This window comes from Luteolibacter sp. Y139, from assembly GCF_038066715.1.
GTDB classification, from domain to species: domain Bacteria; phylum Verrucomicrobiota; class Verrucomicrobiia; order Verrucomicrobiales; family Akkermansiaceae; genus Haloferula; species Haloferula soli.
In genome coordinates this window covers 1-115,343 of sequence record NZ_JBBUKT010000014.1, presented here as the reverse complement: position 1 = coordinate 115,343, position 115,343 = coordinate 1, and the positions used below count along the sequence as shown (strand labels likewise).

At 62.4% G+C, this 115,343-nt stretch carries 89 protein-coding genes; 43 read left to right on the top strand and 46 right to left on the bottom strand.

What is annotated here, in order from left to right; all coding sequences use genetic code 11:
- Positions 1 to 742: 742 nt before the first annotated feature.
- The 4 genes from WKV53_RS25545 to WKV53_RS25530 all read left to right on the top strand — a co-directional run bounded on the left by WKV53_RS25545 (position 743) and on the right by WKV53_RS25530 (position 4,432).
- Complete coding sequence (locus tag WKV53_RS25545) at positions 743 to 1,210, top strand: anthrone oxygenase family protein (protein ID WP_341407674.1); 468 nt, start codon at positions 743 to 745, stop codon at positions 1,208 to 1,210.
- A 325-nt stretch (positions 1,211 to 1,535) separates the two neighbouring features.
- A complete protein-coding gene (locus tag WKV53_RS25540; protein ID WP_341407673.1) occupies positions 1,536 to 2,204 on the top strand; it encodes a YceH family protein in 669 nt (222 codons plus the stop codon).
- Between the two features lie 242 nt (positions 2,205 to 2,446).
- Positions 2,447 to 2,764 carry a hypothetical protein gene (locus WKV53_RS25535; protein ID WP_341407672.1) on the top strand — a complete coding sequence of 106 codons (318 nt, stop codon included), beginning with the start codon at positions 2,447 to 2,449 and terminating at the stop codon, positions 2,762 to 2,764.
- A gap of 801 nt (positions 2,765 to 3,565) precedes the next feature.
- Entirely contained in the window at positions 3,566 to 4,432 is an 867-nt protein-coding gene (locus tag WKV53_RS25530) for a restriction endonuclease (protein WP_341407671.1), read from the top strand.
- 40 nt (positions 4,433 to 4,472) lie between these two features.
- On the opposite strand, the gene WKV53_RS25525 is transcribed toward WKV53_RS25530, so the two are convergent.
- Together WKV53_RS25525 and thiC are read right to left on the bottom strand one after the other, a co-directional pair.
- A complete protein-coding gene (locus WKV53_RS25525) occupies positions 4,473 to 5,342 on the bottom strand; it encodes an LEM-3-like GIY-YIG domain-containing protein (protein WP_341407670.1) in 870 nt (289 codons plus the stop codon).
- A 36-nt stretch (positions 5,343 to 5,378) separates the two neighbouring features.
- Complete coding sequence (thiC, locus tag WKV53_RS25520) at positions 5,379 to 7,364, bottom strand: phosphomethylpyrimidine synthase ThiC (protein WP_341407669.1); 1,986 nt, start codon at positions 7,362 to 7,364, stop codon at positions 5,379 to 5,381.
- 335 nt (positions 7,365 to 7,699) lie between these two features.
- On the opposite strand from thiC, the gene WKV53_RS25515 reads away from it, so the two are divergent.
- From WKV53_RS25515 to WKV53_RS25495, 5 genes are all read left to right on the top strand, one after another.
- Positions 7,700 to 8,716 carry an AEC family transporter gene (locus WKV53_RS25515; RefSeq protein ID WP_341407668.1) on the top strand — a complete coding sequence of 339 codons (1,017 nt, stop codon included), beginning with the start codon at positions 7,700 to 7,702 and terminating at the stop codon, positions 8,714 to 8,716.
- A gap of 72 nt (positions 8,717 to 8,788) precedes the next feature.
- Positions 8,789 to 9,607 (top strand): IclR family transcriptional regulator, encoded by an 819-nt coding sequence (locus WKV53_RS25510; RefSeq protein WP_341407667.1) that lies wholly within the window; start codon positions 8,789 to 8,791, stop codon positions 9,605 to 9,607.
- A complete protein-coding gene (locus WKV53_RS25505) occupies positions 9,604 to 12,567 on the top strand; it encodes a PSD1 and planctomycete cytochrome C domain-containing protein (protein ID WP_341407666.1) in 2,964 nt (987 codons plus the stop codon). Before WKV53_RS25510 ends, WKV53_RS25505 begins: the two co-directional genes overlap by 4 nt.
- A 2-nt stretch (positions 12,568 to 12,569) precedes the next feature.
- Positions 12,570 to 14,024, top strand: coding sequence for a DUF1501 domain-containing protein (locus tag WKV53_RS25500; protein WP_341407665.1), 1,455 nt, complete (start codon positions 12,570 to 12,572; stop codon positions 14,022 to 14,024).
- A 196-nt stretch (positions 14,025 to 14,220) separates the two neighbouring features.
- A complete protein-coding gene (locus WKV53_RS25495) occupies positions 14,221 to 15,912 on the top strand; it encodes a 4-alpha-glucanotransferase (protein WP_341407664.1) in 1,692 nt (563 codons plus the stop codon).
- Here the strand turns inward: WKV53_RS25495 and WKV53_RS25490 are convergent.
- Positions 15,909 to 21,716 carry a non-ribosomal peptide synthetase gene (locus WKV53_RS25490; RefSeq protein ID WP_341407663.1) on the bottom strand — a complete coding sequence of 1,936 codons (5,808 nt, stop codon included), beginning with the start codon at positions 21,714 to 21,716 and terminating at the stop codon, positions 15,909 to 15,911. The two genes, WKV53_RS25495 and WKV53_RS25490, sit on opposite strands and share 4 nt — an antisense overlap.
- A 338-nt stretch (positions 21,717 to 22,054) precedes the next feature.
- Between WKV53_RS25490 and WKV53_RS25485 the strand changes: the two genes are divergently transcribed.
- Together WKV53_RS25485 and WKV53_RS25480 are read left to right on the top strand one after the other, a co-directional pair.
- Positions 22,055 to 23,962 carry a DUF1549 domain-containing protein gene (locus tag WKV53_RS25485; RefSeq protein ID WP_341407662.1) on the top strand — a complete coding sequence of 636 codons (1,908 nt, stop codon included), beginning with the start codon at positions 22,055 to 22,057 and terminating at the stop codon, positions 23,960 to 23,962.
- Positions 23,963 to 23,985: 23 nt separating this feature from the next.
- Positions 23,986 to 25,293 (top strand): DUF1501 domain-containing protein, encoded by a 1,308-nt coding sequence (locus tag WKV53_RS25480; RefSeq protein WP_341407661.1) that lies wholly within the window; start codon positions 23,986 to 23,988, stop codon positions 25,291 to 25,293.
- Positions 25,294 to 25,355: 62 nt separating this feature from the next.
- On the opposite strand, the gene WKV53_RS25475 is transcribed toward WKV53_RS25480, so the two are convergent.
- A complete protein-coding gene (locus WKV53_RS25475; protein WP_341407660.1) occupies positions 25,356 to 25,775 on the bottom strand; it encodes a hypothetical protein in 420 nt (139 codons plus the stop codon).
- Between the two features lie 69 nt (positions 25,776 to 25,844).
- Positions 25,845 to 26,393, bottom strand: coding sequence for a rhodanese-like domain-containing protein (locus WKV53_RS25470; protein ID WP_341407659.1), 549 nt, complete (start codon positions 26,391 to 26,393; stop codon positions 25,845 to 25,847).
- A 74-nt stretch (positions 26,394 to 26,467) separates the two neighbouring features.
- On the opposite strand from WKV53_RS25470, the gene pssA reads away from it, so the two are divergent.
- Positions 26,468 to 27,358 (top strand): CDP-diacylglycerol--serine O-phosphatidyltransferase, encoded by an 891-nt coding sequence (pssA, locus tag WKV53_RS25465; RefSeq protein ID WP_341407658.1) that lies wholly within the window; start codon positions 26,468 to 26,470, stop codon positions 27,356 to 27,358.
- A 247-nt stretch (positions 27,359 to 27,605) separates the two neighbouring features.
- Here pssA and lpxA read toward each other — a convergent pair whose 3' ends face one another.
- Positions 27,606 to 28,382 carry an acyl-ACP--UDP-N-acetylglucosamine O-acyltransferase gene (lpxA, locus tag WKV53_RS25460; RefSeq protein ID WP_341407657.1) on the bottom strand — a complete coding sequence of 259 codons (777 nt, stop codon included), beginning with the start codon at positions 28,380 to 28,382 and terminating at the stop codon, positions 27,606 to 27,608.
- A gap of 136 nt (positions 28,383 to 28,518) precedes the next feature.
- Here lpxA and WKV53_RS25455 point away from each other — a divergent pair, with 136 nt between their 5' ends.
- From WKV53_RS25455 to dacB, 3 genes are read left to right on the top strand one after another with little or no spacing between them, the layout of a single operon-like run.
- Entirely contained in the window at positions 28,519 to 30,228 is a 1,710-nt protein-coding gene (locus WKV53_RS25455) for a GspE/PulE family protein (RefSeq protein WP_341407656.1), read from the top strand.
- Between the two features lie 40 nt (positions 30,229 to 30,268).
- The gene (locus WKV53_RS25450; RefSeq protein WP_341407655.1) at positions 30,269 to 31,594 is read left to right on the top strand and encodes a type II secretion system F family protein; all 1,326 of its coding nucleotides are present in this window, start codon (positions 30,269 to 30,271) and stop codon (positions 31,592 to 31,594) included.
- The gene (dacB, locus tag WKV53_RS25445; RefSeq protein ID WP_341407654.1) at positions 31,591 to 33,057 is read left to right on the top strand and encodes a D-alanyl-D-alanine carboxypeptidase/D-alanyl-D-alanine endopeptidase; all 1,467 of its coding nucleotides are present in this window, start codon (positions 31,591 to 31,593) and stop codon (positions 33,055 to 33,057) included. Before WKV53_RS25450 ends, dacB begins: the two co-directional genes overlap by 4 nt.
- Positions 33,058 to 33,403: 346 nt before the next feature.
- On the opposite strand, the gene WKV53_RS25440 is transcribed toward dacB, so the two are convergent.
- The gene (locus tag WKV53_RS25440; protein ID WP_341407653.1) at positions 33,404 to 34,708 is read right to left on the bottom strand and encodes a porin; all 1,305 of its coding nucleotides are present in this window, start codon (positions 34,706 to 34,708) and stop codon (positions 33,404 to 33,406) included.
- Positions 34,709 to 34,978: 270 nt separating this feature from the next.
- Between WKV53_RS25440 and WKV53_RS25435 the strand changes: the two genes are divergently transcribed.
- The 4 genes from WKV53_RS25435 (at position 34,979) to pstB (ending at position 39,717) form a co-directional block, all read left to right on the top strand.
- A complete protein-coding gene (locus tag WKV53_RS25435; RefSeq protein ID WP_341407652.1) occupies positions 34,979 to 35,794 on the top strand; it encodes a phosphate ABC transporter substrate-binding protein in 816 nt (271 codons plus the stop codon).
- Between the two features lie 94 nt (positions 35,795 to 35,888).
- On the top strand, positions 35,889 to 37,826 hold the full coding sequence (pstC, locus tag WKV53_RS25430) for a phosphate ABC transporter permease subunit PstC (RefSeq protein ID WP_341407651.1): 1,938 nt from the start codon (positions 35,889 to 35,891) through the stop codon (positions 37,824 to 37,826).
- Positions 37,826 to 38,947: a phosphate ABC transporter permease PstA gene (pstA, locus tag WKV53_RS25425; RefSeq protein ID WP_341407650.1), complete on the top strand. Its 1,122-nt coding sequence runs from the start codon at positions 37,826 to 37,828 to the stop codon at positions 38,945 to 38,947. Before pstC ends, pstA begins: the two co-directional genes overlap by 1 nt.
- Positions 38,941 to 39,717 (top strand): phosphate ABC transporter ATP-binding protein PstB, encoded by a 777-nt coding sequence (pstB, locus tag WKV53_RS25420; protein ID WP_341407649.1) that lies wholly within the window; start codon positions 38,941 to 38,943, stop codon positions 39,715 to 39,717. The genes pstA and pstB overlap by 7 nt, the downstream gene beginning before the upstream one ends.
- Before the next feature lie 109 nt (positions 39,718 to 39,826).
- Here pstB and WKV53_RS25415 read toward each other — a convergent pair whose 3' ends face one another.
- The 3 genes from WKV53_RS25415 to WKV53_RS25405 form a co-directional block, all read right to left on the bottom strand.
- Positions 39,827 to 41,071 carry a hypothetical protein gene (locus WKV53_RS25415; RefSeq protein ID WP_341407648.1) on the bottom strand — a complete coding sequence of 415 codons (1,245 nt, stop codon included), beginning with the start codon at positions 41,069 to 41,071 and terminating at the stop codon, positions 39,827 to 39,829.
- Positions 41,072 to 41,525: 454 nt separating this feature from the next.
- Positions 41,526 to 41,792, bottom strand: a complete 267-nt coding sequence (locus WKV53_RS25410; RefSeq protein ID WP_341407647.1) for a hypothetical protein — start codon at positions 41,790 to 41,792, stop codon at positions 41,526 to 41,528.
- 6 nt (positions 41,793 to 41,798) lie between these two features.
- A complete protein-coding gene (locus WKV53_RS25405; RefSeq protein ID WP_341407646.1) occupies positions 41,799 to 42,728 on the bottom strand; it encodes an RluA family pseudouridine synthase in 930 nt (309 codons plus the stop codon).
- A 102-nt stretch (positions 42,729 to 42,830) separates the two neighbouring features.
- On the opposite strand from WKV53_RS25405, the gene WKV53_RS25400 reads away from it, so the two are divergent.
- The 3 genes from WKV53_RS25400 (at position 42,831) to WKV53_RS25390 (ending at position 47,586) form a co-directional block, all read left to right on the top strand.
- Complete coding sequence (locus WKV53_RS25400) at positions 42,831 to 45,209, top strand: serine/threonine protein kinase (protein WP_341407644.1); 2,379 nt, start codon at positions 42,831 to 42,833, stop codon at positions 45,207 to 45,209.
- A 146-nt stretch (positions 45,210 to 45,355) separates the two neighbouring features.
- Positions 45,356 to 47,203 carry a DNA topoisomerase IV subunit B gene (locus WKV53_RS25395; RefSeq protein WP_341407643.1) on the top strand — a complete coding sequence of 616 codons (1,848 nt, stop codon included), beginning with the start codon at positions 45,356 to 45,358 and terminating at the stop codon, positions 47,201 to 47,203.
- 17 nt (positions 47,204 to 47,220) lie between these two features.
- Positions 47,221 to 47,586 carry a hypothetical protein gene (locus WKV53_RS25390; RefSeq protein WP_341407642.1) on the top strand — a complete coding sequence of 122 codons (366 nt, stop codon included), beginning with the start codon at positions 47,221 to 47,223 and terminating at the stop codon, positions 47,584 to 47,586.
- A gap of 19 nt (positions 47,587 to 47,605) precedes the next feature.
- On the opposite strand, the gene WKV53_RS25385 is transcribed toward WKV53_RS25390, so the two are convergent.
- The 6 genes from WKV53_RS25385 to WKV53_RS25360 form a co-directional block, all read right to left on the bottom strand.
- Positions 47,606 to 49,063 (bottom strand): hypothetical protein, encoded by a 1,458-nt coding sequence (locus WKV53_RS25385; RefSeq protein WP_341407641.1) that lies wholly within the window; start codon positions 49,061 to 49,063, stop codon positions 47,606 to 47,608.
- Between the two features lie 98 nt (positions 49,064 to 49,161).
- Complete coding sequence (metH, locus tag WKV53_RS25380; protein ID WP_341407640.1) at positions 49,162 to 51,927, bottom strand: methionine synthase; 2,766 nt, start codon at positions 51,925 to 51,927, stop codon at positions 49,162 to 49,164.
- Between the two features lie 63 nt (positions 51,928 to 51,990).
- A complete protein-coding gene (locus WKV53_RS25375) occupies positions 51,991 to 52,392 on the bottom strand; it encodes a GxxExxY protein (RefSeq protein ID WP_341407639.1) in 402 nt (133 codons plus the stop codon).
- 55 nt (positions 52,393 to 52,447) lie between these two features.
- Complete coding sequence (locus WKV53_RS25370; protein ID WP_341407638.1) at positions 52,448 to 53,545, bottom strand: homocysteine S-methyltransferase family protein; 1,098 nt, start codon at positions 53,543 to 53,545, stop codon at positions 52,448 to 52,450.
- 201 nt (positions 53,546 to 53,746) lie between these two features.
- Complete coding sequence (locus WKV53_RS25365; protein WP_341407637.1) at positions 53,747 to 55,228, bottom strand: hypothetical protein; 1,482 nt, start codon at positions 55,226 to 55,228, stop codon at positions 53,747 to 53,749.
- A gap of 11 nt (positions 55,229 to 55,239) precedes the next feature.
- Complete coding sequence (locus tag WKV53_RS25360; protein WP_341407636.1) at positions 55,240 to 56,283, bottom strand: c-type cytochrome; 1,044 nt, start codon at positions 56,281 to 56,283, stop codon at positions 55,240 to 55,242.
- 173 nt (positions 56,284 to 56,456) lie between these two features.
- On the opposite strand from WKV53_RS25360, the gene WKV53_RS25355 reads away from it, so the two are divergent.
- Genes WKV53_RS25355 through WKV53_RS25335 form a run of 5 tightly spaced genes read left to right on the top strand, consistent with a single transcriptional unit; the run spans position 56,457 to position 62,089 of the window.
- Complete coding sequence (locus tag WKV53_RS25355) at positions 56,457 to 57,791, top strand: DUF2868 domain-containing protein (RefSeq protein WP_341407635.1); 1,335 nt, start codon at positions 56,457 to 56,459, stop codon at positions 57,789 to 57,791.
- Positions 57,776 to 59,233 carry a GTPase/DUF3482 domain-containing protein gene (locus tag WKV53_RS25350; RefSeq protein WP_341407634.1) on the top strand — a complete coding sequence of 486 codons (1,458 nt, stop codon included), beginning with the start codon at positions 57,776 to 57,778 and terminating at the stop codon, positions 59,231 to 59,233. Before WKV53_RS25355 ends, WKV53_RS25350 begins: the two co-directional genes overlap by 16 nt.
- A gap of 23 nt (positions 59,234 to 59,256) precedes the next feature.
- Positions 59,257 to 60,159, top strand: coding sequence for a rhomboid family intramembrane serine protease (locus WKV53_RS25345; protein ID WP_341407633.1), 903 nt, complete (start codon positions 59,257 to 59,259; stop codon positions 60,157 to 60,159).
- Positions 60,156 to 60,971 carry a nucleoside triphosphate pyrophosphohydrolase gene (mazG, locus tag WKV53_RS25340; protein WP_341407632.1) on the top strand — a complete coding sequence of 272 codons (816 nt, stop codon included), beginning with the start codon at positions 60,156 to 60,158 and terminating at the stop codon, positions 60,969 to 60,971. The genes WKV53_RS25345 and mazG overlap by 4 nt, the downstream gene beginning before the upstream one ends.
- 35 nt (positions 60,972 to 61,006) lie before the next feature.
- Positions 61,007 to 62,089: a right-handed parallel beta-helix repeat-containing protein gene (locus WKV53_RS25335; RefSeq protein ID WP_341407631.1), complete on the top strand. Its 1,083-nt coding sequence runs from the start codon at positions 61,007 to 61,009 to the stop codon at positions 62,087 to 62,089.
- A gap of 36 nt (positions 62,090 to 62,125) precedes the next feature.
- Here the strand turns inward: WKV53_RS25335 and WKV53_RS25330 are convergent, their stop codons facing one another.
- The 12 genes from WKV53_RS25330 to WKV53_RS25275 form a co-directional block, all read right to left on the bottom strand.
- Positions 62,126 to 62,662, bottom strand: a complete 537-nt coding sequence (locus WKV53_RS25330; protein ID WP_345789686.1) for a peptidylprolyl isomerase — start codon at positions 62,660 to 62,662, stop codon at positions 62,126 to 62,128.
- Between the two features lie 175 nt (positions 62,663 to 62,837).
- Positions 62,838 to 65,243: a hypothetical protein gene (locus WKV53_RS25325; protein ID WP_341407629.1), complete on the bottom strand. Its 2,406-nt coding sequence runs from the start codon at positions 65,241 to 65,243 to the stop codon at positions 62,838 to 62,840.
- Positions 65,244 to 65,262: 19 nt separating this feature from the next.
- Positions 65,263 to 67,326, bottom strand: coding sequence for a VWA domain-containing protein (locus WKV53_RS25320; RefSeq protein WP_341407628.1), 2,064 nt, complete (start codon positions 67,324 to 67,326; stop codon positions 65,263 to 65,265).
- Positions 67,323 to 68,324, bottom strand: coding sequence for a VWA domain-containing protein (locus WKV53_RS25315; RefSeq protein WP_341407627.1), 1,002 nt, complete (start codon positions 68,322 to 68,324; stop codon positions 67,323 to 67,325). Before WKV53_RS25315 ends, WKV53_RS25320 begins: the two co-directional genes overlap by 4 nt.
- Positions 68,321 to 68,833, bottom strand: a complete 513-nt coding sequence (locus WKV53_RS25310; RefSeq protein ID WP_341407626.1) for a hypothetical protein — start codon at positions 68,831 to 68,833, stop codon at positions 68,321 to 68,323. Before WKV53_RS25310 ends, WKV53_RS25315 begins: the two co-directional genes overlap by 4 nt.
- Before the next feature lie 11 nt (positions 68,834 to 68,844).
- Positions 68,845 to 69,738 (bottom strand): DUF58 domain-containing protein, encoded by an 894-nt coding sequence (locus WKV53_RS25305; RefSeq protein WP_341407625.1) that lies wholly within the window; start codon positions 69,736 to 69,738, stop codon positions 68,845 to 68,847.
- Between the two features lie 20 nt (positions 69,739 to 69,758).
- Complete coding sequence (locus WKV53_RS25300; RefSeq protein WP_341407624.1) at positions 69,759 to 70,742, bottom strand: AAA family ATPase; 984 nt, start codon at positions 70,740 to 70,742, stop codon at positions 69,759 to 69,761.
- Positions 70,743 to 70,852: 110 nt separating this feature from the next.
- Positions 70,853 to 72,235 (bottom strand): type II toxin-antitoxin system HipA family toxin YjjJ, encoded by a 1,383-nt coding sequence (yjjJ, locus tag WKV53_RS25295; protein ID WP_341407623.1) that lies wholly within the window; start codon positions 72,233 to 72,235, stop codon positions 70,853 to 70,855.
- A gap of 112 nt (positions 72,236 to 72,347) precedes the next feature.
- Positions 72,348 to 72,854, bottom strand: coding sequence for a DUF5069 domain-containing protein (locus WKV53_RS25290; RefSeq protein WP_341407622.1), 507 nt, complete (start codon positions 72,852 to 72,854; stop codon positions 72,348 to 72,350).
- Positions 72,855 to 72,906: 52 nt separating this feature from the next.
- Positions 72,907 to 74,100 carry a KamA family radical SAM protein gene (locus tag WKV53_RS25285; RefSeq protein ID WP_341407621.1) on the bottom strand — a complete coding sequence of 398 codons (1,194 nt, stop codon included), beginning with the start codon at positions 74,098 to 74,100 and terminating at the stop codon, positions 72,907 to 72,909.
- 71 nt (positions 74,101 to 74,171) lie between these two features.
- Positions 74,172 to 74,873 (bottom strand): RNA polymerase sigma factor, encoded by a 702-nt coding sequence (locus WKV53_RS25280; RefSeq protein WP_341407620.1) that lies wholly within the window; start codon positions 74,871 to 74,873, stop codon positions 74,172 to 74,174.
- The gene (locus tag WKV53_RS25275; protein WP_341407619.1) at positions 74,870 to 77,677 is read right to left on the bottom strand and encodes a serine/threonine-protein kinase; all 2,808 of its coding nucleotides are present in this window, start codon (positions 77,675 to 77,677) and stop codon (positions 74,870 to 74,872) included. Before WKV53_RS25275 ends, WKV53_RS25280 begins: the two co-directional genes overlap by 4 nt.
- 116 nt (positions 77,678 to 77,793) lie before the next feature.
- On the opposite strand from WKV53_RS25275, the gene rsmH reads away from it, so the two are divergent.
- Entirely contained in the window at positions 77,794 to 78,825 is a 1,032-nt protein-coding gene (rsmH, locus tag WKV53_RS25270) for a 16S rRNA (cytosine(1402)-N(4))-methyltransferase RsmH (protein ID WP_341407618.1), read from the top strand.
- Here the strand turns inward: rsmH and WKV53_RS25265 are convergent.
- Positions 78,815 to 80,062 (bottom strand): HupE/UreJ family protein, encoded by a 1,248-nt coding sequence (locus WKV53_RS25265; protein ID WP_341407617.1) that lies wholly within the window; start codon positions 80,060 to 80,062, stop codon positions 78,815 to 78,817. The two genes, rsmH and WKV53_RS25265, sit on opposite strands and share 11 nt — an antisense overlap.
- A gap of 6 nt (positions 80,063 to 80,068) precedes the next feature.
- Positions 80,069 to 82,150 (bottom strand): DUF3500 domain-containing protein, encoded by a 2,082-nt coding sequence (locus WKV53_RS25260; protein ID WP_341407616.1) that lies wholly within the window; start codon positions 82,148 to 82,150, stop codon positions 80,069 to 80,071.
- 131 nt (positions 82,151 to 82,281) lie between these two features.
- Between WKV53_RS25260 and WKV53_RS25255 the strand changes: the two genes are divergently transcribed.
- From WKV53_RS25255 to WKV53_RS25240, 4 genes are read left to right on the top strand one after another with little or no spacing between them, the layout of a single operon-like run.
- The gene (locus tag WKV53_RS25255) at positions 82,282 to 83,928 is read left to right on the top strand and encodes a sensor histidine kinase (RefSeq protein WP_341407615.1); all 1,647 of its coding nucleotides are present in this window, start codon (positions 82,282 to 82,284) and stop codon (positions 83,926 to 83,928) included.
- The gene (locus tag WKV53_RS25250) at positions 83,925 to 84,599 is read left to right on the top strand and encodes a response regulator transcription factor (protein ID WP_341407614.1); all 675 of its coding nucleotides are present in this window, start codon (positions 83,925 to 83,927) and stop codon (positions 84,597 to 84,599) included. Before WKV53_RS25255 ends, WKV53_RS25250 begins: the two co-directional genes overlap by 4 nt.
- A gap of 58 nt (positions 84,600 to 84,657) precedes the next feature.
- A complete protein-coding gene (locus WKV53_RS25245) occupies positions 84,658 to 85,356 on the top strand; it encodes a GDSL-type esterase/lipase family protein (protein WP_341407613.1) in 699 nt (232 codons plus the stop codon).
- A 31-nt stretch (positions 85,357 to 85,387) separates the two neighbouring features.
- Positions 85,388 to 86,599 carry a glucuronyl esterase domain-containing protein gene (locus WKV53_RS25240; RefSeq protein WP_341407612.1) on the top strand — a complete coding sequence of 404 codons (1,212 nt, stop codon included), beginning with the start codon at positions 85,388 to 85,390 and terminating at the stop codon, positions 86,597 to 86,599.
- Here the strand turns inward: WKV53_RS25240 and WKV53_RS25235 are convergent.
- Both WKV53_RS25235 and WKV53_RS25230 read right to left on the bottom strand, forming a co-directional pair.
- On the bottom strand, positions 86,596 to 88,281 hold the full coding sequence (locus tag WKV53_RS25235; protein WP_341407611.1) for a hypothetical protein: 1,686 nt from the start codon (positions 88,279 to 88,281) through the stop codon (positions 86,596 to 86,598). The two genes, WKV53_RS25240 and WKV53_RS25235, sit on opposite strands and share 4 nt — an antisense overlap.
- Positions 88,278 to 89,006, bottom strand: a complete 729-nt coding sequence (locus WKV53_RS25230) for an ATP-binding cassette domain-containing protein (protein WP_341407610.1) — start codon at positions 89,004 to 89,006, stop codon at positions 88,278 to 88,280. The genes WKV53_RS25235 and WKV53_RS25230 overlap by 4 nt, the downstream gene beginning before the upstream one ends.
- 221 nt (positions 89,007 to 89,227) lie before the next feature.
- Here WKV53_RS25230 and WKV53_RS25225 point away from each other — a divergent pair, with 221 nt between their 5' ends.
- Positions 89,228 to 89,941 (top strand): HPP family protein, encoded by a 714-nt coding sequence (locus tag WKV53_RS25225; protein ID WP_341407609.1) that lies wholly within the window; start codon positions 89,228 to 89,230, stop codon positions 89,939 to 89,941.
- Positions 89,942 to 89,970: 29 nt separating this feature from the next.
- Positions 89,971 to 90,828: a metallophosphoesterase gene (locus tag WKV53_RS25220; RefSeq protein ID WP_341407608.1), complete on the top strand. Its 858-nt coding sequence runs from the start codon at positions 89,971 to 89,973 to the stop codon at positions 90,826 to 90,828.
- Between the two features lie 186 nt (positions 90,829 to 91,014).
- On the opposite strand, the gene WKV53_RS25215 is transcribed toward WKV53_RS25220, so the two are convergent.
- A complete protein-coding gene (locus tag WKV53_RS25215; protein ID WP_341407607.1) occupies positions 91,015 to 91,680 on the bottom strand; it encodes an esterase/lipase family protein in 666 nt (221 codons plus the stop codon).
- An 89-nt stretch (positions 91,681 to 91,769) separates the two neighbouring features.
- Between WKV53_RS25215 and WKV53_RS25210 the strand changes: the two genes are divergently transcribed.
- The 5 genes from WKV53_RS25210 to WKV53_RS25190 all read left to right on the top strand — a co-directional run bounded on the left by WKV53_RS25210 (position 91,770) and on the right by WKV53_RS25190 (position 95,485).
- On the top strand, positions 91,770 to 92,315 hold the full coding sequence (locus WKV53_RS25210) for a hypothetical protein (RefSeq protein WP_341407606.1): 546 nt from the start codon (positions 91,770 to 91,772) through the stop codon (positions 92,313 to 92,315).
- Positions 92,316 to 92,392: 77 nt separating this feature from the next.
- Complete coding sequence (locus tag WKV53_RS25205) at positions 92,393 to 92,695, top strand: hypothetical protein (protein ID WP_341407605.1); 303 nt, start codon at positions 92,393 to 92,395, stop codon at positions 92,693 to 92,695.
- Positions 92,696 to 92,763: 68 nt separating this feature from the next.
- Positions 92,764 to 94,347, top strand: coding sequence for a citramalate synthase (cimA, locus tag WKV53_RS25200; protein ID WP_341407604.1), 1,584 nt, complete (start codon positions 92,764 to 92,766; stop codon positions 94,345 to 94,347).
- A 46-nt stretch (positions 94,348 to 94,393) separates the two neighbouring features.
- Entirely contained in the window at positions 94,394 to 94,972 is a 579-nt protein-coding gene (locus WKV53_RS25195; protein WP_341407603.1) for a 3-keto-disaccharide hydrolase, read from the top strand.
- A gap of 54 nt (positions 94,973 to 95,026) precedes the next feature.
- The gene (locus WKV53_RS25190) at positions 95,027 to 95,485 is read left to right on the top strand and encodes a hypothetical protein (protein ID WP_341407602.1); all 459 of its coding nucleotides are present in this window, start codon (positions 95,027 to 95,029) and stop codon (positions 95,483 to 95,485) included.
- Between the two features lie 20 nt (positions 95,486 to 95,505).
- On the opposite strand, the gene WKV53_RS25185 is transcribed toward WKV53_RS25190, so the two are convergent.
- The 3 genes from WKV53_RS25185 to WKV53_RS25175 form a co-directional block, all read right to left on the bottom strand.
- Positions 95,506 to 96,672 (bottom strand): helix-turn-helix transcriptional regulator, encoded by a 1,167-nt coding sequence (locus WKV53_RS25185; RefSeq protein ID WP_341407601.1) that lies wholly within the window; start codon positions 96,670 to 96,672, stop codon positions 95,506 to 95,508.
- 253 nt (positions 96,673 to 96,925) lie between these two features.
- Complete coding sequence (locus WKV53_RS25180; RefSeq protein ID WP_341407600.1) at positions 96,926 to 97,444, bottom strand: hypothetical protein; 519 nt, start codon at positions 97,442 to 97,444, stop codon at positions 96,926 to 96,928.
- 18 nt (positions 97,445 to 97,462) lie between these two features.
- The gene (locus tag WKV53_RS25175; RefSeq protein ID WP_341407599.1) at positions 97,463 to 98,119 is read right to left on the bottom strand and encodes an OmpH/Skp family outer membrane protein; all 657 of its coding nucleotides are present in this window, start codon (positions 98,117 to 98,119) and stop codon (positions 97,463 to 97,465) included.
- 113 nt (positions 98,120 to 98,232) lie between these two features.
- Here WKV53_RS25175 and WKV53_RS25170 point away from each other — a divergent pair, with 113 nt between their 5' ends.
- The gene (locus WKV53_RS25170; protein WP_341407598.1) at positions 98,233 to 99,486 is read left to right on the top strand and encodes an NAD(P)/FAD-dependent oxidoreductase; all 1,254 of its coding nucleotides are present in this window, start codon (positions 98,233 to 98,235) and stop codon (positions 99,484 to 99,486) included.
- A 100-nt stretch (positions 99,487 to 99,586) separates the two neighbouring features.
- Here WKV53_RS25170 and secA read toward each other — a convergent pair whose 3' ends face one another.
- From secA to WKV53_RS25125, 9 genes are all read right to left on the bottom strand, one after another.
- Positions 99,587 to 102,766, bottom strand: coding sequence for a preprotein translocase subunit SecA (gene secA, locus WKV53_RS25165; RefSeq protein ID WP_341407597.1), 3,180 nt, complete (start codon positions 102,764 to 102,766; stop codon positions 99,587 to 99,589).
- A 155-nt stretch (positions 102,767 to 102,921) separates the two neighbouring features.
- Positions 102,922 to 103,710, bottom strand: coding sequence for an SDR family oxidoreductase (locus tag WKV53_RS25160; protein ID WP_341407596.1), 789 nt, complete (start codon positions 103,708 to 103,710; stop codon positions 102,922 to 102,924).
- A gap of 67 nt (positions 103,711 to 103,777) precedes the next feature.
- Positions 103,778 to 104,617, bottom strand: coding sequence for a metal ABC transporter permease (locus WKV53_RS25155; RefSeq protein ID WP_341407595.1), 840 nt, complete (start codon positions 104,615 to 104,617; stop codon positions 103,778 to 103,780).
- Positions 104,604 to 105,470, bottom strand: a complete 867-nt coding sequence (locus WKV53_RS25150; RefSeq protein WP_341407594.1) for a metal ABC transporter permease — start codon at positions 105,468 to 105,470, stop codon at positions 104,604 to 104,606. The genes WKV53_RS25155 and WKV53_RS25150 overlap by 14 nt, the downstream gene beginning before the upstream one ends.
- Entirely contained in the window at positions 105,467 to 106,363 is an 897-nt protein-coding gene (locus tag WKV53_RS25145; RefSeq protein ID WP_341407593.1) for an ATP-binding cassette domain-containing protein, read from the bottom strand. The genes WKV53_RS25150 and WKV53_RS25145 overlap by 4 nt, the downstream gene beginning before the upstream one ends.
- Positions 106,360 to 107,235: a metal ABC transporter substrate-binding protein gene (locus WKV53_RS25140; protein ID WP_345789685.1), complete on the bottom strand. Its 876-nt coding sequence runs from the start codon at positions 107,233 to 107,235 to the stop codon at positions 106,360 to 106,362. The genes WKV53_RS25145 and WKV53_RS25140 overlap by 4 nt, the downstream gene beginning before the upstream one ends.
- A gap of 111 nt (positions 107,236 to 107,346) precedes the next feature.
- Entirely contained in the window at positions 107,347 to 108,105 is a 759-nt protein-coding gene (locus WKV53_RS25135; protein WP_341407591.1) for a transporter, read from the bottom strand.
- Positions 108,106 to 108,188: 83 nt separating this feature from the next.
- Positions 108,189 to 108,788 (bottom strand): HAD family hydrolase, encoded by a 600-nt coding sequence (locus tag WKV53_RS25130; protein ID WP_341407590.1) that lies wholly within the window; start codon positions 108,786 to 108,788, stop codon positions 108,189 to 108,191.
- Between the two features lie 57 nt (positions 108,789 to 108,845).
- Positions 108,846 to 109,691, bottom strand: coding sequence for a hypothetical protein (locus WKV53_RS25125; RefSeq protein WP_341407589.1), 846 nt, complete (start codon positions 109,689 to 109,691; stop codon positions 108,846 to 108,848).
- A gap of 109 nt (positions 109,692 to 109,800) precedes the next feature.
- Here WKV53_RS25125 and WKV53_RS25120 point away from each other — a divergent pair, with 109 nt between their 5' ends.
- Entirely contained in the window at positions 109,801 to 110,706 is a 906-nt protein-coding gene (locus tag WKV53_RS25120; RefSeq protein WP_341407588.1) for an ankyrin repeat domain-containing protein, read from the top strand.
- Between the two features lie 29 nt (positions 110,707 to 110,735).
- Here the strand turns inward: WKV53_RS25120 and WKV53_RS25115 are convergent, their stop codons facing one another.
- The gene (locus WKV53_RS25115) at positions 110,736 to 111,845 is read right to left on the bottom strand and encodes an MGDG synthase family glycosyltransferase (protein ID WP_341407587.1); all 1,110 of its coding nucleotides are present in this window, start codon (positions 111,843 to 111,845) and stop codon (positions 110,736 to 110,738) included.
- 77 nt (positions 111,846 to 111,922) lie between these two features.
- Here WKV53_RS25115 and WKV53_RS25110 point away from each other — a divergent pair, with 77 nt between their 5' ends.
- Together WKV53_RS25110 and WKV53_RS25105 are read left to right on the top strand one after the other, a co-directional pair.
- Complete coding sequence (locus WKV53_RS25110) at positions 111,923 to 113,020, top strand: hypothetical protein (protein ID WP_341407586.1); 1,098 nt, start codon at positions 111,923 to 111,925, stop codon at positions 113,018 to 113,020.
- A 34-nt stretch (positions 113,021 to 113,054) separates the two neighbouring features.
- Positions 113,055 to 115,247 (top strand): sulfatase family protein, encoded by a 2,193-nt coding sequence (locus tag WKV53_RS25105; RefSeq protein ID WP_341407585.1) that lies wholly within the window; start codon positions 113,055 to 113,057, stop codon positions 115,245 to 115,247.
- Positions 115,248 to 115,343 lie beyond the last annotated feature (96 nt).

The following is a 115,343-nucleotide window of genomic DNA, read 5'->3' as shown; positions in this document are numbered from 1 at the left end:
CTATAGCGGAATTAGCGGAGTAGGTGAGTGGGTGGGATTTGAGGTTGGTGGGAGCCGGGTTGCCGGGAATTCCGGATTCCGATATTCCAATAACCCTAGGGAGTGGAATTATCGGAATTCGGCGGATTCCGTTGGCCCAAGCTGCGCCGTGGAACTCCGCTACTCCGGTATGCCTAGGAGAGCGGAGTAGCGGAGTTCGACGGGATCGAGGCTGCGGAGGCCGATCCCGTCCGAATGGCACGGTCCATTCAATTTCCGATTCCTCCTTTCCCGTATGTATAGGAAACGGGAAAACGGGAAAAGGTGCGCATTCCAGTGAGAGACCGGTGGCTGAGCGGATTGCCCGGACGGATGCGCTGAGCTTGCTGGGATTGAGGGCTGAATCGTTCGACACGTCTCTATTCCAGCGTGATTCCATCGCTGTTGGAAGTATGCCGACTGGCCCCCTCCTGTGGAAGCTGGCGGCGGCTTCCACAGGAGGATTCCAATGTTTCGGTATCTGCTTGGGTGGCCGAAGGGGCGGGATTGGCCGGATGAAGCTGCCTGCTCGGGCAAGCACTGCATCGGAGACGTTACGATGCGGGAGCCGACTCCATCTGACCTCTGGCCGCTTGAAACGATGGAAGCGCAACGGATGGCGCTTAATGGCGTCGAGCATTTCGCGCCGATCCCTTGATTCTCCCGGCAAAGCGCGGAGTATGCCAGCCCTACCAAGGGAAGGACCAATACACTGTTTGGCAAAATGAATACGATCGACGCCGCCTACATCTTCCTGATCACGTCCACCGCGCTCTTGATGGGCAATGAATTCTCGATCGCGGCTTTCATTCATCCATCCCTATCAAAGGCGGACCACAAACACTTCATCCCTGCGATCCAGGTGTTTGCCAAACTGTTTGGCAAGGTGATGCCTTTTTGGATGGCCGCGACCCTGCTTTTGCACCTCGCGCTGGCCTGGTGCATGTGGGCTTCTCACCGGAGTGCGGGACTATTTACCCTTTATGCAGGATTCGCTTGGGCGTTCATCGTCATCTTCAGCGTTGTTTTTCCTGTTCCGATCAACAATCGGGTCGGCCGCTGGAATCCCTCAGATTTGCCGCCAAATTGGGAGTCCGAGCGGAAACTGTGGGACATCTATAATTCCGTGAGAGTCGCTGTGATCGGGGTGGCCTTCATCCTGCTGATCGTCGCATACCGGAAAGCCGTCTAACAGTCGAGGTGGCCAATCCCTTGGGCGTCACACGCGGACTTCTCGCAACATTCCATCGTTTCCATTCCCGGTCGGATGGGAGCGAGTGATGGAGATTTTTAGAGTAGGGGCAACCTGTCACGAGCTTTGGGAAGAATGCCGACTGGCCCCCTCCCATCGAAGAAGCGAGCAGCGGCAGCGCATTCCTAGGAGGGAAGGCACGCAGGGAATTCAAAATTCAAGGACTGGCCTCTCTGACTTCTATCTTCATGAAGAGACAGGCATGGCGTCCGTGTGCTTTCTCGTGGTGCCTCAGGGTCCACTGTCCTTACACTTCGGCGCGACCATGCTGCACTTCCCTGAAATCCAGCTCACCTTTCAAGAAGCCAGGGTCCTCGGCTGCTTGTTGGAAAAGGAAATCCTCACGCCCGACAGCTATCCGCTCACGCCCAACTCCCTGCTGCTGGCCTGCAACCAGACCACCAGCCGGGACCCTATCACCCGCTTCACCGGGGACGAAGTGGCGGAGGCCCTGCGCGGACTTTCGGAGAAATACCTGGTCGAAAAGAACCTCGGCGGCCGTTCCCCGAAGTTCGAACACTGCATCCAGGACGTGCTGAGCATGCAGCGGAGCGAGCGCGCCGTCCTGACCATCCTTCTGCTGCGCGGTCCCCAGAGCGCCGGGGAAATCCGCCAGCGCACCGATCGGCTGCACACCTTCTCCTCCCTTGAGGAAGTGGAAGAGACGCTCACGTGGTTCATCGACTACCCGCACGGTCCGCTTGTCCGCCGCATCCCCGTCGGCGAAGGCCGCCGGGTCGAGACCTTCGTCCAGCTCCTTTCACCCGCCGCCGCAGACGGCTTCTCCGGTACCGTCACTCCTTCCGCCGCCGCCGACACTCCTGCGGAGAACGATTGGCGTGCCGCCATCGAGGCGCGACTCGCCAGCCTCGAGGCCGAGATCGCAGAGCTCAAAGCCGGCCAGGCGCCGCGATCCGCCGATCGTAATCCGTGAGAGTGTTGCGCCTTGTTAGGCTTCAACGCTTGTGAGTCGGGGCCGCATCCCATCGAGATCCCGTCGATTGAATCTCTTTATGAAAGAACAGGCATTTTGCCGGACCTTTCGCCACAAACCAGGGCATCAGGATGGGCGATCGCAGGGTGGGTTTGAGCCTAACAGATTCAAATTTCAAGGACTGCCCCCCGGGGACAAGGACTGCCCCCCGGGACCGCGTGGCTCGCTGACTCCTGTGTGACGTGTATCTTGTTTTCTCGGGCGGAATTACTACGGTGATTCAAATGAATTCCCTTAAGTTCTATTTGAATATTGTGGTCGGTGTTTTTGCCTTACTGGCAGGCATACTGTGGCTCGTGTCAACCATCGTGAAGGTGAAGGCCCCTGAAGAATCTTCGGGTTACAGTTTTGGACTGGGAGGGGGCGGAGGAGGGCTTCTTCTTCAAATTGATGGCGTGGATCTAGTCGCAACTGCTGCTGCTCAGGCTAAATGGAACAGGGCGGCAGCGCTTGCCGCGTCAATTTCTGCTTTCGCCCAAGCAGGTTTGTTGTGTGTCTAAAGGGCAAAGGATTATCACCGTTGATGTAGGCGATGAGCGCTTGGGCATCCGTTTCATGGGGGGACTTCAAGAACTGGCCGTAGAAGTTTGTCCCTATTCCAGCGTGATCCCATCGTTCTGAGAAGAACGCCGACTGGCCCCCTCCCATCGAACAAGCGAGCAGTGACAGCGCGTTCCTAAGAGGGAAGCCACGCAAGGAATTCAAAAATTCAATGACTGACCCCTTTTGCTAATTTAATTTAATTGTGGTCATTTGAACTGCAATTATTTTCCTGGAATAGCCGTGACGCTTCTATTGTAATTGGTTTAATGCCAGTGTGATCGGAATTTTTTCCGATGGGTTGGTCGTTTTTTGAAAATAAAATTTGACGCTATTTGTCGTTAGCTGATCATGTGCGCGATGAAACTCGTAAGATCTGGATCACAGCGAAATGCGGGATCGAAAACCTTGTTCGCCGACCACGTAGGCAACCGGAAACATTTCTACGCACCGCAGTTCCACGCGGATCAATCGAGGTTCTCAGTTGGGTTCTGGGGAGAGGATCGCAATTCGACCTACGATTATCGGCTTAGTATGGGAGCGGACGAGGTAATCAAACTCTTGGAAACCTCTTATAGTGGGATGCCGGACATTGCTTCTCGTGCTCTGCTCAAGTCCGCACTTGCGACTCTCAAGGAATTGCTTCCACAGCCTCAGCCTGCTGAGACCAAAGGCTCCCAATTGAAGATCAAATAGGTTCACTTCAAGCCGCAATGCTTCACGTCAGATCCTGAACATGGAAATTCGTTAGAACTTCACTCATGAGCAGCCTTCGAACTCTTGATATACGTCTGCTAGACGAAGTCTTTGACATGGGTGGCGGGTATGTTTTGGACTTCTCCGATAGGACCATGCGTGAATTCTTCGCTGATGAACTCAATGTTGACATCGACGATCCTATTTATTCCCGAGACGGGAGATCTAAGGCCAAGCGTCTACGCTGTTTTCTCAAGACGGTAGACGACCGAAGTGCTGCGAAAGCTCTGAGGGTTCTTTGGCAGCATCGTCAGTTGATGGATGAAAGCCGTGGGCAAGCGTTGGGCGGGGTCCTCCAAGGCAGATTCCTGCAAATCCTTGATAGACTCGAAGGACGCAGCGGTGGGATTGCACACTCGGGTCCTCCTCCGTCCCAAGCATTCGATGTAGAAAGATACCGAACGTTCAAGGAGCGATTGTTGGCACTCAGTCGAATCGAACCCCAAGCACGGGGCTATGCTTTTGAGAAGTTCCTTCGCGACCTCTTCAATTCCTTTGGTCTTGAGGCGCGTGAGCCCTTTCGATTGAAGGGTGAGCAGATTGATGGGAGTTTTGTAATGAGCAATGAGACCTATCTAGTTGAGGCAAAGTGGCACAATAGCTTTTGCGGAGCAGAGCCTTTACATGCTTTCCACGGGAAACTTGATCAGAAGGCGTCTTGGGCACGAGGGGTCTTCATCAGTTACTCCGGATTCACAGCCGATGGGATCTATGCGTTCGGCAGGGGAAAGAGGGTTGTTTGCGTTAGCGGATTGGACCTCCACGAAGCATTTAACCGAGAAATCCCACTAACCCGCCTGCTGGAGGGCAAGGTGCGACGGGCTGCGGAAACGGGGGATGCCTTTGTTGAAATAGCAACATTGTTTCCGTAGCCTGTGGAAGTCACCTTTAGCTTGGCGATTCTTTGCTCCGTCACTCGAATGGCCGAAATCGAACCTGTTTCTCGCCGTGAAGTATTCGGAAGCCGGAGCGGCCGAGATCTCTGGTGAGTTCAACCACTAGGCCGTTACCACGTTTCCAGAAACCTGATTCTTTGATTACCTGTGACCATCTCTTGTGGAGCAGATCTGCGTCCGCGACCTCAGGCCCTACCATTTGAAAACGGTCCGGTCCGAACTCCGACGGCTGCCACGATTCCACTTCAATCACGTGACGGCTAATACCCCGGATAAGACCCACGGCGAAAGCTCGGCCCCCGCCTGCACGGTATTTGGCCAAATCTCGAATGAAACGGTTCGATTTCCAATGGCCTCTAAGAGCAATGTCGTAGCTTTTTCGCTCGGCATGGCCCTTCTCGATATTGAACAGATAGATGCGGCCGTAGTCGGTCTTCGGAGCTAGAGGCTTGGCACCTTTCTCAATGATTAGCTCGTCGAGAGAAATCATCCCATTTTGGACGCTGTGAAGACCTCTTACCTTGTTTCCGGGAGGTTGCAGAACGTCAATCAGAGCACCTTCTACAGCCTCTGCTTGATCTTCGTCTAGATTCCGGCGGATGATCCTGATCTGAGGTTCCGAGTCGCTTCGGTCGAACGAATCGATAATCGACCTCAGCTTCATCGAGTCAATCGTAGATGCGCTGGTCCTGGAAAGTTCGATTATGGTTTCAGCGAAGTGGTGCAAAACGCGTTCGCCAACGCCCTTTCCCACATAAAAAGGGAACTTCTCGCCAGGAGCATATAGAGCGTAAACGTAATTGCGGAGATCTTCCGCGACGAGTGAGTCGATGGTTTTCTTCTGCACGAATTCGCTGATCCGGTGCAGAACATTCGAAGGAATCATCGTTGCAGAGTAGGAACTGAAAATGGATCGGTATGGCTACGCGGGTGTGTAGACCTCCGCGCCTTTTTCGACGAACTCCTGGCTCTTGTCGGCCATGCCTTTTTCTAGGGCGGCTTCTTCGGAGATGCCTTGTTCGGCGGCGTATTTGCGGACGTCTTCGGTGATCTTCATGGAGCAGAAGTGGGGGCCGCACATGGAGCAGAAGTGAGCCGTCTTCGCGCCGTCCTGCGGGAGGGTTTCGTCGTGGAATTCGCGGGCGGTTTCGGGGTCGAGGCCGAGGTTGAACTGGTCTTCCCAACGGAATTCGAAGCGGGCCTTGCTGAGGGCGTTGTCGCGGTATTGGGCACCGGGGTGGCCTTTGGCGAGGTCGGCGGCGTGGGCGGCGAGCTTGTAGGTGATGACGCCGTCCTTGACGTCCTTCTTGTTCGGGAGGCCGAGGTGTTCCTTTGGCGTGACGTAGCAGAGCATGGCGCAGCCATACCAGCCGATCATGGCGGCACCGATGCCGCTGGTGATGTGGTCGTAGCCGGGGGCGATGTCGGTGGTAAGCGGCCCAAGGGTGTAGAAGGGCGCCTCGTGGCACCACTCGAGCTGCTTGGCCATGTTCTCCTCGATCATGTGCATGGGGACGTGGCCGGGGCCTTCGTTCATGACCTGGCAGCCCTTCGCCCAGGCGCGGGTGGTGAGTTCGCCCTGGACTTCGAGTTCGCCGAACTGGGCCTTGTCATTGGCGTCCGCGATCGAGCCGGGGCGGAGGCCATCGCCGATGGAGAAGGAGACATCGTAGGCGGCGCAGATGTCGCAGATCTCGTCCCAATGGGTGTAGAGGAAGTTCTCCTTGTGATGGGCGAGGCACCACTTGGCCATGATGGAGCCGCCGCGGGAGACGATGCCGGTCATGCGGCTGGCGGTGAGAGGGACGAAGCGGAGGAGGACGCCGGCGTGGATGGTGAAGTAGTCGACGCCTTGCTCGGCCTGCTCGATGAGGGTGTCGCGGTAGAGTTCCCAGGTGAGGTCCTCGGCCTTGCCGTTCACTTTCTCAAGCGCCTGATAGATCGGCACGGTGCCGATGGGCACGGGGGAATTGCGGAGGATCCACTCGCGGGTGGCGTGGATGTTCTTGCCGGTGGAGAGGTCCATCACGGTGTCTGCGCCCCACTTGGTGGCCCAGCGCATCTTCTCGACTTCTTCCTCGATGGAGGAGGCGACGGCGGAGTTGCCGATGTTGGCATTGATCTTCACGAGGAAGTTCCGGCCGATGATCATCGGCTCGCACTCCGGGTGGTTCACATTGAGCGGGATGATGGCGCGGCCGGCGGCGACTTCGCTTCTGACAAACTCGGGCGTGATCTCGGTGGGGATGCGCTGTGGGAAGCGGCGGAAGATATTCGGCGTGTAGGGGCTGTCCGGGAGCTGATTGGAACCGGAGTGCTGCTTCTCGAGGTTATTGCGGACGATGTCTTCCTTCATGTCCGCGATCTTCGCGCGGCGCATGTTTTCGCGGATGGCGATGAACTCCATCTCAGGAGTGATGATGCCATGGTCGGCATACCACTTCTGCGTGACGGGCTTGTCCTTCGCGCGGAGCGGCTGGCGGCGCTCGGCGGTGAGGCCGGGGAACTCGACGAACTTGTTCGCGCGCTCGGACTTGGAGGCGAACTCGACGTGCTTCTCGGTGAGGTAGCCATTGTCCTGCGGCTGGACCTCGCGACCATCGTAGGCCTCGACGTCGCCGCGCTTCAGGATCCACTCGCGGCGGAGCGCAGGCAGGCCTTCATCCGAGGTGCCGGTGAAGGAGGGATCGCCCCATGGGCCGGAGCAGTCGTAGACGCGGACGGGCTCGTTCTTCTCGATGCGGCCGTTGAAGGTCTTGGTGTCGTTCAGCGTGATCTCGCGCATCGGCACCTGGACTTCCGGGAAGAGCTCGCCCTGGACGTAGACGCGGTTCGAGGCGGGCAGGGGTGCGCGGGAGGCGTCGTGGGGTCCAGCGGCGGTTCCGGTCGTTTCTTCGGGTGAGATCATGAGAGTTGGAGATGGTAGATGGTGGATCGAAGATGGTAGATGGAAGAAAAGAAGAAGTGCCGAGTGATCAGTTAGCAGTGATCAGTGGGAAGGCAGGCTGGGCGGTGGAACGTGGATGCTTGTGAAGGGAAAGAAAAAGGCCGCGCTGATAAGAGGCGCGGCCGGAAGGAAAAGGTCGGGATGGTACGAACTTCCTAGGGCGGAGCGACCCGCATCAGGTTCGGAGGATTTTCGCCGCGCGCCGGCCGTTCTCAGTTCCTCGATCGGGGAACTCTCCTGTCGTGTGACGGCGACGTTACCGGAGGAAAGGAAACTGCCAAGCGGGAAGTGGGGCGATGACGGCCCGGCAATCCGGCTTGTCGCCCGGGGCGGCGGCGGAAATGCTCGGCGGCGTGGATACTTCCAAGGCGGTTCTTGCGGCGGTGCTGCCGGTGTATTTGATCATTTTGGCGGGGGCCGTCTTGCGGAAGCTGCGGGTGGTGACGGTGGATCAGGACGAGCCGGTGTTCCGGATGGTGTTCAATGTCCTCTATCCCTGCTTCATTCTGGATAAGATCCTCGGGAGCGAGAGCGTCCGCAATGGGTGGTCGGTGGTGTGGGGGATTGGGCTGGGCTTCGGGCTGACGGTGCTGGGATTTGCCGGGGCGTGGCTGTTGGCGGGGCTGCTGAGATTTCAGAAGGGGGGCGGGAAGCGGACCTTTACGCTGGCGGCGGGGGTGCAGAATTTCGGCTACACGGCGATCCCGGTGGTCCAGCAGATCTGGTTTGGGGCGATGGCGATGCTCTTCGTCCACAATCTCGGGGTGGAGCTGGCGATCTGGTCGGTGGGGGTGATGATCCTTTCCGGCGAGAAGACCATCCCGTGGCGGAAGCTGGTGAACGGGCCGGTGATTTCCGTGCTGCTCGGGCTGGTGCTGGTGGGGAGCGGGATCGACCGCTATCTGGACGCTGGAGGCGGGAATATGGTGGGAGTGGCGATCAGAAAGGCGATGGCGTGGACCGGCGCGGGGGCTTTCCCGGTGGCGCTGCTGATTACCGGGGCGCTGGTGAGTGATCTGATCATTTCGGAGCGGCCGTCGCTGAAAGTCGTGCTGAGCGGGGTGGTGGTCCGGCTGGCGGTGCTGCCGCTGATGCTGCTGGCGGCGGCGAAATTCCTGCCGGCACCGGTGGAGCTGAAGCAGGTGCTGGTGGTTCAGGCAGCGATGCCCTCGGCCATGACGCCCATCATGCTGGCAAAAGTTTACGGAGGGCGGCCGGGGGTGGCCGTGCAAATTGTCATTGCTACTACAGTGGTCAGCCTCGTCACGCTGCCCTTTGTGATCGTGTGGGGCCGCCAGTGGGTAGGTTTGTGATGGATTTCCGGTTACGGATTTGAAAGGAAACGGGTGCCCCTTTTGGTATGAGGGGCTTGCACCGCGTTCGATATGACAAACGAATCTGACTGGGAGAACAGCGCCGATAATCCACGCGCGCGCTACATTGTGCCGAATCTCGACCGTGCACTCGTGATGCTGGAGCTTTTGAGCTCCCGTCCCGAGGGGATCAACGTGAGTGACCTCGGCGTGGAACTCAAGATCCCGAAGAACAGCGCCTTCCGCATCGCGGTGACGCTGGAGAACCGCGGGTTCCTGGAAAAGGTGGAAGGCACCAAGCGCTACCGCCTGACGCCGCGCCTGCTGGTGCTGGGAGCGATGTCGGTGACGGATGCGAACCTTTTCGAGAAGTCCATCGATGTGATGCGCCGCCTGCGCGATGCGACCGGTGAGACCGCGCTGCTCGGCACGATGATCGATGGCGAAGGTGTGGTGCTCGACCAGGCGCTCGGCACGCATCACTTCAAGTTTGCCGTGGATGCCGGCACGCGCTTCTGCCTCCACACCGCCGCGCCGGGCAAGGCGATGCTGGCGGCGATGCCGGAGGAAGAACGCGTCCAGCGGGTGATGAAGATGAAGCTGCCGCGTTTCACGGCGAACACGATCACCACGCACGAGGCTTTCCTGGAGCATCTCAGGGTGGTCGGCGAGCGCGGCTACGGCTTCGACCTTGCGGAAGAGATGGAGGGTCAGACCTGCATCGGCGCCGCGATTCGGGGAGCCACGGGTGGCGTGATTGCCGCGCTGTGGATCACCGCACCGTCCTCACGCATTCCAGACAGCCAGCTCGATTCTTTCGGAGCGGTGGTAAAAGCCCATGCAGATGAAATTTCAGGACGCTTCGGGGCCGTTCTGTCTCAGATGGCATGATTCGACCCCTGGTCATCGGTCTCTCTGCTCTGGGTCTCGCTGCATCCCGGTCGGGAGCGGCCGAGACGGAGGGCGTGGAGTACTTTCGCAACGAGGTGAAGCCGATCCTGGAGCAGAATTGCTTCAAGTGCCACGGCGGCCTCGATGAGAAGGGACATCCGAAGGTGCGAGGAGGCCTGCAGCTCATCAGCCGCAAGGGGCTGATGAAGGGGGGCGCGCTCGGGGCGGTCTTCAACGAGGCTGAGCCGGCGAAGAGCCTGATTCTGGAGGCGCTCTCATACAAGAACGAGGACCTGCAGATGCCGCCGCGCGGCAAGCTGGATGACGGCGATCAGGCGAAGATCGCCCGATGGCTGGAGATGGGGGCACCGTGGACGCCGGAGGATGCCGACGTGCTGGTGGAAGTGCACGATCCGCTCGCGGGCGTGACCGAGGTCAATGAGAAGACCAAGACGCACTGGTCCTACCGGCCGATGGAGCGGCATGAGCCGCCGAAGGTTTCCGATCCCGCATGGGCGGTGAATCCGGTGGATGCTTTCATCCTGGCGAAGCTGGATGAGAAGGGGCTGAAGCCGGTGGGCGAGGCATCCAAGGCGGCATTGCTACGACGTTTATCGTACGATCTGACGGGGTTGCCGCCGTCGTTGGAAGAGATCCGGGCCTTTGAAGCGGACAATTCGCCGGATGCGTGGAGCAAGCAGGTGGATCGCCTGCTCGATACGCCGCAGTATGGCGAGAAGTGGGCGCGGCATTGGCTGGATGTGGTGCGCTATGCGGAGTCGAACGGCTTCGAGCGCGACAACGACAAGCCGTATGTGTGGCGCTATCGCGACTACGTGATCCGCGCCTTCAACCAGGACAAGCCTTACAACCGCTTCGTGGCCGAGCAGATTGCCGGTGATGAGCTTCCCGACAAGACGGCCGACTCGCAGATCGCGACCGGCATGATGCGGCTGATGGCGTGGGACGATGATCCGGCGGATCCTCCGCAGCATTTCTTCGATGTGCTGGATGACAATGTCCGCACCGTTACCGAGGGATTTCTTGGCATGACCGCGGGTTGTGCGCGTTGCCATGATCACAAGGGCGACCCGATTCCGCAGAAGGATTATTACAAGTTCGTCTCTTTCTTCCGCGGCATCGAGCCGATGGGGAAGGGGGGCAAGCAGACGCAGTATATCCAGTCTCCCGAACTGGTTGAGAATCGTGACCACCAACTCGCTGAGCTCGGTGCCGAGGAGAAGCGGATCCGGGAAGGGATGGCGCGTTCCGAGGAAAACGCGCTGGTCAATGTGCGTCGCACCAATCCCGAGGTTGCGGGACGAGTGGACAATATGGCGCCGCCGGATCGCTGGCTGGTGACCGATGCGCGGATGCGTCCGACGACCTGGTTCTATACGACCACCAAGCCGGCTGAGGATTGGTCGGCTGTTAGTTTCCGCGCCGAGCGCGCGAATTGGCAGCAGGGAGCCGCTGGCTTCGGCACGGCGGCGCCGGGTGTGCAGGCCAAGACCGTGTGGACGAGCGCGGACATCTGGCTTCAGACGACCTTCGGGCTGCAAGCGATTCCGAAGTCGGTGCTGCTGCACCTTTATCACGACGAGGATATCGAGATTTTCCTGAACGGCCAGCCGGTGCTGCAGCGCGAGCATCATGTGAGCGACTACGAGCGCATCACCGCATCGCGCGAGTTCATGGCGGCGCTGCAGACCGGGCGCAACGTGCTGGCCGTGCACGTTCACCAGACGGCCGGTGGGCAGTTCTTTGATCTGGGGCTGGAGGTGGATGCGATCACGCCGTCCGACCTGGTGATGAATCGCGACTATCGCGCGGTGAGCCGCAAGGACCGCGAGCTTTACCGGCGGGGACAGGCTCGGCTTGAAGAGATCGAGATGCTGAAGAAGTCGCCAGGCGTTGAGGCGATGGTGATCACGGAAAGTGGTCCGGTGCCGCCGCCGACGCACGTGCTGCTGCGTGGCAGTGCCCATGCCGAGGGCGATGAGGTGCAGCCCGGCTTTCCTGCGATCTGGGGTGGCGAGGTGGCCTCGGTGTCTCCGCCGGCGGCTGATGCCAAGACGAGCGGTCGCCGTCTCGCGCTCGCGAACTGGATGACCCGTCCCGATAATCCGCGCACGGCGCGGGTGATGGTGAACCGGATCTGGGAGCATCATTTCGGCCGGGGCATCTGTCCGACGCCGAATGACTTTGGTTATCTCGGGACGGAGGCGACGCATCCCGAGTTGCTCGATTGGTTGGCGACGGAGTTTGTTGCGAAGGGCTGGAGCGTGAAGGCGATGCATCGGCTGCTGCTGAACTCGAAGACGTACCGGCTTTCGATTTCGTCCGACCCGAAGGACGCGGCGGCGGATCCCGCCAACGATCTTTTCTGGCGCTTCAATCCGCGGCGGCTGGGTGCCGAGGAATTGCGCGACTCGATCCTGCTCAGCACGGGTGAGCTGAACTTGGAAATGAGCGGCCCGAGTGTGTTCGTGACGATTCCCGAGGAGGTGCTGGCCACGTCCTCGACGAAGGGCGGCAAGTGGGGCGTGAGTCCGCCGGATCAGGCGGATCGCCGGAGCATTTACGTGAAGATCAAGCGCTCGCTGTTGCCGCCGCTGTTCACGGACTTTGACCTCGCGGATACGGACAACTCTTGCCCGGTGCGCTTTACCACCACGGTGCCGACCCAGGCGCTGGCGATGATGAACAGCGAGTTCATTCACGACGAAGCCTCCCGGCTGGCGAGTCGGCTTGAGCGTGAGCATCCGGGGGATTTGCAGGCGCAGGTGAAGCGGGCTTTCGAACTGGTGATTTCGCGCGAGCCGGATGAGAGCGAGGTCGTTCGCTCGCTGGCCTTCATCAACAAGCTCAAGACCGAGAGCAAGCTCACGCCTGAAGTGGCGCTGCAACGCTTCGCGGTGGCGGTCTTCAGCTTCAACGAATTCTTCTATCTCGACTAGCCATGATCCTGCGTCCACCCACCGGCAACTTTTGCGGCCGCGTTCATCGCCGTGAATTCCTTCACCAGATCGGTGGCGGATTCACTTCGCTGGCGTTGGCTGGCATGATGTCGCGCGATGGGGTGTTCGCGAGCGAAGCGGGTTATGACAATCCGCTGGCTCCGAAGCAGCCGCAGCTGCCGGCGAAGGCGAAGTCGGTGATCTTTCTCTTCATGTATGGCGGGCCGAGCCACATGGATACCTTCGACTACAAGCCGAAGATGTATCCGCTGGATGGCAAGACGGTGCCGATCAAGACCTTCGGCCGCGGTGGCAAGAAGAACGAAGGGCGCGTGGTGGGGCCGAAGTGGCAGTTTCGCCAGTATGGCCAATCGGGGAAGTGGGTCTCGGAGCTGTTTCCTAACATCGGCGGCTGTGTTGATGACATTGCTTTCATCCACTCGATGACTGCGGATTCGCCGATCCATGGCTCGGCGATGCTGATGATGAACAGCGGCTCGTTGCTCAGCGGTAAGCCTTCGCTCGGATCGTGGGTCAACTATGGTCTCGGCTCGCTCAATGAGAATCTGCCTGGGTACGTGGTGATGCTGGACAAGACCGGTGGGCCGATCTCCGGTGCGAAGAATTGGAGCAGTGGCTACATGCCGGCGAGCTATCAGGGTGTGGTATTTCGTTCGCAGGGGAATCCGATTTTGAATTTGGAGAACCGGCCCGGGATGGATCGGGTGCAGCAGCGTTCGCTGCTGGATTTTCTGGGCGATATCAACCGCGGCCACATGAAGGGGCGCGAGCATAATAGCGACCTGTCCGCGCGGATTGCTTCGTATGAGCTCGCGTATCGGATGCAGGCGACTGCGCCGGAGGCGATCGACGTGGAGAGCGAGCCGGAGCACATCAAGAAGCTCTATGGGATGGATGGCAGCCGGACGGATGACTTTGCGAGGAAGTGCATTTTGGCGCGGCGGCTCGTGGAGCGTGGTACTCGTTTCATCCAGATTTACTCCGGTGGGGCTCATAATGACGACAACTGGGATGCCCATGGGGATCTCGTGAAGAACCACGAGTTCCATGCGGGGAATACGGACAAGCCGATTGCGGGTTTGATTCAGGATTTGAAGCAGCGCGGTCTGTTGGATGAGACGCTGATTATTTGGGGTGGTGAATTCGGTCGTCAGCCGACGGCGGAGTATGCCGAGGGGACGGGGCGCGATCACAATGCGTATGGCTTCACGACGTGGATGGCCGGTGGTGGGATCAAGGGTGGCACGACCTTTGGTGAGACCGATGAGCTCGGTGGGGAGGCAGTGAAGGACCGGGTGCAGGTGAAGAATTTACACGCCACGGTGCTCAAGCAGATGGGGCTCGATCCGAATCACCTGACCTACTTCTATGGGGGGCTGGATCAGAAGCTCGTGGGGGTGGAGGGGGCGGATCCGATTCACGAGATTATTGCGTGATCGGTGGGCGAGGGATGGTTTCGGACCTTGCCCTGGATGGTGCCGCCAGAAGCATGAGGCCTCCCTTCAGGAGGCGATGGTGCTGGTCCTCTGACCCGGCACTGCGTGCCGGGCTTTTATGAGCCGTCCCGTTGGGACGAAGAGATCTGGATGACGAAGAGAGGGGGCGACACGCTTCCGGCTGGAACGTGGCACGATGTCTGCCAGCCTCACCCGCATGTCCGTTCGACTCGCAGGCCTCCTCCTGCCCGCTTTCACGCCCCGCCGGGAGGGGGATCTTGGTATTGGTGATACGCGTGCCTTGAAGCAGTGGATCGACCGTTGCGCTGCGAATGGCATCGGCTTTCTGCAACTGCTGCCGCTGAATGAAACCGGTGGCGACGATAGTCCGTACAACGCGATTACCTCGGTGGCGCTGGAGCCATTGTACTTGTCGATGGATGCGCGGGATATTCCCGGCCTTGAGGAATCCGATGTCGAACTCGCGCGAGTCGAGCTCGGGGAGCATCTCCAGGCCGATCGCGTGAACTATGCCGCGGTTCGCCAGGCCAAGCGTGCTTTGTTGGAAAAAGCGTGGAGTCGCTTCAATTCCGGTCCGGGGGATATCGCCTTCTTCCGCTTCCGGCGGGAGGAGAAGGCGTGGCTGGAGAATTACTGCATCTATCGTTGGTTGATGGACCAGGCTGGTGGTTCCGAGGCTTGGGACTATTGGCCGGAGCCCTTGCGCACGGTGGAGGGGGCGATGGCCCACCTCGAAGCGAGCAAGGCAGCGAGCGCGGCGGTGGTGGAGGAGCGGCTGGAGTTTTACGCGTGGGTGCAGTGGCTGTGCTTTGTCCAGTGGCGCTCGGTCCGCGAGCATGCCGATCACAAGAACGTGAAGCTGATGGGCGATATCCCGATCGGCGTGAGCCGCTACTCGGCGGATGTGTTCTTCAATCGTGAGGACTTTGATCTGAATTGGTGCGGAGGTGCGCCGCCGGAGACACTCTTCAAGCATGATCGCTTCATCCAGCAGTGGGGGCAGAACTGGGGCATCCCGCTCTATCGGTGGGACCGGATGGAAGCGGCTGGTTTCCCGTGGTGGCGGCAGCGGATCTCGATGCTGACGGACATCTTCCACATCTTCCGGATCGATCACGTGCTCGGCTTTTACCGGATCTATTCATTCCCGTGGCAGCCACAGCGGAATGCCGAGTTTCTCGGTCTAACGGAGGACGAGGCGGTCGAGCTCACTGGCGGTCCCTTGCCGGGGTGGAGTCCACGGCCAGACGATACACCGGAGAATCGGGAGCTGAATCGCGCGGAGGGTGACGTGCGGTTGAAGATGGTCATCGAGGCTGCGCGTGGAGCGGCGGTCGTGGGCGAGGATCTCGGGTGCGTACCGGAGTATGTGAGGCCGCACCTTGCCTCGCTGGATGTCGCCGGCTTCCGGGTGCCGCACTGGGATGCCGATGAGGAGGGGCATGTGATCCTGCCTGATGAATTGCCCGAGTGTTCATTCGCCACCTATGCGACGCATGACCACGACTCATTGCCGGCGATGTGGGAAGGGTTCCGCGAAATCGCAGAGGATCCGGAGGCCGAAGAAGGCGAGCGTTCCGGGGCGGTGAACAATCTCCGGCTGATGGCCGAGTTCGCGGACATCGAGCCGGATCAACCTTACAGCGCGGAAGTGAAGGAAGCGTTGTTCAAGGCGCTGCTCGATTCCAAGTCGCGCTATGCTGCGATCATGATCACCGACTTGTGCGATCTCACCGACCGCATCAATTCACCGGGCACCGTGGGTCCGCAGAACTGGAGCTTCCGCCTGCCCGATTCACTGGAGAGCGTGGCGCTTGCGGAGCTTGCGAAGCTGCGTCCGCTGATTCAGGAAGCGAAGCGCTGTTAGGCCTTCTGGGGAAAGAGCACCTGCCTCATCACGTCGGCCACTTCCTTGGCGGAGCGGCGGCGCAGGAATTCCTCGTGGCGGCCGGGCACGGTGTGGACTTCGATTTCGCAGGGTGCCGACCAGCCGAGCGTGGGCGGGCGTGGCAGCCAGCCATCGTCATCGGCACGGATCAGCACGATGCGCTTGGCCCGGGGCAGACGCGACTGGTGCTTGTGGAGGGCTTCCCAATGAAGGGTGGCTCGCTCTTGGGATTCCGGGTCGAGGACATCGAGATCGAGAATGCCGCGGATGTCCGGGATGCCGTCCTTGCGCGAGAGCCGTGTCATTTCGGAGGCGGCGGCGCGTTGCTTCATTTTCAAGCGGCGAAGCACGGCTTCAGCGTCCCGCTTCATGAAGCTCTTCACGCGGCCGGGAAGGCGCGAGAGAATGCGCTGCCAAGTGGCGAGGTGAAGCCAAGGATTGTGATGGGAAGCGGGGTGAGGCGGAGCAGCCTCCAGCAGGCAGAGCAGCTCGATTTCCTCGCCCGCGTCTGCGAGCTGGGAGGCGATTTCCGCGGCGAGATTTCCGCCGAAGCAGAAGCCGGCGATTTTGTAAGGTCCGCGTGGCTGGGCGGCGCGGATCTTCGCGACGTGGGCGGTGGCCATGGCGGCCAGCGTGTCGAAGCCATGCGCCCCTTCGGCGATGCCGTGCGAGTCGGTGACGTCGCCTAACAACTGTGCCGTCTCGCGATAGGGCAGGAGTCCCATGCCGCCATCGACCAGGGTGTGGCACCAGAAGAGCGGGGTGCCGCCTTGGCCGCGGGCCAGCGGTAGCACCCGCGGTTCCGCCAGGTCAGGCGCGGCTTTCTCGCGGATTTGCGCGGCCATGCCGGCGGGCGTTGGGCGATCGAACAACCAATCGAGCGAGACCGTGATGCCGGTGCGTTGGGTAGCTTCCGTGACGAGGCGTGCCGCGACGAGCGAGTGTCCGCCGAGTGCGAAGAAGTCGTCGTCGGGTTGGACGTTCCGGCTTCCCAAGGCTCCGGCCCAGATCTGGCAGAGTTCGGTTACCAGCGGGTCACCGGCGTTCGTTGCGACTGGATTTTCAATGGAGGCTTCGGGCAGCGGGCGCGCGGCGAGGGCCTTGCGATCAATCTTGCCGCTTGCTGTCAGAGGCATGTGATCGATGGCGACCAGCGGTGCCGGAATCATGTAGTCCGGAAGTCGTGCGCGGAGGTGCGCGGTGATTTCGGAAGCGGGCAGCCCGGGAACGGTGGGGCGATACCATGCGACGAGGCGCTCATCCTTGAGCACGGTGGCGGCCTCAGCGATGCCGAGATGGGAGAGCAGGGCGGCATCGATTTCGCCAAGCTCCACGCGGAAGCCACGGATCTTGATTTGGCCATCGGAGCGCCCGAGGCATTCGAGCGAGCCATCGGCGTGCCAGCGGGCGAGATCGCCGGTGCGATAGATCCGGGGCATCTCGACGGAAGGAGTCGGGACGAAGCGTTCAGCTGTTAGGTCGGGGTGTTGCCAGTAGCCGTCGGCCAAGCCCGCGCCGGAAATAAGCAATTCGCCGGGGATGCCGGGAGGGAGCGGGGAGCCATCGTTTCCGGCGATGTGGATGCCGGTATTGGCGATGGGGTGGCCGATCAGGATGCGCTCGGGATTGTCCGGCACGCGCCAGATGGTGGACCACACGGTGGTCTCGGTGGGGCCGTAGAGGTTCCAGAGTTCGCGGCCGAGCGGGAGCAGCTTGCGGGCGAGCGGCAGGTCCATGGCCTCGCCACCGCAGAGGATCTTCATGCCGGGCGAGCCGTGCCAGCCCGCGTCGATCAGCATGCGCCAAGTGGCGGGTGTGGCCTGCATCACGTCCGGCGTGGTCGCTTCGAGTCGTGAAAGGAGTGCGGCGGGATCGCGGGCGACGCAACCGGGGACGAGGTCCACGGTGCCGCCGGCGACGAGAGGCAGGAAGATTTCCAGCGCCGAGATGTCGAAGGACACGGTGGTCACGGCGAGCAGGCGCTGGCCTTGGCTGAAGCCCGGTTCCTCCTGCATCGAGAGGAGGAAATTCGCCAGCGCGCCGTGGGAAACGATCACGCCCTTTGGCTTTCCGGTGGAGCCGGAGGTGTAAAGGATGTAGGCGGCGTCCTGCGGATTTACCGGGACTGGCTCGGGAAGGCTCGTGCCCGCAAGCATGGCGGGATCAAGTACGATAGATGTCGTATTTGGCGGCAGGCGATCGACGAGCGATGGGGAAACGAGGACGTGGAGCGGGGCCTGGTCCTCCAGCACCAGCGCGAGACGCTCGGGTGGATTGGCGGAGTCCAGCGGAACGTAGGCGGCCCCGCATTTCCAGGCGGCCAGCAAAGCGACCGGCAGCAGGAGATCGCGCTCTAACAAAATGGCGATGCGATCACCGGGCTTGATGCCCTTTCGCTGCAGCGATGCAGCCAAGGACGCAGCGCTCGAATCGAGGGTGGCGTAGTCGAGCGATTCCTCGCCGCAGACGAGGGCGGTTTGTTTTGCGAGACGGTTGCAAGTCGCGGCGATGAGCGCGGGAGTGGTTTGCTTCGGGAACCCTGGGCGCGCGGCTCCCTGACCTGCCGAGAGCAGGTGGAGGAGGTCATTTTCCGATAGACCGTCGATGGCGTGGATGGGCCGTGAGGCTTCGCGGCAGACGGCACCGAGCGTCGCGAGATAGCGGTCGAGCATCGCGTCCGCCGTTTCCCTCTTGAAGAGATCGTCGCGATATTCGAGCACCACTTGCTGGCGGTCCGAGAGCACGAAGTAGAGCAGGCTGAGATCGAACTGCACCGCGCCGCGATGGGCGAGGTAGGGACGGCAGCGGAGGCCGCCGTGCCAGGTTTCGGCGATCGGGATTTCCTGGTGATCGAACATCACCTGGGCGAGCGGGGTGCGATCGCGGGCGCGCTCGGGGCGAATGGCCTCGATGATGCGCTCGAAGGGGGCATCCTGTGCGCCCTGCATTTCGAAGGCGGCATCGCGGACGCGGTTTAACAACGAGAGGAACGTCTCCGACGGATCGAGCGTGAGCCGGAAGGGCAGGGTATTGACGAGGGTTCCGACGAGGTCAGCGGCGGCGGCGTGGTTACGATTGGCGACCGGCACGGCGATCACTGGATCATCATCGCCGCCGTGGCGTCGCAGCAGCAGCAGGAAGGCCGCGAGCTGGACCATGAAGGGCGTGACGCGGCGGGACTTGGCGAAAGCGGTGACGCGTTCGACGAGGCCGGCTGGCACGGTACGCTCCACGGCACCACCGAGTGACGAGGGCTTGGCCGGTCGCGGGAAATCGGTGGCGAGTTCCATCACGCCGGAGTGACCTGTTAGACGGCGCTTCCAGTAGAGGGTCGCGGCATCGGCGGCACCGTCTTCGATCCAGCGGCGATGCCATGCCGCGTAGTCGAGGTAGTCCGGTCCAGCCAGTGGTGACGGGGCCTGGGTGCCGCCGGTGAAGGCATCGTAGTAGGCGGCGAGGTCGCGGACGAGCAGGCGCACCGACCAGCCGTCAGCGACGATGTGATGGGCACACAGCGCGAAGATGTGATGGTTCTTTCCACAATCGATCAGCAGCGCGCGGATGGGTGATTCATTCGCGAGATCGAATGGCCGCAAGGCGAAGGCGTGTAGGACTTCTTCACGCGGGCCGCTGCTGCGCTCGATGGGCGGCGGTGGGCTATCGTCGAGGCGCACCGTGAGGCGGCCGTCATTCATCCGGTGACGGCTGCGCAGGATGCTGTGGCGGGAAAGCAGGGTGGTGTAGGCGCGCTCGAGCGCGAGGGAGTCGAGCGGCCCCTCCAACTCCAGGGCACCGAAGACATGATAGGCGGCGCTTTCCGGCTCCAACTGATGGAGGAAGCCCATGCGCTCCTGCGAGTGGGTGAGGAGGCCGCTGTCACGTCCCGAGCCGGGAACGATCTCGGGCAGCGGAGTGCCGGTCCTGCCTTCAAAGCTGCTGGCGAGATGGCCGAAGGAAGTCGCTGAGAAGAGTTCTGCAAGGGAGACTTCGACACCGGTAGTGGCTCGCAGGAGGGCGGCCAAGCGGGTAGCCTCAATGGAACTAAGGCCGAAGGCGATCAGGTCGTCCTCCGCAGTCACGCCATCGCGGCCGGAGACTTCGCGCACGGCATCCAGCACTGCATCCAGCCACTTGCCGCCCGGCGGAATCGCGGGCGAGAGGGCGGCTTCGTCGAAGGTGACGATGAGCTTTCGCTGCTGGTAGGCCTCGCGTGCGGCGGAGCGCTGGAGCTTCCCGCTGGTGGTGCGGGGCAGGGTGCCGGTGCGAACGAAGACGATGCGATGGATGGGCAATTCCAGGGAATCGGCAATGCTGCGGCGGATGGCGGTGGCAAGTTCGGCCAGCTCCTTCTCTGGAAGGCGTGGCGATTCGATCGCCAGTATCAACCCTTCACCGGTGGGAGTATCGCCCGCGAAGGCAGCGGCGGCGGCGAACTGCGGGAAGGCACTGGCCAGGGCGGCCTCGACATCCTCCGGGGCCACATTGGTGCCGCCGAGGATGATCAGATCCTTGATGCGGCCGACCACGTGGAGTTCGCCGTTTTCGAGATAGCCGCGGTCGCCGGTGTGCAGCTCGCCCTCGGCTCCGAAGATCCTGGCGCTTTCCTCCGGGTGGTTCCAGTAGCCCGCGGCGACGCTGGTGCCTTTGACGCGGATCTCGCCGATCTTTCCGGGCGGCAGGGTTTGTCCGGTGGCAGGATCCGCGATGCGCACTGACAGGCCATCGATCACCGGTCCGCAGGAGACATGCTGGCCGGCTTCGGGATGATGGGAGATGCTCTGGAATTTCCCCGAGCGACAGGCGGTGACGATGAGGGTGGACTCGGCCAAGCCGTAGCCGGGCAGGAAGGTCTCCGGCCGGAAGCCGTAGGGCGCAAAGCGGCGGGTGAAGCGCTGGAGGGTATCGATGCGGATCCGCTCGGCGCCGGTGGGCGCGGCGGTCCAGCAGGAGAGATCGAGGCCGGCGAGTTCCTCGTCGCGGATCGAGCGCAGGCAGAGATCGAAGGCGAAATTCGGGCCGCCGCTGAATTCGGCGCGGTAGCGGCTGATCGCGCGCAGCCAGCGGACCGGGCGCTGCACGAAGTGATCGGGCGAGAAGAAGGTGAGCGGGACTCCCGAGTCGAAGGAGAAGAGGATCTTCAGGATGAGCCCCATGTCATGGTAGGGCGGCAGCCAGCTCAGCATGGAGCGGATGCCCAGGCCACGGACGGTATTGCCGAGTGCAGCGAGGTGTTGCCGGAGATGACGATGATGAAGCACCACGCCCTTCGGCTTCGCCGTGGAGCCGGAGGTGTATTGGATCAGGCAGGGGACTTCCCCATAAGGGGCATCTCCGGCGAAGGGCTGGCCGGTGGAGAGTTCTTCCCAAGTCAGGACCCTGACCCCGGGGATGGGCTTGGCGGGTGTTTCCCCGATGGCGAGGGCCGCGCCGGAATCCCGGAGGATTGCCTCGAGCCGTTGCCGGTGGCGATTCCCGCTCGGTGGGTAGGCCGGCACTGCGATCGCCCCGGCGTACCAGCAGGCGAAAAGGCCGATGATGAAATCCAGACCGGGCGAGTGCATCAACAGCACCGGCTTTCCGGAGGCGCCGGCCTCGACCAGATTCGCGGCTTGGATCCGCGCCTGCCGCAGCAGTTCGCCGTAGTGGAGCAGGCGCTCGTTTTCCTCTCCGTCCACGAGAAACCGGAAGGCCAGCCGCCCGGCATCGGCAGCAGCCCTCTGGTCCAGCACCGCGGGAAGCGGGCCGACGATTGGACGGTCCAGGGTGAGTGCTCTGGTGGTCATTCAGGGGGGGGCGCTGCGCGGCGAACCACAGCAGCTCGGTGACGCTACCGAAATCGATCCCGGGGGACAACTCCGCCCCTCCTACGTGATCGCGTGAGGAAAGGCAAAGAAGTTGAGGCAAGATGCATGCCTGTGACGGGTTTGGATCAAAAATAGCGCATCTCTGAGAGGAACTTTCCCTACCGTTTTGTGTTTAAACTCCGTTTTGTTTTAACGAAAGAACCCATCGGATGGCTGCGTAGGCGGTCGATCCCCTGCCTTGGCGTTGAATTGCATGCCTTGGCGTCCAATTGACGACCCCAAGTCGAACGTCTAGCTTTGTCAAAACCTCGAAACCCATGAAATCTCGCCTTTTCGGTTCCCTCGCCTGTTGGCTGGTGGTGCTGCCCTTTGTCCGCGCTGCGGAGAAGCCAGCTCCCGCGGACGATCCTGTCTTCATCGCCAAAGCCGCCCGATCCATCGACGCCACGGTGGCGGCCTGGTACCGGAAGGAGAAGCTGGAGGTGCCGGCGGTGACGGATGACTCCACATTCCTGCGCCGTGCCTTCCTGGTCGCCATCGGGCGCATCCCGACGGTCGAGGAGGCCCGCTTTTTCCTGGAAATCGACGACGCGAACAAACGCGTCCAGCTCATCGACTACCTGATGAAGTCGCCGGGCTACGCGAGCAACATGACCAACTGGGTCTTCGACCTGTTGCGGGTGACGGATGACAAGCCGGGCTTCAACGGCAGCTTCGAGCCGTATCGCTACTGGGTACGCACGGCGATGGAGAACAACATGCCGTGGAACGAATTCACCCACAAGCTGCTCTCTGCGAAGGGTGACGGCTGGGATCCGGAGACGGCGGCGGTCGGCTACTACACCCGTGACCGCGGCATGCCGCTCGACAACCTGGCGAACTCGATGCGGGTTTTCCTCGGCTCCCGGATGGAGTGTGCGCAGTGCCACGATGATCCCTTCGGCACCACCGAGCGGCACGATTTCTTCGAACTGGCGGCCTTCACCCAAGGTCAGGGTGGAGAGAAGCAGGACCTGATGAAGGGTCTGTGGGATGAGATCAACGATGGCGAAAAGCGCCGCTCGACGGATTACGACGTGGCGCAGGTCATGTGGGATCGCGTCTACGGGCTCAGCCTCGGCGGTACCGGCGAGGGCAAGATCAAGCTGCCCGAAGACTACCAGTATCGCGATGGCCAGCCGGGCCAGTTGATCGGTGCGAAGACTCCGTTCGGCAAGGGCGTCCGCATTTCCGAGAAGAACGACAAGGGCGGCGGCCGTGAGATGCTCGCCGAGTGGGTCACGAACAAGACGGGAGAGCAGTTCGCATCCGTCGCAGCGAACCGCATGTGGAAGCATGTGATGGGCCGCGGGGTGTATGAGCCGGTCGACGAATACAAGGCGACCAAGGAACTCCACAACCCGGAGCTGATGGCCACGCTGATCTCGCTGATGGGCGAGCTCAACTATGACCTGCGGGCTTTCCAGAAGGTGCTGCTGAATACCAAGACCTTCCAATTCGTGCCGAATCCGGAGCCGGCGAAGGTGGCTACCGGTGATGACTTCCATGGTCGCCAGCTTTCCCGCCTGTCGGCAGAGCAGCTGTGGGACTCGCTGATCACGCTGGCCTCCGGCGATCCGGACAAGAAGCCGCGCCGCAGCCTGGACGACCGGATCTATGTCGGCCGCAAGCCGGTGCTGGTCGGCAAGAAGAACATGGTGCAGGTGTCCAAGGAGGTGCTGGCCCTCGATTCCGAAGCCGCGGTGCGCTCCTACTTCGACAAGCTGCTCGAAGAAGTGAAGAAGGGCGGCGGCGGTGGTGGTGGCGATAGCATGGGCATGATGGCCAAGGTGCAGACCTATGACAGCAAGGCCCAGGTCCGCGCTTCCGAGCTGCCCAGCCCCGCTCCCCGCAACCACCTGCTCTACCTCTTCGGTCAGTCCGACCGCATCGTTGTCGAAGGCGCAAGCCGTGAGCCGAACGTGGGCCAGGTGCTCTCGCTGATGAACGGCTACGTGCAGGAGCAGTTGGTCAACAACTCCGGTGCGCACCTTTACAAGAGTCTCGAAGGCGCGGGCAGCGACGAGGAGAAGATCCGCCGTCTCTACATCACCATCCTCAATCGTCCGCCGACCTCCGAGGAGATGGGCTGGATGCAAGACGAGGTGAAAAAGTCCGGCCAGAACGGCTACCGCAACATCGTCTCGGCGCTGGTGATGTCCTCCGAGTTCCTTTTCCTCCAATAAACCCTCTCACCCTCGAAAAATCCATGAACGCCCGCGATTTCAACCGTTTCGACGAGCCGACCCGCCGCAGCTTCATCACGAATGCCGCGAAGATGTACCTCGGGGTGCAGCTGATGCCCTTCTTCAACAGCGCCGCAGCGGCGGCTCCTGCCGCAGCCACCGAAGCCGTGAAGGCAAAGGCCAAGGCTGTGATCTACCTCTACATGTCCGGTGGCATGAGCCACATCGACACCTTCGACCCCAAGCCGAAGAAGAAGGAGGTGATGGGGCCGATGGAAGCCATCCCGACCAAGGCCAGCGACATCTTCGTCGGCAAGAACCTGCCCAAGACCGCCGAGGTCATGGACAAGGTCTGCGTGATCAACTCGATGACGTCCCGCCAAGGTGCCCACGAGCAGGGCACCTACATCATGCACACCAGCTATGAAATGCGTGGCACGGTGAAGCATCCATCGCTCGGTGCGTGGGTGATGAAGCTCGGTGGCCGCACGAATCCCGAGATCCCCGGATTCGTGGCGATCGACTCGTCCGCGGATACGTCCGGTGGTGGATTCTTCGGCGCGAAGTTTGCCGCCGCTCCGATCGGCAGCCCGACGGAAGGCCTGCAGGATTCGAAGAAGCCGGGCGAGGTTTCGAAGGAAGACTTCGAGCGGCGCCTGTCGCTGGCCGACCGGCTTAACAAGCAGTTCCACGGCAAGTATCAGAATGCCGATGTGAAGTCCTACGAGGAGCTCTATCAGGAAGCGATCAAGCTGATGAACAGCAAGGATCTGAAGGCTTTCAACATCAACGACGAGTCCGCCTCGGTGCGCTCGACTTATGGTGACGGCCGCTTTGCGCAGGGCTGCATGCTGGCCCGCCGCCTGGTGGAGCACGGTGTGAAGTTCGTGGAGGTCCAGCTGGGTGGCTGGGACACTCACTTCGATAACTTCGCGGCCGTCGAAGGTCGCTGCAAGGAGTTCGACCAAGCTTACGCGGGCCTGCTGAAGGATCTCGAGTCGAAGGGCATGCTCAAGGATACCTTGGTTGTCGTGGCGACCGAATTCGGCCGCACGCCGACGATCAAGACGGAGCACCAGAACGGTCGCGATCACCATCCGGCTGCGTTCACCTGTCTGCTCGCGGGTGGCGGCGTGAAGGGCGGCTACAAGCACGGCGAGACCGATCCAAAGGGCGAACGCGTGAAGGACAAGCCAGTGATGGTGCAGGACTTCAATGCGACCATCGCCAATGCGATGGGCCTGCCGCACGACCTCGTGGTGATGTCGCCTTCGGGCCGTCCCTTCAAGTTCGCCGACAAGGGCGTGCCGGTGGCGGACGTGTTTGCGTGACGCGCGAGACGCGGTTCAATCATTCCAACAAGCGGGCCCGGCGATTGCCGGGCCTGTTTCTTTTACTCGATGAGCTTTGGATGGGTGGATGAGAGAGATTCGCCTCGGAGGAGTTGCCGCAGAATCTCTTCACGTTCGTTTTCGGTCGCTCCGGCAAACTGCCGGACGAACTCGTCGCGCTGTCCTTCAGCAACCGCCTCTTCGCGTAAGTTCGTCAGAAGATAGGAAACGGGCGCCCTATTGCAGCCTCGGGAGATGGAAGTTCCAAACTGACGAACAATGCCGAGTGTTTGCCATTTGTTTTCAGTGGGCACCTTAAGATGCTTGGCGCGTTCTGAAACCCAGGTGGAGGACTCCTTCCAAGCGCCTTTCCAGAGCCATGCAACCGTGGTTCTGGTCCTGATGTTTCCCGTGGCAGCATTGATCTCGGTGATGCTTTCCGACCGAGTCAATACGAGGAGTGCTGAGAGCAAGATGAACATGCCCGCAAGCATCCGTCCCCATCTGAATTTCATAGCTGTCGGGAAGAATGCTGCAATTGCCTGAAGGGATCAATCCACTTCGAGCCGGTATCTCGGAAGCTTGGGATCCACTTCGCGGCTCCAGGCGTCGATGCCGCCGCGGAGGGCGCGGGTGTTTTTCATGCCGTGGCCGAGGAACCAAGCGCAGGTATCGAGGACGTGTTTGCCGGCGTGGTCGTGGAGGATGATCCGGCGCTGCGGGTCGCCGCCGAAGAGCTGTTGCTGGAGTTCCTGGGTCATGAACTCGGCGCCGGGGATGGCGACGGCTTCGTGCTCCTCGCGGGTGCGGCAGTCTAGCAGAAGCGGCGGGGTGGGGGATTCCAGCTCGGCCTTGAGTTCGGCCGGGGAGACCATCATCGACTCGTCGTGGGCGTGGCTTTCCAGCAGATGCTGGAGCGCTTCCTGGGCATCCAGTTCTCCGGCGCGGGCGCAGAGTTCGGCGAGAGTCTCGGTGTCGGCGAAGCCGCAGCTCTGGCAGCCGCCGAGGTGATAGCGGGAAAAAAGGGCGCGGCGGGCACCGGGCAGGGCGCTCATGATTTCCCCCATCGGGGTGTCGGTGGTGATCGTCGCGGGGTCCACGGCGCGGACCCTAACTGGCCGCCCGGGATTTTCCACTGTTTCAAGGCATCCTTTTGGGCCACCTTCCCGGCGACATGTTCCGTCCCATCGAGCCCGACGAGCCGCGCATCTACCTGCTGCCGAACCTGATGACCGCCGGCAACCTCGCGTGCGGGTTCTTCGCGGTGCTGACGATCTTCAAGGGCATTTTCCTCGCAACGACGCCGGAGGGCTACGTTTTCGACTCCGCCCGTCCCTACTACGAGCAGGCGATCCTGCTGATCTTCGCCTCGTGTATTTTCGACCTGTTGGATGGCCGCCTGGCCCGGTTCGGGGGTCAGGAGTCGCCGTTCGGGAGGGAGTTCGATTCGCTGGCGGACGTGATTTCCTTCGGGATGGCCCCGTCGATCCTCATGGCCAAGGCGGTGCTGTTCCCGCTCGATGAGGATTTCAAACACCTCAAGCTGGAGGGGGTCGGCTGGGGGCTGGCCTGCATCTACGTGCTCTGCGGTGCGATCCGGCTGGCGCGTTTCAATTGCCTGGCGGCGATGCCGAAGCGGGCGAATGCGAGCACAGATTTCCGCGGACTGCCGATCCCGATGGCTGCGGGGTTCATTTCTTCCCTGACCTACCTGGTCATCTACTTCAACGACACGGACCGAAATCTGGGTGCCTGGAAGTATGTGCTGGCGGGTGCGATGCTGGGAATCTCGATCCTGATGGTGAGCAGCGTCCGCTATCCCAGCTTCAAGAAGGTCGGCTGGCGCACCCGCGGTACTCCGCTGGTGATCGTCGGAGCGGTGGCGGTGCTGATCATTACTGTCCGGTTCCACTACGTGATGCCTGCGGTCCTGTTCAGTGCCTACCTGCTTTACGGTCTGGTGGTGCGGCCTTTCCTGTCGCCGAAGGTCCAGCGCGAGATCGAAGCTGAAACGATCGCTGAAAACGCGGATGGGGAGGACGAGCAGGGAGGGAGCACGGGCTGAGAGTATCTAACTTGGCTTCCTGATTCTCTTGAGAGGGTTCAGGGGTATTCTCACGCGATTGTAGGAGGCGGCTGGCTTGAGGTTTTATGATGTCTCAATCCTCGATGAAACGAGTGTTTCTGTTTTGCGGGGCTCGCAGTGCTGGCAGGACGATTGGGAATAATCTGTGAATAGGCGAGATCGCTTGAATTAATCGTTTGTTTGCTTGCGGTGACCGGTTTCCCGACGGGCTATTGTGAGGAACACCTCAAGGGCTCATCACGCCCTTCTTCGAGGGAGTCGCAATGGCAGCTAGGAAGCGTGCGGCTGGCTCGGGCCATTCCAAGGCAGTGGCTTCGGCTAGGGCGGCCTCACGCACGAGCCCTGATTGAAACACTAGTTTGTAGGCGCGTTTCACTGCTGCGCGTTCATCCGCGCTGAAGCCCGCCCGGCGGAGGCCGATGGTATTCAGGCCTGCGATTTGATTGATGCCGTAGGCGGTGCAGAAGGGCGGCACGTCCTGGCTGACGGCGGTGAGGCCTTGGACCATGGCGAGGTCGCCGATCTTGATGAACTGGTGGAAGCCGGCGCCGCCGCCGAGGAATGCCTTGTTTCCGACGTGGACGTGGCCGGCGAGAAGGACGCTGTTCGCGAGGATGTTGCCGTTGCCGAGGTGGACATCGTGCGCCAAGTGAGCGCCGGTCATGAGCAGATTGCCCTCGCCAATGACGGTCCGGGCGCCGGGCTTGGAGCCGCGGTGGATGGTCACGTACTCGCGGATCGAATTGCGCGCGCCGATTTCCACGCCGGAGTCGGTTGCGGGGTCGAAGGAGAGATCCTGCGGGTCGGCGCCAATGACGGCACCCCAGCCGATGCTGGTGCCTTCGCCGATGGTGGTGCGGCCGGAGATCCAAGCGTGGCCGCCGATTTTCACGCCGGCCGCCAATTTCACCGGCCCCTCGATCACTGTGAAGGGGCCCACGCTCACGTCATCGGCGAGCTCCGCATCGGGCGAAATCTGGGCGGTCGGGTGGATCGTCGGCACGGTGCGGTTCTAGGGAGGGGGGCGTCCGGCGGCAAGTCCCCGGCGACCCGGCTCCGGGCTGCTGACGCAACGAAGTGTATTTTCCAGAGACAAAGTTGCACCTTCGGCGGTTTTACGGGACAAGACCGCCAGCCGAATGACCGAATTGTTGATCGACCCCGCCCGCCGCAGCGGATGCCAAGACTTGGAAAAGCTCGAGGAAGTGCTGGGGAATGCCAGCATCAGTCAGCGCTCGCCGATCGACGACGTGCTGGATGCCGGCGTGGTCGAGGAGGAGCCGTACATGCGCGAGCTCGCCGCCGAGCTGGGCATGGAGTGGCTGGAAAACATCCAGTTTCCGGAAGCCCCGCTGCCTCTGCGTGAAGCCTGCGGCCCCCGGGTGGCCCTGCGTCACCGCCTGCTCCCCGTGGAATTCGTGGGAGAAGGGGAGGGCAAGCGCCTGAAGCTGGCCACCTTCGATCCTTTCAATCTCGTCGCCCGCCAGGCCGTCGCCCAGGAAATCGAGCTGCCGGTGGAGTGGTGCATGGCATCCCGCCGCCGCGTTCACGAATCGCTGCGCCGCCTGTACGGTGTGGGTGCCGATACATTCGAGCAGATCCTGGAAGGCCGCGACCTCGACTACGACAATCTCGAAAGCCACGACGAGGCGAACGTCATCGACGCCGACCAGGATGAGGAGGCGAGCGTCGTCAAATTCGTGAACCAGATCATCCGCGAATCGCTGGAGCAGCGCGCGACGGATATTCACGTGGAGCCGCTGGCTGACAACCTCCGCATCCGCTACCGCATCGACGGCAAGCTGCTGGCGGTGACGGTGCCGGAAAACATCAAGGCGCTGCAGAGCTCGGTGATCGCCCGTCTGAAGATCATGTCGCGCCTCGACATCGCCGAGCGCCGCTTGCCTCAGGACGGACGTATCAACCTCCAGTTCGAAGGCCGCACGATCGACGTCCGCGTTGCGACCGTGCCGACGGTGGAGGGCGAGAGCGTGGCGCTCCGTCTCCTCAACCAGGAGAAGTTCAACTTGGACAAGCTCGGCATGGAGCACCACGTGCGCTCGAAGATCGAGAGCCTGCTGCACATTTCGAACGGCATCATCCTGATCACCGGTCCGACCGGTTCGGGTAAGTCGACGAGCCTTTACTCCTTCCTCAGCGAGATCAACCACCCGGACCGCCGCATCGTCACGATCGAGGACCCGGTGGAAAACAAGCTCTCTGGGGTGATGCAGATCGCGGTGAAGTCGGACATCGGCCTGACCTTCGCGGCTGGCCTTCGCTCGATCCTGCGTGCTGACCCGAACGTGGTGATGATCGGGGAAATTCGTGACCTTGAGACCGCGGAAATCGCGATCCGCGCCTCGCTCACGGGTCACTTGGTGTTCTCCACCCTTCACACCAACGATGCGCTCGGCGGTATCAGCCGTCTGATCGACATGGGTGTGGAGCCGTTCCTCGTTTCCGCCGCCGTCCGTGCCTTCCTCGCCCAGCGTCTGGTCCGTCGCCTCTGCCCGCACTGCAAGGTGCCGCGTGAACTGAGCCTCGATGATCGCCGGGATCTCGGCATCCCGATGAATCTGGAAGGCCAGCCGTATGTGGCGAAGGGTTGCGACCGCTGCCGCAATACCGGTTTCCAAGGTCGTCTCGCGATCTACGAAGTGGTGGTGCTGAGCCAGGCCATGCAAGACATGGTGGCTCACGGTGCGAGCGCACCGGATATCCGGGCCCAGTCGATCAAGGAAGGCTTCGTCCCCATGCGCGGCTACGGCTGGATCAAGGTGATGCAGGGCATGACGACGATCGAGGAGGTCATTTCGGTCACCTCCACCGACATCGCCACGGAGTGACCTGAATCCCGAGCTTCAACCTTAGAATCTTCATCCCTGCGTGCCCCTTTACGCCTTTAAAGCCCTCAGTTCCTCCGGCGGTGTCCAGACCGGCGAGGTGGATGCCGCGGACCGTCCTGAAGCCTTGCGCGTGCTCGACAAGCGCGGCCTGCAGCCGGTCAGCCTGAAGGAAACGGCCGCCTCGGCAGCACCGGCGAAAAAGAAAGCCAAGGAAGCCGCGCCTGCTGCGAAAGCCGCACCGAAGGCTGCTGCCAAGCCGGCCGCCAAGTCAGCGGGAAAAGCCGCGGGCAAGGAAGCCGAGGACAAGGCTCCCGATGGCCCGCTGAAGCTGAAGCGCTCCGAGGTGATCATGTTCACCGAAGAGCTCTCCGACATGCTCTCCGCCGGCCTGCAGCTGGAGCCTGCGCTCAAGTCGATGGAGAGCCGCCAGGAACTCGGCGGTCTGAAAGACGTGGCCAGCCGTGTCCGCCAGCTGGTGCGCGATGGCATGAACTTCTCCAAGGCGATCAAGCGCGTGAGCCCGAGCTTCGGCCCGCTCTATTGCTCGCTGGCCGCGGCCGGTGAAGCCTCCGGCGCTCTGGATGAAATCCTTCGCCGCCAGGCCCACTATCTCAAGACCCTCGCCGAGCTGCAGGCCCGCCTCATCCTCGCGATGATTTACCCGGCCTTCCTCGTCGTGGCGGGTATCGGTGTGGCGGCGGTCTTCGTCACGACCCTCATTCCCCAGCTCACCACGCTGATCGAAAGCACGCCCGGCGGGAAGCTGCCGGCGCCGATCAAGTTCATGGTGACGACCTCGGATTTCATCAAGGCCTACTGGTACATCATCCTGATCGTGCTGGCTGCTGCCGGTCTCTTCTTCAAGGCGTGGAAGGACAATCCGGACAATGCGATGACGTGGCACCAATTCAAGCTGCGCGCGCCGCTGATGGGGCCGGTGGTCACCAGCCGCTTCTACGTCCAGTTCCTGGAGACGATGGCCAACCTCTCCGGCAACGGCCTGCCGCTGCTGCGCGCGCTGGAGCTTTCCCGCGATGCCACGCAGAACCTGGCGCTGCGGGGTGAGCTGAATACGGTGATCGATCAGGTCGGGGATGGCCGCGCTTTTTCGAAGGCGCTTATCCGCACGGGTGCGTTCCCACCGCTGCTGATCGACATGGTTTCGGTGGGTGAGCAGACCGGCAAGCTCGACCTCGCCCTTCGCCGCGCCGCGGAGCGCTACGACAAGGAACTCGATAAGAGCCTGTCACGCATCATGGCGCTGATCATGCCGACGATCCTGATCATCATGGCGGGCCTGATTGGCACCATGGCGTATCTGATGATCACGGCGATCTTCCAGACGATCAAGAATTTGGGTGCGTGAAGACGGCCGCTGCCATCGGCGGGATTTTCGCGGTGGCCGGGTGGGGCGTGGCGGCGTGGCTGCTGGTTTCGAAGCCTTTGCCTTCGATCGTGATCGCGTCGAATTCCGGCGCGAGCGGCTCGGTTGCCAGGATCGAACCGGAGAAGTCGGTTCCAGCGAAAGAAGGGGAAGTTGATGGGGTCTTCCGCGAGTGGTCATCTGATCCAGCGCTGGCTGGTGCGTTGTTAGGCTTCTGCCTGTTGGATGAAAACGGGGCTTTGGTTTTTGCCTCGCCGCTGGCCTCGACCGCGCTTTGCCCGGCTTCGGCGCTGAAGACGGTCACGACGGCGACGGCTTTCGAGCTGTTAGGGCCGGAGTTTTGCTTCACGACGAGCTTGGACAGCTACAGTCCGATCAAGAACGGGGTGCTCGCTGGGGACCTCTATTTGGGAGGCGACGGCGATCCGACGTTCTCAACCGCGGATCTGGAAGCTCTGGTCGACGAGCTGGTTCGCGGCGGATTGAAGCAGGTGAGTGGGAAGATCATCGTCAGCACGGGCAGCTATTTCGATGGTCCGGTGAGTGAGCACTGGAATTGGGGCGATATCGGCAATGCCTACGGGGTTGGAGCCTTCGCGCTCAATCTGGATCACAACCGCCTGAACCTGCGCTTCAGGCCGGGGGCTCGCGAGGGGGATCGGGCGACTTTGTTAGATACGGGCGTTGCGACTAAGGACACGAAATGGATCAACGAGGTGAAAACCGCTTCGCCGGGCAGCGGTGATCAGGTGGTGGTGTATTCGGAACCCTATGGACGAACGATCCGCCTGCAAGGCACGGTCCCGCAGGGGCCGGAGGAGTTTGCTGTGGGAGGTGCGCTTCCCGATCCTCCAGCACGGGTGGAAGAGCTGCTCCGTGCCCGTCTGGAAGCCGCGAAGGTGAAGATTCTGGAGCAGACGCAGCCTCTCAATCAGGGGCGTTCAGTGCGTGAAGAGCTTGCTTCCCATCGGTCGGCTCCGTTGCCGGAGATCGTCGATCACCTCCACAAGGTGAGCGATAATCTGGAGGCGCAGTGCCTGTTCCACGCGATTGGCAGGAAGCAATCCACCGATCCGTCGTGGGTGATCCGCCGCCATTGGGGGGATCGCGGGGTGGAGTTCAAGGGGCTGCGGATGATCGACGGCAATGGTCTGGCCCGGGCTGATATGATCCGGCCGCTTGATCTGGCGAAGGTGAACCACCTTGTGCGTCGCGGGCCGCAGGGGGAGCGGTTTCGGCAGAGTCTAACGGCTTACCTCGATGGCAAGGTGCGCGCGAAGCTGGGTGCGATGTCCGGGGTGAAGACGGATGTGGGGTTCATCACGATGGCGGATGGGCGGGAGTTTACGTTTTGCCTCATGGCGAACGGGTTGAATCCCCAGTTGGACTATTGGCCGCTGAGGAACAAGCTGCTTCAGCAGGTGGCAGCTGGTTCGGGGCGGTAGAATGGGAGGGCTATGCTTCTGTTGGTGGCGCAGGGGTTGATGCCGCCTGGCACGTCTCGCGGCCCTTCAGGCCGCCGATGGATCTGCATGGGAAACCCAGCCCGATGGGCTGGGCTAAAAGCTTTCGCACCGTTGGTGCTGAAGAGTGAATGGTGTTGGAGAGGGAATATGGTGCTGAAGAGAGAATGTGGTGCTGAAGGGGAGATGTGGCGGAAGAAGGGATGCTGGCAATAGAGCGGGTGAGCGATGGCAGCGGCTCATCCTGCGGGTCTGTGCGGCAGCCCAATAAAAAAGCACCGGCCCTTGTGGACCGGTGCTTCGCAACCATGATGCGCAACCGAGCGCTTCAGAAGAACGTGCGGAAGCCGAACTGCCAGGTGAGGGCGTCGACATCGCCGTCGCCGACATTCGGGGTTTCCAGGTGGCTGAGTTCAGCGCCGAGCTGGAACTTCAGGTTATCGCCGCAGACCAGGTAGTTGAGGCCGGCGTAGGCGGTGAAGAGTTCGTCGCCGCGGCCGCCGTTGACGATGTTCGGATTGCCGCCGCCGCCGTAGTTGGTGGCGCGGACGTAGCGGCTGTTGGTGCGGATGCCCTGGTCTTCTTCGGCACCGGCATACATGAGCTGAACCACGGCCTGCAGCTTGGCGGGGACGATCCAGTAGTAAGGCATGACCACGACGCCCCAGAAGTTTCCGCGGCGTTTGGCGTTCGACTGCATGTCGGCACCGCCATTGTCGCCGAGGAAACCTTCGACGCTCACGCCGCCATTGCCGATGGCGTATTCGCCGGAGAGGGTGGTGGCCCAGCGGTAGTCGAGCAGCGAGTCCTCGTCGTGGAAGCGCTCGTCGGCATTGTTGTAGATGAATTCCCATCCGAAGCGGAGGTCGTCGGTGGCGGAGTAGACCAATTCGGTATTGAACATCACGCCGTCGTTCCAGCCGCCCCAGCCTTCGACGTTGCCGGTGTCAACGCCGGCGTCATCGGTGCCTTCATCGGTGCTGGAGACGCCGAAGATACCGCTCAAGCGGCCCTTGGTGGCGGTCACGAAGACACCCGTCGGGCGGGCGCTTTGATAGAGCTTGTTCGACAGGGCCGAGCGCTCGACAGTGATGAGTGCGTTCGAGGAGGTGCGGGCTTCAAGGCCGCCGTGCCATTTGAAACGGCCGTAGTTCAGGGTCAGGGCGTCCACTCCGGAGATGCTGAAGGCCTTGACCAGGTCGAAGGTGAAGTAGGACTCGTCGAAATCCTCGTATCCGTAATGCAGTTCGCCGCCATTGAAGCGCTGGTCGTCGACCATGTTCACCACGCCCTTGTAGGCGAAGTAGTTGAGGAAGCCGATCTTGCCACCGAGACGGAAGCGGCGGGCGTCGGTGTAGGTCTCGCTAAAGTCACGGCCGTTGGTGCCTTCGCCATCGATGTAGGCGGCATTCCAATGGTAGCGGCCTTCGAAGACGAGGCTCTGGACCCAAGGATTCTCCGGAATTTTGACCGTGCCGGGCTTGCTCGAGAGCCATTCGCAGAAATTGAAGTCGGCGAACATCGAGCCGCTTTCGGCGGCGGGGGCAGGAGCGGGCGCGGGATCACCGGCGAAGGCGAGGCTGGAAAGGGCGCCGAGAAGCGCCGTGGTGGCTTGGGTCGTTTGGTACTTCATGGATTGGATGAAATAGGAAGGCGGTGCGGTTAGGCGGCGGGAATCGACGTGAAGTGACGGGTTTGTGACAGATCCGTCTCGTGACAGTCCTGTCACAAAGCGCCGGAACCAGCCTTGGAGGCTGATGGCGAGGGATTTGCGGGGTGATCCGCCTGCTCCTCTAGCAGGGTTACGTGACAAACCCGTCACAAAGCACCGGTGGACGTTTGTGACGATGCTGGCATCCATGCCGACGAGCGTCGCTTGCGGCGCGGAAATCCATATCACATCATGCGCACCACCATCCGATTCGCCGCCGCCAGCCTCTTCGCGGGAGCCATGCTCGCCGCCAGCGCCAGCGCGCAAAATATCAGCATCAAGGGATCCGACACCCTGGGTGCCAAGCTCGTTCCGCAGCTTGCCGAGAGCTTTTCCGCAAAGAACAAGGGCGTGAAGTTCGACATCGCCGCTGAAGGTTCGTCCACCGCCTTCCCGGCGCTGGCGAACGGCACGGCCCAGATCGGCATGTCTTCCCGCAAGGCCAAGCCTGAGGAAATCACTGCCGCCCGCGCCAAGGGCATCAAGCTCAATGAAGTGGAAGCCTGCCACGACATGATCGTGGTCATCGTGAACAAGGCGAACGGAATCAAGGCCCTGACCAAGGATCAGGTTGCCAAGATCTTCACCGGCCAGGTGAAGGACTGGAGCGAAGTCGGCGGCACTCCGGGCCCGATCTCGATCTACACCCGCAACACTGCCTCCGGTACCTACAAGGACTGGCAGACCCTCGCCATGAAGGGCCGCAACTATCCGGACAGCGCCCAGAAGCTGGCTGGTAACGAGCAGATCGCCCAGGAAGTGGCCAAGAACAAGAACGGCGTCGGCTACGTGGGCCTCGCTTACTCCAAGGCCTCCGGAGTTGCCGACATCACCATCGAAGGTGTCGAGCCGGTTGCCGCGAACGCGACCAAGTACGCTTACAGCCGCGCTTGCTACTACTACATTCCGGAAACTGCCGACGCCACCGCGAAGGCCTTCGTGGAATTCGCCACCGGTGCTGAAGGCCAGAAGATCGCCGAGCGCCTTGGCTTCGTGCCGAACAAATAAGTTCGTCTGTCGATTTTGACACGCAATCCCGGCGCGGCGTCCACCCGCCGGGATTGCCATTTACACATCTCCCCCCCACGCTTGCCGCGCCTGCATGCCTGAGACGCCTACCCAAGTTCCTGCCGACCATCCCTTCCGCCGGAAGGGGCGCGGCACGGACGGCTTGATCAAGTTCTTCTTCGCCAGCAATGCCGGCCTGACGATTGTCATTCTGGTCCTGATCATCGTCTTCCTGATCCGGGAGGGCTCGAGCTTTTTCCCGAGCTACCGCGCGGAGCTCCAGCTCTACCGCAAGGCGGGTCTCGAGTTCGTGGATATCCCGCGCAAGGACCTGACGGCGCATGAGCAGATGAGTTCGCTGCTCAACCGCGCGTATTTCGCACAGGTCAATGAAGGCTGCCGTGAGGAGATGCTCCGATCGCAGGAAGCGGCGGCAATTGTCAGTTATCTCGGTGACGCGGTCGCCCCGGCGCAGACGGCGCTCCAGAAGGTGACGGAGAATGCCGGCGACGCGGGTGTCCCGAAGGAGCTTCAGGACAAGCTGACCGCGAAGTACAAGGAACTGCTGGGCGAAGGGGTGGCCGGTAAATTTGGCACCGGACTCCCGACATCCCCGCACCTCTCCGAGGCGGAGCGTTCGCAATTGATTTCAGCATTTGGCGCGCGTGCGCCGCTTTCCACCGACGATCCGCCGCTGATCGTCACGATTCAAGCGCAGCTTGCCGCGAAGAAAGCGGAGGCTAGCCAGCCGCTGGCGGATTTCCGCGCGGCGATCGATGCTTTCGCCGATGCTTCGGCTCCTCTCGATACGCTGGTCATGGAGACCGGCGACACGGTCAAGGCGACCAAGGAAGCCGCCAACCTGCACGAGATCGAGGTCGCCAAGCGCGAGACCTTGTTAGATGCCGCCCGGGGTGCCAAATCGGCCGAGGCGAAGACACAGCTTGAGGCCGATGCGCAGGCTGCCGTGACCACCGAGCCGGTGGATTTCAAGATGTATCTGGAGCCGGTGCTCGCGCGCCTGACGGAGTTCAAGGAGGCCAATGCGGCGCTTTCGGCCGCGCTTGCCGAGGTCCAGCAGAAGCTTCCCGCCAAGCTGGCGGATGACAAGGCCGACCGCTACCTCGCCACCTTCCGCAAGGCGGTCGACCAGTATTCCAAGGAGATTTCCGATACGATGCCGGCGATGGAGTCGTGGAAGAACGATGCTCCCATTGGCCTGGGCACGACCATCTGGGGCTTCTTGTCCGGTCGCGACTGGATCACGGGCGGTGAATGGCAGGACTTCTACGGAATCATTCCACTTTTCACGGGCTCGCTGCTGATCGCCGTCATCGCCTTGTCGCTGGCGATCCCGCTCGGTGTGGGTGCGGCGATCTACACGAACCAGCTCGCAGGCCGCCGCCAGCAGAACTTCGTGAAGCCGGTCATCGAGTTCCTCCAGGCGATTCCGTCGGTGGTGCTCGGTTTCCTCGGCATCGCGGTGCTGGGCACGATCCTTCAGGAGACCTCGACGAAGGATGCCTTTTCGTGGATGCCGGGCTTCCCGATCCAACAGCGGCTTAACATGTTCACGGCCGGCTGCTTGCTCGGCCTGATGGCGATCCCGACGATCTTCTCGCTTTCGGAAGACGCGCTGAACAACGTTCCTTCCGCCTTCGCCGAGGCTTCAGATGCGCTTGGTGCTTCCAAGCTCCAGACGGTCTTCCGGGTGGTCTTTCCCGCCGCGATTTCCGGTGTGCTTGCCGCGGTCTTGTTAGGCCTGGGCCGCGTGATCGGGGAGACGATGGTGGTGCTGCTGGTCGCAGGCAACCGCATCAAGATCCCGGATTTCACCGAGGGCCTCGGTGTTTTCTTCCAGCCGGCGCACACGTTGACCGGCATCATCGCGCAGGAGCTGGGTGAGGTGCCCTTCGGCAGCGTCCACTACCGCGCGCTCTTCGTTGTCGGTATGGTGCTCTTCGCCATGGTGCTCGCCATCAACTGGACTGCCCAGCGCCTGCTTCACAAATTCCGTATCAGCCACGAGTGATGGACAATCCCGAACAACTCATTCGCAAAGGCGTCCATCACGAACGGTTCAAGGAGAACCTGGTGAAGGTGGCGCTCGGCGGCCTCACCTGGGGCGTGGTGCTGGTCGCGCTACTGATCTTCGGCCGCATTTGCTGGGATGGCATGCCTGTGCTATTCAAGCCGCACTTTCCTTTCATCGACATCGCCTTCCTGACCGAGCGGACCCAGACGCTCCATGTGTTCGATGATGCGTCCGGAGTCCGTCACAGCCTGCCGGCGGACCAGTATCATGCCTGGGTGGACCAGCACGGGGCAGGGGCTCTCTTCAATGAGATGTCCTACTCCTACTCGGGCGGTGGCATTGCCGGTCCGATCGTCGGAACTGCCTTGCTCACGCTACTGAGCACGGGTCTGGCACTGTTCTTCGGGGTGGCAGCGGCTATCTATCTCAGCGAGTATGCCAAGCAAGGCCGCTTCATCCAGTGGGTGCGTCTGGCCATTCTCAATCTCGCTGGCGTGCCTTCGATCGTATTCGGTCTCTTCGGCTTCGCGGTGTTCGTGCTGGCTGCGCCGGTGTTCACCGGCACGCCTGTGGATCGCACGCTGCTGGCGATTCCGCTGGGCTTCACTTACCTGAGCTTCCAAGGCTGGAACTCCTCGCTGATTGCGGGGTCCGCCACGCTGGCGTGCATGATCCTGCCCGTGATCATCACAGCCTCGGAGGAGTCGCTGAAGGCGGTGCCGCAGGGGTTCCGCGAGGCTTCGCTGGCGCTGGGCGCGACCCGCTGGCACACGATCCGCAAGTGCGTGCTGCCGTTTGCCTTGCCGGGCATCCTGACCTCATCCGTGCTTTCGCTGGCCCGTGCTGCCGGTGAGACGGCTCCGATCATGTTCACCGCTGCGGTCGCGGCGAAGGACACGATGCCGTGGGAAGGGGAGGGCGGAATTCTCGGCACCTTCCAGAGCCAGGTGCAGGCGTTGCCATATCACATCTACACGCTGGCCGCGCGCATCCCGACCTCTGACTACACCGAGCGCGCCCAGTATGGCTCGGTCTTCGTTTTCCTGATGATGATCTTCCTGTTCTCGACCGTCTCCATCATCCTCCGCAACCGCGTCCGCTCGAAACTCAAATGGTAAACGGTCAGTCCACTGTCCCGGCAATCGCCGTCGATAGCCTGCGCTTCAACTACGGGGCCAAGCAGGTGCTGCACGACATCAGCCTCGATATCCAGTCGCGCGAGATCACGGCTTTCATCGGGCCGTCCGGATGCGGGAAGTCGACGCTGCTGCGTTGCTTCAATCGCATCAACGATCGCATCCCCAGTGCGAAGATCACGGGTGGCGCGATCCGCATCGCGGGCATCGATATTTCCCGCCCGGACCTCGATCTGCAAGTGCTCCGCCGTCGCGTCGGCATGGTCTTCCAGAAGTGGAATCCTTTCCCGAAGTCGATCTACGACAACATCGCCTACGGCCTGCGCATCCACGGCGAGAAGAACTCGAAGGCGATCGACGAGCGCGTCGAATACTGCCTGCGACGTGTCGCCCTGTGGGACGACGTGAAGGATCGTCTCAAGACCAGTGCCTTCGGTCTGTCCGGTGGTCAGCAGCAGCGGTTGTGCATCGCACGGACCATCGCGACGAAGCCGGACATCATCCTGATGGATGAGCCCTGCTCGGCGCTGGATCCGCTCTCGACGCTGAAGGTGGAGGAGCTGCTGTTAGAGCTGAAGAAGGAATACACCATTGTCATCGTCACCCACAATCTGGCCCAGGCCAGCAGGTGTGCGGACAAGACGGCGTTCTTCTACCTCGGCAAGCTGATCGAGCACGGGACGACGCAGAAGATCTTCTCGAATCCGAGTGTGAGGCAGACGGAGCAGTATGTGTCGGGAGCGTTTGGTTGAAGGGGCTGTGTTCTGAATGGCACTGAGGTGGTGCCATAAGCAGGCGTTCTTACCGTCGCAGATTGAACGGTCGCTTGTTCCGTCGATCACCAGCACTCCCGCATGCTTGCTAAAAGGGAAGTTCCGAATCGGCGTAGTTGAAGCGGAACCTAAACTCCTTCGATTGAATGCTGCCGTCCGGCAAGGTGCTGATCACGGTCAGCCTGACGCGGTAGTTAAGGCTTCCAATATCAGGGAATGAATTGGGACTGATGGTCGCCACGGGGCCGTTAATGACGATTCCGGAGTGAGTATAGGGAATTCCACCGTTGAAATTCGAGGGATAACGGAATTCCCAGTAATAGCTCAGGGTGCCACCACGCGGGTCGATCGAGGCAGAGGCGTCGAAGACATGAGTGTCGATGGCAGGGAGCGCGTTAGTCAGGTTGCAGCCATCAACGCTGGTGCAACCGGTCCCGACTTCTTGAGATGACTCGCTTGAAGCCAGATCGACCACCACCGTCACCACCGGGGGAGAACTCGGTGTGGAAGTGTACTGAAAATTAAACTCCGCCACCCGGGAGAGCGGCAGGCCGCCGGCGTCACTGGTCACGGTAAGCCGGGCTCGCCAAGCATTGCCGCCGAAAGTCGGAAGCGTATTCGCCGCGATTTGGAGCGCGGAAGTCAGGTTGCCGGAAAGGCCCGGGCCGGTGTATTCCGCGCTGCCGTTGATGTTCGGGGGGTAAAAGATTTTCCAATTGTAGCTGAGATTGCCCTTTCGCGGATCGAAGCTGTCCCCGGCGTCGAAGCGGTGGATGAGGGCTCCGCCCAGACTCGTTCCGAGCTGGGGAATCTGGGCCGATGAGTTTTCCCCGTTGGAGGCCAGATAGACGGGTTGGCTCGAGGCCGGGCCGGTGGGGTCCACCGTGATGCGGGTGACCGGCGGTTTCGTGATCTCCGGTTTGACCAACCGGTAGAAACCCTTCTCCAGTTCGGTCGGGAACTTCAGGGAGAACTCGCTTCCGATCAGATCAGGTTGCGCCGTGACGGGGGACCAAGGCAGCGCGCCATCCAAGGTGGAATTGTAAGTCAGGCTGAAGGCGGGATCCCGGACCGGCCAGCTTACCTTGAGCATGTCTTCCACCAGCGTGGCGCTCAGGCTTTCGGTGGCTCCGACAGGTGTGTGAGTGGCGATGATCTCGCACCAGAGACCGGTGTAAACGTTGGTGTTATAAACGATGATCTCCAGCGTGTTAGGTCCCGCGAGAAGGCCCTCTTCCACGACCACCGTGTCCACTGCGCCAAATCCGGTGAGGGAATTAAACTGGTGCTGCCCATTCACGCGCACGCTGTAGATCACGTCATCCGCGGCCATACGCAATTGCAGCCGCGGCGTACTCGTCTCGGGAAATTCCAAGTTGAACGTACTCCGGTAGGTGTAGCGGCCCCCCGCTTGAGAGTCCGGGTGCTGGATCCACTGTCCCCGGGTGCCTGAAGGAATCCACGGGCTGCCTATGGACCCCACACGAGCGGCCGACTCACTACCCGACCCAAACCGGACCGTCCAACGGAGGTCGTTGCTACCTTCCGCCGCCAAGCTGCCATCCGCCTTCAAGCCGGTGCCCAATGATGAGCTTATCACCTCAGCGCGCGCTATGGTGGGCAACAATGCGGTTAAGATGACCAGGATGAGTGCGGGGAGGGGACGCATGTTTTAAGGGTGGTCCACGTTGCTTAAGCAAAATTAAGCATCATGACAAGGCAGTTGGCTGCTGCCAGGACCCAGGCGTCTGGCGGGAATGGCATTGGTTCTCTTCGGCCAGCGCCAGCTACTCCTCCTCGTCTGCAAATCGCTCTGACGCGTCAATTGCATCGAGCTTCTCGCGATAGCTCTTCTCATCGAAACCGCGTTTGCTTCGCCACATGGCGTCGGTTTCCTCGCCGAGGCAGGCGGCGATTCTTTCCTTCGCGTCCTCGGGGCTCATTCCCTTTGAGGTAAGACGCTCAAGGGTCTTCGCGACGTATTTCGTCTGGGGCGCGATGAGCTGCTGCTCCACGGCATTGAGCAGGTCTTGGAAAAAGGCGTCTTCGTCCATGGTGGGTCAGGCTAAGGGGAGAGGGTGGTCTAACATCTGCAGCCACGGTGTGTATTCCGGCGGGATCGCGGCTTCAAATTTCATCCGCTCCTTGGTGACGGGATGATCGAACTGCAGGCGCCAGGCGTGTAGCATCAGGCGGCCGGGCTTGGCCTTTTGTTTCTCCGGCTTGGCGTAGATGGGGTCGCCGACGAGCGGGCAGCCTAGGTGCAAGAGATGCACGCGGATCTGGTGGGTGCGGCCGGTATGCAGGTGGCATAGCACCATCGACGAACCGGTGGAGCGGTCGATGGAGAGAACTTCGTAGTCGGTGATGGCGGTCTTGCCACCGGGGGGATTGACCACGGCCATCTTCTGGCGGTTCACCGGATGGCGGCCGATGTGAGTGAAGACGGTGCCTTGCTGAGGATTCGGAATGCCCTGCGCCACGGCGAGGTAGAGCTTTTCCATCGTGCGCCCGGAGAATTGCTCGGTGAGCGAGTGGTGGGCGAGGTCGGTCTTGGCGACGACCATGCACCCGGAGGTGTCCTTGTCGAGGCGATGGACGATGCCCGGCCGCTCGACACCGCCGATGCCGGAGAGCCGGCCTTGGCAGTGGTGGAGGAGGGCATTCACCAGGGTGCCATCGGGATTTCCCGCGGCGGGGTGGACGACGATGCCGCTCTCCTTGTCGAGCACCACGAGTTGGTCGTCTTCGAAGAGGATGTTGAGCGGGATGTCCTGCGGCTGGGCCTCGGCGGGGACGGCTTCGGGGATGGCGATTCTGAGCGCATCGCCGACGGCCACGGAGTCGCGCGGCTTGGCCGGCTGGCCATTGCGCAGGATGAATTGCTCGCGGATCAGCTCCTGAATGCGGGAGCGGGAAAGCTCCGGGATCCGCGCCGCCAAATAGGCGTCGAGGCGGGTGCCGGCATCGCTGTCCACACGGAGTTCCACGGGCGCGGAGCGTCGGGGCGGGGGACCGGCGCTGTCAACCGCGGCGGAATCCTTCGCGAAAATGAAGTTTCCAGCCAAACCGTGCGTAGGATAGCCTCAGTCATGCCGGAGGGGGAACTGGAGATCGCTTATTGCCACGCCTGTGGGACGTCGATGGACGTGAGCGAGGTTGCCCCATTTTCGAATGTGGAGTGCCCGAACTGCGGGAAGCACACGCGGGTGAAGCGGGAGTTCGGCCCCTACACGCTGATGAAGCGTCACGCGATCGGTGGCATGAGCGTGGTCTTCATGGCGCAGGACAACACCCTCAACCGCGAGGTGATCGTCAAGATCCTGAACGAGGAATACGGCAGCGATAACAAGCGGATCGCGGCTTTCGAGGAAGAGGCGCGGATCACGGCGTCCTTCAGCCATCCGCATGTGGTGCGTGTCTTCACGACGGGGCGGGCCTTCGGGCGATTTTACATCGCGATGGAACTCGTGCCCGGCGGGCATTTCGAGCATCACATCCGCGAGCGCGGGTCGATCCCGGAGGCGGAAATGCTGCCGCTGGCAATCCAAGTGGCCGCCGGTCTGAAGGCTGCGCAGGCGGCCGGCCTGATCCATCGCGACATGAAGCCGGGCAACATCCTGCTGGATGGTGCCGGGAACGCGAAGATCGTCGATTTCGGCCTCGCCCTCGTCACCAAGGGCGGCAAGGCGCAGGCCACTGAAATCTGGGCGACGCCCTATTATGTGCCGCCCGAGACGATCGAGGGGCTGCCGGAGGACTTCCGCTCGGACATGTATGCCTTTGGCGCCACTCTCTACCACGCGCTGGCCGGAAAGCCGCCGTGCAATGAGGAGTCGATGGACACCAACAAGCTGCGGGAGGTCAAAAAGAAGATCCTGCCGCTGGCTAAGGCCGCGCCGTGGCTGAGTGCCGAGACCTGCGCCGTGGTGGATCGGGCGATGGCCCATGATCCGGCGCAGCGTTTCCGTTCTTACGATGATCTATTGGCCGCGCTGGAGGCTGCTCGCCAGCGTCTTGCGAGTGGTGCCGCAGCTCCTCCTGTGAAGGCCGGGAATGGTTCCAGGCGTGGCTCGAATATCGGTGAAAAGATCGGACTCGGGGTCGCCGCCGCCTTGATCCTAGGGGCGCTCGGCTTCGCCGGATGGTGGGTGACCCGTGAGGAACCGAAGCCGCAGATTTCACAAGGCGGGACCAGCCCGACTCCCGTGGCGGTCGATCCATCGGGTGGCGACAATAGCGCGCGTATCAGCTCCGCCTATCGCTCGGCAGGCGAATCGCTGAGATCCAGCGACTACACCAAGGCGCGGACGCTTTTTGCGGAAGTCCGCGATCAGGCCGGCGTGCTCGAGCCGACCGGTTCCTGGGCTGCCGGCGAGGCGGTGATCGCCTCCTATCTCGATGGCAAGAGCGAGCAGGCGCGGAAGGATGCGGGCGATGCTGCCGAGCACATCAAGGGTGCCGCTGGCATCGCCGAGAACAACCGTGAGTTTTTGTTAGATGGCTTGGACAAGGTTTCCGGGCTGCGCCCTGTGGCGTGGAGTGCGGAGTCTCCTGCTCCGACCGGGCCGGCCTTGCTGATCGCGATGATTGCCGGCTTGAGGAATTGGGAGCACGGGATGCCGGATCTCGCCCTGCCGCACTTCAAGGCAGTGCTCGCCGCCGAGCCAAAGGGAGCCGATGCCTGGGTGGCCTCCTATCAGGAAATCCTGCGCGGCTACCTGAGTGATGCGGAAAAGCTGCGGTCCGCGATCCCGGAGAAGTTTCCCGATAGTGCGGACGCTTGCCGTGGCTTGGCCGATGAGCTCCACGCTGTCCATGCCTCGCTGAAGACGAAGGGTCGCGCGCGCTTCAATCTGCGCGCTTTGCAGCTGGATCTGGAGAAGCACGCCCGGTTGCTGGGCGGGGGGAGTCCTGTCGCTCCGTCCGAAGATCCACCGCCAACGCCACCCGCCGGAGACCCGCTGGTGCAGGTTCGCAAAACCGCTGCGGCCTGTCATTTCGCTGAAGCTGCTGCGGCCATCAAATCTTCGGGCTTCCCGGACAAGGCCGGCGAGCCTCGCGTTTCCGCCTTGCTGCTATTGGCTGAGGCGGCAGCGTCCTTTCTCGGTGATCTGGAGGATAAGCTCGCTGCTCCGCCGGAAGGCGTGGTGCTGGAGCTGCGCGACCACACCAAGCTCGACCACATCACTGGCACTCGCAGCGGCGGGATCAAGATCCTGGATGCCACCGGTTCGCCGCGTGATGTCGAATGGGCCGAGGTTTCCCCCGACAGCGTGATCGAGCTGCACCGGCAACTGGTGAAGAGCGAAACCAGCGAACTGGAGCGCCTGCGCCGCCATGAGCAGGCGATCGCCTTCGACCTATTGGCCGGGGATCCGGCACGGGGGAAGAAGGCGGGCGAGAGCCTCGCATCCAGCTATCCGGCCTTCAAGCGGCGCTGGGATTTGTTGCAGGCGGGGTTGGAGTGAATGGGGTGGGAGTTCTCGCATTTGGGACGGATCGCTCTCGATTTGCGGAGGAATCCGCAAGTTTTTGAAAAAGGATGGATTGCCTTGATGGGGAGCTCGCGCTTGCCAGCTGGGCGGCGGGTCTTCAGGATTCCCGAAAGATCGCCATGGCCGCCGAATATACCGAAGACAGCATCAAATCCCTCGATTGGCGCGAACACATCCGGCTGCGGCCGGGGATGTACATCGGCAAGCTCGGTGACGGCTCTTCGGCCGACGATGGGATCTACATCCTGCTCAAGGAGGTCATCGATAACTCGATCGACGAGCACATCATGGGGCACGGCAAGGAGATCCGCATCGACATCGATGAGGAAGGCCGTGTGGAGGTCCGCGACTTCGGCCGTGGCATCCCGCTCGGGAAGCTTTTCGACTGCGCTGCCCAGATCAATACGGGTGCGAAGTACGACAGCGAGGCGTTCAAGAAATCCGTGGGCCTCAACGGTGTCGGTATCAAGGCGGTGAATGCGCTGTCCGGTTTCTTCGAGATCCAGGCGTGGCGCGAAGGGCAGACCAAGGCGATCGAGTTCTCGAAGGGACAGGTGACCGTGGACATGAAGTATCCGCGCAGTGAGGAGGCGCCCTCCGGCACGCGGCTCGCGTTTGACATCGACCGCTCGATTTTCCCGGCGAAGTCGAAGTTCAAGGACGCCTTCGTTGAGAAGATGTGTCGCTACTACAGCTATCTGAATCCAGGGCTGACGCTGATCTTCAACGGCAAGAAGTTCAAATCGAAGGACGGCCTGCTCGACCTGCTCCGTGAGGAAATGGACAGCGAGGCGCTCTATGAGCCGATCCACCTCAAGGGCAAGGATATCGAGGTCGCCTTTACCCACACGGTCGAAAGCGGCGAGGAATACTATACTTTCGTCAACGGCCAGAACACCACTCAGGGAGGCACGCACTTGCAGGCTTTCCGAGAGGGCTTCGTGAATGCCATCCGCACCTTCTACAAGAAGCAGTATGATCCGGCGGACATCCGTGCCGGTATCGAAGCGGCGATCGTGGTGCGTGTGGAGGAGCCGGTGTTCGAATCGCAGACCAAGACCAAGCTGGGATCTGCCGCGATGACTCCGAACGGCGAGTCGATCCGGACCTTCGTCGGCAACTTCCTCAAGCAGCACCTGGACAACCACCTGCACAAGCATCCGAAGGTGGCCGAGGCGATCCAGAAGCGCATCATGGCCGCCGAGCGCGAGCGCAAGGATCTGAAGGGCATCCAGAAGATTGCCCGCGAGCGCGCCCGTCAGGCGAAGGTTCATAACAAGAAGCTGCGCGATTGCCGTGCGCATCTGGACTCGAAGCACAAGCAGCGACTCGATAGCACGCTTTTCATCACCGAGGGCGACTCCGCTTCCGGTTCGATCACGAAGAGCCGCGATGTGGAAACGCAGGCCGTGTTCTCCTTGCGAGGCAAGCCGCTCAATACCTTCGGCCTCGCCAAGAAGATCGTTTACGAGAACGAGGAGTTCGCCCTGCTCCAAGCGGCGCTCGGCATCGAGGATGGCATCGCGGAGCTACGCTATAACAAGGTCGTCATCGCGACCGATGCCGACGTGGATGGCATGCACATCCGTCTGCTGCTGCTGACGTTCTTCCTACAGTTCTTCCCGGAGATCATTCGCGAGGGACACCTTCACATCCTTCAGACGCCGCTGTTCCGTGTGCGTAACAAGAAAGAGACGATCTATTGCTACGACGAGGAGGCGCGGGTGAAGGCTCTCGCCAAGCTGGGCAAGAATGCCGAGATCACCCGCTTCAAGGGCCTCGGCGAAATCTCGCCGGATGAGTTCAAGTTCATGATCGGCGCGGACATGCGGCTCGATCACGTCGAGTTTGAGGAAGGCAAGGGGACCAAGGAACTGCTCGCCTTCTACATGGGCAAGAACACGCCGGACCGGCAGGACTTCATCGTGGAGCACCTGCGCGTCAATGTGGACCGGCAGGTGGCTTGACCCGTAAGGGATCCGCCTTGCCTGCCAACGCGGATCCCGTGACGCTGCTGGCGATGAGAAGAGTCGTGGCAATCGTTGCCGGAATATTTGCAGTTGTCTGCATGGTGGCCTCGAACATCAACTCGAGCGATTCCAATGGTCGTCTTCACTCACTGGGACGAGCGGGAGTTTCGCTGGGAAGGGCAGAGCTTGCGGTTGAGCAATTGCCGGAGACCGCATCCTCCCTCGAGGCGGATGCTACAAAGAACAGGCACGTTGAAGCGTTGGACTCCTACAAGGAGGCGTTTATCTCGGCGGATCTCCGGATTGGTGGGGCGAAACTGCTCGGAAATGCGTCTCTGGCTTTCCTAGCCGTCGCTTTTGCAGCGGCGGTTAGGAAATGAAGTTCGGCGTGTAGAACGCTCAAGGCGTCGGTGTCGCCACGATGCGGAAGAAGCGCTTCAGTGATCCCGGTCCTGGCGCGGCGATGGATTTCGTGACCACGCTGCCTGTGCCGGGCACGCTTTCGATCTCAATCCAGTCATTGAGATTGTCGCTCATGAAGATGCCGTAGGTTTGGCCGCTGGCGGTGGTGAAGGAGAAGCTGCTGCTGCCGCCGGGATTGAGGGTGTAGGCGGTGAGTTGGATGTCGGGGATCGCTTGGAAGAAGGTCGAGCCGGCGACATAGGTCGTGTAGCCGGCAGGCGCGGGGATGGCGAAGGAGGACGCGCTCTGCGGCACGTAGGTGCCGATGGGGGCGGGAATGGCTTGTGATGCTCCTGACAGGGGCACATAGGTGCCGGGCATGGCTGGGAATTGAGATGCAGAGCCGGTGGATGGCACGTAGAACCCGGGATTTGCCCGTTCGAACGAGGTGGCTCCAGTGACGCTCACGTAGTGACCGAGAGGTGCTTCCAGTTGGCCGCTCATGCCGGGCAGTGGCACGTAGTGACCTATCGATGCCGGTGTATGGGTCGCGGACCCGGCGGTCGCCACGAAGCTGCCAGCGGGCGCAGGAGTTTGCGAAGAAGAACCGGAGGAAGACACGTAGTAGCCCGGAGATGCGGGGATGGCGGCCTGCATGCCGCCGACCGGGGCATAGCTGCCGGCCGGCACGGTGGAGGCGGTGGCCAAGCCGGGTGACGAGGAGATCGATCCTGGCAGGGCAGGAGTCTGTGAGGAAGAACTGGGTGAAGGGACGCAGTAGCCGGGGCTGGCGAGGATGGATGCCTGCATGCCAATCGAAGGCGTGTAGGAGCCGGGGTTGCAGGGCGTGGAAGAGCTCGCTCCAGACGTGCTTACGAATCTTCCTGCCGGGGCCGGGGTCTGAGATGAGGATCCCACGGTCGAAACGAAGTAGCCGGGTGAGGCCGGGATTGAGGATCGCATTCCTTCCACCGGGGCATAGGTTCCGATGATCGCCGGGGTGTAGGAAGAAGCTCCATCGGATGATGACGTGCTACCTGCCGGAACCGCCAACTGCTTGGTGGCCGAGGTATCTGACACGTAGTAGCCGGGGCTCGCGGCGATGGGAGAACTCATGCCTGCGAACGGGGTGTAGTAGCCGGGGCTGCAAGGTGTGGCAGAAGTGGAAGCAGTGCCGCTGGAATAGCTACCGGCCGGAGCAGGAGTCTGCGAGGCCGAGCCGGAGACGGAGACGAAGTAGCCGGGGCTCGCGGGGATCGGGGCGCTCATGCCTGCGACCGGAGTGTAGTAGCCGACGGGGCAAGGAGTGGTGGCCGTGGAATTCGCCGTGGAGACGTAGGTCCCGGCGGGCGCTGGGAATATGTTTACCCCGTCGTTGTAGTAGCCCGGCGGGGATTCAATGGCCCAGGCGCTGGAGAAGAGGACGAACGGAAGGAGGGGAAGCGATGCTTTCATTTCGAAAGGAAGGGGCGACGTTGAAAGGTGAGGAAACCGCGGGCTCTCTATCAGAGAGCCGCGGTCCTTTCAATCTGCCATTCCGCCTGCTCCCGCCATCAGGCGTAGCCCAGCCAAGGGCCGAGCCACTTTTCGGCTTCCTCGACGGTCATGCCTTTGCGGTGGGCGTAGTCTTCGAGCTGATCTTTTTGGATCTCGGAAATGGCGAAGTAGTGGCTCTCTGGATGGCTGAAGTAGAGGCCGCTGACCGCCGCGCCGGGATGCATGGCACAGCTCTCGGTGAGCGTGACGCCGGTTGGCTCCGATGCCTGTAGTAGATCGAAGAGGATCGGCTTCTCGGTGTGGTCCGGCTGGGCTGGATAACCGGGGGCCGGGCGGATGCCGCGGTAGAGTTCCTTGATGAGCTCGTTCGCGCCGAATTCGTTCGGGCGCTCATAGCCCCACGCGACGCGGGCGCGGTGGTGGAGGAGTTCCGCGAAGGCTTCTGCCAAGCGGTCGGCGAGCGCCTTGGCCATGATCGCATTGTAGGGATCGTGCGCGGCTTCCAGTTCTGCGGCCCATTCGTCGGCACCGTGGATGCCGACGACGAAGCCGCCGATGAAGTCCTTGCCGGCGCCTTGCGGGGCGACGTAGTCGGACAGTGCTTCGTTCGGCTTGCCGGATTCCTTCTTGATCTGCTGGCGCAGGGTGTGGAAGCGGGTGCGCTCGGTGGTGCGATGATCGTCTTTCCAGACGATGATGTCGTCGCCATCGGAGTTCGCCGGGAAGAATCCATACACGCCGCGGGCGGTGAATCGCTTTTCTGCAATGACCCGCTCGAGGAGTTCCAGCGCTTCGATGTGAAGCTTGGCGGCTTCTTTGGCGCCTTCTTCGTTGCGGGTTTTGAGCACGCCTGCCTCGCGGTCCCATACGCCGCGGAGTTCCCAAGCGTGGAAGAATGGCGTCCAGTCGATGTAGTCGACCAGTTCGCGCAGCGATTGATTGGGGATTGCGCGTGTGCCGGTGAATTCCGGCACCGGGGGCGTGTAGCCGGACCAATCGGTGTGGCGTGCCATTGCGCGGGCCTCGACGATGCCGACGGTCTCTTTCTTCAGTCCGCCGGTGAAGGCTTCGCGAGCCTTGCGGTGACGCTCGTTGTTCTCGGCGACGAAGCTTTCCTTCTGGTCGGGTGAAAGCAGTGACGTGGTCACCGGCACCGAGCGAGAGGCATCGAGGACGTGGACGACGGGGCCCGAGTAATGCTGGGCGATCTTTACTGCGGTGTGGGTGGATGAGGTGGTGGCTCCGCCGATCAACAGTGGCACCTTGAAGCCGCCTTTTTCCATTTCCTTCGCGACGTGAATCATCTCGTCGAGGGAAGGGGTGATGAGTCCGGAAAGGCCGATGACATCCGCGCCGATCTCCTTGGCCTTCGCGAGAATCTTGTCGCACGGGACCATCACGCCCATGTCGGTCACTTCGAAGCCATTGCACGCGAGCACCACGCCGACGATGTTCTTGCCGATGTCGTGGACGTCGCCCTTCACAGTGGCGATGAGGAAACGTCCGGCCGAGCGGCGGCGACCGGCCAGGAGGACTGCTTCGTCGTGGCTCAGGGAAGGATCGTTCGCCATGATCTCGGCGATGTCGCCGGCGAGAAACTCAGCCTTCTCCTCCTCCATGAAAGGCGTGAGCCAGGCGACGGACTTCTTCATGACGCGGGCGCTTTTCACGACCTGCGGCAGGAACATCTTGCCCGCGCCGAAGAGGTCGCCGACGACGCCCATACCATCCATGAGCGGGCCTTCGATCACCTTGAGCGGGCGACCGTATTTCTGGCGCGCTTCCTCGGTGTCCTCGTCGATGAACTTGTCGATGCCCTTGAGCAGTGCGTATTCGAGGCGCTTCTCGACGGTGGCTTCGCGCCACGAAAGGTCTTCCTCGATCTTCTTGCCGCCCTGTCCCTTGAAGCGTTCGGCGAACTCCAGCATGCGCTCGGTGGCGTCGGGACGGCGGTTGAGCAGCACGTCTTCCACGTGTTCGAGCATCTCTTTCGGGATCTCGTCGTAGACTTCGAGCATGCCGGCGTTGACGATGCCCATGTCCATGCCGGCCTTGGTCGCGTGGTAGAGGAAGGCCGAGTGCATGGCCTCGCGCACCACGTTGTTGCCGCGGAAGGAGAAGGAGATGTTAGAGACGCCGCCCGAGATGCTGGCGTGGGGCAGGTTCTGTTTGATCCAGCGCGTGGCGTTGATGAAATCGAGAGCGTAGTTGTTGTGCTCCTCGATGCCGGTGGCGACGGTCAGGATGTTCGGGTCGAAGATGATGTCCTCGGGCGGGAAGCCGACCTTGTCCACGAGCACGCGGTAGGCGCGTTCGCAGATGCGGATCTTCTCGTCGTAGGTCGCGGCCTGGCCGTTTTCGTCGAAGGCCATGACGACGGTCGCCGCGCCGTAGCGGAGGATGTGCTTGGCCTGCTGGATGAATCGCTCCTCGCCTTCCTTCAGCGAGATGGAGTTCACGATGCCCTTGCCCTGGAGGTATTTCAGGCCTTCCTCGATGATCTCCCACTTCGAGGAGTCGACCATGATCGGCACCTTCGAGATGGCGGGCTCGCTTTGAACGAGCTGGAGGAAGCGCGCCATCATCGCCTTGCCGTCGATGAGGCCGTCGTCGAAGCAAATGTCGATGACGTTGGCACCGCTCTCGACCTGTTGGCGGGCGATCTCAAGCGCGTCGTCGAGTTTTCCTTCGCGCACCAGCTTGGCGAACTTCGGCGAACCGGCGACGTTAGTACGTTCGCCGATCATGAGGAAGTTTTTGTCCGGCGTGTGGTTGTACGCTTCGGAGCCGGACAGGCGGAGGACTCGGGGCAGGGTGGACATGGCTGGTGAATGGAACGAACCGCGGAGGCGCAGAGGTCGCAGAGGAGATCGCGGAGGTATGTATTACTCGAAAGGGAACTGGTGGACGAGGCGTTTGATCCCGTCTTTCAGCAGCGGGACGTGAAAATTGATCAGGAGGCCGAGGTGCTTACCTGAGAGCCGGAGGTAGGTGAGTAGCTGGCATTCGTGGATGGGGAGAAGCTGTGCCACCGTCTTCAGCTCGACGATGACCGAGTTTTCAACCAAGAGATCGATTCGATAGCCTTCATCTTCCAATGCTTCGCCCTTGTAGATGACCGGCTGGGGAAGCTGTTGGATTGATGAAATTCCTCGCGACAAGAGTTCTTTCGCTAAAGAGGCCTCGTAGACTCGTTCAAGCAATCCCGGACCCATTTCACGGTGAACCTCGATGGCCGCATCAATGATGACTCCTGAAAGTCGGTTCAGATCCTCTTTGGTCGCCATCTCGGTCAAAAATCTCAGCGTTTACCTCCGCGATCTCTGCGTCTCCGCGGTTCGTTCAATCCTCTACCACGGGCACTTCGCGCGGGGCGATGCCCTTCACGCCTTCGGCGATGGCGGCGACGTGTTCGGGAGTGTTGCCGCAGCAGCCACCGGCGAGGTTCAGGAGGCCGTCTAAGGCGAACTCCTTCATGTAGGCATTCATGTGCGGCGGCTCAAGGTCGAAGCCGGTCGGTGCGAGCGGGTTAGGCAGGCCGGCGTTCGGGTAACAGGAGATGTGGCTCGCGGAGACCTTTGCCAGTTCTTCCAAGTGCGGCTTCATCAGGTCGGGGCCGAGCGAGCAGTTCAGGCCGACGGCGAGTGGATTGACGTGGGCGACGGCATTCCACATGGCTTCGACCTTCTGGGCGGAGATCATGGTTTCGCCGCCACGGCCGACGGCGGCGCTGACGATGATGGGGAGCTTCAGGCCATCGGCATCGAAGACTTCCTGGATCGCGACGAGGGCGGCTTTCGCGTTCAGGGCGTCGAAGATCGTTTCCACCATCAGGATGTCGCAGCCGCCTTCGATCAGGGCGCGGACCTGGCGGGTGTAGTCTTCCTTCACCTGATCGAAGGTCACGGTGCGGAAGCCCGCGTCGTTCGCGTCCGGCGAGGTGCTCAGGGAAACCGTAAGCGGCCCGATGGCTCCGGCGACGTAGCGCTTGATGCCGGTGTCGCTGCCGATGTTGTCCGCCCACTTGCGGCAGAGGAGCGATGACTGGACATTCAGCTCCCACGCGAGTTCGCGGAGCATCGGATCGTCCATGATCTTCTGGAAGAACTCGGGGTCCTTGATGCCGCCGTGCTCGCGCGGGTCATCGACGAAGAACTCGCTCTGCGCGATGGAGGTCGCGGAGAAGGTGTTCGTTTCGCAGATATCCGAGCCGGCCTCGTAGAAGCGCTTGTGGATGTCGCCGATGACGTCCGGGCGAGTGATCGAGAGGATGTCGCCGTTGTTCAGCAGGTCCTTTTTCGAGTCGGCGAAGCGGCTGCCGCGGGCGTCCTTTTCCGCCAGCCCGTAGGTGCGGATGGTGGTGCCCATCGCCCCGTCGAGGACGAGAATGCGCTGGCGGAGAGCCTTCTGGAGCTCGGCAGTGGGGTCAGGACGCGGCATGCCGCGAAATTAGGGCGGGGCCGGGCTTTCGCAAGAGTCAAATCGTCGTATCAGGATGCGTTGATGTATGCCTGAGGGCGAAATTTCGGAATCCTGCCCCCCCGAAAACGAAACCGGCCGGGTCTGCGATGCTGCCATCGCCGACCCGGCCAGAGTGAAACGCTTCATGCGCTTGCCGGTGACCCGGCCCTAAGCCGAGGATTACTTCGGCACCTTGTTCACCGTGTAGAACGCGAGGTTGTTCTGCAGCGGTGAACCGTCAGGGGAGTCGCACTTCGGGAAGCTGATCTTGAAGACGCGGTGCACTTCCAGGCCGTCAACCTTGAGGGTCACCGATTTCGCGTCGCTGGAGGCGATCTTCACGGAGTGATCCTTCTTGTTTTCCGGGTCGCTGCCGTAGGTCCACTTCGACTGGTAGGTGCAGGAGGAAACTTCCCACGCCTTGTCTTCCTTGAGCTTGTCGGGGATCGGCTGGGTGAAGCTCACCTTGAAGCCGTCCTTGGTGGCGGTCACGCGATCGATGTCGAACGGCACCGGTCCGAGAAAGCTGACGCGCTGCAGGCCTTCCGCCGGAGCGCCCCAACCGCGGACGGTCTGGCCGATGTAGAGCTGCTTGCCGTCCTTGGTGAAACGCGCGCGGTGATTGCCGGAGTGCAGGCCGCGGCCATCGATGAAGTTCGTGCACGCACCTTGCCAGGTGCCGTCGACCTTCTCGACCATCACGCGGGTGAGGCGCTCGCCGTTGTTATCCGGCAGGAGAAGCTGGCCGGCGAAAGGCGTGCCCTTCGGGAATTCCATCGGCTCGCCGGCGGAGCGGTTGATCTCCATGTTCGGGATCTCGACGGCCGCGTAGGTGCGGTCCTTGTTGTACTCGTCGAGATGGTCGTGGTAGTAGGCGAGGGGATCCTTGCTCTTCTTGAAATTCGGATCCCACACCAAACTACTAGGGTGGCCGTAGAAGTTGCCCTTCTCGACATGATACAGCGGCGTGGTGGCTTTCCAGTCGCCCTGGTTGTCGCCAGCCCACAGCTCGCCCTGCGGGTCCTGATAGACGCCATTGGCCATGCGGAAGCCGCAGGCGAATGGAGTCACGTTGCCCTTGGCATCGCTGTGGAGGATCCAGCCTTTCCACTTCACCGCGGAGTAGTTGCGGCCGCGGCGGCCGGCATCGGAGAAGGTGCCGAGCGTGTGCTCGAAGGTGGGACCGGAGAAGGATGCGGTGCCGACGGAGATGTAGTAGCCGCCCTTTCCATCTTTGCAGAGGGTATTGGTCTCGTGGTAGTTGCCGCTCAGGCCCCAGCCGGCAGCGAAGCGCATGTATTTGTCGGCGGAGCCGTCGCCATCGGTGTCCTCGGCCTCGGTCATCTCGGCCATCTGGGTGACGCGGATCTTCGTGGGGCTGACCACATCGATGCCGCAGCCATTGTCGAAGCCGGTCGCGAAGAGCTTCCAGTCGAACGCTTTCGGATCGCTGGTCGGTGTCGCCTTCAGCACGTCACCGCGGCGCAGGGCCACGAAGATGGTGCCGTCTTCGGCGAAGTCGATGCCGCCGACTTCAGGCGGCACGCCGGAGGGCAGGTTGATGGATTCGACCTTGTAGCAGTCGGCAAATTTCGCGGCGGCGTGGAGAGGCTGAACCGCGAGGGCGCCAAGGACGCCGAGATTGAAGAAGATGGTTTTCATGGGTGTGCGGTTCACTCGGGTTTGGCCAGGGATTCGATGTAGAGGACCAGGGAATCGTATTCGACGTCTGGCAGGCCGAAGGGCGGCATGTAGTTGGGCGGATAGCCTTTCACGACCTTGGCATTCGGAGTTTTGATCGACTCGAGGATGTACTCGTGGTCGGCGAGGATCGGCTTATCGAGGCCCTCGATCTCGACTTCATGGCCGAAGAGCAGGCCGACAGAGGGACCGTGGTTTTTCGAGCCATCGACGCTGTGGCATGCCGAGCAGCCATACTGGAGGAAGAGCTTTTCGCCCACTTCAGCGGTGGCCTTGGCGATGTTGTTGACGGGCTTGTATCCCTCGAACTTGCCGATGTCGCTGCCAGCCAGCGTGAGGGTCATCTTGCCCTTGCCGGTGGCTCCATTGATGCCTTTCCACGAGAGCGTGCCGTCACCCGGAGTGGTCACCGTGACCGTGCAGGCCAGCGGCGTCGTGGAGGGACTCACGGTGAGGGTGAAGGGAGTTTCGCCCGCCTTGAACGCATAGGTCGGCACTCCTTTGACGAGTTGGTAGCCGGTGTAGACGCGGGTGCCGAGATCGCTGAGGGATTTGCCGTTCAGCTCGATGGGATCTTTGCCGCTGGTCTTCCAGAACAACGTGCCGACCAACTGCGGCACGTAGCCGAAGGAGACGCGAGAGCCCTTCGCCTTGTCGCCCCAGTAGGGGGTCATGTCGACGAAGCCACCCTGCCACGTGTACATCAGGCGGCACTCGGTGGTATCGAAGACATAGGACAGGGCCGGGCCGAAATTCACGCCGATGCCCGCGGCAATGCCCGCCATGGGGACCACTTCGCCCTTCACGTCGGAGCCCTTCTCGGGATTGTACTTCGAGACGGTGTGTCCCACGTCGTGCTGCGAGAAGACCGCGTCGTCGATGTCGGGGTCGGGCAAGTAGCTGCGCAGGAGCAGCGGCTTTTCCACCGAGCCCATCGGCCGGTTTTCGTAGGTGATCAGGCGATCCTCAGCGTGCAACGGCAGGCTGAGACAAAGTAGGAGCAAGGATTTCCTCATGGGTTGACCGGGAAAGGACGCGGCAGCATGCCGCAATCTGTCAGACAGCACACCTACCCATTGTGGTGAGGTCAAGTTCATAGGTGACGATTCTTATTGGCCATTCGCCTTGATCGTGCCGTGACGTGGATTTGCCCTTGGCCGGAGGCTCTTGTTGGAGAAAGTGACGGCAGATGCGCGGTCCGAGCGGGCGTTGGAAGTGGGAAGAACTGATCGACTTCGAAGTCGCCCTGGCGGCTTGGGACGGTGAGTCGCGTCCGGATGGCCTCCATGCGGAAGGTGCGCGGCCGGTGGTGATGAAGGCTTGGAAGGAAGCCGTCGACGCCCCGCAGATCGGCCGCTCGTGGGTGAAGGGGATCGCGTGGGCCGGGGCGCTCGCGGGCGGCTTTACGTTTCTGGCCGGCTTCGGCGCGGCGTGGGGCTGCTATGATCGCGAGCGCGAAGGCATCGATGTCCTGGTTTTCCTGGTCTTCACGTTGCTGGTCCCGTGGCTCACCTTGGTGGTGGGGCTGACATTGTGGCTGCTGCGTCCGAAGTGGGGCGGTCTGCTCGGGCCACTTCTGAAGAAGCTTACGGCGCGCTTTGCCAAGAACGACGGGAACAAGGTGCTCGCGGTGATCGAGGCCAGTCCGGAGCTGGCGAAGTCCTTTGGATGGAAGATCGCCGCGCGGGCGCAGTCGGCCGCGATGAATTTCCACCTCGGGGCTATCGTCGGGCTGACGGTGTTGTTCTTCTTCCGGCGCGTCGGCTTCTACTGGGAAACGACCACCGAGCGAGCGATGGAGCGGACGCTGGAGGGCGTGGTGAATTTCCTGTCGATGCCGTGGCACGGATTTCTTCCCCGGATGGTGCCGGAGATCGCGACCAGCCGCCGTGGTGCGCATTGGGATGGCGGGGGAGCGAGCTGGATGGGTTTCCTCATGCTCGCGCTGCTGGTGTGGGGTGTGGCACCGCGGTTCCTGCTGGAGCTCACGGCTCACGTCCAATCGTGGCGCAGCGCTCGCAAGCCCGCCTTCCAATCGCCGCGCCATCGCCGCCTGTGGCGCGCGCTCACCGGTGTGAAGCGCGGCGAGGAGCCCGAGGGCCCGGCCGATGGTGCGCTGGTGCTGGATCTCGGCGGGATCTCGCCGAATCACGATGCCCTGCGGCCCTTTTTCCTGCGCCACCTGCGGCTGAATCCCGTCGCTTGGGAAACCCTGGCGGTGCTCGATGCCGGCCGTGAAGCGGCTGCGCGCGATGCCCTGGGGAAAGCGCCAGCGGGCATCGTCCTGCTTGCCGAAGGCTGGTCGCTCGCGCCGCGCCAGGTGGAGGAAACGCTCAAGCGAGTGGCCGCCGCCGCGGAAGGCAGGCGGACCGCGATCGTGGTGGCGGACTTCGATCGCGAAGGCCGTCCGCACCCGCCGAAGGCGGAGGAGCGCGCCGCATGGGAAGCCTTTTTCGACGGCCAGAAGGGTCTCGACGTGGAACTGAGTCTGTATGAGGAGGACCGCACATGGGCACCTGGCTGAGCGCTGACATCCCGGCCTTTGCCGTGGTCGGACGCGTCAATGCCGGCAAGACCGCCACTCTGGCGACCTTGCTGGAGATCGATGACGATGAGCTGCTGCGCATTAGCGCGACGCCCGGCGAGACCACGGAGGTGTTGCCGCTGCCGGTGCGTTACGATGATGAGGAGCTGATGCGTTTCCTCGATACGCCCGGCTTCCAGCAGCCGATCGAGGCGATGAAGGAGATCCAGCGTCTCGCCGCCGGTGGGGTTCCCGGCCCGGCCGAGATCGCCCGCTTCGTGAAGGAATGCCGCGAGCGTTTTCCGGATGAGGTCCGGCTGTTAGAGCCGCTTACCGAGGGGGCGGGAGTCATCTATGTGGTGGATCCCGGCAAGCCGTTGCGGGATTCGTTTCTCGCAGAGATCGAGATCCTGCGCTGGACCGGCCGACCACGGCTCGCGCTGCTGAATCCCCAGGGCGAGCCGGCACCGGAGCAGGAGAGGGAATGGCGCGAGCGCCTTGGCACGGCCTTCAATCTGGTCCGCACCTTCGATGCGCACGAGGCGCGCTACGATGAGCGACGCCGTTTGCTGGAGGCCCTGCTCCAAATCGAGGAGCACCACCGGGAGCACATCAAGAAGGTGATCTCCGCGATGGAGAACGAGATGTCAGACCGCCTCGAGGAGGCCGCCGAGGCGATGCTGGATTTCTTCGAAAAGGCGCTGACCCTCCGCGTCAGCGAGCCGCTGGAAACCCGCGACCGCGGCATTCCGGCGCGGATGGAAAAGAAACGGGCCGACCTGGAAGCCCGCTATTTCAAGAAGCTGGCCGATCTTGAGAACGATTGCCTGAAGCGCCTGCTCAAGGCCTACCGGCATCACCTGCTCAAGCCCGAGATCGATCCCGCGGGACACTCCGGTCTCAATCTCGCGGTGGCCGAGACGTGGCGGAAGTGGGGGCTCAGCCGTGGCCAGCTCACGGCAGCCGGGGTGGCGACCGGCGGGGCTGCCGGGGCGGTCATCGATTTCGGCGTGGGCGGGCACAGTTTCTTCGTCGGCGCGGCGATCGGTGCGGTGGTCGGCGGGGCGGCGGCCTTTTTCAAAGGCGGTGCGCTGCCGGAACTGCGTTTCAAGGGCGTGAGCCTCGGCAAGGTCCAAAGCGATGGCCAGGCGCTGGAAGCCGGACCGCCGCAGAATCCGAATTTCCCGTGGGTGCTGCTGGATTCGATGCTGATCCGCCATGCAGGCATCCTCGACCGCGCCCACGGGCGCCGGGACAAGGCGCCGATCGAAAGCGGCGAGCAGGAGAGCCGGGTGCGGGCTTTTCCCGCGGCGCGGCGCAGTCTTTTCCAGAAGTGGTTCACCAGTTGCCTCAAGGGCTCGCCCGACCGGGGAAAGGAACCGGAGGTATTTGCCGAGCTTGTTGCCGCGTTGGATGAAGGGGCGGCCTTGCCCAACGAATAAACGCGTGTTACCCCCTGCTTCAGATGGGTGCATCGGACCGGGACTACTTTCGTGATGAGGAGCGGCGCTACGCGGCGACAGGTGGACAGCCACCGATGCCGGTGGTGACGAAGTGGCTGTTGATTTCGAATGCCATCCTGTTCCTGATCGACCTGTTCACCCGGCCGCGAGGCGGGGAATACGGGGTGCTCAATGCGAACTTCTGCTTTACCATCGAGTCGGCTTTTCGCGAGGGGCGCATTTGGGAGCTGCTGACGTTCCAGTTCCTGCATTTCAGCCCCTTGCACATCATCGCGAACTGCCTGGGGATTTACTTCTTCGGCCCGTGGGCGGAGCGCTGGTGGGGGAGCCGCCGGTTCCTCATCTTTTACCTGCTGTGCGGTGTCGCCGGAGCGCTGTTCTTCACCTTACTGACTCTCACCGGCATTCTGCCAGGACGGGATGTGACCGCGCCGCTGATCGGTGCCTCGGCGGGGATCTACGGGATCCTGCTTTCGATCGCGGTCATTGATCCGAATGCGAGGGCCCGGCTGATCTTCCCGCCCATCGAGGTGACGATGCGGAGGCTGGCGCTCATCGTCATGGGAATCGCCGTTCTCATGATCGTCCTGGACAATCTGGCCGGTGGCCGTCCTTCGCTGAACAGTGGCGGGGAAGCCGGCCATCTCGGCGGTGCCATTCTCGGGTTCCTGCTCACCCGCTTTCCGCAGCTGCTGGGGAAGGGGTCACCCAAGGAGGAGAAAATCATCCGTCCGAAGGAGTTCCGCCAGAAGTCGAAGCTGAGGCCGCGAACTTCCGTGGACATCGCCACCGCTTCCGATGTGGACCGGATCCTGGACAAGATCAACCGGGAGGGCATCCAGAGCCTGACGGACGAGGAGCGCGAGATTCTCCAACAAGCCAGCAAACCGACCAAGGAACGATGACCGACGCGGAAATGATCGATTGTCCTGACAAGGGCCTGCAGCTGGAGCGGCTGCGCGCCATCATGCACCGCCTGCGTGCGCCCGGCGGCTGCCCGTGGGATGCCGAGCAGACGCACCGCAGCCTCGTTTCCAATCTGATCGAGGAAGCCTACGAAACGGTGGATGCCATCGAGCGCGATGACATGAAGCACCTGGAAGAGGAGCTCGGCGACCTACTGCTGCAGGTGGTCTTCCACAGCGAGCTCGCGCAGGAAAGCAAGCACTTCGACTTCGACGACGTGGCGCGGGGGATTTCCGACAAGCTGGTGCGCCGGCATCCTCACGTCTTCGCGACCGCGGACGCCGCTACGACGGACGCCGTACTTCAGCAGTGGGATCAGATCAAACGCAGCGAGAAGGGGACGGAGGACGAGCCTTACCTCCATGGGGTCGGCAAGGGTCTGCCTGCCCTGCTCCGTGCCTCGAAGCTCCAGAAGAAGGCGGCCAAGGTCGGCTTTGACTGGCCGACCCAGTCCGGCGTGCTCGCAAAGATCCGCGAGGAGGTGGTGGAATTGGAAGGTGCCGTGGACGCTCAGGATCTCCCGGCGGTCGATGAAGAGATCGGCGACCTGTTGTTCTCCGTGGTCAATCTCGTCCGCTTCCGCAAGCTCGATCCCGAGGTGATCCTCTCCGCGGCCAACGAGAAATTCGAAAAGCGTTTCGGCGACATGGAGCGGAGGCTGAAGGAAGCCGGGCTATCGCTTGAAGCCGCGACGGCGGATCAGATGGACGACGCGTGGGAAGCGGCGAAGCGGGCGCGCGCCCGGATCTGATGCGAGGTTAGGCCTGTCGTCGGCGTATGGATTCCATGCGCGTATTCCTTGCCCTTTCCCTTCTCGCCGGCCCCGTCGCTGCGGCGACTCATGAGGTGGATTCTGCTGCCACGCTTTCGGCGGCGCTGCGCAGTTTGAAAGCGGGCGACGTGGTAAAGATTGCTCCGGGCGACTATGCGCCGGGGAACTTCGTCACTGGCATCGCGGATCTCACCATCGAAGCACGCGATCCAAAGAACCCGCCGTATTTCAAGGGCGGCAAGGAGGCGTGGCATTTCAGCCGCTGTCCCGGCCTGACGCTGCGGCACCTCAAGGTCAGCGGGCAGAGCGGCAACGGCATCAACCTCGATGATGGTGGTGAAATGGAACGGCCGGTGGTCAAGGTGCTGATCGAAGGCGTCGAGGTGAGTGATATCGGCCCCGACGGAAACTTCGATGCCATCAAGTGCTCGGGCCTCGATGATCTAACGATCCGCGACTGCCGGATCTCAGGCTGGGGAGGTCAGGCCATCGATTTCGTCGGTTGCCACAAGTCACTCATCACCGGCTGTGTCTTCACAGGCAAGCCCGGCTTCTCGCAGCACACCGGTCCGCAGTTTAAGGGCGGCTGCGAGGACATCGTGATCGAGAAGTGCCGCTTCAAAGACGCGGGCGAGCGTCCAATCCAGGCTGGCGGCTCGACCGGCATGGACTACTTCCGTCCGCCGGGCGCGAAGTACGAGGCGCGTCGTATTACGGTCCGCGAGAACACCATCGAGGGCGGCATGTGTGCCACCGCCTTCACCGGTGTTGATGGCGCGGAGTTCACTGGTAATACCGTGAAGAGCCCGGAGAAGTGGATCTTTCGCGTGCTGCAGGAAACCAAGGCGGAGGGTTTTCCTCCATGTCGCAATGTGGTGATTTCCGGGAACTCCTTCGTCTTCCAGAGAGCGAAGGTGAAAGACGAGATCAACATTGGAGCCGATACCGCACCGGAGACGTTTCGCTTCGAGGACAATCATTGGCTCGCAGAGGACAAGCCGGAGGCCTCGACTCCGAAGTTGCCGGTGGTGGAGAAGGGCGGGAGCTACGGGAAGCAGGCTTCCGGCACGAAAAGAAAAACGCCAGGCCCGGAGTAGCCGGAGCCTGGCGTTGGAAAATAAAACGCGAGGAGCTTACTTGCCAGCGGCCTTCAGCTTGGCGTCCCACTCGTCGATCTTGGCCTTCTGGGCGGCGAAGAGAGCATCGGTGGAGTCGAGGATTTCGATCTTCTCGATCTTGTCGCCCTTCCCGGCGGGATCGACCTTTCCGCCGGTCTCGCCGGTGTTCACCTTGCCGAGCAGCTTGTTCACGACGTCCTGGCCCTTGGTGACTTCGCCGAAGACCGAGTGGTGGTTATCGAGGAAAGGAGTCGGGGCCATGGTGATGAAGAACTGCGAGCCGTTGGTGCCCGGGCCGGCATTGGCCATCGAGAAGATGCCCGGCTTGCTGTGCTTGAGTTCCGGATGGAACTCATCGGCGAACTTGTAGCCCGGACCGCCACGGCCGGATTCGGTCGGGTCGCCGCCCTGCACCATGAAGTTCTCGATGACTCGGTGGAAGGCGATGCCGTTGTAGTAGCCGCGCTTGGCGAGGTTGAGGAAATTGGCGGCGGTCACCGGCACCTTGGAGGCGAAGATGGTGGCCTCGATGTCGCCCTTGGTCGTGGTCATCTTGATCTTGATGTCCTTGACCGCTTCGGTCTTGGCGGCTTCGGCAGGCTTCGTCTCTTCCTTCTTGGCTTCCTCCTGCGCGAAGGCGAAGGGTGCGAACAAGGCGAGGGCGAGAATCAAACGTCGTTTCATGCGTTTCGTGTAGGTTGGAGAGAAGGAGATGGGATGAATGCGATCAGGCGTTGTTTTCGCCGCCAGTGGAGCGGGGTTTCGGTGCCTCAGGATTTGTTTCGGGCACGAGTGGCCGGATGTCAACGAGCGGCACCCAGCCACGGCTTTCGTTGGTGAAGGCGACATAGGCCCAATCGCCGGAGCGGCTGACCAGCTTGCACAGTGATCCGGCCGGAGCGTCGATCACCTTCGGTGCGGTGCGGGCAGCATCGGTGCGGACGGTGGCGGTATCGGATACGACCACGGCTTGCTCCTTGAGCGGGGCGAAGCGGGCATCGTCCGGATAGTAGTGCCAGCCCAGCACGCCGCAGGCGGCGATCAGGGGAGCGCTCACGAAGGCGGCGATGGCGCCCATGCGGAGCCCTGCACCGGGGCGGGTGGCCGGGAAGACGAGCAGTCCGAGCACCACGGCCCATGCCGAGGCTGCGACCAAGCCCTGCCAGAAACCCAGCGGCAAGCGGGCGATCTGATGCTCATAGTCCGGCCGCACGATGGTGATGGAGCCGAACTTCCGCTCCAGGAAGCGGAGGTTCTGGCGCGACTCGGCGTGAGCGGAGTTCCGGGCCAGCGCGCGGCGGTAGTAGAGCGCGGCCTCACCGGCCGAGCCCATGCGGTAGGCGGCATCGCCGATGTTGTAGAGCGTGTCGGCGGAGAGTTGGTCGTAGGGGCCGCTATCGAGCCACGCCTTGGCGGCTTCGCTGTAGCGTCCGTCCTGGAAGAGCTTGCCAGCGTCTTCCGCAGCTCGGGCGCGCCCGCCGGAAAGCGTCAGCAAGACCGCCACCAGCGGCAGCGCGAGCCGGCGGAGTTGCTTCAGCACGCGGTTGCGCTCGGTGCGGTCCACGCGGCTTTCGGCGCGGTCTTGGCGGAAGCTGCTTTCGTCGCGGCGCTTGAGCACTTCATCAATCATGGGATCCTGGCGGTCACCTAGCCAGCGCTCGATGAAATGCGCGGCCTTGCGGTAGAAGGTTTGGTCCGGGGCATTCTCGACTTCGCGCCACTCCTTGTGACGGGCGAGGACAGCAGGGTCCTTGTGAAGCCGGGGAGCCAGATGACGCATGGCGATCTTCGCAATCAAGCCGAGCGCTAGCAGCACCGGGATGATCTGCCAGCTCCACGAGGGAAGGCGGAGCTTGTTAGAAAGCAACGCGGCATTCGGATTCACCACGCCAAGGATATCGGTCATCTCCTCCAGCGGCATCGACAGCGCTGGTGGCGGAGCCGCCATGATGCCAGCCGCAGTGGAGGGCAGCACGTTGAGCGGGATCGCATCGGAGAGGGCGGTTTCGTAGCTGCCTTTCGCGGGATCGAAATAGACCAGCTTGAAAGGGGGGATGGCCTTTTGCAGCTTCAGCGGGCGCATGAACTGGCGGAAGATTACCTCGCCGGAAAGCTCGCGGCGTTCCTCACCGCGTTCGTCGGACGAGGCATCATAGATCTTCCAGCCATCGGCATCGAGGAGCTTCGGCGGATTGAGCGCATCAAGATTGCCGCTGCCGGAGACGGAGATTTCCAGCGTGACCGGATCGCCTTCATGCAAGTCGGTTGCTCCGGTGGCGACCTTCATGTTGAACTGTCCGACGGCATTCTCGAAGCCCTCTGGCGCGCCGGGAGGCAATGGCTTCGATTGGAATGTCAGGGCAGGGATATTCAGCTTGAGGGCCTGGGCGTAGGCGCGGCCGAAGTTCTGCACCGAGGCGACTTGAAGCTGCAGGGTGAGGCTGGCGGGTCCAAGCGTGGCCGCACCGGCCTGATTGGTGGAAGCAGTGCTGGGATAGGGGATCGCGTAGCAGGTCCGTCCTAACAGCTGCGCACGGCCGATCTGAGGCTGCGGCTGGAAGCGCCACGCGGACAGGCCCTGGCGTTCGAAGTCAGGGATGCCCCAGTCGACGACCATCAGGTCGCCGGGCAGATAGATCTTCAGCTCCACCGGCTGCTTTTCCCCGAGGTAGGGCTGATCCTTCAGCGCGTAAAAGGCGGCGGAATACTTGATCTTCTCCTGGCCCACGGTCGCGTTGGACCAGGTCAGGCTCATGTCATCGAGCACCCGGAACTCAAGCGGGCTGGTGTGCAGGGCCTCGCCATTCACGACGACGTCCATCGACGGGATCACGTGATTGCCCACTTCGAAGCTCGAGACCACGAAGGGGATGGAGAGTTCCGGCCGCTGGCGGTTTTCGTAGGGCCGACGCTGCGGGTAGGACCCCAGCAAGTGGAAGTCCACGTTCTTGATCTGGGGCGTCTTGAGTGGCTCGATCTGGTCGTTGTAGTCGCCGCCGCGAAGGACGATCTCGAACTTCGCTTGCTCGCCCCGCACGAGGAAACGGCTGCTCATGACCACGTCAACGCCGGGAGCCGCATGGGCGGCACCGGCAAGCAGCAGCGAGAGGATGATTTGGCGGATTCGGTTCACGTCGGAAAATCAGATCGGGTTACCAGTCCTTCTCGGGCTGGCGGTATTCCATGCGGCCCGGATTGAGCGCGCCTTTTTCGAAATCGGCATTCTCGCGCAAGATGCGGCGTGCGGCGTCCTCGGGAGTTTCACCGGCCTTCGGCTTGCTGCCTCCATTCTTGTCTCCATCCTTGTCACCCTTGCCATCCTGAGGGCGGTCGCCCCCTTTCTTGCCTTGGTTTTGCTTGTCGCCTTCTCCGCCCTTGCCGTCCTTCGGCTTGTCGCCGCCCTGGCCTTCGCCTTCCTGGTCGCCTCCTTCTCCCTCTCCGGGCTGAGGCTGGCCTTGGGCCTGACCTTGGCCCTGGCCGGGCTGCGGCTGGAGCTGCTGGGCATTCTCCGAGACTTCCTCGAGGATCTCACGCAGCTTCTTGAGATACTTCACGGTGAGCGCGCGATTGTGGCGGGCGCTCTCAAGCGATGAATCGTAGCGCAGGGCGGAATCGAAGTGCTTCACTCCGTCCATCCAGTCGCTGAGCACGTCGTTGAATTGCGCGAAGCCGGCGCTGTCGCCGCTGTCCGGAGCCTCGCTCTGCATCCACTTCGAAAGCGCCTCCCGGACCATGGTGTCGAAGGTCTCCATCGGATCCGTCGGCTTGCCCTCTTCCGGCTTCTTCTCATCCTTCGAGAGGCCGAGGATGGAATCCGCGATCCTCCCGAAGGCATCCGGCTTCTTCTCACCTTCCTTCGGTCCCACGTTCGGATAGGCGGCATCACGCGAGAGGCGCTTCCACCCGCTGCCGAAGAGGACGCTGCCCATGCCATGATGGGCGGCGGCCCGAACCCTCGGGTCGTCCGACTTGAGCGCCGCGCTGAAGGCACTGCGCGCGCTCTGGAGATCGCCCTGCGCGTAGGCGGCATTGCCTTCCGCCAAGCGATAGCGGGCGATCCGTTCCGGATCCTGCTCGGACATCGCGAGCCCCTTGAAATAATTGGCAGCCTCTTCATGGCGGCCTTCCGCCAGTGCGCGGCGGGCATCCTCCTCCACGCTCGCCCTGGCGGGCTGCGGGAAGAGCAGCATCAGCGCCGTGGCGGTCGCCGCGCTCGCCGGGCCCAAGCCGCGCCAGCGTGTGCCGGCAATCACCGAGGTCATCAGCATCAGGATACCCGGCAGCACGAACCACTGGTAGTACTCGTTCGGCACGAAGTGTTCACGGCCGGTGATCTCGAATTGCTCCATGTCAGAAATCGCCAGCTTCACCATTTCGGGAATGCTGGTGGCGGAGGTGGCAGCGGCGAAACGGCCGCCGGTTTCCAACGCCATCCGCTTGAGCGGTTCGGCATTCAGTGCGCTGCGCACCACGTTGCCGGCAGTGTCGCGATGTCGACCGTCGCTAAAATCCTTGTCCGGCACAAAGTCGCCGAGCTCGGTGCCCATGCCAATGGTGAAGACATAGATGCCCGCGCGCTTTGCCTCCGCCGCCAGCTTCATCATCTTGCCGGTGGTTTCATCGCCATCCGTCATGAGGATCAGCGCGTTTTCCTTTTGGCCGGTCTCCTTCAGCGTCTTGATCGCCATCTCGAGCGTGCCTTCCAGATTCGTGCCGCCCACCGGGATGTAGTCGGTATCGAGCTGATCGATCGTTTCGCGCACCGCCGCATGGTCGGGGGTGAGCGGAGCGACGAGATACGGCTCACCGGCGAAGGCGATCACGCCGATGCGGTCGCCGGGAAGGGCCTCCATCAGATCGTAGCAGAGCGTCTTTGCCTGGGTCAGCCGGTTCGGCTTGAGGTCGGTCACCAGCATGCTGCGGGAAAGATCCAGCGCGAGCAGCACATTGCGGCCTTTGGTGGTTTCGGTCTCGAGGCCCCTCGTCGTCTGCGGGCGAGCCAGACCGATCGCCAGCAATACGACTGACGCCAAAAGGAAGGAGAATGCCAGCCAGCGCGGCAGCGGACTCGCGCGGCGCAGCAGCTTCGATCGCAATCGCGGCGCGGCAAAGGCGGCCCACTGCTTGCGGCGCAGACGCGCGGTCAGCACCGCCCCGATCACGAACAGCGGAAGCACAAGCAGCAGCAGGAGCCAGGCGGGTTGGGCTAGGGTCATGGTGCGGGCGGCGGGTTGAGGGCCAGGACGAAGGCGGCGGCCAGCGAGCCGATCACCGCGGCGATAATGAACCACGGGAACAGCTCGGTGTCCTCGATCACGGTGCGGGACACCGTCTCGGACTTCTCAAGCTGGTCGATGGTTTTGAAGGTGCTCTCCAGCTGATCGATCGTTTGCGCCCAGTAGTGCTCGCCGCCGGTCAGGGATGCGATTTTCCTGAGGGTCGGCAGGTCGAATTCCTGGCGGGCGAAGCGCTGGATGTGCTTCTCGACGCGGCCCTCCTCGGTGCCGATCGCGATCGTGTAAATCTTGATGCCGAGCTTCTTGGCGTTTTCCGCCGCTTCGACCGGGGCGATTTTGCCGGAATTCGAAGCACCATCGGTGAGCAGCACGATGATCTTGCTCTTGGCGTCGCGGGATTCGAGACGCGTGGAGGAAGCGGCGATGGCGGAGCCGATGGCGGTGCCCATTTCCTTCAGGATATTCAGGTCCACCTGCCGGAAGCTCTGGAGCAGCCAATCGTGATCGAGGGTGATGGGACTCACCGAGTAGGGGCGTCCCGAGAAGATGACCATGCCGATGCGGTCGTCGGTGCGGCCTTCGATGAACTTGTTCACCACGGCTTTCGCCGCATCCAGCCGCTTCACGGGGCGGCCGTCCGGCGTGTGGAAGTCATCGATGCTCATCGACAGTGACACATCGAAGGCGATCACGATGTCGATGCCGCTGGCGGTCTTGCTTTGATACTCATTCCGCCATACCGGGCGGGCCATCGCGAGGATGGCCGGGACCAGCGCGAGGATGGCCAGCGGCATGCCGAAGGAGAAGGCGGAGCGGCGGACCTTGGCCCCCATGCTGACGAGCACCGAGAGCGTGGAGAAAGTCAGTGCCGCCTCAGCCCCCCGGCCGCGGCGCAGGATGAACAGCAGCAAGCAGGGGATCAGCAGCAGCAGCCACTGCGGCTGGGCGAAGCGGAAATGTGTGAAGAAATCCGTCATGCGGGCTGATGCTGGTGGAGGCGGTCGAGCAATTGGCGGGCCGCTCCGAAAAGCGCCACCGGATCGCCATTTGTGTCGCGACCATACTTCAATCGGGCCAGATGGGAAAACCCTTCCGCGGTGACATTCCGGAGGTCCTCGGGATAGCCGGACAGCGCCGCGTGGCGGGAAACGAACTCCTCGTGGGTCTCAAACAGCGCCGGATCCCCGCAGACCGTGGCGAGATAGCGCCGCAGGACCAGCGAGACCTTGGTCGCAGCGGCCTGCATGCCTCCCTCGGGCACGGCTTCGAGATCGTGCTGTGCCCGTGCGTAGGCTTCCTCACGCAGATGGCGTGGGTCGGTTTCCGTGTGCTTGCTGCGGCGCAGGAAAAAGAGGAAGCCGATCACCGCGGCAGCGGCCAGGCCGATCAGCACCCATCCCCACGGCGGCATGCCGGGATCGGGCAGCAGCGGGTCCGCCGGGACGAGTTCCCGGAGCACCAACGCGTCATCGGATTCCTTGGCCATCGTTCGTTAGCTTAGCGGGTGCGCTTGCGGGCGCGTTTTTTCAAGAGACGATGCAAATCGCCGAGCCGGTCACGGTCGGTCGAGATCTGCGCGTGGTCGATGCCGTTCTTCTTGCAGATGGCGCGGACGCCTTCCATTTGCCGGCGCATCAGCTTCTCATAGCCCATGCGGAGGTTGGCATTGTTGGTATTGATCAGCGCTTCCCAGCCGGTTTCGGGATCGGTGAAGACGACACGGCCGGCTTTCGGCAGGGTCATCTCAAGGGGATCGGTCACTTGCAGGGCGACGGTCTCGTGCTTGCGAGCGACCTTGCCGAGGGGCTTGTCGAGCGGGTCGTCGAAGAAGTCCGAGATCATGAACACAAAGGCCTTCCGGCGCAGGGTGCGGATCAGGAAATCGCAGGCGGATTGGATGGAGGTACCCTGCTTGTCGGGCTGCGCCATCAGGATTTCGCGGACGATTCGCAGCACGTGGCGCGTTCCCTTCGCGGCGGGGACAAACAGGACCGGCTCTTTCGCGAACAGCAGCAGGCCGACCTTGTCGCCATTGCCGGCCGCGCTGAAGCCGAGGATCGCCGCTGCTTCGGCTGCGGCTTCACGCTTGGAGAAGTGGACACTGCCGAATTCGCCGGAGCCCGAGATGTCCACGGCCAGGATCACCGCCAGCTCGCGCTCTTCGCGGAACTTGCGGATGTAGGGCGTGCCCATCCGCGCGGTGACATTCCAGTCGATGAAGCGGATTTCATCGCCGTGCGCATACTCGCGGAAGTCATCGAAATCGAGGCCTTGGCCACGGAACGAAGACTGGTATTCGCCGGCAAAGGTTTCCCTCACCAGTCGCCGGGCCTTGAGCTCGAGCTTCCGGACCCGGCTCATCACTTCCTCGATGTGCTCGTCTTGAGTCATGGCGAGACGGCAGATGAGTCTTAAGGCACCGGCACCTTCGAAAGGATGCGATCCAGGATCTGGTCCGTGTTCACTTCTTCCGCTTCCGCTTCATAGCTGAGCAGGATGCGGTGGCGGAGGACGTCGTGGACCATGTCCTTCACATCCTGCGGCGTGACGTAGGCGCGGCCGGCACTGAAGGCGCGGGCGCGGGCGGTGAGGGCGAGATTGATCGTGCCACGCGGTGAGGCGCCAGCGCGGATGAGGTGCTTCAGGCCGCCATCGATCTTTGCCGGGAAGCGGGTCGCGCGGATGAGATCGACGATGTACTCGCGCACGGCGGGATCGATGTAGATCTGGTTCACGTGCGAGCGGGACTCGGCGACCTGCTGCGGGCTGGCCACGGTGCGCGTCTGATAGACCGGAGAGGAGTTCGCCATGCGGTCGAGCACCTGCAGCTCTTCGTCCTTGGTAGGATAACCCACGCTCACCTTGAGCAGGAAGCGGTCGAGCTGGGCTTCCGGGAGCTGATAGGTGCCTTCCTGGTCGATCGGGTTCTGCGTCGCCAGCACCAGGAACGGCTCGGGCAATTTGTAGGTCGTGTCTGCGAGCGTGACCTGCTTTTCCTGCATCGCCTCAAGCAAGGCGGACTGGACCTTGGCCGGTGCGCGGTTGATTTCGTCGGCGAGGATCAGGTTATTGAAAATCGGGCCCAGCTTCGGCGTGAACTTCGCCTCCTGCGGGTTGTAGACCATGGTGCCGAGAAGGTCGGCCGGCAGCAGATCGGGCGTGAACTGGAAACGCGCGAAGCTGGCATCGAGCGAGCCGGAGAGCGCTTTGACCGCGAGGGTCTTCGCCAGGCCGGGGACACCTTCCAGCAGGATGTGTCCATTGCATATCAAGCCGACGATCAGCCGGTCCACCAGCCGGTCCTGACCGACCAGCACGCGGCCCATTTCTTCCTTCACGGAGGTAATCCAGCCGCTGGTGGCGGCGATCCGGTCCTGCAGTTCTTCAGTCGTCATTGTTCGGCTTTCGAAAAGAATGGGTGCCCGTGGGCGACACGGCCAGCGCGAATCCACGCCGACACCGGCAAAGCGACCCGGGGCGCGTTGCGTGTCTAAAAACACCGCCTTCAGCCGAACCTCTCGTGCAAGCGTGTCAGCGCTTCGCCGGCATTCCGCGCGGTGGCCGCGAACTCCCGCGAGACCCGCTGGTCGGCGATGACCCGGCTCCAGAATTCCCGGGCCAGTGAAAGCATCTCCCGCCAGGCCTCCGCTGCGGCGGGGACAGGCGGGGAAGGGGCGAAGGTGCGGTCCATGAGCTCTCCCTGCGGGCCCGGGGCCCAGAGCATGGGGAGCATGTCGTAGGCGGGGGCGAGCTCGAGCGGGAGCTCATCGGTCATGCGGAAGCTCAGGTTCTCGGCGTGCATGGCGTCATTGCCGATCAGCTCGCCGAAGGCCTGCAAACGGCGCACTTTCGCGGCTTCCGTGGCGTCAATGAGGCCGGATTTCTCCAGGTCGGAGGCTTTGGCGGTCCAGTCGGCGCTGTGGCTGCCATTCAGGGACTTCAATGAGATCACGGGGAGGCGTCCGCCTTGGCGAGTGCGGTCGAATCGCGTGATTTCGAGAAAGCGACGTCCGCCCGCGTCGAGCAGGCGGTGGCCTTTTTCCGCGAGGCCGACTTCTGCCAGCAGCTCGAGCGCGTGCCATTCCATGGCCAATAGGTCAGCCCAGCGGCGGCCGGTTCCTTGGGTCATCGGTGGGGAGAATTTCACCAGCACTTGGCGGCGCTCGACGCCGGATTCCTCAAGGGTGGCGAGAAACTTCGGCTGCTCGCCACCAGCCAGCCCGCCGATGGGGCTGCCTGACATGGTCCGGATGGCGAGTTCCGGGTAGCGCATCATCGCCTGATGCGGGGCCAAGGTGGTCTCGGGAAGTGGCTGGATTTGTAGGGCGAGGGCGCGCCGGAGAGCGTCGTCGCCTAGAATCCAAGCGCCCGGGAGGTCCGTCCCGGCGGTTTGAAGGAACATGACGAGGTCGTCGTCATGCCAGAGCCGTGGGTCAGGTGGCACTTGCAGGCCCATCGCCAGTCGCTGCGCCTCGGCATTTCCGAGAAATCCGCCGGGCTGGAGGTCGCGGAGGAATCCCGGCAGGGAATCGCACAATCCGTCAGGATCGGTGAAGTGGCCGGCCCATGCGGGAGCGGTGTCGGCCCAGTGGATTCGCCACGCTCCGTGAAGCGCTTCGAGGGTGCCACGGGGCTCCGGCCGACCCGTGGCATCGATCCGATACAGGGTCCAGGCCGAGGCGGTTTTACGCACTTTTCGACGGAGCGCATAGCGCGTCCGGCGGGTGGCACCGATGCTGGTGATGTCCGGGCCGAGATCGCCGAGAGTCCGGGTGATCGTCGAGCGATCGACCCGGAAAACGGTGGCGAGGTCCGCGGCGGAGGCGGGGCCGCCTCGTTCGAGGCGCGAAGACAGGTCTTTTGTGGCTAATCGTGGGGGGCGAGCCATGCGCCGCGGGTTATGCAGCGAAAAATCGGCAAATGGGAAGCTCTGATACGTCTAACTACGAATCATTTACCTCGGATTTGCTGATTGATTTCGCAGCGAAATCTTCAGCGAATCAGGAGCGAATCCAAGCCAGCACCTTGGCGTCGTCACCGTCGGCCGCCCAGACTTGGCGGAGGAAATCGGCCATGTGGCGGTCACCATTGCGCTGGAGGAAGGCGCGGTCGCCACCGCAGCCATACATGAGGTCGGGATCTAGCTCGCCGCGGAGCTTGGCCTTCGCTTTGGCGAGAATCCGGGGCAGATAGGCGATCCCATCCATCTCATCGCCGAAGGTGGGAATGTCATCTCGCGTCAATTCCTTCTCGCCCGGCTTTCCCTTCATGACGACTTGGAAATAGTCCCGGCGGGCGGCTGCGACCAGCAGCGAGGTCGAAGCGGACGGGCTGCCTTCCTCGCAGAAGTCCTCCACGAAATCGAAGAACTCGCGCGGCTTGTACCCGATCTCGGCGAGCAAGGCGGAGTCGGCGGCAGTGTAGTAGCCGGTGAAGTCCTTGTCGCCGGACTGGTAGCGCTTCACGCTGCGGTCGAAGATGTCGAGAAAACGGTCGTTCCAGGTCATGTGCGGCTACGGTGTATCAGTAAGTGGATCGTGCAAGTGGCCATCTGCTAGATCAGGGGCAGCAGGTCGATTCCTCCTTCAGTCGCTCCAACTCGGTTCCCGGGATGATCGTGGGCTCGGGATACTCGAAGATTTCGCCTTCGTAGTTCCGCAGCACGGTCTTGTCGCGGTCCTGGTGGACCACGTAGTTGGGATTGAGCGGGATCTTGCCGCCGCCGCCGGGGCCATCGATCACGAACTGCGGGATCGCGTAGCCGGTGGTGTGGCCGCGCAGGCCCTCGATGATTTCGAGGCCCTTCGAGACCGAGGTCCGCAGGTGCGAGGAGCCGCGGATCAGGTCGCACTGATAGAGATAGTAGGGCCGCACGCGGCACATCAGGAGCTTGTGAACGAGGGCCGTCTGGACTTCCACGGAATCGTTCACGCCCTTGAGCAGCACGCTCTGGTTGCCGAGCGGGATGCCGGCGTCGGCCAGGCGTCCAAGCGCTTCCTTCACCTCCAGCGTCAATTCGCGGGGGTGATTGGTATGCACCGAGATGAACAGCGGGTGATACTTCTTCAGCATCTCGCACAGCTCCGGCGTGATCCGCTGGGGAAGGAAGATCGGGATGCGCGAGCCGATGCGCAGGAACTGGATGTGCGGGATCGCGCGGATGCGGCTGAGGATTTTCTCCAGCTTCGCATCCGAGAAGAGCAGGGGATCTCCACCGGAAAGCAGCACGTCACGGACCTCCGTGTGCTCCTCCAGATACTTGAAGGCGGCTTCCCACTGGGTTTCCAGATGCTGCTCGCCCACGCCGGAAACGACCCGCGAGCGGGTGCAGTAGCGGCAGTAGGAGGCGCAGCGGTCGGTGACGAGGAAAAGCACGCGGTCCGGGTAGCGGTGGACGAGGCCGGGCACGGGCATGTGCGAGTCCTCGCCGCAGGGATCGGCCATTTCTTCGGGCGCGTCCCAGGCTTCTTCCAGGCGCGGGATGACCTGCCGGCGGATCGGACAATTCGGATCGTTCGGATCGATCAGGTTGAAGAAGTGCGGCGTGATCGACATCGCCAGCTTGTTGCCGGCGAGGAGGACGCCTGCGCGTTCCTCATCGGTGAGCTTGATACGGCTTTCGAGTGCGGACAGCGAAGAAACGCGGTTCTTGAGCTGCCAGGCATGTTCGTGCCAGTCGGTCATCGCCTCCGCGGGCCAGTAACCTGGTGCATGCGAGCGGAAGGCGGGGTCGAGGTCGGATGAGTGGCCCATCGGGGTTCCGCGAAAATAGGGGGCTTCCGTTAGCTGTCAAATGGCAGCTTTGGGCGGTGACACGGTCCATTTTACTCCGAACTGGCGACGGCGATGAGGTGGCGGAGCTCGTCGGCGACTTCTGCCGGGTCATTTACGGTGGCCGCGACCTCAGCACGAATGAGTTCGCGAAGCCGCGCCCTCAGGCGGTGGATGGCCACTTTTACGGCGTTTTCGGACATTCCGAGGATGCGGGCGGCCTCGGCTTGGGAGGTTTCTGCACCCCCGTCGAGCCACGGCTTGAGTGTTTCAAAGACCTTGGATTTTCCGGTGTGCTCGGTTTCCAAGGCGGAGAGCGCGCGGGCGAGCAGGGCCAGCGCCCATTCGCGGTCGAAGGCGAGCGTGTCATCGGAAACGCCCGGCATCGGCAGGCCGGGTGCGGTATCGGTTTCATGGGTGAGCGAGACATGCTCGGCGCCGGCGCCGCGTTTAGCGGTGAGTTCGGCGTCGCGCTGATTGATCAGGAAGTGCTTCAACGCACCGAGCAGGTAGCTGCGGAAGCGACCCTGGCCCGGATCCGGCGATCCGAGCCCGTCCTCTAACACCACGGCGAAGAAGGCATGGGCTTTCTCTCGTGCAGCATCGTCACCGCGGCCATCGCGCCGGAGGAAGATGACCACCGGCTCGTAGTAAGCGGCGCACAGTTCGGAGAGCGCGGCGCGGGCATCTTCACTCTCGCCGTGGGAACGAAGAACCAAGGTCCAGCGAGTGGGATGGAAGGAATTCCCGGTCATCTTGAGGGCTTCTCGGAGGGTGGGGGCTCGTCTTCTCCCTCCCATGGCTTTGAGGGCTTTTCTGCAGGTGTGATGATCTTGAATGAGTCGGAGAGGCCGACGGTCTTCAGGGACTTTTGAAGCCATTCGGCACCACTGTTAGTCAGCACGACGGAGTTTTCCGCCTCGCCCGAGCCGACCACCACGTCAAACTGGCTCTTGCTTCCCGCGACTCTGATCAGCGTGGACATCGGGTCGAGATGGGTTTTCAGGATCGCCGCCGCGTCACCATTTGGAGGCTGAAACTCGATCCGGCAGTGGGGACGATAGCGTGGAGGGAGGTTGACTTCGTAGCGCCAGACGCCGTCTTCCATGCAGAACACGAATTCGCGATAGTCGATCTTGCCATCCGGCTTTGCTATTCCTGCCCAGAGAATCGTGGTGCTGGGCTTGCCGGGTGCGAAGATCTCGGTTGCCGGGTCGTTTCCACGCTTCAGGTATCGGATGTCGCCGAAAAACCAATTCGTGAGCCAAGTGACCGGGCCCTCCGTCCTGCCATCCGGATACTTTCGCCTGCTCAGCCACTTCACGAATTCGTCGCCGTCGGAAGCGTTGGCGGCTGAGTTCATCTTGCGGAAGACGTCTTCGGCGCTTTCCGCCGGGAGTTCGATGGCGGGATGAGGACCCCGCCCGGCTGCCCCGGTATTGGAGGGATGAGTATCCGTCAGGCCTTTGATCAGCCGGTAGCGGATCTTTACGCCGGGTGGATTGACCGAGGATCCAAACACCTCCAGCACTCCCATGCCTCCCTCGCGGGTGATGAAGGCCATCGCGTCGGGAGAAAAGGCCGGTGTCGCATAGAAGGTCCGGTCCGGCGTGTCGAAGCGATGTTGCCCTTCGTAACTGTTGTTCCAGTTGGCGATCACCCGTGACGGAGTCCAATCGTCGAAGCGCAAGGTCATGCCGCCATCCGGCTTGCTGCTATTCGCGGCACCCTCGAACAAGCGTAGCGAGATCGCAGGCGAATTTATCCCGGCATCCGCGCCGCTTGTCCGCAGCCATGCCAAGTCATCCACCCCAATGGCGGCCTCTCCCTTCCGGAGTTTTTCCGCGAGTGCTTCCGGTGGGCTGATGAATTCTCCCGTATCAAAATCCAACAGGCACGGAACTCCTGCTGCTGGCGAGGGAATGATGCGTTCGATGATGGGACCGAAGCTGCGATCCGGCGCCGCTGTCAGCTCTGCCTGGTGCACTTTCTCGTCCGCAGCACGCCGCGCGTCCTGCGCCCGCCGCTGCGAAGTAGCTGTGAAGCTTGAAGGTCTTAAAAGCGCGACTGCGAGGCCGAGGATCAAGAGGCTTGGCGGAGTCCACACGATGAATCTCAGTCCGGGACGCCAGATGCGGGAGATCCGCCCGCTGCGCATTCTGTTGAGTGCCATCAGGCTCCCGATGTAGCCGGCGACCACGGCCGTGAGTGCCAGCGCCAGCAGGATTCCTTGATTCGATCCTGAAGTGAACAAGGTGGTCGCCACAAACAGCAGCGCTCCTCCAAGGAACAAGCCGAGACTCCAGACGGTCAATTTGTCCGGTTCCAAGAAAGGCCCTTGGGGTCGCCTGACAAGTATCCGATCCAGCAGGCATCCAAGACATCCCAGCAAGCCAAGACCTCCGAAAACCGCACTCAATCCGAGGAACACAGCCATCGTGTTCAAGGTTCCCTGAAAGGGGGCGCCGATGAGGGCGGCCGCTTCAAAGGGAAACCAGTCGTTCGACTCCGTCGCAACCCGTATGGGGTCCCCGACGACATAGGCGGCCACCAAGAGCAAACCCGCTCCGAAAAGAAGCATCGAGGACCAGCGCAAGAGCTGCGACGGGCGGCCGGGTGATGAAACCGCAGGGGCGCTCCGGGATGTCCCGGCTGCCGCGTCTTGCACGTCTGTTTTCACCTCGCCTGCGCTTTGTTGGCGGAGTTCGCGTTCCTTTTCCAAGGTTCGCAGCACGATCTCATCGATCTGCGCATTCACTTCCGCGCGTCGGCTCGGAGCGGGGAAACGGCCTAGGGGCAACTCGCCGGTGAGCATTTCATAGATGACCACACCGAGGCTGTAGATGTCGGCGCGGTGGTCGACCTCATGCGGCTTCTCGTGCTGCTCGGGGGCCATGTAGGCGACGCTGCCGAGGGCGTTTCCAGTGCGGGTGAGCGTGAAGTCACGCGCTGGGTCTCCAACGATGCGGGCGATGCCGAAGTCGGCAATCTTCACCCGGCCCGCGGCGTCTAACAGAATGTTCTCGGGCTTGATGTCGCGGTGCCACACTCCTTGGGCGTGGGCCGCTTGGAGGGCATCGCAAATGCCGGGAACGAGGGCGAGCGCTTGTTCGGGGGTAAAGCGTCCCGCGCGCATGGCTTGGCGCAGATTCACGCCATCCACGTATTCCATCAGCAGGTAGAAAAAGCCGCCTGACTCGCCGTGCTCGAAGACCATGACGATGTTCGGGTGGTTCAGCTTGCCCAACACCCGCGCCTCGCGGGCGAAGCGCTCGGCGAAGGCGGGATCGCGGCCCAACTCGGGAAGGAGAATCTTCAAGGCGACGATGCGGTCGAGCGCGGGTTGGCGGGCCTTGAAGACGACGCCCATTCCGCCTTGGCCGATCTTTTCGAGCACCTCCAGGGTCGGGAACGCCGCAGCGACTTCCTCGATCGAAGGTGTCGCCCGGCCGGATTCGGGTGGGTCCTCGGCATCGCGCAGGAGGCACGCCGGGCAAAGCCCGCCCGGAGCGTGGGCGGGAATCGGAGCATGGCAAACCGGACAGATTTTCGTAGTCACACGGGTTCCTGAAGGAAGGCGCGCCTGAGGTTACAAGGAATCTGCTGAAACTGGCGAGAACGGTCCGGCGATATTTCCCATCGCGGAACCGTCCTCCGCCACCGTAGCCTCCCGCCATGGACGAAACGCCGCGGCCGCCGCGACGCAAGCGCTACTCGGGCAAGAACCCGCGGCGCTTCGAGGACAAATACAAGGAGCACAATCCGGATCGCTACGCCGACACGGTGGGCAAGGTGCTGGGGTCGGGGAAAACCCCGGCCGGCATGCACGTGCCGATCATGATCGAGGAATGCTTGGAATCCCTTCGGCTTGATGCCGGTCTAGCGGGCGTCGATTGCACCCTTGGCTACGGCGGCCATGCGCGGGAAATCCTGTCCCGTATTTCGCCCGGCGGTCGCTTGATCGGGCTCGATGTCGATCCACTTGAACAACCGAAGACCGAAGCTCGCCTGAGAGCGGCGGGATTCGGTGAAGAAGCTTTCACGGCAGTCCGCTCGAACTACGCCGGCATCCGAAAGGTGCTCGATGGCCTCGGGCTGGAAGCGGTCGATTTCATCTTCGCGGACCTCGGCTGCTCCTCGATGCAGTTCGACAACCCGGCCCGCGGCTTCACCTTCAAGGTCGATGGCCCGCTGGACATGCGGATGAATCCGGAGCGGGGGATTGCCGCGTCGGAGTGGTTGGCGAAGGTGAAGGAAGCGAAGCTGGCGGAGGCGCTGTTAGAGAACGCCGACGAGCCGCTGGCGGAGGAGATCGCGAGCGCGCTTGCAGGCCGCCATATTCCCACGACGAAAGCTTTGGTCGCCGCGCTTCACGCGATGCCTGCCGTCGCGAAACTCGATACGGAGCGCTCCGACCTCACCATCCGCCGGGTTTTCCAAGCGATCCGCATCGCGGTGAATGAGGAGTTCTCTTCGCTGGATGCCTACCTGCGACAGCTTCCGCTATGCCTGAAGCCGGGCGGTCGGGTGGCGATCCTGACCTTCCACTCCGGCGAGGACCGGCGGGTGAAGAAGGCATTCCAAGCGGGCGAGCGTGACGGGACCTACGCCGCAGCCAGCGATGGAGTCGTCACCGCCGGTCCCGACGAACGCCGGAATAATCCGCGCAGCATTCCCGCCAAGCTCCGGTGGGCGATCAAGGGATGACGGCTGCCTGTTTCGACTTGTTCATCAGCAACGCGAGCAACGTCGCGGCTGCGAGAATCGCTACGATCCACCAACCATGTGCCGCGAGGGCCGTGACGGCATGCTCGATCGGGTTCGGCCAGCCGAGGCCTCGCTCGGCAATCCATCCGAGCGCGGCGACACCGGCGAAGATTGCTCCGCCGATCCGGATGACGGCATAGGCCTTGGTCCGGCTCAGCAGCACCAGCCAGGGAGCGAGGCAGAGGACCACGAAAAGTTGCATGGCCTCGATCCCCAGATTGAAGGCGAGGATGTTCAGGGCGAGATGCCAAGTGGAGAAGCCTTGGCTTTCGAGCGTGCTGGCGAAGGCGAGGCCGTGGATCAGCCCGAAGCCGATGGCGATCCATGCTTCCTTTCCTGCAAACCACGGGCGGATAGCATGCACGGCGGAGACGAGGATGGAAACGGCGATCATCACCTCGACCGGTTGGGAAGGGAGTCGCAGCCAGCCCAAGCCCGCGAGGGCCAAGGTGAGCGAATGCCCGAGGGTGAAGGCACTGACAATCTTGAGCAGCCTCATCACCGTCGTCTTCACGCCGACTGGATCGCTCCAGCGTTTTCCTGCGGCGAGCAACGGTGCTGGGAGCAACAGCACCAGAAGGAACAACAGGTGATCGGTGCCCTCGGAAATATGCTGTATCCCGTGCCGGAACACGCTGCGAAAACCCTGTGTCCACGAGCCCCGGCTGCGATCGATGTCCATGCCGGTCACGACGAACTGGAGCATGCCGAGGGTTTCCGGATGCCCGGAGAAGACCGCCGTATCCCAGTCATTGCGCACGAAGACCATCGCGCGATGGGTCATCACCTCGTGATTGATGATCGAATAGTTGAAGCAGAATTTCCGAGGGCTTGCTCCCGGCGGAGGGGTCATGCGGACCTCGGCAATGAGATCGAACGGTGCCGAGCCGAGCTGGAGTTTCATCTCAGCTACCTCGACGGCCCACGGGCGGCCATCGGGAGCCATTGGCTGAATGTGCTCGGCGATGTAGGATTGCAGCTGCGGCTTGTATCGCTCGATGACCGAGGCTGGGTTGTCTAACAGCGGCTGCTTGAAACTCAGCTCCAGCTCTTGCAGCGGCAGGGTGAGTTCCGCGCTCACTGAGTCGGGATGGAAGTCCAGCGCGACCGCCGACCCCGGCACGTCGTGAGCCTGCAAGGTGACGATGGAGAGCAAAAGGAGCAGGAGGCGTTTCATGGCAGATTAGGGGCCAGTGACTTTCACCCGGGCGAAGATGCGGCTGCTGGTGGTGGGGATCGTGACTGTTACCGGCACGTCGCCGTCCACCGCGGTGCCTGCTTGAATCGTCACGCCGTTGGTGCCGTTCACGGCGTCGATCCATGTGGCGAGATCGCCGGTGTATTGGCAGAGCCAGGAGATCGATCCATCGATTTCCGGGATGTGGAAGGTATAGGTGAAAGTTGCCGCACTGCGGTTGTAGGTGCCGATCGGAAGGGTGCTACTGCCATCCGCGACGGTCGGGTCGCCGCCGAAGAAGAATTCAAGGAGATTGCTCACGCCATCGTGATCGTCATCGGCCGAAGCATCGGTCAGTCCGTAGGTATTGAGAAAGAGCGTGAGCGGCTCGATGACTGTCACCGTGAAGGCTTTGGTGGCCGTGGCCGAAGCGCTGTCCGTGACCTTCGCGGTGAAATTGAAGGTGCCAGCCGTGTTAGGCGTGCCGGAGATCAGCCCGCTGGTGCCGAGCGCCAGATTCGTGGGCAATGTTCCTGAGTCGAGAGTCCAAGTGTAGGGCGAGGTTCCTCCACTGGCGGTGAGCGTCTGCGAATAAGCGTAGCCGACCGTTTCACCGGGAAGCGTCGAGCTGGTATCAATCGCCGGTGAGGAGGCGGTCAGTGAAAAGGTAGCGGCGTTGCTGGTCACCAGCCCGCCGGTGCTGATCACTTGCACCTGATAGCTGCCAACGTTCGCGGCGGAGGCCCCGGAGATGGCGTAGGAAGCTGAGGTCGCACCGGAGATGGCGCTGCCATCCTTGAGCCACTGATAGCTCAGTGTTGCGGTGCCAGTGCCTGTCGATGCGGCGACGACGGAAAACGTGGCGCTTCCGCCCGCGGCAGCCGATTGATTGGAAGGTTGCGTCGTGATGGATGGCGGGCGGACCGTGGTCGAGATGGTGGTGCTGCCATAGGCCGCGCCGTAGTCGGCGAGCTTGTCGCGAACCACGCCGTGATCGTGAACGCCGCCGGAGAGGTAAACGCCTCCCTCCACGCTGAATTCGATCCAGCAGCGCGGGCCATCGATGCGGAAGTAGTTGCCGCTGGTGGCCAGCGTGGCGCTGCTGCCAGCGTAGCCGATGTAGGTTTCCGCGAGCGCCTGTGGGCTCAGGTAGATCGCCAGCATTTCATCCGCGATCGTGGGGTGAAGGTAGCTGACCCAGACCTTGATGTAGTCGACCACGACCACCTGTTGGGCCGCGGTCAGCGTCGAGTAGAGCTGGCCTCTTCCGGTGGTCGGATAGCTCTTTGGAAAGGTGGTATCGTGCGGGCTCGGTCCCATGACAACGCCGCTGTAGGTGCCGCTGAGCAGGGCCGAGGTTGTGATGGCCCCGGCGGTTACGGCCGTTTGCGTGCCATCGAGGCGCGTGTGAACCGGCGTGTAAGTCCCGCCGCTGCGCAAGGCGAGAATGGCCGTGCGCTGCTTGCCGAGCGGCGCGTAGGTCCCGGTGTTATCGGTGAAGCTGTTCGGCTCGGTGCCTGCGAAGATCGGCATCCCGCTGGTGTAGGTGCCGTTGTAGGTGATGTTATACGCGAGGTGGTGGCCGCCGAATTGATAGGTCCACGGCGCGGTGGTCGAGGGCGAGCCGACGAAGGCGGTGTAATACTTCCCGTAGCCCCACATGCTGCTGTTGGCATTGCCGGAAGGACTGCGGTTGGTCGACTCGCCCGCGATGAAGCGGTCCGCAGCGCGCACGTCATCGAGCAATTGCTTGCCGCTCGTGCTGAGGGCCGCGGTGGCGATGGCGAGGGCGTTGGTTTGATTCGTCGTGCTGAGTTCGGTCATGCGCAGTCCATTGCGCCTGGTTCCGCTGGTCGGCAGGTTCGACCAGACTCCGACATTGGCGAGGCCATTGGTGGTGCCGGGTCCATTGTAGAGGACGGACGTGTTGATGTTCGCGCTTGTGCCGTCGATGGCGGTCTTCTGCGCCGTGGTCAGGGGTGCCATGAAGGCGTTCGCGGCGGACACCACCGCGGCGGTGTTCGCGGTGTCGGCCTGGGCTCCGGAAATCAAGCCAAGGATGGCGATGAGGCTTCGAGAGGTTTTCATCACCGGATCGTCTAATCCCGGCAGTGCGGCGTGTCGTGTTAAGGAGTGTTAAGAGCTCCGGATGGGATTGCCCGTGGAGCGATGCGTCGTTTAGGCTGCGGGAAATGGACGGCCCGCGGAAACAGACGAGGATGGAGCACGGGTTCGTGCTGCTGCTGGTCGTGCTGTGCGCGGTGCTCACCATCTTGCAGTTCCGTTGGACCGGGGAGCTGGCGAAGGCCGAGTTTGAACGCCTGGGCGGCAAGCAAGAGGAAGCGACGCGCGATTTCTGCGAGGCTTTCGATGGCGAGCTCGGGCGGAGCTGCACCGCCCTAGTGCCGTCCGGACGCGACTTGAGTGATGCCGCCATTGCCCGGCGCGTCAGCGACTGGCGGAAGGGAAATCCGCGGCCGATCTTTCGCCGGTTGGCGCTCGCCACTCCCGTCCGCCGGGTTGTGACCTTGCGGATGATCGATCTCGATACGGGAGCGATGACCGACTCGGAGTGGCCGGCGGAGTGGTCCGCGCTCAAGTCGAATCTCTCACGCAAGGGGGCCGGAGGCTCGGCTCCCTATTCCGATGAAGGGGGCATGCTGTTAGAGTTTCCGCTCCGTGGCGGCAGCCGCGGTCCGGGTGGTGACGGGGGCCCACCGGACGATCGTGGACCGAGGTCACCCGGCGATGATGATGGTCCGCGTGGTGGTCCACCGGAGACGGGCTGGTTCATTGCCGAGCTCGACAGCCACTATGTGACCAGCACGTGGCTGCCGGATCTGTCGGCCAAGTATCTCAATCCAGACAACCACGCCGTTCATCAGGTGAAGGTGATGTCGAATTCCGGCGATACGATTTTCACGACGGAACCTGCGAAAGAGTTGGAAGCACCTGTAGTGGTTGCCTTCAACCACCGCGGTCGCGACGGGCAATTCCCCGGACCGGACCAGACGCTGTGGACGCTGGAAACCCGTCGCCAACGCGGTGCGCTTGAGCAGATCGTGGCCACCTCCCGCCGTCGCAATCTGGTGCTCGCGGTTGCTGTGAATGGCCTCATTCTCGCGGCGGGCTGGGCGCTGGTCCGGCACACGCGCAAGTCGCGCCAACTCGCGGAGGCGCAGATGGATTTCGTGGCGACCGTCTCCCACGAGCTGCGCACGCCGCTCACCGTGATTCGCGGCGCGGCGCACAATCTCAAACGCGGCATCGTCAACACGCCAGAAGGCATCGGCCGCTACTCCGGGATGATTCTCCAGCACGCCGACCAGCTGTCGGAGATGGTCCAGCAGGTGCTGGATTTCTCGGCGGTCAGGAAAGGAAGCGTGCTCTCTAACAAAACCCCGGTGGATGTCGGCCGCGTTCTCGATGAAGCGCTTGCGAACACCGCGGCAGAAACGTCCGGATGCGAGATCGAGGTGGCTCGTCCCGAGGCATTGCCAGCAGTGATGGGCGATGAGGCAGCATTGCGGCGGGCTTTTCAGAACCTCCTTTCCAATGCTGCGAATCATGGTGGAAGCGGAGGCTGGATCGGAGTGCGTTCACGGATCGCCGGTCAGCGGCTTGAGGTGCATATCGCCGATCGTGGTCCCGGCATTCCGAAAGCCGAGCAGGAGAAAATCTTCGAGCCATTCTTCCGCGGAGCCGCAGCGCATGGCGCGCAGATCCGCGGCAGCGGGATCGGCCTGAGCCTGGTGAAGGAAATCATCGAGGCCCACGGCGGCGAGATTTTGGTGGGCAGTGGAGAGAACGGCCGCGGCGCGATCTTCACTGTTAGTTTGCCCATTGCGGAAGGAGGGGATGGATGAGCGCGAGCATCCTGCTGGTCGAGGATGAGCCCGGCATCGCCGAGGTTTTGTGCGATCTCTTGCGCGCGGAAGGCCACGAGGTCTCATGGGCCGCGGATGGGAACCAAGGCCTCAGCCTTGCGACCGCCGGAACGTTCGACCTGCTGGTCCTCGATGTCATGTTGCCGGGGAAATCCGGCTACGACATCTGCCGCGGCGTTCGCGAGGCGGGTTTCGATGGCGGCATCCTGATGCTTACGGCAAGAGGGCAGGTGGATGACCGTGTCCAGGGCCTGCGCACCGGTGCGGATGATTATCTGGTCAAGCCCTTCGATCCTGACGAACTCCTGGCCCGGATCGATGCCCTGCTGCGGCGCTTGCGGAAGACCGAGCTGACTCCGGTGATGACAATCCGTTTCGGAGCGATCAGCGCCGACTTTTCCAAAGGCGAGTTCCTCAAGGACGGTCAGCCGCTCCCGCTTTCCGCGAAGGAGGCCGAGCTGCTCAGGCTGCTGGTGAATCATCGGGGGCAGGTGGTGACCCGTGAGACGATTCTTTCTCAGATCTGGAAAGATCAGCCCTTCATCACGCCACGGACCGTGGACGTCCACATTGCCTGGCTGCGCCAGAAGATCGGCGATCAGGGGCACATCGTCACGGTGCGGGGGGAGGGGTATCGGTTCGAGGTATGACAGAGCTGCGTTTTGGAGATCGGATGGATCTCGCGATTGTGGCCGTATAGCCACGACCATGAAATCCATCCGCGTCCTGTTTGCCGGCCTTGCCGCCGTTTCCACCCTTGCCGCCGCCCCGCCGAAGCCCGTCAATCCCGCCGACTTCAAGGAGTCGGTGAAGGTGGCCTGTATCGGCGATAGCATCACGGAAGGATCGGGACTGCCGGACCCCGGAAAGAACGCTTACCCCGGCCAGCTCCAGAGCCTGTTGGGCGACAAGTGGAAGGTCAGCAACTTCGGCCTCGGCGGACGCACCTTGCTCAAGAATGGCGATATTCCCTACATGAAGGAGAAGGCCTATCAGGACGCGCTCGCGCTTTTGCCAGACGTCGTGATCATCATGCTCGGCACGAATGACACCAAGCCGCAGAACTGGGCGCACGAGACCGAGTTCGTCGCCGACTACACGGAGCTGGTGAAGTCCTTCCAAGCACTGGCGAGCAAGCCGCACATCTACGTGTGCCGTCCGTGCCCGGTCATTGGTGACGGGAACTTCGGCATCAACGAGAAGAACAACAAGGAATGGATCAAGCGCATCGACAAGCTTGCGAAGGACATGGACCTCGGCCTGATCGACATGCACAAGGCGCTTGAGGGCAAGGACGCGCTCCTTCCCGACCGCGTGCACCCGAATGTCGAAGGCGCCGGCGAAATGGCGAAAGCCGCCTACAAGGGCGTGACCGGCAAGAAGGCTCCCGAGCCAGCGGCCAAGTAAGAAGTCCCGACGCGGCAACCGCCATCTCCCCATGACTCGCCAGCTTCTCTCTCTGCTCTTCCTCGCAAGCGCCCTCCACGCTGGTGAGGTTCCTGATCCCCTCGTCGCCAACGACGGCACGAAGATCACCACCGCCGCTGAGTGGCGAGAGAAGCGGCGTCCAGAGCTGGTCGAGCTATTCACCCGGGAGATGTACGGTCGTAATCCCGGCCGGCCGGAGACGATGGCCTTCGAAATCTTCGACCGCGATGTGGTGGCCCTCGACGGCAAGGCCACGCGCCTTCAGATCGCGATCTATCCGGGTGGCAAGCCGGGGCCGCGCGTGGACTTGTTAGTCTATGTGCCGAATGGTGCGAAGGGACCGGTGCCCGCCATCCTCGGTCTCAACTTCTCCGGGAACCACGCCATTCACAAGGACCCCGGCATCCGCCTCACCGAGAGTTGGATCGAGAGCAAGGCGGCACCCGATCACAAGGCCACCGATGCCACACGCGGGTCCAATGCCAGCCAATGGCCGGTCGAGGAGATCCTCTCCCATGGCTACGCACTCGCCACGATGTATCGCGAGGACGTGGCGGCGGATCACGAGCCGTATTTCGGCAGTGGCGTGCATCCGTTGTTTCCCGAACTGCAGAAGGGCGATGAGAACTTTAGCACCATCGGTGCCTGGGCATGGTCATTGAGCCGTGCTCTGGATGTCCTGGAAAAGGAGCCCGTGATCGATGCCAAGCGGGTGGCCGTCTTCGGCTTCTCACGCTTGGGAAAGGCGGCGCTGTGGGCAGGTGCCAGCGACCAGCGCTTCGCCATGGTGCTGAGCAATGAATCCGGTGCCGGCGGCGCGAAGCTCTTCCATCGCGGGGTGGGGGAGAACATCGAGCGCCTGACCACGGTGTTTCCGCACTGGTATGCACGGAACTTCAAGAAGTATGCTGGCAAGGACAAGGAACTGCCCTTCGACCAGCACATGGTCATTTCGCTGATCGCACCACGACCGGTGTACATCGGCAGCGCACAAGAGGATACCTTTGCCGATGCCGAAGGCGAGTTCATGGCTGCCAAGTCTGCGGAGCCGGTGTTCCGTCTGTTAGGGGCGGAAGGCCTGCCTGCGGAAACATGGCCACCCGTGGGCACCTCGGTGCAGGGCGGCATTGGCTACCATGTCCGGCCGGGGAAGCACGACGTGCTACCGTTCGACTGGCAGCAGTACCTCGCCTTCGCGGACAAGCACCTGAAGCCGCGCTAGACGAGCGGCTTCGGCTTGATATCCAGCTTCATCGAGCGGCAGCGTTGCGAGGTCAGCCAGACGCTGAGCGCTCCGAGCAATGCTGCGATGGCGAGTGACGCAGCGGTCAGGATGAACTCACGCGTCCCGATACCCACGAAAACGACCATCATCGCGACATGTCCGATGAATCCGCAGGCCAGCGCAGGCAGCACGCGGGCGATGTCGTGACTTTGGAAGAGCGGCCCGGACGTCGCGCGGACCAGACGGTAGAGCACCGAGAGGGGAAACCAGGCGGCGAGGAGCAGCCACGGCAGCGCGGCGAAGGCCACTTGCCAGGAGAAGGGTATGCCCGGAGCGACTCCTCTCAGTCCGAGGAGAATCGCGGCAGACCACAGGGACGAGAGCCACGCGCTCCGGATGGTCCATTCCTTGGCAAAGGCGCCGATCCATTCGCTCGTGGTCACGGGCATCACGGAAAGGGACGGGAAGGGTCCCAAGTCCGCGGTGTGCATCAAATCCAGCCACGACTGGAAGGAGGAGTCGCGACCGGGCCAGCCGCTGAAGGCCGCGATGACGCCGAGCCCGAGGAAGCCGCCTGACGTCCAGAATCCATAGTCGTCGATCCAAGACGATTCATCCAAGCGGGGGACGATCAAGGCCAGCATCACCATCAGGATCAGCGTGCCAACGGTCCATCTCGTCCGCGGAAACCATTCGAATGCCTGTTGGCTGCCCAGGCAAGAGAGGAAGCGTTGGCGCGGGCTCAACCAGCGCCAAAGGAGGCGTTCAAATCGCGGCAGAGGTCCGTCCGGCACGTATCCCGCCATGCCGAACCACGCGAAGGCGACGTGCTGCCGGACGTTGTGCCGCTGCTCTTCATGCGGCGGTGCGGCGGCCTCTTCTTGTTCCTCTCCTTCTTCTTCTGTGAATTCCTCCAGCGCGCTGCTGGCAGGCATCATGATGTCCCGGGGGGGGGCGGCAGGCAGGGTGCGATCGCTCCAGGCGCGCCGCCATTCGTAGAGTGAAATGGAAAGAGCCACGATCAGGATGCCCACGTGGATCTCCGGTGCGGGCGTTCCATGGGTGGCCAGCGACCATGGCAAGATCGGCAGCCAGAGCAGCCCGGTACCCTTGGCCATGCGCATGGAGCGCTCGGCTTCTCCGATCCCGAGCCAGCCGCCCATGACCGTGTAAAAGAAGATCAGGATCACGCCGGCATAGAGCAGCCCGGTGGAAATGCGTCCTCCGGCGAGCATGAACCCGCAGCCCATCGAAAGCGCCGCTGCCGCCAGCGCGGTCAAGATGCTGGTTTCATCGTTGAAGCCGGCCGCCAGGCAGGAAAAGAGCAAGGTAAACACCACCGTGATGAAGATCGCGGGCAGGTGTTCCCGGGTCCTCAGCTTCCATGCCGCTTCCGGGGTCGCTGGCGTCCAGTCGAGCAGCCACCGCTGCTCCTGCCAGCGGGACCGCAGCGACATCGCGAGCAGTGCGCCGATCAGGCCGCTGACCGCGCCGATGCCGGTGCCTCCGCCACCGATGCCAAGCGTATCCTCGCCGCCATGGGCCAGCAGGCACTGGAGGACGAAAAGAACGAAGATGGTCCCCGCCTGATCGACCAGCCAACGCGGCGCGAACCTCCGCTTCCGCCACTTGCCCAACTTCGAGCGCAGCGGCTTTTCCCATGAGGGCCGCGAAATCATGAGTGCGCGCCGTGGATGCCCAGCTCTTGGCCGAGTTGGCGGATCAACTCTTCCGGATCCCGGTCCTTGGTCGATTCGTTCAGGAGGACACCGCCGCTGCCGACAACCACGACACGATCGGCGAAGCGCGCGGCGAGTTCTGGAAACTGGGTGGTGTAAACGATGCAGCGCCCGCGGGTCGCGGCGGCGAGCACCAGCTGGCGGAAGGCTTCCATGCCGCGCGCATCCATGCCAGCCGCGAAGGGCTCATCAATGAGCCAGATCTCCGGGTCGGCGCAGTGGAGGGCCAGCAGCACCGCTTTGTAGCGTTCCCCGCGCGATAGCGTCTCGACGGACTCGAAGGCAATTTCCAGCAAACCCAGCCGCTCCAGCCATTCCTCCAGATCGATCGGCGGCTGGGCCTCGATGCCCCGCCACAGCTCCGAGAAGATCGCGGCATTGCGGATCGTGTCCGCGCCGCCGAAGTGGAAACCCTCGCCCGGCAGGAACATCATCCGCTGCCGCTGATCCAGCCGGCCGCGGTCGAGCCTTTCCCCGCCGAGCCGGACTTCGCCACGATCCCAGCCGATCATTCCGGCCAGACAGCCGAGCAAAGTGGTCTTGCCGGCACCGTTGACACCGAGCACACCGGCGATTTCACCCGCCTCGAACGCCAGATCGACGTCCCATAACACTCGTTTCGTGCCATAGCGCTTCCCCAAGCCGGCGGCTTCCAACAATGCCATGCGCGAGAGACCATGGACCGGGGGCGGCTGTCAATCGTGCGCATATGTGAAACCGAGATGTGACTTCTTATCCGGAATCTATCACGATTCGTGCTCGAGATTAGCCCCGCGAGGTGTCCGGCACCTGCCTGGGAGAGGGGATTTTCATCCGACGCTTGATTTGTATCGCCTTACGATACAAGCAGGCGGCGGCCCGCCGCGAGCGGCGAGCATTTCCTTTTATGAGTTCCCCGTTGGATTGGCTCGGCATCGAGCTGAATGTCGTCAGCAAGCGCGAGAAATTGGTGTCCGCGGTGGGCGGCTTGCTTTCCATCTTGTTCCTGATGGCGATCAGCCGTGAGGGGCTGCATTTGCCCTACAATATCGGCTTGGTCGCCTCGATGGGCGCGAGTGCGGTGCTGCTGTTCGCGGTGCCGCACGGGCAGTTGTCCCAGCCATGGCCGGTGCTCGGCGGCCATTGCCTGGCGGCGGCCATTGGAGTGGCCTGCGCGAAATGGATCGGCCCCACGGAATGGGCCGGGGCCTGTGCCGTGGCGCTCTCGATCTGGGTGATGCACCAGTTCAATTGCATTCATCCTCCGGGTGGTGCGACCGCCCTCACGGCGGTGCTGGGCGGACCGGCGGTGCATGATCTCGGCTTCCGCTACGTCTTTTGTCCCGTGTTCGCGAATTGTCTGGTGATGATCGGCGCGGCCATCGTCTTCAATTCCTTCTTTGGCTGGCGTCGCTATCCCGCGGCGTGGAACCGCAAGGCGGTGCCGCCCGCCGGAAGCACCGCGCCCTCGCATGAGGAGATCGTCGCGGCACTGCGGCAGCTCGATTCCTTTGTCGACATTTCGGAGGACGACCTCGTGAGCTTGGTCCGGATCATTCACGATGGAGGTAAAGGCCCGCTGCGACAGGTGACGACGAATTCACCCGGGGTTCATTCGTAATTCACAAGTCCGCGGTCACGATCGCGGTGATGAAACCAGCCACGCGCGGGATCGTGACACGGCGGAATTTCCTGCGGCTGATGGCTGCCGGGACCACCGGTGCGTTTGCCGATGCCCTGTGGATCGAGCCCGGCTGGCTCACGGTCACGCGGTGTGAGGTGCCGTGCAAGGGCTTGCCCGCCGGACTGGATGGCCTGCGCGTCGGGCTGCTGGCGGACTTGCACTTCGAGCCGGATCGCGATGATGCACTCGTTGAGGAAGCGATTGCCCGGGTCAATGCGGAGAAGCTGGACCTGGTTCTGTTAGGAGGCGACTACGTGACTTCTAGTAGTTCGGTTCTCGTACCACTGGCACGCATCCTGGAGAAGGCGAGGGCAGCCCATGGAGTGTTCGCGGTGATGGGAAATCACGATGGCTGGAATGCCGGACGCCCGTTGACGCGGCGGATCTTCGAGAAGTCCGGCATTTCGTTCCTGATCAACCAGAACAGCCAGCTTCATCTCAAGGGCGAGAAGCTCGCGATCGCCGGCACCGACTTCGTGTGGCGTGGCAAGCCCGATCCCGAAGCGACCCTGAAGGGCATCGCGAAGGACACGCCGGTGCTCGCTCTGGTTCACGAGCCCGATTACTTCGACGACATGGTCGCCCGCCGCGATATCATGCTCCAGGTGTCCGGCCACACGCATGGCGGCCAGTGCCGCGTGCCGGTGGCGGGCTATGCACCGGCCAAGGTGAAGTACGGCGAGAAGTACATCTACGGTCACCACGCCAGCGGGAATTCGGGGCTGTTCGTGACGCGTGGCATTGGCACCAGCGGCCTGCACGTGCGCTTCGCGTGCCCGCCGGAGCTGGCGATTCTGACTCTGCGAGCGAAAGCGGTCGCCTGAAAACGAAGAACCCGCTGGTGCCGATTGGGGGGAGTGGCAGGCAGCGGGTTGTCCTGGGGGACTGTTCCGGGGGATGTCCGTCCGGGGGGAGACGGTGCAAGTTCGGCCGTGGGGGGATCGGCGTTGCTTACGTGGAGCATCATGTCCGATTTTCCCCCATTTGCTATTACGCCTTCGCGCAGCACGTCATCGCGGGGGCGCGAGCCGGGAGAGAATGTCCCGCCGGACGCGCGGCGAGAAGGTCATCATCGGATGAAGCGGGCAGGGGATGCTGAGGTTGACGGCGCGATCCCACTCGGAACTCGTGGTAGGGCGGATGATCAGATCGGCGGGCGTGCGGTAGGACACGATAGGCATAGAGCCGAGCCGGTTTTCGGTCGCCTCCAGATGCGTCAGGAAATCGCTGCCCGGCCGCATCTGGCGGGCCCCTTCGCCGTAGAAGAGATGGGCCATCTTGGTCCCGTGATGCGGGGTGGAGATCGTGAAAAAGCCGTCGCAGCGCTTCGCCCCGCCAAGCTCCTGCAGGTAGTAGCGACTGATCAGCCCGCCCATGCTGAAGCCGATGACGACGACGCGTTCCTTGCTGCCGAAGCGCTGGTCGATTTCCCGCCGCAGTTGCTCAGCCATCGCGGGCAGGCCGTCGCGGCCATCGGCCGGCTTCAGGGACGGCGCCAGGCACTCGATGCCGCGTTCTTCCAAATCGTGCCGCAGGAAGCCGAAGCAGCGCCAGTCGTTCTGGAAAATCCCGTGGACCAGCACCACGCGCTTGGCCGGAATCCGGCTGGCATCGGATTCGCCTCCGTGGGCGAGGGTCGCCGCGAGGACGGAGGTGGCCAGCAATTTGCGGAGCATGGGGCGGAACTAAGCACGGGATGCCTGGCAGCGGAAGCGGGAAACGGCCTTGCGCCCGCCGGTAGGCTCGGCCACGGTCGCCGCGCCATATGGAAACGATTCCGTCCGAAACGCTCGCCAAGATTCTCGAACTCCGCCAGGCCAACGGCCTCGAGGCGACTGAAGCCGCCGTCTACGCCGACCTGGAGAAGTCGAAGTGCAAGTGGACGCTGGTCGATACCCCGCGCTACCGCCGTGCCGGAGCCTCGCCGCTGTGGGTTTCCGGGAAGTACCTTTCCTCCTACGGCACCTGCCCGGCCTCCGGCGAAGCCGACCAAGGCCGTGCCGGCGCTGCTCCCAAGGCGACCCGCGCTGCCGCGGCTCCGAAGGCCGCTGCTTCCGCCACCGCCTCGAAAATCGATGAGTCCGCTTTCTACAAGGTGCTCCACGGCAAGGGCTTCCCGGTGAAAATCAGCCAGAACCTGCTGACCGGCGAGATCGAGACCTCGATCCCGGACTCCATTTCCAAGCTGGAACTCCAGTTCAGCGCCATTCCGGCGAACGCTTCGGGCATTCACATTTCCCAGACCTCGCCGCAGATCCAAGTGGCGATGCCGCTCGAGAAGTTCCTCGAGATCGCGGGCATCCGCCCGTAATCGCGGCGGAGCCGTTTCCGCGCCCGTCGTGATCGGTCTCGACGGGTGCAAGTCATTGTGATTCATTGCAGGGAGCGATGGATTTTGAGGATGCGGATTATTTCGTTCTGAAGAATCGGCGCGGTCATCGAACCGTCTCCGTAGTGGTGGTCCTGCTGATCGCCTTCGTGGAGTTTGCAGGTCCGGGCCAAAGCAATCCCGAAGGGGCAGCGACTCTGATTTATCCCCTTGCGGCAATTTGGTTCGCGGACGAGCTGGCCGATCGGTCAAGTGTGGTTGAGTGGTTTCGCAGCCGGACCAAGGCCTTGATCTTCCGCTGGGCGGGCTGGTTCGGTCTGGGATACTTTGCGTTCCTCTCTGGATCTCGTTTCTGGACCTGAGGCCACGCTGTCCCGATTGCGTGTTGCCCGCGGCGGCGTGTGGCCCTAGCTTCCGCGCCCCGCCACCCATGAGCGCCCTTTCCGACAAGCCGGTCTTTCTTTACGACACCACCCTGCGCGATGGCACGCAGGGCGAGGGTTTCCAACTCTCGCTGCTCGACAAGCTCCGCATTGCCGAGCGGCTCGATGCGTTCGGTATCGACTACATTGAAGGCGGCTGGCCGGGCTCGAATCCGAAGGACGTCGAGTTTTTCCAGCAGGCGAAGTCACTCAAGCTGAAGCACGCCAAGCTGGCGGCATTCGGTTCCACGCGTCGCGCCGACACACCGGTGGAGCAAGATCCGCAGGTGAAGCTGCTGCTGGATGCGGAGACGCCGGTGGTGACCATCTTCGGCAAGAGCTGGGAACTCCAGGTCACGGAAATCCTGCGCACCACGCCTGAGGAAAACCGCGCGATGATCCGCGACACCGTGGCTTACCTGAAGCAGCACGGCCGCGAGGTGGTCTATGATGCCGAACACTTTTTCGATGGCTACAAGGACTCGCCGGGCCACGCGCTCGGCTCGCTCCAGGCAGCCGCGGAAGGCGGCGCCGATTGCCTCGTCCTCTGCGACACCAATGGCGGCACGCTGCCTGAAGAAGTGATGGAGATCTGCGGCATCGTCCGCGCGCGCATCCCGAATGTGCCGGTGGGCATTCACACCCACAATGACTGCGAGCTTGGCGTGGCCAATGCGATCGCCGCCGTGAAAGGCGGTGCCGTGCAGGTCCAGGGCACCATCAACGGCTACGGCGAGCGCACCGGAAACTGCAATCTCACCTCGGTGATCCCGATCCTCCAGCTCAAGATGGATCTCACGGTGGTGCCGGATTTGACGAAACTCCGGGAACTCTCGTACTTCGTCGACGACGTCTCTAACAACCCGCACTTCGCCCGTGCGGCGTTCGTGGGTCGCACGGCCTTCGCCCACAAGGGCGGCATGCATGTCAATGCGGTGCAGAAGCTTGCCCGCAGCTACGAACACATCGAACCGAAGGCGGTCGGCAACGAGCAGAACATCCTCGTTTCCGAGCTCAGCGGCCAATCGAACATCCTGATCAAGGCCGAGCAACTCGGCATCCCGCTCGACAAGGGCTCGGCCGAAGCCAAGACCGTGCTGCAAAAGGTGAAGGAGCTGGAGAATGAGGGCTACGCCTTCGAGGCGGCCGGCGGTTCGCTGGAGCTGCTGATCCGCCGCGAGCTGGGACGCTACGAGAAGCCCTTCGAGCTGAAGGAGTATCACACCAGCTTCCGCCAGTATCGCGACGGCCACGAGCCGGTGTGCGAGGCGACCGTGAAACTCTACGTCGGCGAGACCGGGAAGTACACCGTGGCTGAAGGCCATGGGGTGGTGAACGCCCTCGACAAGGCGCTGCGCGAGGCCCTGGAGCCATTTTACCCGGAGATCTCCGGCGTCTCGCTGGTGGACTACAAGGTCCGTATCATCGACAGCCACGACGCCACGGCCGCCAAGACCCGGGTGCTCATCGTCTCCACGGATGGCGAGGAAAACTGGGGTACGGTGGGGGTTTCGGAGAACATCATCGAAGCCTCGTGGATCGCCCTGGTGGACGGCATCGACCTGTTCCTCCAGCGCCGGCGCGGCATTTGAGTGCAAATTCAGGGAAAGACCGTGCTTCCGCCGACGTAGCGGAAGCATGAAATCGTATTTGTTCTCCGCCATCCTGGTTCTAACGGGCCTCGCTGCCGCCGAGCCGGAGAAACTTTTCACGGCTCCCAACCTTGAAGGCTGGAAGACCCAGGGCGCGGCCTATTGGACCGTTGCCGACGGGGTCCTGACGGGCCAGAGCGATGATAAGAAGCAGAGCTCGGTGCTGTGGTCGGAGAAGAGCTACAAGGACTTCACCGTCGAGTGCGAGTTCCGCTACTCCGGCGACGTCGACTCCGGAATCTTCCTCCGTCACGAGAACGAGCAGATCCAGGTCGGCGTGTCCCGCTCGCTGAAGCGCGACATGACCGGCTCGCCCTACATCGGCAGCAAGCGCGGCTATCCCCAGGAAGCCAGCGGCGTGAAGGACGTGCTCAAGGAGGGCGACTGGAACCGCATGAAGGTGGTGGCGAAGGGCAACACTTACACCGTCACGCTCAACGGCAAGCAGGTCATCGAATACGTCTCGGACACCGCCAAGGAGTCCGGCCCGATTGGCTTCCAAGTCCATCCAGGCGTGAAGATGAAGATCGAGTTCCGCAACGTGACGGTCGAACCGCTGGGGTGACCTTGCGGCTAACCATTAGCCAAGTGGCCGGATGCGTGCCACATTGCGGAAGCCATGAAGCCAAGCCTTCTCCTTCTGCCAGTCCTATTGGTCCTTCCGTCCTGCAAGAAAGACTCGTCCGCCTCAATCCCGAAAGCCGTCGAGGTTAGGGAAGAGGTCGTCCTTGAATCTCCCGCCGGGAAGGCAGCGGTGGTGGTTGATCCAGCGCCGACGGGCGATGCGGTCATTGTCACTCCAGCTCCTGCAGATCGTGTGGTGATCGTTGATCCGGTTCCCGCTGATGGAGTGGTGGTCATTGATCCCAATGCCCCGAGAACTCCGGGCGAGCATCTCGATCACGCCCTGCAAAAGACCGGCGAGGGCCTTCAGACCGCGGGCGAGAAGACCGAGCACGGCATCAACGTCGCTCGTGAGAAAACCGAGGAAGGCATCAATACCGCCGCCGAGAAGACCGGCAACTTCCTCAAGCGGATGGGCGAGAAGATCGAGGAAGCCGGCGAGAAGGGGAAGTAACCCCTAGCGCCGGATTTGCCTCAGGCCATCACTTCGGCCGTGACGACCGCGAGGGCGTGATCGTCAGGCGTGCGGAAGTAGCGCTCCTTGCCGGAGACCGGGACGCGGATGATCCAGCAGCTGCCGCCGGTGTCGCGGTTGACGAAGACCATGCCGCCGCGCTCGAGCACGTCGATGCGGGCGCGCTTGCCCTGCGGGGTGACCCAGAAGAGCTCCACGATATCGTGCAGCGCATTCGCCACCACCACGGTGTGCGGCTCGCCTTCGTGATCCTCATCGGGGCTGGAGGCGACGCTGCCGGAGGGCAGCCATTCGACGGCGGAGCGTTCGGAAACCTGGCAGAGCTGGACCAGCTCGGCATCGCTGAGCGCGGCTTGGTTCCATGCCTTGCGGAATTGCAGCGGCGTCCAACCGAAGGCCTTGTTGAAGGAGCGAATGAACTGCTCGCGGCTGTTGAAGCCGGAAGCGCGGGCGACCTCCATGACCGATTGGCCGCTGCGCATCAGGAGCGCGCGGGCGAGGGTCAGGCGGTGCATGGTGAGGTGCTCGGCGAAACCGGCACCGGTGGTTTCCTTGAGAATGCGGATGAGCTGGCGCGGGCTCTTGTCGAAGCGCTTGGCGGCATCGCCGAGCTTCACCGACTTTTCGAGATTCGGGCGCAGCCACTCGTGGAGCTGGGTGACGAGCTGGTCCTTGCGCGGGGAGCGCTTGGTGCCGCGGTCGGGAGCGCTGGCGGTGGCGGCGGCTTCGCGGGTGAGCGCGGCGAGCTTCATCGCGGCGGACACGATGATCAGGTCGCGCGACCAGCGTTCGCCACCCTGGCCTTGGACGGAAGACTGGGCTTCGGCGGTGAGTTCGCCGATCTGTTGATAAATGGCTGGCTCAACCGCGCCGATGACCATGGGCTCACGGCCGGGCAGCTTCAAACGGATGGTGCCGAGGCCGGGCTCGATGGCGAGCAGGTGGCCGGGGCCGCTGGCGATGCGGCCTTCCTGCTGGGTCCAAAACGACACTTTCACGGGGCCGAGCCCGTTTTCCCAGCGATAGACGAAGGCCGGGCCGTGGACGGTGATCGCTCCGTTGGCAGATGACTCGATGGGGGTCACGCGCCATGCCTGCAATTCAGCCCACTGCGGGCCGGCGGCATCGAGAACGTTAAGGATGTCTTGGTCGGAACTGTGGGCCATTGCGAATCCGCTGTTGTGGGAGGACTGTGACGAACTGAGTCAGAGTCAACAGTTCTGCTATCCGATGGCAACTGCCCGGCGGGACATATTTCGCACTTTTCCACCTACAAGTGGATTTCACGTATAATGGCCGTCTGGAGGACTGGAATTGCTGCCAATCACCTGACTATCAATTCCCAGTAGCCCGTCTTAAAAGAAAATGGCAGGAACCGCCCGGGGCGGTCCCTGCCATGCAAATCTTCCAGAAGCGTCCTCAGACCTCGTGCTCGGGCGCGCCGGTGGGCGACGTGCTGCCGCTCATGCCGATGCCGGGAATGACACGCCGGACCAGTTTTTTCAGCCCGCTTTCGCCGGCTTCCAGCTCGGTTTCGGCCTGGCGCAGGGCTTTCTCCCATGCCGGGGCGAAGCCGGGCGCCTGCTCACGCATCAGGCGCACGGCGCTTTCCGTGATCTGGGCGTGGCGCAGCTCGGCCTTGCCGGGCTTGGATTGGAGGGAAGCGAGGCTGACGCGCAGGTTTTCATTCTGGCGGCGCAGTTCCTCCAGTTCCTTCTGCAGGCTGTCATTGCCTTGGGCATTGATCTTGAGCTGCGTATTCAGGTGCCCCTGCAGCTCGCGGAGTTCATTCTCCAGCTTGCGGATGTCGCGGGACAGCGTCCGGCGAGCGGCGAAGCCGGATTTCCAAGTGACGAACGTGGCGGCAAGTCCGAGAAGAACGCCGATCAGCAATCCCAGCATCAGCGGGTGCTCCTTGAGGTAGTCGATGAATTCCATGGGAAAATGGGGTGAGCACTAGTTGGGTGCCTGCGATTTCGGGGTAGGGCGGGGTGACGGTGAAGGGCGGGAGGATGGTGCGGGAGCAGGGGCTGGTGACGGTGTTGTCGGGGAAGCTTGTGCTGGGCCGAGGGAGGCGAGGACGCGGTCGGTGAGGTCGTGTGCTTTCTTGGCGTAGAGGAGCAGGGGCAGGCCGGTGTTGGTATTGCCGGATGCGTCCAGCACCCAGTCGTAGCCTTCCTGCTTGGCCATCTGTTCGGCGGTGCTTTGGATCACCGCAAGTCGTTGTTTCATTCCTTCCACCGCGTCGGTCTCGATTTCCCGCATCCGGTCGGCGCGGAAGCCCTCGAAATCCTCCAGCAGCGACTTCGCCTCCTGAAGCTTGACCGCATACTCGCGTGCGAGCCGCTTGCGGGTTTCGGCGTCGATCTTCGGCGGATTTTCTTCAAGCGCCTTCTTGCGGAGTTCGAGGTCGGCGTAGAGCTCCTTGTAGGTCACCATCCGGCTGTCCTTGTCGATTTCAGCCTTCCGGGCATTGGTTTCGGCCGTTGCGCGCACCGTGCTCTCCAGCTTGTTGAAGATCTCGGAAACCCGGATCACCGCGACGCGCGGCGCCTGGGCATCGGCCGCAGCGGCGGAAAGAGCGAGGGCTACGACAGCGGCGACTTTGATCATCTTCTGGAGAGATCATGTACGCCTCGCGGGGGGCTGTCCAGCGCCCCGCCGGTGGCGCGTTTCAGCAGCGTTTTCTCAAGACTCCGGCAAGACGCCCGGGCTATCTTGGCAGGGTGACCCAAGGCAAGCAGCGTGTGATCGTCCTCGGCGGCGGCGTGATCGGATTGTGCTCCGCGTACTATGCGCTGAAGCGCGGTCTGGCGGTCACTGTGATCGAGCGCGAGGCGGCTGGCGGCGACAACTGCTCGATGGGCAATGCCGGCATGATCGTGCCGAGCCATTTCATCCCGCTCGCTGCGCCGGGCATGATCGCGAAGGGCTTGCGGTGGATGTTCAATGCCGAGAGCCCGTTCTACATCCGGCCGCGGCTGGATCCGGCATTGGTGCGCTGGGCGTGGCTGTTCTATCGTCATTCGACCGAACGGCATGTGGCGGAGTCACGGGAACTGCTCCGCGATTTGAATTTGGAAAGCCGCAGGCTCTTCACCGAGCTGGCAGAGGGGGACGACTTCGGATTCGCGAAGCGTGGGATGCTGATGCTGTGCAAGACGGCCAAGGGACTCGACGAGGAAGCTGCGGTCGGAGCCGCTGCTCGCGAGATCGGAATCCAGGCCGAAGTGCTGAATGCCGCGGCTACCGCGAAGCTGGATCCAAGCATCACGATGGATGTGACCGGCTCGGTGCATTTCCCGCAGGATTGCCATCTCGATCCGGCGCGCTTCATGGCGGCGATGCGTCGGCGTGTGCTCGAGCTTGGCGGGGAGATCCATAGCGGCGTGGTGATCGATACGATCGAGTCTCGCGATGGGAAGGTGACTGCTTTGAGCGGGGGCGGGCAGCGTTTCGAGGGAAGCCAGTTTGTCCTCGCGTGTGGATCGTGGAGCGCGGAGCTGCTGCGGCAGACCGGGCTCAAACTGCCACTGCAAGCGGGCAAGGGCTACTCGCTCACGTTGCCGAATCCCCCCGAGCTTCCGCAGCACTGCTCGATCTTTGTTGAAGCGAAGGTCGCGATCACGCCGATGGGAAGCGGCTTGCGTTTCGCCGGTACGATGGAAGTCGGCGGGCTCAATCTGGACATCGATCCGGCTCGCGTGCGCGGCATCGTGAAGTCGGTGAATGGCTACTTCCCGAAGTTCTCCGAGCGCGACTTTGAAGGGGTGAAGCCATGGGCGGGTTTGCGTCCGGTGTCGCCGGATGGCTTGCCTTATCTCGGCCCGGTGCCGCGTTTCCCGAATCTCATCGCGGCCACCGGTCATGCGATGATGGGGCTGAGTCTCGGTCCCGTGTCGGGACGGCTGGTGGCGGACATGCTCACGCATGAGAAGCCATTCCGGCCGGTGGAGCAGATGGCGGCGGGGAGGTTCTAACAGTTTCGACTGGGAGCGCGGGATTTATCCCGCGCTCCCAGTAAAAGAAAAAGCCGGGGCGTTTCCGCTCCGGCTTCTTCGTGATGATTGTTAGAGCGGCTCAGGCTTCCTTGCCGTGGCACTGCTTGAACTTCTTGCCCGAGCCACAGGGGCAGGGGGCATTGCGGTTCGGCTCGCTGGAGTCGCTGGTATCGCTGGAGCCGCCGATGTTGAAGCTCGGCGGACGGCGCTTCGGCAGGTTGAGCTTGATCTCGCCGCTGTCGCTTTCCTGAAGCAGGGCGGAGCCAAGGGTGCCGGGCTCTTCGCCGCCGTGAAGCTGCTGCGGCATGCCGTGGAGCTGGCGCAGGATGGCTTCGAGGTTGCCAGCGGAGCGGAAGAGATTCTGGAGGGCTTCCTGCTCGATGCTCGACATCAAGGTCTGGAACAGCTCGTAGGCTTCCACCTTGTATTCGATGAGCGGATCCTTCTGGCCTTGGGCGCGGAGGTGAACGCCTTCACGAAGGGCGTCCATGTTGTAAAGGTGGGCCTGCCACTGGCGGTCGATCGCGGCGAGCATCATGCGGCGCTCTTCCTGATCGAGAATCTCCGGCGGGAGCCCATCGACGCGGTGGCCGTAGGCTTCCTTCACGCGGGCGATCAACGTGTTCGAAATGTCCTCGGCGGTCTTGGCCGTGGCTTCGAGGTCTGCGGCAGTGAAGGGGATCGGCAGGGTGGAATTCACCCAGTGCAGCAGCTCATTGTAGTCGGGATTCGACTCGTCGCGATCAGCGAGGAAGCTTTCGACCTTCTGCGGGATGACCTTCTCGATGATCTCGTCGACCAGGTCGCGCGGCTGCTCGGTGCTGAGCACTTCATTGCGATAGCCGTAAACGACTTCGCGCTGCTTGTTCATCACGTCGTCGAACTCAAGCACGCGCTTGCGCCACGTGTAGTTGCGCTGCTCGACGCGCTTCTGAGCGGTCTCAACCGACTTGTTCAGCCACGAGTGCTCGAGCGCCTCGCCTTCCTGCATGCCGAAGCGCTCCATCATGGAGGTCATGCGGTCGGCGGCGGCGAAGTTGCGCATCAGGTCGTCTTCGAACGAGATGAAGAACTGGCTCAGGCCCGGGTCACCCTGACGGGCGCAACGGCCGCGGAGCTGGCGGTCGACGCGGCGCGATTCATAGCGCTCGGTGCCCATCACGAACAGACCGCCGAGGGCGGCGACGCCTTCGCCGAGTTTGATGTCGGTGCCGCGACCCGCCATGTTGGTGGAGATGACCACCGCGCCACGCTGGCCGGCACTGGCGATGATCTCCGCTTCCTGCATGTGGAACTTCGCGTTCAACACGGTGTGCGGGATCTTGCTGCGCTTCAGCATGCGCGAGACCGTTTCCGAGGCATCGACGGACGCGGTGCCGACGAGCACCGGTTGGCCCTTGGCGTGGGCGTCCTCGATCTTCTTGATGACGGCGTTGTACTTCTCGCGGCGGGTCTTGAAGACCTGGTCGTTCTCGTCCTTCCGCTGGTTCGGGCGGTTGGCCGGGATCGGCAGCACGTCGAGCTTGTAGATGTCGGAGAACTCGGCCGCTTCGGTTTCCGCGGTGCCGGTCATGCCCGCCAGCTTTTCGTAGAGGCGGAAGTAGTTCTGGATCGTGATGGTCGCGAAGGTCTGGGTCTCCTTTTCGATGGCGACGCCTTCCTTGGCTTCCACCGCCTGGTGCAGGCCATCCGACCAGCGGCGGCCAGCCATCTTGCGGCCGGTGTTTTCGTCGACGATGACGACCTTGCCTTCCTCGACCACGTACTGGACGTCCTTTTCATAGACGCAGTAGGCCTTCAGAAGCTGGGAGATATTGTGCATCTTCTCCGCCTGCGAATCCAGCTTCTGCTGGGCTGCTTCCTTGCGGGCGATGCGATCCTCTTCGCTGAGCGAGGAGTCGTTTTCGATATCGGCGAAAAGAGTGCCGATGTCGGGGAGAACGAAGGCTTCCGGATCGTTCGGAGAGAGGAAGTCGCGGCCCTTTTCCATCAGGTCGGAGTCGTGGCTCTTCTCGTCGATGGTGAAGAAGAGTTCTTCCTTGAGAGCGAAGAGTTCCTTCTTCTGGGCATCCTGGTAGAAGGAAAGTTCCGTCTTCTCGATCAGGCGGCGCATGTCCGGCTCCTGCATCATGCGCATGAGCTGGCGATTGCGCGGCTGGCCGAGCTTCACCTTGAAGAGCGCGCGGCCGGCAGTGTCGAGGTCGCCGGCATCCTGGGCCTTTTTCGCCTCGGACATCAGCTCGTTGCAAAGCGCGGTCTGCTGGCGGACGATCTGTTCCACCAGCGGCTTGTACTTGTCGAACTGGTGGCTGGAGACGGAGGACGGGCCGGAAATGATCAGCGGCGTACGGGCTTCGTCGATGAGGATCGAATCCACTTCGTCGATGATGGCGAAGTAGTGGCCATGCTGGACCTGCTCGTCCTTGGTCGACGCCATGCCATTGTCGCGCAGGTAGTCGAAGCCGAACTCGGAGTTCGTTCCGTAGGTGATGTCGCAGCCGTAATGCTCGCGGCGGTCCCATGGCGGCATCTGGTTCTGGATACAACCGATCGTCAGGCCGAGGAACTTGAAGAGCGAACCCATCCAGTCCGAGTCGCGTCGGGCAAGGTAGTCATTGACCGTGATGACGTGGACGCCGAGGCCGGTCAGGGCATTCAGGTAGACCGGCAGGGTGGCGACGAGGGTCTTGCCTTCACCCGTCATCATTTCCGCGATCATCCCGCGGTGCAGGGCGATGCCGCCGACGAGCTGGGTATCGAAATGGACCATTTCCCACTTCAGCGGCTGGTCGCAGACGTCGATGGTGCTGCCACACATGCGGCGGGCAGCGTTTTTGACGACGGCGTAGGCCTCGGGCAGGATCTTTTCGAGGTAGGCGGCGCGGGACTTGATGAAATCGCCTTGGATTTCGTGGAAGGCGTTCTTTGCCTCCTCGATCGACTCGGCATTGGCCTCCACTTTCGCCGGGAGGCTGGAGAATTCCTCGCGCAGGCGCTGGAGGCGGCCATTCATGTAGGCGGCGGCCTCGGCCAGGCCATCGGCATCCATCCGCTGGAGCTGGGGCTTGGTGGCGACCTTGAGATCGTGGTAGCGGGACAGGTGGTCCTGCCACTTGGCGGTCATTTCACGCAGCTTTTCCTCGGGCTCCCGCTGCAGAGCCTCCTCGATTTCCTTGATGCGCTCGACGGTCGGGCGGATCCGGCGCAATTCGCGCTGGTTCTTCGAGCCGACGATTTTCTGAAGGATCCACTTGATCATGTGAAAGGAAGGTAGGGAGCCGGGTTGCTGCCGGGGCGGACGCCATACACCCGGAAATCGCGGGGTGCAAGCGGCACGGCAGGCCGGGTTTGCCCCGATTTGTAGCCGATGTCAGGGGTTTCCCTGACGTCTGCCACACCGTCGGGGCGTCGGGGTCAGATCTTCATCGCGTTGAAACCGCCGTCCACGACCATTTCGGTGCCGGTGATGAAGGCGCCGGCCTTGTTCGAGGCGAGCAGCAGGGTGGCGCCGATCAGGTCGTCCGGGGAGCCGAAGCGGCTCATCGGCGTCTGGCGGAGGATGTCGAGCACGCGGCTCTCATCCAGCACCTTGCGGTTTTGCTCGGCGGGGAAGAAGCCGGGGACCAGCGTATTGACGCGGATCGAATACTCGGCCCACTCGCGAGCGAGGTTCTTGGAAAGATTGTGCACCGCGGCCTTGCTGGCGGAGTAGGTGAAGACGCGGGAAAGCGGCACCAGGGCGGACATCGAGCCGAGGTTGATGATCGAGGCGGGGATGCCCTCGTCGATGAAGTATTTGCCGAAGACCTGGCAGGCGCGGAACACGGCGGTCACGTTCGTGTCCATGATCCGCTGGAATTCCTCCTCCTGGATGTCGAGGAACGGGGTGGGGGAATTGATGCCAGCGCCGTTGATGAGGATATCCACCTTGCCGGAGCGCTCGACGACGCCTTGGACGAGTTCCTGCAGAGACTCGCGAGAGGTCACGTCGACCGGCAGGAAATAGCCCTTGCCGCCGAATTCCTCGATTTCAGCGAGGTTGCGCTCGGCCTTTTCGCGGATGCGACCGACCAGCACGACCTCAGCGCCGGCACGGGCCAGACCCTGCGCCATGCAGCCGCAAAGCTCCCCGGTGCCCCCGATGACGACGGCGGTTTGTCCCTCGAGGCCGAACAGGTCTTTGAAATAGGCAGCGGTTTGCATCTCCACGGAGGTTCTTCACCTCACCTCGCCGCGGCAAGCGGAATGAGCGCGCATGACGGGGGCCGGTTCAGGCCCCGTTTTTCCGTCTCGCCGCGCCGAAAATCCCATATTTCGGGGCAAACAGCAGCGACCCGGCAAACGCCAGCGCCTGCGTCAGGACGATGCAGGCCCCGGTCGCTCCGTCGATGTGGTAGCTGATGAAAATGCCCACCACCGTGGATGCCACCGCCGAGCCGATGGCGATCAGCAGCATCCGGTCGAAGCGGTCCGTCCAGAGGTGGGCGATGCAGCCGGGGGTGACGAGCATGGCCACCACCAGGATGATGCCGACGGCTTGAAGGGCGACGACGATCGCCAGCGAGAGCAGGGAGAGGAGGAGGTAATTCAGGAAGCGCTCGCGCAGGCCGAGCACCTTGGCTTGGGCCGGATCGAAGCAGATCAGCAACAGGTCACGCCGCAGCAAGGCGATGATGGCAAAGATGCCACCTCCCATGAAGAAGCTCTCCAGCCGCTGCTGCTTGGTGATGCCGAGGATGTTTCCGTAGAGAATGTGATCTAGGTGCAGGTCGGAGGCGGTCCGGCTGAAAATCACCAGGCCGAAGGCGAACAGGCCGGTGAAGACCACGCCCATCACGGTGTCCTCCTTGATCCGGCTGTTCTGCTTGATGAAGCCGGTGCTGACCGCGCACAGCAGCCCGGACGTGAATGCCCCGAGGGCCAACGGCAGTCCTGCAATGTAGGCGAGCACGATCCCCGGGAGCACGGCGTGCGAAATGGCGTCGCCCATCAGCGACCAGCCCTTGAGGATCAGGAAGCACGAGAGCATCGCGCACATCGCCGCGATCACGCTGCCGACGAGCAGCGCGTCCTGCATGAAGGTGAAACGCAGTGGCTCAAACAGGTCCATCGAGCGGGGTGGTTTCCCGGCCACGGCGCTTCGACGCGATCAGGCCGTGTTTCGGGGCAAAGATGAAGGCGGCGAGGAAGACCAGCGTCTGCAAGGTCACGATGCAGCCGCCGGTGGCGCCATTGAAGAAGTAGCTGGCGTAGGCGCCGGCCAGCGAGGTCACCGCGCCCATCAGCGAGGAAAGCCACAGCATGGTGCTGAACCGGTCCGTGAGCAGGTAGGCGGTCGCGCCCGGGGTGACCAGCATGGCGACGACCAGCACGGCACCGACGGCTTGCAAGGCAGCGACCGCGGTGGCGGACAGGAGCGTGAGCAGGAGCAAGTGTAGCCATCCCACCGGCAGGCCCAGCGTGCGGGCTTGATTGGGATCGAAGCAGAAGAGCATCAAGTCCTTCCATTTCAGTCCCAGCACCAGCAGCGTGACCGCGCTGATCATGATGACTTGGAGGATGTCCGGATCGGAAATGCCGAGGATATTGCCGAAGATGATGGTCTTGAGGTTGACCCGCGCCGGCCTGATCGAGATCAGCAGCAATCCGAGGGCGAAGAAAGTCGTGAAGACGATGCCAATCGTCGCGTCCTCGCGGATGCGGCTTTGGGTTTTCACGAAGGCCATTGCGCCCGCCGCCAGCAAGCCGGCGATGAAGGCTCCCAAGGCGAACGGCACGCTGTAAATGTAGGCCAGCGCCACGCCCGGCACGACCGCATGCGAAAGCGCATCGCCCATCAGCGACCAGCCCTTCAGCGTGACGAAGGAGGAAAGAAATCCGCACACCCCGCCGATGAGCGCGCTCACCCAGATGGCGCGCAGCATGTAGTCGTAGTGCAGAGGCGTGAGGAGATCAGCGATCATCCTTCATCCTCCTCCTCGCGCTGCTTCACGATATGCTCCCTTCCCTGGCGGTCCTTGTATTCAAGGTGGCCGTCCTTGCCGAAGACCAGCGGGCGCTCGTCGTCGGTGAGCACGCGCACGGCGCGGCCGTCGTGGTCCTGGATGGTGGATTCCTCAAAGTGGAATTGCCGCAGTACGCCGCCGAAAGCCTTTGTCAGGTTCTTCTCGGTGAAGACCTCATGTGTGTCGCCGTAAGCGAGCACGGTGCGATTGATCAACACGACTTGGTCGCAGAATTCCGGCACGCTGCCGAGGTTGTGGGTGGAGACGAGAATGATGCAGCCCGACTCGCGCAACTCGCGCAGCAGGGCAATGATCGCTTCCTCGGTTTTCACATCCACGCCGGTGAACGGCTCGTCTAACAGGATGATCCGCGCGCCCTGTGCGAGCGCCCGGGCGAGGAAGACGCGCTTCTTTTGCCCGCCGCTGAGCTCGCCGATCTGGCGTTCGCGGAAGTCCCACATTGAGACACGCTGCAAGCTCTGCTCCACGGCGAGTTTGTCCGCAGCGCGGGGGATGCGCAGGAAATTCATCGCGCCGTAGCGGCCCATCATGGCCACATCGGTGACATTGACGGGGAACTGCCAATCGACCTCCTCCGACTGCGGCACGTAGGCGACCAGGTTTTCCTTGAGCGCCACGTGCACTGGCTTGCCATTGATGCGGACCGCACCACGGTCTGGCCGGACGAAGCCCATGATGCTCTTGAAAAGGGTGGACTTCCCGCTGCCATTCACGCCGACCAGCGCGCAGATGGTGCCGCCCTTCAGGTGGAAGGTCGCATCGTGGAGCGCGCGGTGGCCATTCGAGTAGGCTACCGAAACGGATTCCACATCGAGGGTCAGCTCGCTCATGGGTGGAAGCCTTTCACGATCGTATCGGCATTGACCTCCAGCAGCTTCAGGTAAGTCGGCGCCGGGCCGGCCGCGTCGGTCAGCGAATCGACAAACAGCACACCGCCGTAACGCGCGCCGGTCTCCTTGCTCACTTGCTTGGCCGGCTTGTCGCTCACCGTGCTTTCGGAAAAGACCACCGGGATCTTGTTGGCTCGGATGCCATCGATGACTTTCTGCACCTGCTGCGGCGTGCCCTGCGAGTCGGCATTGATCGGCCACAGGTAGAGCTGCTTCAGCCCGTAGTTCGCACAGAGGTAGGAGAAGGCACCTTCGCTACTGACCAGCCAACGCTGGTCGTCCGGGATGGCCGAAAGCTTCTCCCGCACCGGCTCATCGAGCGCCTTGATCTTGGCGGCATACGCGGCGGCGTTGGCGGTGTAGGTCGCCTCATTCGCTGGATCCATTTTCACCAGCGCCTTGCGGATGTTCTCCACGTAGATCGCGGCATTGGCCGGCGACATCCAGGCGTGCGGGTTCGGCTTGCCGGTGTAGGGACCTTCACTGATGCCCATCGGCGCGATGCCTTCGGTGAGCACGGCGCTCGGCACGTCCTTCACGTTTTGGAAGAACTTCTCGAACCACAGCTCGAGGTTGAGGCCGTTCCATAGCACGAGGTCAGCGCTCTGGGCCTTAACGATGTCTTTCGGCGTCGGCTCGTAGCCGTGGATCTCCGCGCCGGGCTTGGTGATCGATTCTACATCAGCGGCATCACCGGCGACCTCGCGGGCCATGTCGGCGATGATGGTGAAGCTGGTGACGACCTTCTTTTTCCCGCTGGAGGAGGTGGCGGATTTTGTGGAATCGCAGCCGGCGAAAAGGACGGCCCCCATCGCGAGGGCGAGCACGGCGCGGCGCTTCAGGAAGCCGTTGGACACGGCCGGAGTTTGGGGTCGAATCGGGTTCATCGCAACGTAGAATCTTAGCGGAGGCTAAATTTTGGGTTAAAACTTCTTACTCAGGCCGAGGAACGGGGTCACGTCCGCCGAAGCATCGGTCAGGCCAAGCCGGACGCCGCCGTCGAGCTGGGTGGTGGAATCCAGCGCGTAGGTGCAGCCGGTGTTGAAATAGGCCTCGGTGTGGTCGTCCGAGTCGGCGCTGAAAATGCCGACCAGTTCGAAGAACGCGGCCATCTTGTCGGTGATTGCGTGGCTGGCAGTGGCGGAGTTCAGGGAAACCGCGTGGTAGCCGCTGCCGTCCGAGTCCTCGGCGATATCGAGCTGGGTCATCACCGCGCAGCTCCACTCGCCCGGGCCCTCAAAGGCGAGCGGGACGATGATACCTCCCTCCAGCTTGCCGTTGCCGAGGTCGCTGTGGGCGGTGGGAAGCTTGAGGTAGGGCATCACGGCGAGTGCGGTGGAGCTCTCGTCATTTCCCCAGAGGTTGCGCTTCAGGCGGATCTCGATGTCGCCGAAACCCTCCGCGCCGCTGTCCTCGTGGGTGTAGAAGGGGATCACGACTTGGAGGTCGGTGCAGGGATTGAGGCCGTATTTGGCGTTCAGCTCGCCGAGCGAAACGCTGTCCTCATCGCCATCGCGGGTCCAAGCGATGGCCTCCATCTCGAACTGAAAGTGACCGGCATCGACGGTGTAGGCGCTTTCGGTGGTGTCCGGCCGGTCGGTGCTCAGTGGACGAAGTTCCTCTGCTGCAAGGGGAGCGGCCAGCGCTGGAAACAACAGCAGGCGGAAGGTTGGGTTAGTCATTGGATGAAAAATTAGCCAAGGCTAATTTTGACGCAAGCCTTTCGTTCTAACAATTGGTCCGGCCCCGGATCAGCGGGCGAAACTCACCCGTGCAGCAACTCCGTCGCCAGCCAGCGCTCGAAGGCGGCGTGGTCGTTCAGGTCATACTGCCACGAGCGGAAACCGAGCTTCCTGCCGGTCTCGATGTTTGCCGGCAGATCGTCGATGTAGCGAGTCTCCGCCGGCTTCAGGCCATGGGCAGTGATCGCGTGGTGGTAGATCGCCGGCTCCGGTTTGATCGAGCCGGTCTCGTAGGAAAGCACCGCGCCGCCGAAGTGGCGGAAGACCTCATAGGTCTCGAAAATCCACGGGCAATGGATGCCATTGGTATTCGAAAACAGGATCAGCTGGTGGCCGCCCGCCGCGAGGCTCTCGATCACCTGCCACATCGGCAGGTTCGGCGTGAAGATGTTCCGCCAGGCGTGAAGGAAGTCCGCCTCGCTGACCGACGAGCCCAGGCGCTCGATCGCCCACGGAACGTATTCGGTGACCGGGATGCGCCCGCCTTCAAAGTCGTCCTTCTTCTCTAACAAAACCGACAGCCGCTCCGGGCCGTTCTCGGTTCCCGGCGGCAGCAGCTTGGCAAGCGAGGGCTCGAAGTGGAAATCGAGGATCACCTTGCCGATGTCGAAGAGGAAGGTCATGGGGTAGGGGAACGCTGAAGGAAGACGAGAGGCCTGCCAATCGCAGAGTGCCGGTCCTCAGTGCATGCCTTCTGTCGTAGTAGCTTCCTGCGAAGCATTCAGCCGTCCTTCAAAATTGGAGAGGACCGTTTTCAGAACGAGCGCGTAGTCCGATGAAATGGATGTGGATCCCGTGGCGACGGCCTGTTCGATCTGTCCTCTGGCGATGTTGAAGTGGCTGCTTGCGTCCTGTTGTTTGCCAGCGCGCAGGGAGATATCTGCCAGCGCGAGATGTGAGTCTGCCAGGGAGACTTGTTGAAGAGGATCGCCCGGGGAATCCAACGCCAGCTTCTCACGGATGGAGTGATTGGCTTCCAAACGATATCTAGCGTCATCGAGGTCTCCTTTTTTCAAGGCCATCTTGCCCATGGACGCGTAGGATGTGGAGAGAGGAAGCTGCCACTGGAGGTTCCCGGGCTCGCTTCGGGACAATTGTTCGAGATGACCGAGCGCGATACGGTGCCATTCCACGACCTGATCTTCCTCTCCTTCCGACTGTTTCAGAGCGTCCCCGAGCTTGCCGAAGGCATATGCGAGCAGGTTCTGAATCTTCGGATCGTCCGGATGGCTGGAGTGCAACCTGCGTGCGGCCAAAAAGGCGGCGAAGTAATATCGCCCGGCTTCAACCGACTCCATGGCGGCCAAGGCGCGGTCACCATTCCTGATGGAAGCTGCGATCCGAGACTCGGCATCGCCGGGACCAGAAAGGGATGTGGAGGAATCCAGGTGCTCTCCTGACCGAGATGACAGCAATCCGGGAGGTCGGCTCTTTCTTGTGGATTCTTCATTGGAACCCGCTTGCCAGAAGAACCAAGCGGCGAAGCCCAAAAGCAACGGCAGCGTGACGAGGATCCGGTGTGGCACTTTCCGGAGTATCTCCATTTTTGTCCGCTTGGCGAGCAGGGAGGGCGTGCCCGGAGCAAGTCCGGGCTTCTCCCTGTCACGATCTGGAATCTAACTTCCCGCATCGCCCATGGAGCCAACATCCGTCCTTCTCATTGAAGCCGCGTTCCGCGGTGATATGGAAGCTGTCGAATCGCTGTTATCGGAAGGGGCGAGGGTCGATGCCGAAGACAAGGGACTCACGCCGTTGCATGCCGCGATTGAGAACGGGCAGACGGAAGTGGTCCGGCGCTTGCTCGAAGTGGGTGCGGACATCGAAGCGATTTCCTTGGCAGGCACGCCATTGGCGCATGCGGTGGACCTGGTCATCGATACGGCTCTCCAGAGTGGCACGCCGGTCGAACGAGAATCCACCGAGGTGATCGACCTTCTTATCGCTGCCGGCGCAAACATCGAAGCCGGATTGGAGGTCGCCCGCGACTATGGCTGCGCCTTCATCGAGGAGCACCTGATGCGGAGGAAGCGCGAGGTCAAAGAGGCTTCCATCGGAATGCTTCTGGAGAAGTTGAATCAAGAGTTCTCCGACATCAGCTACCCGGGAGATGATCAATTGGCGGATTCATATCCGAACGAATGGGAAGCAACGTTGGACAACCTCTGTGGAAAGGATTGGCGCGATGTGGAAGCCAAAGACTTCGATTCCCAAGGTGGTGTGATCGAGGGCATCCAAGCGCTCGGCAGCAAAGGATTCCTCTACTTCCTTCCGGGCTTGGTGCGGATTTTTCTCACGGATCCTGTCAGCCGGTATTCGGTCGGTTATGGGCTGCTGACTTGGTTCACGGTGCCTGAGGGCATAAAGCCCGACGATTCCCAGATTGTGGTCCTCCACGCACTTCCTTCCGCTCGCCGGGACTTCATGGTGCGGTTTTTTGGGGTCTTCCGAATATTGGAGCCCGATTTGAGTCCCGCTATCGTGGATGCGGCAATTGTCAGCCTCAGGGCTGGAGTGGTGACTGCCTATAGGTTCGTCCGGTGAGACAGTGGCTCAGCCCGCCAAGCTGCCCTTCACTTTCCCGTTTCGCACCGTCCCAGCACATGCCTCGCAGAGGCAATCGCCCCCGCATTCCGTCCATGCGCGGCGAGCTTGCGCTTCATGCCTCGCCACAAGGCAGCATCGTCGGCAAGCAGGTCCGTCACGGCAGCTCGCATGGTTTCCGGCGTGTCCGCCAGGCGACCACCGCCGACCGCCTCTAACAAGCGAAGATTGCCTTCTTCCTGACCGGGGACCAGGTGGTGCACCAGCATCGGGCATCGGGCCGCGAGCGCCTCGTGGACGGTCGCGCCGCCGGCCTTGCCGATGACCATGTGGTGGCTGTTGAGCAGCTGCGGGACCTTGCGGGTCCAGCCCTTGACCTTCACGCGGCCGGGGAAGGCATCGCGGATCTCCTTCGCCTTCTTCCACAGATGGCGGACGTTCTTGCCGAGCACGATCGTGATCTCGGTGCGCGGAGACGCTTGGAGGACGGCCTTGGCGAAGCGCCGGACCTGAAGGCGGCGGGAGGTGGTGAAAAAGAGTACCTTGAAGGGCTCGCAGGCATCACTTGCCGCGACCGGGGTGAGCCGGGAAAAAGCGGGATTCACCGGGAAGCCGGTATCGATCACGCGCTCCGCCGGGAGACCGCCGCGGACCATCGCGTCGCGCGTGTAGGGATCGGAGACCAGCCACTCGGCGGTCGGGCATTTCAGCCAGGCGGCATTGATTTCGATCGAGTCGGTGACGACGGTGAAGATCTTCGGCGGATTCGGATTTCCCTCCAGCAGGCGCTCGAGGAAATACGGGTAGAGCGGGTAGGTGGCGACGATCGCGTCCGGTTTCCATGTGTCCACCAGCTCGCCGAGCTTCCGCTCCGGCTTCCGCATCAGCGGCATCCGCTGCTTGGAGAAATCGACGTCCGCGGTGCGCAGATACACCTGATACCAGAGCCGGGGAAACCGCGTGGTGACGAAGCGGTAGCCATTGCAGATCCAGCGGGTGGTGTGAGGGGTTCCCAGCATGCAGGGATCCGCTACCCGGGCCTCGGCGCCAACTTCCTGGAGCGCCAGCGCCAGATTGCGGGCGGCGCTATTGTGGCCTTCGCCGAAGGCGGCAGTGCAAATGAGGATCCGGGCAGGCATCGGCGGTTGGCGCGCGGTTCATAAGCCAAATCGAGGCATTGCGTCGAACGGCTTTTGCGGTTTTCGTCGGCCAACGCATGTCCGAGCCCGATCCAAAGCTGCGCGTCGTCGACGACGAGGCCGAGAAGACCGATGACGGAGTGGTGCGGCTGAAGGCGGCGGGCACGTCCTTCGAGCAGGTCCAGCGGCTCGCCCCGCAAGAGGTGGCCGAGGCCCCGGCGCGGCTGGAATCCGAGCCTCGGGATAATTTCGGGGGCCGCAGCCAGGAGCCCGGCGTCGAGGCGATCCTCGACAAGGAGGAAGTCGCCGAAAACGTGGAGCAGCCCTGGGGGCTGCGCGATGGCCGGCTGGCGGGGGTGCCCTATGGTTGGTTCATCCTGGTGATGGTGGCTGTGATCGTGGCGGGAGTCTGGGCGGTGATCCAGATGCGGAAGGGCGAGCAGCACGTGGCCCAGCGTCTGGCCGTGGTGCGGGATATGAACGAGGACGATGCGGCGGAGGAGCGCGCCGCGCGGGAGCTGGTCGACCGGATCGAAAAGGTGGTCCACGACTTTCTCGCGGCGGACACCATCGAGAAGATTCTGCCGGTGGTGCGCCAGCCGGATCGGGTGAAGCCCTTGATCGAGGAGGAGTGGAAGGTCCGGCCGAAACGCGCGATGAAATTTGCCCGTCTGACGACCTTCCAGCCGGCCAGCATTGCCGGCGGCAATTTCTGGATCATCCGCGCGGAAACCCGCGATGCAGGATCGCAAAACCTGATCGTGGAGCAGAATGGCGACACCGACGTGAGGGTGGATTGGGAAACCTTCGTCTGCTACCAGCCGATGGATTGGGACCGCTACCGGACGGAGCGTCCCACCAATGCCATGGATTTCCGGGTCTGGGTGACCCCGGATTCCTTCTACAGCCACGAGTTCTCGAATGCCGGGCGCTGGCGATGCTACCGGGTGAATATCCGCGATTCGGAGGAATCCCTCTTTGGGTATGCGCCTGTCGGCAGCGACGTGGCCCGCGATCTGGACGAGTTTTTCAAACGGGAACCGGACGGAAAGGCCACGATCATCGCCCGGCTGCGCTTTCCAGCCGGCGGCCAGTCGCCGCGCGGCGTGGTGATCGACAAGCTGGTCGAGCCGCGCTGGATGTATGTGACGGACCCTTCCAAGGACCGCCCTTGATCCCGGCGAGCGGTCCTGCGAGCGTCCCGCCCGCGTGACGAAAACGACAACTCAAGCGGACAAGTGGTGGCGCTGGCTCAAGGGCACGGCCGCGGGCTCGGGGCTCTGGCTGGCCGCACTTTTCCTGTGGTCGCTGTGGGCACTCGCCTCCAGCACCGAGCAGATGGACAACAAGTTCAGCCAGATCGCCCGCAGCGAGCACCTGTCGTTCATGATCGGGCAAAACCTGCTCGTCTTGCTGGGGTACCTCATCCTCTGGGTGGCGGCGATCCTGGTGCTGCTGCCGGCGGTGGCGACCCTGCGGAAACGTTTTCCCTCTTCAAGGCGCGGTGCCGCCTTGATCCCGGCCTTCCTGATGGGGATGGCCATCCACAGCTACTTCATCCTGCGGATGGCGTACAAGCGTCCCTACTTCCTGAGTGAAGGGGACTACGGGCACTGGTACTTCCGCATTCCTGAGCTCTGGCCGGTGGCGGTGCGTCCCTACATCAATGGAGCGCTGTTCACCGTGCTGCCGGGTCTGGTGGCCGTGGCAGTCGTGGTCTGGTGGCTGCGTCGGATGGGCCCGCGGGTGCGTTGGTCCTTCGTAAGCGCGGCGTTGATTTTCACCGCCGTCGCTTTCCTCTGGCCGCATGAAAAGGGGAGCGCGGTGGTGAAGCCGGTGGCGGAAGGCAAGCAGCTGCCGAACATCATCATCATCGGCTCGGACTCATTGCGCGGCGATCGGGTCGGCTACAGCGGCTACCAACCTGAACGCAAGAACGGCCCCGCTGCCGCCGAAGGCGTTTCGCCGAAGATCGATGCGTGGGCGAAGGATGCCGTTCGCTTCGAGCGCTGCTTCACGCCCATCGCCTCCACGCTGGAGTCCTCGGTGAGCATGCTTTCCTCCTCCTATCCGCACAGCCATGGCCTCCGTCACATGTTCCCGACGCGGAAGCAGATCGAGGACGCGCGAGGGCGCATCCGCACGCTGCCCGACGTGCTCGCCGAGAGCGGCTACGATACCGCGGTGCTGGGCGATTGGTGTGCCAACTACAGCACCCAGATGCCGCTCGGCTTCCAGGACGTCTCGGTCTCCAGCTACGACAATTTCCGCATGTATATCAGCCAGGCCGTGCTGCTCGCGCACTCGGTGGTGCCACTCTATTTCGACAATGCCGTCGGCTACCGGATCTTCCCGCAGATCAGCTCCTTCGCGCGCTTCGTCACTCCGGATGTGGTGACCACCCGCGTCGAGGACAAGCTGGCAGCCCAGGCGGCGAGCGGGCGGCCGTTTTTCTGGCACGTCTTCTACTCCTGCAATCACCTGCCATACAGCTGCGGCCAGCCCTATACCCGCTACTTCACCGATCCTGCCTACAGCGGGAAGAACAAGACGCAGGTGGATTTCGACATCAACAAGTTCGTCAGCGGCACCGACATGGAGGACAAGCTGAAGGCCCTCCCACCGGAGGATATCCGCCAGATTCGCGCACTCTACGATGGCTGCACGCGCCACTTCGACGATTGTTTCGCCCGGATCCATGCGGCGCTGGAGAAGAACGGCCTCGCCAAGAACACCATCATCGTGGTCACGGCGGACCATGGCGACGATCTCTACGAGCCGGGCGTCGCACTGACCCACGGTCTCGGTTTCAATGGTGGCGACCATTGCTCGCACCTGCCGCTCGCCATCGCCGGTCCCGGGATCAGCAGCAAGTCGGTGCCGGAGCAGATCCGGACCATCGATCTCGCGCCGACCTTGTTAGACCTTGTGGGCATCGGAAAGCCTGCCAACTGGGAAGGCCACAGCCTCGCAGGTTGGATGAGTGGCAAGGATGCGCCGCTCGACCTGCCATTCTACGGCGAGACGAGCTTTCCTTACATCCTGTTTCGCGTGCCGGGCGTTGAGCGGCCGCCGATTCTGCCGATGGATGAAATGGTCACGATCGATCGCGACTACGACTACCACTTCGTCCTGCCGGAGAAGTGGGATGACGCCGTGGTTTCATCCAAGCAGCGGGTTCTGCGCACCCGCCACTGGAAGGTGGTGGCGACGCCGACCAAGTCGGGCGACCGCCACTACGGGCTCTTCCATCTCGATACCGATCCCGATTGCCGCAGCGATCTTTCCAGCGGCCGGCCGGAAGTGCTGGAGGTGATGAAGGCCGCGCTCGATTCGTGGATCGACAAGCACGTCGAGACGCCGATCCAAGGGATCTTCCCGAACGGCGAGCCGCAGGGCTGAGGCTGGGTGCGCGGGCCTGTATAGACCGGGTACATCGTTAACAGGTGTTCGGGGACATGGTTTACACCTCCGGAGAGGAGCAAGCCATGCCTTGGA

What these genes read in the sequence shown, in the direction of transcription:
- WKV53_RS25395 (WP_341407643.1), top strand. Translation starts at nt 45,356, where the DNA reads ATGGCCGCCGAATATACCGAAGACAGCATCAAATCCCTCGATTGGCGC.
- secA (WP_341407597.1), bottom strand. Translation starts at nt 102,766, where the DNA reads ATGATCAAGTGGATCCTTCAGAAAATCGTCGGCTCGAAGAACCAGCGC.
- WKV53_RS25545 (WP_341407674.1), top strand. Translation starts at nt 743, where the DNA reads ATGAATACGATCGACGCCGCCTACATCTTCCTGATCACGTCCACCGCG.
- WKV53_RS25195 (WP_341407603.1), top strand. Translation starts at nt 94,394, where the DNA reads ATGAAATCGTATTTGTTCTCCGCCATCCTGGTTCTAACGGGCCTCGCT.
- WKV53_RS25315 (WP_341407627.1), bottom strand. Translation starts at nt 68,324, where the DNA reads ATGACGGATTTCTTCACACATTTCCGCTTCGCCCAGCCGCAGTGGCTG.
- WKV53_RS25510 (WP_341407667.1), top strand. Translation starts at nt 8,789, where the DNA reads ATGACAAACGAATCTGACTGGGAGAACAGCGCCGATAATCCACGCGCG.
- WKV53_RS25215 (WP_341407607.1), bottom strand. Translation starts at nt 91,680, where the DNA reads ATGCTCCGCAAATTGCTGGCCACCTCCGTCCTCGCGGCGACCCTCGCC.
- WKV53_RS25250 (WP_341407614.1), top strand. Translation starts at nt 83,925, where the DNA reads ATGAGCGCGAGCATCCTGCTGGTCGAGGATGAGCCCGGCATCGCCGAG.
- WKV53_RS25360 (WP_341407636.1), bottom strand. Translation starts at nt 56,283, where the DNA reads ATGAGGAAATCCTTGCTCCTACTTTGTCTCAGCCTGCCGTTGCACGCT.
- WKV53_RS25500 (WP_341407665.1), top strand. Translation starts at nt 12,570, where the DNA reads ATGATCCTGCGTCCACCCACCGGCAACTTTTGCGGCCGCGTTCATCGC.
- WKV53_RS25115 (WP_341407587.1), bottom strand. Translation starts at nt 111,845, where the DNA reads ATGCCTGCCCGGATCCTCATTTGCACTGCCGCCTTCGGCGAAGGCCAC.
- WKV53_RS25190 (WP_341407602.1), top strand. Translation starts at nt 95,027, where the DNA reads ATGAAGCCAAGCCTTCTCCTTCTGCCAGTCCTATTGGTCCTTCCGTCC.
- WKV53_RS25290 (WP_341407622.1), bottom strand. Translation starts at nt 72,854, where the DNA reads ATGACCTGGAACGACCGTTTTCTCGACATCTTCGACCGCAGCGTGAAG.
- WKV53_RS25505 (WP_341407666.1), top strand. Translation starts at nt 9,604, where the DNA reads ATGATTCGACCCCTGGTCATCGGTCTCTCTGCTCTGGGTCTCGCTGCA.
- WKV53_RS25265 (WP_341407617.1), bottom strand. Translation starts at nt 80,062, where the DNA reads ATGAAACGCCTCCTGCTCCTTTTGCTCTCCATCGTCACCTTGCAGGCT.
- WKV53_RS25385 (WP_341407641.1), bottom strand. Translation starts at nt 49,063, where the DNA reads ATGAAAGCATCGCTTCCCCTCCTTCCGTTCGTCCTCTTCTCCAGCGCC.
- WKV53_RS25310 (WP_341407626.1), bottom strand. Translation starts at nt 68,833, where the DNA reads ATGGCCAAGGAATCCGATGACGCGTTGGTGCTCCGGGAACTCGTCCCG.
- WKV53_RS25540 (WP_341407673.1), top strand. Translation starts at nt 1,536, where the DNA reads ATGCTGCACTTCCCTGAAATCCAGCTCACCTTTCAAGAAGCCAGGGTC.
- WKV53_RS25480 (WP_341407661.1), top strand. Translation starts at nt 23,986, where the DNA reads ATGAACGCCCGCGATTTCAACCGTTTCGACGAGCCGACCCGCCGCAGC.
- WKV53_RS25230 (WP_341407610.1), bottom strand. Translation starts at nt 89,006, where the DNA reads ATGGCATTGTTGGAAGCCGCCGGCTTGGGGAAGCGCTATGGCACGAAA.
- WKV53_RS25370 (WP_341407638.1), bottom strand. Translation starts at nt 53,545, where the DNA reads ATGCCGCGTCCTGACCCCACTGCCGAGCTCCAGAAGGCTCTCCGCCAG.
- WKV53_RS25330 (WP_345789686.1), bottom strand. Translation starts at nt 62,662, where the DNA reads ATGACCACGACCAAGGGCGACATCGAGGCCACCATCTTCGCCTCCAAG.
- WKV53_RS25300 (WP_341407624.1), bottom strand. Translation starts at nt 70,742, where the DNA reads ATGACGACTGAAGAACTGCAGGACCGGATCGCCGCCACCAGCGGCTGG.
- mazG (WP_341407632.1), top strand. Translation starts at nt 60,156, where the DNA reads ATGACCGACGCGGAAATGATCGATTGTCCTGACAAGGGCCTGCAGCTG.
- pstC (WP_341407651.1), top strand. Translation starts at nt 35,889, where the DNA reads ATGCCTGAGACGCCTACCCAAGTTCCTGCCGACCATCCCTTCCGCCGG.
- pssA (WP_341407658.1), top strand. Translation starts at nt 26,468, where the DNA reads ATGTTCCGTCCCATCGAGCCCGACGAGCCGCGCATCTACCTGCTGCCG.
- WKV53_RS25205 (WP_341407605.1), top strand. Translation starts at nt 92,393, where the DNA reads ATGGATTTTGAGGATGCGGATTATTTCGTTCTGAAGAATCGGCGCGGT.
- WKV53_RS25350 (WP_341407634.1), top strand. Translation starts at nt 57,776, where the DNA reads ATGGGCACCTGGCTGAGCGCTGACATCCCGGCCTTTGCCGTGGTCGGA.
- WKV53_RS25140 (WP_345789685.1), bottom strand. Translation starts at nt 107,235, where the DNA reads ATGGGGGCCGTCCTTTTCGCCGGCTGCGATTCCACAAAATCCGCCACC.
- WKV53_RS25160 (WP_341407596.1), bottom strand. Translation starts at nt 103,710, where the DNA reads ATGCAAACCGCTGCCTATTTCAAAGACCTGTTCGGCCTCGAGGGACAA.
- WKV53_RS25135 (WP_341407591.1), bottom strand. Translation starts at nt 108,105, where the DNA reads ATGACTAACCCAACCTTCCGCCTGCTGTTGTTTCCAGCGCTGGCCGCT.
- WKV53_RS25120 (WP_341407588.1), top strand. Translation starts at nt 109,801, where the DNA reads ATGGAGCCAACATCCGTCCTTCTCATTGAAGCCGCGTTCCGCGGTGAT.
- pstA (WP_341407650.1), top strand. Translation starts at nt 37,826, where the DNA reads ATGGACAATCCCGAACAACTCATTCGCAAAGGCGTCCATCACGAACGG.
- WKV53_RS25375 (WP_341407639.1), bottom strand. Translation starts at nt 52,392, where the DNA reads ATGGCGACCAAAGAGGATCTGAACCGACTTTCAGGAGTCATCATTGAT.
- WKV53_RS25245 (WP_341407613.1), top strand. Translation starts at nt 84,658, where the DNA reads ATGAAATCCATCCGCGTCCTGTTTGCCGGCCTTGCCGCCGTTTCCACC.
- WKV53_RS25255 (WP_341407615.1), top strand. Translation starts at nt 82,282, where the DNA reads ATGGAGCACGGGTTCGTGCTGCTGCTGGTCGTGCTGTGCGCGGTGCTC.
- WKV53_RS25530 (WP_341407671.1), top strand. Translation starts at nt 3,566, where the DNA reads ATGAGCAGCCTTCGAACTCTTGATATACGTCTGCTAGACGAAGTCTTT.
- WKV53_RS25235 (WP_341407611.1), bottom strand. Translation starts at nt 88,281, where the DNA reads ATGATTTCGCGGCCCTCATGGGAAAAGCCGCTGCGCTCGAAGTTGGGC.
- WKV53_RS25435 (WP_341407652.1), top strand. Translation starts at nt 34,979, where the DNA reads ATGCGCACCACCATCCGATTCGCCGCCGCCAGCCTCTTCGCGGGAGCC.
- WKV53_RS25110 (WP_341407586.1), top strand. Translation starts at nt 111,923, where the DNA reads ATGTCCGAGCCCGATCCAAAGCTGCGCGTCGTCGACGACGAGGCCGAG.
- WKV53_RS25220 (WP_341407608.1), top strand. Translation starts at nt 89,971, where the DNA reads ATGAAACCAGCCACGCGCGGGATCGTGACACGGCGGAATTTCCTGCGG.
- yjjJ (WP_341407623.1), bottom strand. Translation starts at nt 72,235, where the DNA reads ATGGCTCGCCCCCCACGATTAGCCACAAAAGACCTGTCTTCGCGCCTC.
- WKV53_RS25145 (WP_341407593.1), bottom strand. Translation starts at nt 106,363, where the DNA reads ATGAGCGAGCTGACCCTCGATGTGGAATCCGTTTCGGTAGCCTACTCG.
- WKV53_RS25415 (WP_341407648.1), bottom strand. Translation starts at nt 41,071, where the DNA reads ATGGCCGCGGATGACGTGATCTACAGCGTGCGCGTGAATGGGCAGCAC.
- pstB (WP_341407649.1), top strand. Translation starts at nt 38,941, where the DNA reads ATGGTAAACGGTCAGTCCACTGTCCCGGCAATCGCCGTCGATAGCCTG.
- WKV53_RS25175 (WP_341407599.1), bottom strand. Translation starts at nt 98,119, where the DNA reads ATGATCAAAGTCGCCGCTGTCGTAGCCCTCGCTCTTTCCGCCGCTGCG.
- WKV53_RS25475 (WP_341407660.1), bottom strand. Translation starts at nt 25,775, where the DNA reads ATGTTCATCTTGCTCTCAGCACTCCTCGTATTGACTCGGTCGGAAAGC.
- WKV53_RS25320 (WP_341407628.1), bottom strand. Translation starts at nt 67,326, where the DNA reads ATGACCCTAGCCCAACCCGCCTGGCTCCTGCTGCTGCTTGTGCTTCCG.
- WKV53_RS25155 (WP_341407595.1), bottom strand. Translation starts at nt 104,617, where the DNA reads ATGGACCTGTTTGAGCCACTGCGTTTCACCTTCATGCAGGACGCGCTG.
- WKV53_RS25130 (WP_341407590.1), bottom strand. Translation starts at nt 108,788, where the DNA reads ATGACCTTCCTCTTCGACATCGGCAAGGTGATCCTCGATTTCCACTTC.
- WKV53_RS25150 (WP_341407594.1), bottom strand. Translation starts at nt 105,470, where the DNA reads ATGATCGCTGATCTCCTCACGCCTCTGCACTACGACTACATGCTGCGC.
- WKV53_RS25410 (WP_341407647.1), bottom strand. Translation starts at nt 41,792, where the DNA reads ATGGACGAAGACGCCTTTTTCCAAGACCTGCTCAATGCCGTGGAGCAG.
- WKV53_RS25305 (WP_341407625.1), bottom strand. Translation starts at nt 69,738, where the DNA reads ATGACTCAAGACGAGCACATCGAGGAAGTGATGAGCCGGGTCCGGAAG.
- WKV53_RS25400 (WP_341407644.1), top strand. Translation starts at nt 42,831, where the DNA reads ATGCCGGAGGGGGAACTGGAGATCGCTTATTGCCACGCCTGTGGGACG.
- WKV53_RS25440 (WP_341407653.1), bottom strand. Translation starts at nt 34,708, where the DNA reads ATGAAGTACCAAACGACCCAAGCCACCACGGCGCTTCTCGGCGCCCTT.
- WKV53_RS25495 (WP_341407664.1), top strand. Translation starts at nt 14,221, where the DNA reads ATGTCTGCCAGCCTCACCCGCATGTCCGTTCGACTCGCAGGCCTCCTC.
- WKV53_RS25280 (WP_341407620.1), bottom strand. Translation starts at nt 74,873, where the DNA reads ATGACCGGGAATTCCTTCCATCCCACTCGCTGGACCTTGGTTCTTCGT.
- WKV53_RS25260 (WP_341407616.1), bottom strand. Translation starts at nt 82,150, where the DNA reads ATGAAAACCTCTCGAAGCCTCATCGCCATCCTTGGCTTGATTTCCGGA.
- WKV53_RS25525 (WP_341407670.1), bottom strand. Translation starts at nt 5,342, where the DNA reads ATGATTCCTTCGAATGTTCTGCACCGGATCAGCGAATTCGTGCAGAAG.
- WKV53_RS25515 (WP_341407668.1), top strand. Translation starts at nt 7,700, where the DNA reads ATGACGGCCCGGCAATCCGGCTTGTCGCCCGGGGCGGCGGCGGAAATG.
- rsmH (WP_341407618.1), top strand. Translation starts at nt 77,794, where the DNA reads ATGGACGAAACGCCGCGGCCGCCGCGACGCAAGCGCTACTCGGGCAAG.
- WKV53_RS25285 (WP_341407621.1), bottom strand. Translation starts at nt 74,100, where the DNA reads ATGGGCCACTCATCCGACCTCGACCCCGCCTTCCGCTCGCATGCACCA.
- WKV53_RS25225 (WP_341407609.1), top strand. Translation starts at nt 89,228, where the DNA reads ATGAGTTCCCCGTTGGATTGGCTCGGCATCGAGCTGAATGTCGTCAGC.
- WKV53_RS25335 (WP_341407631.1), top strand. Translation starts at nt 61,007, where the DNA reads ATGCGCGTATTCCTTGCCCTTTCCCTTCTCGCCGGCCCCGTCGCTGCG.
- WKV53_RS25185 (WP_341407601.1), bottom strand. Translation starts at nt 96,672, where the DNA reads ATGGCCCACAGTTCCGACCAAGACATCCTTAACGTTCTCGATGCCGCC.
- WKV53_RS25345 (WP_341407633.1), top strand. Translation starts at nt 59,257, where the DNA reads ATGGGTGCATCGGACCGGGACTACTTTCGTGATGAGGAGCGGCGCTAC.
- WKV53_RS25210 (WP_341407606.1), top strand. Translation starts at nt 91,770, where the DNA reads ATGGAAACGATTCCGTCCGAAACGCTCGCCAAGATTCTCGAACTCCGC.
- WKV53_RS25240 (WP_341407612.1), top strand. Translation starts at nt 85,388, where the DNA reads ATGACTCGCCAGCTTCTCTCTCTGCTCTTCCTCGCAAGCGCCCTCCAC.
- thiC (WP_341407669.1), bottom strand. Translation starts at nt 7,364, where the DNA reads ATGATCTCACCCGAAGAAACGACCGGAACCGCCGCTGGACCCCACGAC.
- WKV53_RS25485 (WP_341407662.1), top strand. Translation starts at nt 22,055, where the DNA reads ATGAAATCTCGCCTTTTCGGTTCCCTCGCCTGTTGGCTGGTGGTGCTG.
- WKV53_RS25355 (WP_341407635.1), top strand. Translation starts at nt 56,457, where the DNA reads ATGCGCGGTCCGAGCGGGCGTTGGAAGTGGGAAGAACTGATCGACTTC.
- cimA (WP_341407604.1), top strand. Translation starts at nt 92,764, where the DNA reads ATGAGCGCCCTTTCCGACAAGCCGGTCTTTCTTTACGACACCACCCTG.
- metH (WP_341407640.1), bottom strand. Translation starts at nt 51,927, where the DNA reads ATGTCCACCCTGCCCCGAGTCCTCCGCCTGTCCGGCTCCGAAGCGTAC.
- WKV53_RS25180 (WP_341407600.1), bottom strand. Translation starts at nt 97,444, where the DNA reads ATGGAATTCATCGACTACCTCAAGGAGCACCCGCTGATGCTGGGATTG.
- WKV53_RS25365 (WP_341407637.1), bottom strand. Translation starts at nt 55,228, where the DNA reads ATGAAAACCATCTTCTTCAATCTCGGCGTCCTTGGCGCCCTCGCGGTT.
- WKV53_RS25490 (WP_341407663.1), bottom strand. Translation starts at nt 21,716, where the DNA reads ATGACCACCAGAGCACTCACCCTGGACCGTCCAATCGTCGGCCCGCTT.
- WKV53_RS25455 (WP_341407656.1), top strand. Translation starts at nt 28,519, where the DNA reads ATGACCGAATTGTTGATCGACCCCGCCCGCCGCAGCGGATGCCAAGAC.